Source organism: Pseudoalteromonas sp. BSi20439 (genome assembly GCF_000241165.1).
In the GTDB taxonomy this organism is placed as follows: domain Bacteria; phylum Pseudomonadota; class Gammaproteobacteria; order Enterobacterales; family Alteromonadaceae; genus Pseudoalteromonas.
On the sequence record NZ_BADW01000162.1, the window covers coordinates 1 to 92,958 of the forward strand.

A 92,958-nucleotide genomic window follows, 5' to 3' on the forward strand; every position below is an offset into this window, starting at 1 on the left:
ATAATACGCTCTACTTTTTCTACATTTTCTTCTTCTGCAGCAAATGAACTAGCTGAGAAAGCAGCTGTAGAAGCTGCACCAAAAGCGATCGCTAAGCGAACAGCTTTTGAAACTTTGTTATTTATCATGTCAATTTCCCTAATATATTATTATATTTATATCTGATAAGTAACTTGCCGAAGAAACAACAAGCTAATAATCAGTTTACATAATTACAACAAATCAAACTCTAAATCAACAAAGTGAGACTAAATAATTATTCTTTTACTCATCTTAATTAATCATAATCTATGAGAATCATAGAGTTCATTCTTTTTGAGAGTCCGTATAAAATTCGAACTCAGGAATATCGTGTTTGTATATCGGCTTTCCTTTAAATAATATCTACACTTGATAGCCTCAATTTCAAAACTCAATGAACATTGTTAAATGGTGATAATTTTTTTATTAGGTAACGACGAAAACTCGGTATATTTAAGTACGCTAAATGCTTATGTAATTAAAAAGAGGCTCAAGTAAGTATCTTTATAACAACAAAAATCGCCTATTGAGCCACTAGTGAGGGCATCAAAATAGATAAAATGGGTAGTTATATTAAATATTGAATAGAAACTTTTGAATAATGGTGGTTAAAGTGAGAGTTACTATTACATGAAGAAGTATGTAATTTATCAAAGTAGTAACTCTCATTTTTCAGATTGATATATGAGGGATTTATCAATTAGTATGATATGCGTCTATCAAGATATTTACCTTAAGTGTTTAGCTAAAAATTTTTCCATTTTAGTATACAGTTCAAATTTATTTTCCTCTTTTTGAAACCCATGCCCTTCATTTTCTTTCAAAATCCACTCATCATCAGAAAGCTTAATTCCCTGTTTTTCTAATGCATCTTTTAGTAAGGTTGCATGCTTTTTAATTACACGAGGGTCTTTACCACCTTGAGCAATCATCAAAGGAGCTACAATTTTTTCTACATGATGCAAGGGGGACATACGCTTCATTAACGCTTCATCGTCCGGATCGCCTATTTGAATTTTCAGCAGTTCTTTTTGCGGCTCCCAGTGTTTTGGCATTGACTCGAATAGCAAACTAACGTCGGTTACCCCAACATAATTAATACCACATTTATAAAGTTCAGGAGTAAATGCAAGCCCTGCAACGGTGGCATAGCCTCCATAACTAGCACCGTAAATACATATTTTTTCGGGATCAACAATCCCCTTTTTTACCAAGTGATTTACAGTATCAGTAATGTCATTTTGCATTTCCGCTCCCCATTTACCTCCATAACCTGCTTGTTGAAACGCTTTTCCATAACCGCCAGAACCACGAAAGTTCACCTGAACTGTCGCATAACCTCTATTAGCAAAAAATTGCGCTTCTGGGTTAAACCCCCATACATCTCTAATGCCATAAGGGCCGCCATGTGGGTTTACAATTAAAGGTAGCTTTTTACCAACTGAGTTCTTAGGAGTCGTTAAATAACCTCTTAATTTTAAACCGTCTCGACTAGTAAATTTGATTGGTTTCATCGGTGACAATAATTCATTATCTAACCAGTCCATTCTTGCAACTAACGACTTCAACGTATTCTTTTTTTGATCAAATAAGTAGTATTGACCAGGATCTATATCGCTCGAAACAAAGACAATACGTAATGATTCATCTTCAGATTGACTGATAATATTAACTTGTTTACCAGCAAAGCTTTTTTCTATTGATGCCATCATTTCAGCTGTTTCTTTATCAAAATATACGGTTTCTGCGTAATCATCGACATAAGCTACACCAAGTAATTTCTCTTTTTTACGAGATAACATTAAATTAGTAACATCAACATCAGGATGAGCAAACACTAATTCACCTAACTTATTTGACTCTGGGTCAAAGCGATAAATTGCAGCAGTATCCCTATCAATATTAGATGCAACAAACATAGTTTTATCATCAAAATCAAAAGCTAATGGAGAGATATTTGCGTCATCTACATTAAACTCCTGCAACACTTTGAATTTTTCTTCAATTTTATTTTTATAATGCAATTGACCTTTTAAGCCTTCAATTGAGACAGCTGCACGAACTACTCCTTCATTATCCAGCATCCACCCTTGATAACTCCCTGGGTTTTTAGCAATAATTTGCATTTTATAATTTTTTTACGCCTTTTATCCCACTTACTATCAAGCGGCAGTTTATAGAGATCTGGGGCTTTAATATTGCGTCCATTATATTGAACGATGATATGCTCGGGATCGTTCGGTAGTAAATGAACAATGCTCGCTGAACGAATACCCGAAGCGCCAACCTGAGATCCGACTAATTGAACAACTCTTGCACGTTTTGAATGAGCATTTATTTTATAAATGCTAAAAGCTTCATTGCCATCACTGTCTAAAGTAAAGACTATCTCTTTATCATTAGCCCAACTAAAGCTAGCTATATCTTGATCATCAAATTTAGTCACTGGCTTTGCATTTTTAAGACCATCTGTCTCAATTATTACTATGTTTTTACGGTTATTAATTGGCGAAAGTAATGCTATATATTTTCCATTTGGTGACAACTGCAGCGCTGAAAATTTAGCCGTTCTAAAAAAATCTTTTACATCAACAAAATCGCTTTCTGCATTCACCGTATGAACATATGAGCTAAAAAGCACTAGAAATATTAACTTTAATATTCTTCTCATAATACCCTCTATTCCCTATTACAAAGGTAATTATTGCCTATCTCTCAATCAAAAAAACCCCACTTAAAAGTGGGGTTTATTCATCAAGCTTATAAACAAACCTATATTAGAAAGTTTGTTCTAAACGAAGGTACATAGAGCGACCCGTTTGGTCATATAAAGACCAAGCTGAATCACGATAATCTCTAAATCCATCGTAGTATGTAGGAGCTTTCTTATCGAAAGCATTGTTAACACCTACAGAAATTTTAGTACTTGTTGGAGCAGTGTATGAAACCTGTAAGTTATGTTTAACATAAGTAGGTACATCTGCTAAGTAGTCTACGCCGTACTCTTCATTTCCAGAAGATTGCTTACCAACATAAAACATAGTCCAAGAAGCACTGAAATCTTCATAAGAGTAGTTAACTCCTAAATCACCTTTCCAATCTGGGTAATCTTGAAGACCGGCATAATCAAACGGAGCCGCTTCAGCATCAGTTTTCTCTTCGAATTTACTAACCTTTGATAGATTTAGATTAGCTCCAAAAATACCAAATGAAGTTTCGTAAGTATAACGTGTAGCAAAGTCGTAACCAGTAGTAGCAAATGATGCTTTGTTAATGTACCCAGTATACATGAAATCAATTTGACCTGATGGTCCGCGGTCTATTGCATCAGGAGTTGAACCTAATCCACCCTCTTGCTCAATACGAAGTAGCTCAGCATTAGTTACGCTATCAATTCTGTTTTCATAGTTGATATCATAATAAGTTAACTCAATTGCAAGACCATCCATTACATCCCATACAAAACCGAATGTCGTTGAGTCGCCTGTTTCTTCAGTTAAATTAGCATTACCACCAAACCAAGTCGCAACTTGCTCACCTGCATCACTACAGTATCCATCAAGAGCTACACCTGGATTTGCATCACAATATGCTGTATCACGTACTGTTGGGAAGCTTAATGCATAAGAAGAAAACATTTCGCCCATATTTGGTGCTCTAAAAGACTCACCCCAAGAACCACGTAATAATAGTGAATCAGTTGGACGCCAAGTAAGACCAACTTTAGGAACTACTTTATCGAAAGTAGTACTTCTTTCACCTAAGTTAGTTAGACCTGATTGCTCATACTTCTCGTAGCGAGTTGCAACAGTTAAATCTACATTTGCTGGAAAAGCTGCTTGAATCTCCATATATGCTGCTGTGCGGTCACGTTCAGCAAAAACGTCATCACCACCAGAACCGCCAGAGATAAAGCCGTTAGCAGACGCTGGGTCACTGATTTGAGTAAAATCGATCTGCTCAAATTCACCACCTATAACACCAGCAACCGAAAAATCACCATCTTCAAAAATTAGCGTTGACACTAACCCATCGATTTGCTGGCTTTCGTAACGACCTTCGTAGTTACCAGTATGAGCAGCATATTGGTATAAGTCATTCATTTGACTATTCCAATCATCAAAGCTCATGCCTGTGGTATTTAAAACGTCGTAATTACCTGTATCAAGCTCTGATTGGAACAGAACATCATTCACTAGGTTTCTACCGTAAGAGTTTGTTTTAGAGATACTGTTTTGGTAATTAATTTCCCAATCAAGACCGTTAGCAACATCTACAAAACCTTCAAGACCCAATACGATATCTGTAGTAACAACCTCGGTCTTTGTGTCACGTTCACCTAAAGGAACCGCACGAAGATAAAGTCGAATATCTTCCCCTTCAGGGTTGTATTGGTTATCTGCGCCCATGTAAATCGGTGATGTTGAAACTGGTGTCCCTGCAAAACGTGCATCAGTCTCATTAAAGCTAGCCATAGCGCGAGCATTGAATATTAAATTATCACTCAACTCATAATTGAACTTTGTTAAAAATGAATTGTTCTCTGAATCAGGGTAAAACTTAGTAACTTCACCATAACTATATGTACAGCGACCAACGCCGTCTGCATCTATACCATTTACTGTATTGGGCGCTGAGTCACAAAGCGAAGAGTTTGAAAGAAAGCTACCAGCGCCATTAATTTTATAATTTGGCACATGACTATATGAACTAAAACCTACATAATCATCAGATTTTGTTGCCCATACGTCTCTGTCGAAGACAGCATCACTCTTAGAGTTCTCATAAGTAAATATTATGTTGCCTTTATCTGAAGAGTAACCTGAAGTCAAAGAAAATGTTTTGCTTGTCCCACCTTCAACACTTGGTGATTCATATTCATATTTAGCATTTATACCTTCGAAATCTTTTTTTGTAATAATGTTAATTACACCTGCAACAGCAGAAGATCCATAAACAGCAGATGCACCATCACGTAAGATTTCAACACGTTCAACTACCGCCATAGGTATGATTGAAGTATCCGCAGATGAACCTGAAGATGAACTTGACCCTGGAAGACGACGACCATCAAGAAGAACAAGAGTAGCGTCAGAACCAAGCCCACGTAAATTAATGTTAGATTCTGCTGATGCACCTGAACCGTAACCTGAAACACCTTTCCACGAACCAAAGGAGTTTGCAGCTAGGTTATTAAGTACATCTGCAACAGTTGGCTCACCTGACAAGCTAATTTCCACAGCCGATAATACCGTTACAGGAGAGCTGTTTTCAAGGTCTACTTGCTTGATACGCGAACCTGTAACTTGAATACGCTCAACTTTGTCTGCGCCTTCCTCTGCAGCAATTGAGCTTGCTGAGAAAGCAGCAGTAGAAGCTGCACCAAAAGCGATCGCTAAACGAACGGCTTTTGAAACTTTGTTATTTAACATTTGATTCTCCCTAGAATACTATTTGTTTTTTATTTTCGACCACTTTTTGTTAATTAATTTGTGATCACGTCACAGATGATAATACTATGAACACAAGGCGGTCAACATTAAATTAACTTTAAAAGCACTTTGCATGACTTTTCATTATCATTTTTGGCGGTATTTTATTAGTTTTTTAAATTAATTTATGGATACGATTTAGAAACAAACTTGAGAATTAAAAACAACATCATGGTAACCAGTTGATTTTTATGAGTTTGAATAAATTATTTTTTTAAATTACGCTTTGTATTCTTTTTAGATAAAATTGTAACCAAGGCTACAATTGTTAATTTACCTTTAAATTTTTTATTCACCTTTGAAGTTTATAGGCGAATAATTAACTATAAAAGACTTTTTAAGCTCATAGTTAAGCTAAAACAACGAGGCTTGTGTAGATTCAGATGTTGTGTTTAATGCGCTTAATATCATTTGCGCAACAGGGTCGAGCTGTCTTTGAATGTACAGTGGGTAGTTCAGAGTGTTTTTACCGGTATAAAGCTCAGCGCCGGTTACTGCGTATACATATTCAATCACTTGCCCGCGTTTTATTTCAAACTCAGGATGATTCGCTTTATATTTTTTAACTGCTTGAACATGAGGAGGAATATTTTTAATATAATCGTTAAGGTGCTGCCCTAACCGCTTTCTATATACTAATTTACGGTCGAACTCACCATTATAAAGTTTTTGAGTGTAGCTATTTATAATATCGTGCAGTTGTTGTATTTCGAAGTTGTCAGTAAATAACGTCTCAAATAATTGTGTTTGAAACTCTTGTGCAAACTCAGTCCAATCACTACGTACCGTTTCCATACCTTTAAAGACTAACTTTTTTTCATTATTTTTGGTTACTTGCCCCACATAACGTTTTTTAGAACCTGTTTTTTTACCTCGTATAGTTGGCATAAAAAACGGACTGTAATGAGTTTCAAATTCAATTTCTAAATAACTTTGTAAATCATAGCGTTGTTTTAAATCAGCTTGCCACATGGTATTAATATGATGAACAAGTTGACAGCCAATTTCGTTGCATTGCTCAGGGCTTTTATCTTCACAAAGTTTTACAAACGTAGAGTCGGTATCACCATATATCACCTCAAAGCCTTGCGCTTCTATCCATTTACGGGTTGTTTGCATTATCTCATGGCCACGTAACGTGATAGAACTCGATAAACGGGGGTCGTAAAAACGACAACCCTTAGAGCCGAGTACGCCATATAAACTATTCATAATAATTTTAATCGCTTGTGAGAGCATAGGTTGATTAGTATCTTTGGCTTCTTGGCGAGTTTGTGTCAGGTGCTCAATTAATTTAGGCAGGTGGTGCTGCGTTCTTGAAAATAATGCCTGATTAAATCCTTCAACTGCTTGCTCTGGCTCATTTAGCCCTACGATTAAACCTAGCGGGTCAATACAAAACGTACGCATAATTGACGGATATAAGCTTTTAAAATCCAATACCAAAACGTTTTTATACAGCCCTGGAGTCGACTCCATCACATAGCCACCGGGGCTCTCAAATGAGAGCCCATGATCGCCTAAATTGGGAGCAACATAACCACTGCGATGTAACAGAGGTAAGTATAAGTTTGTAAATGCGGCAACCGAGCCCCCCATGCGCTCAAGTTCGAGGCCAGTTATTTGGGTTCTGACAATGGCAAATTCAAATAGCTTTAATTTTTCGAAAATTTGATTAACCAAAATACAATCTTGACGATTATAAGCCGCTAGAGAAAGCTTATCTTCGTTAAATTGACGAACAATTTCAGTTAGTCGGTTATCGGTTTTTATTAATTTAGATTCGTTAAGCACACGCTCTGCAACATTGGCTAATGAAAAGCTGTCAAATCGGTAAGTGGCATTTTTTAATGTATCAATGCCATCAATGACGCACCGCCCTGGGAGCGTTAATCGGGTGTAATGGCCTTTATTAATATATAAAGGTTTATTATCTCGGCCAAAGTTAAGGGTAAGTCCTAACGCCTCTGCACGTTCTTGCAATAAACTAAAGTCAAAATCAATAACATTCCAACCAATAATAACATCAGGATCGTTATTTATAATGTACTGCTGCAACTTGGTAAGCAGGTTTATTTCGTCATAGCACCAGTCTATTTCAAATGTCGAATCACTTTGCTGCAGCTCCCCTATCATCAATACACAATCTAAGCCATTTCCCACAAGTGCTACACTAAATAACACCCCATCGCCATTACATTCTATATCCAAAGAAACAGACGTAAGCGTTGGCGTGTAATCTTTGTTTGCTTTTAACTTTGCGTCACTAATTTCAATAAAACCATTTTTAGTTGTGGCGTTACCGGTTACCCACACACCTCCTTTAATAAAGCGCTCCATTAAAAAGCGGTCGCTGTGGCGTACATCGGCCTCATAAATTGGCATTACTTGTTCTAGTAGAGTTCGCGCAGTATATAAACTATGTATGTCGTTGAAGTAACAAGCCACACATTCGCTGCCACTAAAGTGACAAAGTTCAACGTTATTAAACTGCGCTTTTATGTTTGCCTGAGCCAGTAAAGCACTTGCAGTATCTTGCTCAGCCAATGGGATGAAAAACAACGCTTGCTGGTTTTCAATCGTCACTTTTATCGGGCCTTGCTCAGAGCTCAACCAATAGCACAAGGTGATCCCTTGTGCATTTTTAGCCGCGTATTGTTGCCTTGATAAAATAAAGCCCTGATAGATTGCTTGTGTCAATGTTCGATCCCACTTAATATATACACTGTAATTATATACATATTTTAGGTTAATCATCACATGCTATCGAGCTCACTTAAAAAAACAATTAGACAAGTACACCAGCATGTTGCAAATAACCTAACCGATTACCGCCCTCGAAGTAGTCAAAACTATTTAGTTGCTGAAATCGCCAAAACATTAGCCGGTGAATACCATAAAAAACAACGTATTTGTGTTATTGAAGCAGGCACCGGTACCGGCAAGTCATTAGCTTACTGCCTAGGCGCCCTGCCACTGGCATTAGCACAAAAAAAGAAACTGGTTATTTCTACGGCTACTGTGGCTTTGCAAGAGCAGTTAATCGCTAAAGAACTGCCGTTTTTTAAAAAGCACTCAGGGCTCGATTTTAAATTTGATTTAGTCAAAGGTCGCCAACGTTATATTTGCGCTCACAAACTTCATAATGCGCTAAACAGCGATAGCCAAACTCAAATGGAGTTTATGCCTACCCTTACATCGCCATTAAGTGATATGGAAACTAAATGCTTAAAGCAACTTTACGATGCCTATGTAAACAAAAAATGGCAAGGCGATAGAGACAGCTGGGCCGATACCATTCCTGATAGAGTATGGGGGCTCATTGCTTGCGATAAGCATGCTTGCCAACGCCAGATGAAAGCACACCAAACATGTCCTTTTCAACTCGCCCGCCAACAGTTAATGCAAATGGATGTATTGGTTATAAACCATTCGTTACTGTTAGCCGATTTAGACTTAGGGGGCGGAAAAATTTTACCCGAGCCCGACAACACCATTTATGTAATCGATGAAGCGCACCACCTTGCACATATTACCCGCGACTTTTCATCTGCTGCAGCTACGATAAAAGGCACGATAGATTGGCTCGACAAACTTACTAAATTCAGTGGCAAAATGGCCAAAGTGTCAGTGGGTCAAAAAGGTATTGGGCAAAACTTTAAGTTATGCGATAGCGTTAACGATGCTAACAAAGATTTAAAAGTGGTGCGGGATATACTCGACAACGCCGATTTTGAATATTCAAAAGACGATACCTATCGCTTTGAACATGGTGAAATCCCTAAATCGTTACACGCTAAGGCAAAAGACATTAGCGAAGCCACGCTTGATGCATTACGGTGTTTAAATAAAATGCACGACACCCTCACACAAGATGTAAGCGATGGTGATATTAAACCTTATGTTGCCGACCCCATTCTGGCTGAAAGTGGGCAATACATAAACCGGTTAGAACAACTTAATAAATTATGGTTTAGTTACGCTACTAAAGGCGAAGGCACGCCGCATGCGCGTTGGATAAAACGACTTGAATATAAAAGCCATCATGATCACCTGCTTAGCGATTGTCCTATTGAAGTCGGTTATTATTTAAAAGATAAGCTGTGGAACGAATGTGCTGGAGCCGTGTTATGTTCAGCTACCTTGAGCGCCTTGGGTTCATTTGATCATTTTGCCTATGAAAGCGGTCTTGCTAAAGAAGAAGGCGTTAAATTTATTAAAGTCCCCTCTCCGTTTGACTACCCAAAACAAGCCACTTTACGCATTCCGGCCTCAAGTATAGAGCCAACAGATAAAGAGTTTAGCGATCATATTGCTAAAACACTACCCGAGTATCTAAACACTAAAAAAGCCAATTTAGTGTTGTTTGCCTCTTACTGGCAAATGGATCATGTAAGTAAGTTTCTTAGAACAAAAGGATTTAACTTATTAGTACAAGGTGAAATGTCACGAGAAGCTTTACTCAAATTACATACTAAAAATATTGATGAAGGCAAGGGCAGTATTTTATTTGGTACCCAAAGTCTTTCTGAAGGGCTTGATTTACCTGGGAAGTATTTAGAAAACCTGATTATTACCAAAATTCCATTTGCGGTGCCCACCTCGCCTATCGAAGAAGCGCAAGCAGAGTTTGTGCAAAGTAAAGGCGGTAATCCGTTTTTATCGATAACCGTGCCAGACGCAGCAAAGAAATTGGTACAAAGCTGTGGTAGACTGCTGCGTAAAGAAAGTGATGCAGGCACAATAACTATTTTAGATAGACGCCTAGTCACCAAACGATATGGCAAAGCCATGCTTGACACCTTACCACCTTTTAAAAGACAAATAGATTACTGATGTTTGAACTTGCACTCGACCCAACAACTTGGGCTATTTTATGTGGCGTTGCACTTTTAGCTGGCTTTATTGATGCTATTGCTGGCGGCGGTGGATTACTCACTGTACCAGCACTGTTAACGGCAGGATTACCTCCTCATTTAACGCTTGGCACTAATAAATTGGCCGCCAGTTTTGGCTCGTTAACGGCCAGTATCACCTATTATAAAAAACAACTATTTAACCCACGATTTTGGTTTGCTTCTATTATGGCTACCGCCATAGGTGCTTTGTTAGGCACACTTATTGTTGATCATTTAAGTATCGAGTTTTTAAATAAGCTCTTACCCATTATTATTATTTTAGTGGCTTGCTACAGCTTGTTTGGTAATTTAAGTACCACACAAAGTGATGATCTGCCTAAATTAACCCGCACAATAAAAGTAAAACAGTGGCTACAAGGATTAAGCCTAGGTTTTTTTGATGGTTTAGCTGGGCCTGGAACGGGAACTTTTTGGACTGCCTCAAACGGTATGTTTTATAAAATGAGTTTGCTACTCAATTGTGGTTTGGCGCGTTCAATGAATTTTGTTTCTAACTTCATCTCTCTGATCACCTTTGTTGCACTTGGCCATGTTAACTTTTTACTGGGAATTACAATGGGCTTCTTTATCATGCTTGGTGCATGGTTTGGCGCACATTCAGCTATTCGTTTTGGCAGTAAATTTATTCGCCCAGTATTTAATACGATGGTTATACTTTTAGCGTTAAAACTAATTTACGAGGCATACTTTTAATATGCAATCTGCTGCTTTAGACAAACTACGCCAACAAGTTGCTACGCTTAAGCAACAAGCTGAGCAATTTGATAAAGCAAAATTATTTGCTAAAAACCGTTATATGCAGGCACAGCCAAGCTTATTTGACAGAGCCGTATTTAGCACCAAAAGCATGAACTTGGTTGATTACGTAGTAGAAATAGAAGATGAAATAGCCAGCCTACCACCGAGCGATCACCGCCATGCCTACACTTACGCACTTGAGCGTATTGCCAGTCAGGTACAAGCGGTATTTAATGTTATTAAATCGACCCCTATTTGGGTGAAAGAAAATAAAAGTCATTATAAGCCTCGTGCTAAACAGCCTGTTTATAAACAAGCGGTGCAAAAAATCATGCAATCATCCCACGAGTTATATGACGAACTTAAACAAAACCATGAATTTGAACGCCGCCTGGTATTAATGATTGAAGAGCGTAAATTGCAAATGGAAAAAGCATCGCCTGCGCAAGCACAAAAGCTTAACCAGGAAATTTTAACCACTCATGCACGACTCGGCCGTTGTAGAAAAGCGATTTCTGCCACCGAAGACAAAATTCAACAAGTAGAAAAACAACAGCTACGCTAATGCAGCTTTATTACCACGAACTGTACTCGCAGCTAGAATTACCTGACCGCCATCGATTTCCAATTAAAAAGTATCAGCAGCTTAAGCATGAAGTTGAATGTCTAGGGTCTGTTGACCTTTGCAGATTAAAATTTGTTCAAACTAGGGGCGATTTAATCGCGGCGCGAGGTTTGTAACCTAGTGGGCTAAGTAAAAACCGAGCAACAAAGAGTAAATCGCCCCTAGGCAGAACCCGAAGGGCAGCGCCTGTTTGGCATTAATGCTGCGTTATCACCTATTTATGGGGAATAACCACACCACATAGGCTCTGCCTTGCCTAAATACCAAACAGACTGCTGCAAATTCAACCTTGAAAGGTCAACAGACCCTGGGCTACACCCAATTTATATCGCCTTCGCCTGCAACTACAGCGCAGTTAAGCTTATGCCATAGCTCAGATTATATTGCTGACTTTTTAAACGGGTCGTTGACTGACAAAGCGGTGAAGAAAATGGGATTTCCGCACTCACCTGAACTAGTCGAGCGAACACTTTACTCTGTTGGTGCCAGCATTCAAGCCGCTGAAAGTGCAATTAAAAGTGGTTTAGCGGCTAATTTAAGTGGCGGTTATCATCATGCTTACAGCAATTACGGCAGTGGCTTTTGTATTTTTAATGATTTAGCCATTGCTGCAGCCCACCTTATTGCAACGGAGCAAGCCGACACCGTATTAATATTTGATTGTGACGTACACCAAGGTGACGGCACAGCGCAAATAACCCAGCACCATGAGCAGATAATTAGCTGCTCAATTCACTGTGAACAAAACTTTCCTCGGCAAAAACAGCACTCAAACTACGACTTTGCCTTGCCAGCAAACACCATAGATGCAGAGTACTTAACAACACTAGAGCAAGCTCTCGAGTTATGTGTTCGTCTCCACCAGCCCGATATTATTTTATATAATGCCGGCGCCGATATTTACACCAAAGACGAACTTGGCTTATTTGATGTTTCTTTGGCTGGCGTATACGCGCGTGACTTTGCCGTTCTTAACTTTTGTAAGCAGCGAAACATCCCGCTTATGTGCGCTTTAGGTGGTGGTTATCAGCGTAACATCAATGATTTAGTCAGTGTCCATAAACAACTATTTAAAGCGGCTCTCGATTTATAACAGTCCTTGGTATAGACTCATTAAAGACAATAACAAAGAGTGACTGGAATATGCGATTAGATGACGACATACACAATTTTTACGAAAAAATCGTTTTAGAAGAAATAGAAAAACGTAAACTTAATGAGCGTTACAACGACGATGTAATGGCTGACTTTTGCTGTACCGTACTCAATCAGTTACCCCCACGTTATATTCGATACGATGTAGATATGGCGTTTTATTTAACTCAAACAGATCGCTTAGATATGCAGCAACGCGTTGAACTTGCTATTAATTTTGCGATTGATCAGATTGCTAAAAAGAAAGATATTAATGAGTAAACCGCTAGAAGACGCCCCTACACACATAAAACTGGCTGTTGATTTAATTATGATATTAGAGCAACACGATGTAGAGCCCGAAGAAGTATTAAAAGCACTCGATATCGTAAAAAGTGACTTTGAAAAGAAGCTAGTTAACAACTAGCTTCATTCAATTGTGTCTACTTCATACACAGTGACAGCGCCGTCATGTTTACTACAATCAATTTTAATTTCGCCGAATGTGCGCCTAGGTGATGTTGACCTACGGCATGTCATGTTTTGAGCTTTAACACCAAATTGTTCAATATAAACTGCAACAATTGCATCTATTTCTTGCTTCTCGTGTGTTGTCGCAGCGGCATAAAAAGTATCATATTGTTGTGACCAATTTTCAACGCCAGCTTCTGCTGCAACACCTAACCACCCCATACCAAGCTTAGTTGATTGCTCTAGATATTGCCCTTTTAAAAACATAAACGCTAGGGTGTATTGTGCACTTTTATAACCCAATGCAGCAGGCTCTTCTAAATAGTTAAAAGCTTCTTCAAACTCCCCTTTTTTGTATGCCTTAACACCATTATATTCTTTTTTCTTCATGGTATTATCGCTGTAAAGACTGACTGGTGACGAATTGCAGCCAGTTATTAAAGCCACCAATACCAGCAAAGTGGCACTCAATCGTTGATGATTCATTATTATCCTTAATTTATTATTTTTTTTGCTCAGAAACATAACCACTTTTAAAGCATCTGCCCTAAAGCCTGTTAACATAAATTTAATATTATCATGGGATTGCAAAGCTCACAGCGATTATTTTTATAAGCGCAGTTTTAATCGCCCATTAAAAATAGATAAACCTATTTTTTAATACCCTGTATTTATACATAAGGTACTTTACTTTACGCACAATGCATTTAACTGACGTAAATCTATCACTGACTGTCCGTTTGCTGAACCAATAATAATAACTGCGCGGCCGCTTTGGCATCGTCTAATGCACGGTGATGATTGGTTAAGTCTAAATTAAAGTGTGCCGATAAATTACCGAGTGAGTATGACTTTAATCCCTTAAATGCTTTGCGTGATTCAACGACTGTACACAGTTTCGGCATTTTAAAATTAATCCCTATCCTCTCAAGCTCTTTTTTAATAAATCCATAATCAAAATTAACATTATGCGCCACAAAAATACTGCCTGATAATTGATTCAGTAACGGCGCTGCAATCTCGCTAAATATGGGTGCATTGCTTACCATGGCATCGTTAATGCCTGTAAGCGAGGTAATAAAACGCGGGATGGGACGCTCTGGGTTTATCAATGTGGTCCATGTATCAACTATTTCGCCCTGCTTTATTTTAACAATACCAATTTCGGTAATACGGTTACCGCCTTTGAGGCCTCCTGTAGTTTCAATATCAACTACACTATAAATACGGTTAGGGTCTACATACCACTTCACCGCTGCAATATTGACTTTAAAACCACTGTTTTTTAAATTATCGATGCTCACTAGCTGGTTTCTTTTAAGCTTGTCTCCGGGCGCTTTTACCTCCTCAAAATGAACTGCGCTGTTATCAACAATCATTAAATCGGGGTAACCATCTTTTAATTGTCGGTAGTTTTTTGCCATATTTTTTAAATGGCTTAATAGCGCATTTATCGGGCTGTTTAAAATAAGCATCTCTAATGGCTTTAATACATCTTTGTGCCATCTAAATAAGCCATTTGGTTGCTCATAATACTTCGCTGCATAGTTACACACTAAACGCAGCAATTTTTGGGTACTATTACACGCAGCCAGCCGCGCTTCTATTTGTGAGGATTGATTTAAATAAAATGTATCTGTTTTTAAGGCTTGCGGGTAAATATCAAACTCATTGCAGGGTGGGGTTGGGGTTTCAATAAAAAGTTCCTGCCAAAAAACCAGCGCAAATAAGCTTTGCCACAAGGTATTCTCAGTATAAAAAACGTGTTTACCTTGGCGAGTGTAGTGATCACTTACACCTAACTCAACATCGCCACGGTAAAGTTCATCAACTTCTATAATACAGCGTGTACTGGCTAACATTTCACTAAGCCGTGAGCGTGTTTGCTTGTTAAATTTGCGCATTAAAAAGTCATCCGCAAAGTACAGTAACTCATCGGTGAGTGGATTTTCTATAATTTTCTCAAGTTGCACCTTTACCCATTCTTTATTGCCTAAACGGTATTGCTCTCTTATTTGAATTTCTAGTGCGTGCGCATCGTCTTCGCAAGCATTAAGTACATCAAACGCAAGTGTTGGGTTAGTTGCTTTTAGTTGCTTATAAAGTATAACCAGTAACTTGTTTTTTAACTCTTGTGCAATAACCCCCAACGCTACTTCATTTATTAGCTGCTTTGCTAGTACCTCTCTTTCATTGTCATCTTTTGTATTTTTAAGCGTTAGTCGCAAACGGTTTAATGCATAGTTAGACTGCGCTTCCTCAATTGAGTCAAAGCGCGACAAGCTTTCACTATGCTCTTGCCTAACAGGTGTTACGCCTAAATCTCGCAGTACAAATCGATTTTGATGATTAATATCGCCTGCACTGAGCCTGCCGATATATAAAAATTCAAAATACTCGTAATACTCTTCTCTATTATTTATCACGTACTGATTATATAAGTGTGCAAGACACTCTGGCTTAGATTCAAAGAATGAACTAGCTATTTCAACTAAGTTACTTTTAGCAGCGCTTTTTTTAAATAATGGTGGTTGTTCTTGCTTTTCTAGCAGCTCTATTAAGGCCGGTTTTGTTAGGTGACTTAGTAGTTGCCTATGATCTTTATTAGAGGGTTCTACAATTAACTTTGCCGCTTTTAATTTAAAAAGTGCTTGGTATGGCGAACTAATTTCTTCGTAGTTTAATGATTGGGTTTGAACTAAATAAGGCTTACGAGAATAAATGCGCGCCAACATACACTGGCTCTGCTCGTCGAGCGTATTTATTTTACTAATAAATGAAATATGCTTTTGCTCGAGTAAATGCATGCATTTCTCGCTCACAAACGTTAATAGCTCTCTAAAATGTGCCAAATAATATTTCGCTGGTAACTCTTTTTTCATAAAACCGCCCACACTGTATATAAAAACAGTATCTAGTATCTCGTTATTTTTATCAACCCAATAAATTTTTATGCATACGTATTACTATTGAAATATCTTTTTAGCGTGATCACTCTGTGCTAAGGTTGCCAGCAAATTTAGTGCTACTTTAACTTCATTACACATAATAAAAATTAGGATTGAACAACATGACGACACAGCATGCAACTAAAGGTGAGCATAGCGCACAGACTAAGTGCTCGCTTTTATATGTTATTTTTATATCGGCCATTGCCGCTATTGGTGGCTTTTTATTTGGTTTCGATTCGGGCGTTATAAACGGCACCGTATCGGCATTAGGTAATACATTTAACTCAAGCAGTGTTGCAACTGGTTTTAATGTTGCATCTGTATTATTAGGTTGTGCGCTGGGGGCTTTAGCTGCTGGCCCATTAGCTGACAAATTTGGCCGTCGCGCTATTATGATTGTCACTGCCATTATATTTGCAGTCAGCGCTTTTGGCTCTGGGGTTGCCGATAGTTCTGCTGAGTTTATTTTTTACCGCTTATTTGGCGGATTAGGCATAGGGGCAGCCTCTGTTTTAGCACCTGCTTATATTGCAGAAGTAGCACCAGCAAGTTTACGTGGTCGTTTAGCGACATTACAACAACTCGCTATCGTACTTGGTTTATTCGCAGCCTTTTTAAGTAATTACCTAATTGCTAACGCCGCTGGCGGTGCCGAAGGTATTTTAATGTTAGATTTAGCCGCATGGCGCTGGATGTTTTGGGCTGAACTTGTTCCTGCAGGGTTATTTTTAATTGGCGTACTTTTTATTCCTGAGTCACCGCGTTACCTAGTCGCACAAGGTAAACTTAAACACGCTAAAACTGTATTTAATAAAATCTCAAATGACGATGCTGATACGCAAATCAATGACGTGAAGCAGTCTCTGCAAAGTGATAAAAAACCAAGTATTCGCGACTTATTTATTGATGGCAGTAAAAAAGTACATCCTATTGTTTGGGTGGGTGTGGCTTTATCAGTTTTCCAACAATTTGTTGGTATTAACGTGGTATTTTATTACGGCTCAGAGCTTTGGCAAGCCGCTGGTTTTGACGAATCACAATCACTGTTTATTAATGTGCTTGCCGGCACCACCAATATTTTATCTACCTTTATAGCTATTGCCTTAGTCGATAAAGTAGGCCGTAAGCCACTACTATTGGTAGGTAGCATAGGTATGTTTATTAGTTTAAGTGCACTTACCTACACCTTTGGAAGTGCAGGCCTTGATGAAGCGGGCAAATTAGCACTTAGCGAAAATATGGGTACCTTTGCATTAATAATGGCTAATTTGTTTGTGGTATTTTTTGGCTTAAGTTGGGGCCCTATAGTGTGGGTGCTACTTGGCGAAATGTTTAATAACCGTATTCGCGGTGCGGCCCTTGCTGTTGCAGCTAGCGCGCAATGGATAGCTAACTTTGCTATTACTATGACCTTCCCGATTATGCTCGGCAGTATTGGTTTAGCTGGCGCTTATGGCTTTTATGCCTTATCGGCATTTATTAGTGTATTTTTTGTGGTCAAATACATCAAAGAAACACGCGGTATGAAATTAGAGTCAATGTAATTACTTAGCCTGAGTAGCATCGACTTGCCATTAGTTTACTCAGGCTAATCCTCCGTCCTATTATCTTTCTGCTCATAAAACTAATTAGATACATTTAACCATTTGGCAAGCGAATACTCTCTGGCACGGTGTAAGCTTTTGCCTGTTGAACCATTATCAACTGAGTATATTACCAATCACAGTGTATAAATCATCACTATTAATTGGTTTGGCAATAAAGTCATCCATACCGGCTATTAAGCATCGCTGTTTATCTTCTTCATAGGCATTAGCCGTAATCGCTACTATAGGCACTCGCCAACCTGTTTTAAGTTCCATAACTCTAATCGTACGTGTGCATTCATAACCATCCATGTTAGGCATTTGGCAATCCATTAAAATCAAATCAAACGATTGCTCTTTTAATACATCAAGAGCCTTAATACCATCCTCGGCCATAACAACCACAGCTTTAGTCGGCTCCAACATTTTTGAAATAACCTGCCGATTTATCGCATTATCTTCTACCAACAGTATGTGCTTACCCAGCAGATTTGGTTGCAAAGCTGCTTTTTTAGGTAAGGTTGAGGGAGCGTCTGCTGACTCTGGTGCACTAATACTAAACGCAAACGTACTACCTTTACCCTCTTCGCTGTTTAACTGAATTTCACCGCCCATCATTTTTATCAGCTTTTGAGAAATAGCCAACCCGAGCCCTGTTCCCCCATATTTACGAGCAACGCCCACATCAGCTTGAGTAAATTCGCTAAATAACAGTGATTGCTGTGCCTTCGCAATACCAATGCCACTATCTTCAACGCTAACTTGAAGCTTATTATCGTGATAATCAAACGACAAATTCACAAAGCCTTGCTGCGTAAATTTATACGCATTAGAGAGTAAATTAATGATCACCTGATTTAAGCGTAATTCATCAACACTAATGCACAGTGGCAAATTCTTAGATTGAATAACCGTAAATTCTACCTCTTTGGCAGCAACAATAGAGGAAAATAAAGAACGTATATTTTCGATAAATGGAGTTAGCTGCGTAGGCTTAATATTTAACTCCATGGCATTTGCTTCAATTTTAGAAAAATCTAAAATATCGTTAAGAATATTAAGCAAGTTTTTTGCACTTTTTTGTTGTGTGATTAACAACTCCTTTTGTTCGGTACTTAAGGACTGATCTCGAAGCAAAACCTCTCCCATACCTAATATGCCATTCATAGGTGTTCGAAGTTCGTGACTCATGTTTGCTAAAAATTGTGACTTAGCAATATTTGCTTCATTGGCGAGTTTAACTGCTTGTGTTAATTCAGTTGTTTGCTCTGCGACTTTCTCTTCTAATTGCTGATTAAAATGACTAAGCTGTTTATTGAGATCTTCATTTTTTACATTAGAAGTTTGCAAACTTTTAATTGAGTGTTGTAGTGCATTGCCCAACATTTCAAATTGTTGCTGTAGTTGCAGCACTTCATACCAACTAGAATCTGTATTAAATACGTGTTTTTTAGTTTTACTAAAGCTATTAATTAAATGAGTGAGCTCTATGATGGGTTTAACCAACAAATGGGTAAATTTATGAATAAATAAAACCACTAGTGCAATAGAGCATAATCCTAATAACATAGTAGGCAACCATGCAGCCACTACCACCATAGTTAAATGTTTACGATTATATAACGATATAACCTGCCAACCTGTGTTGTCGTCAACATACTGATTTGTATGGTACATCTCGTTATCATTTGAGCGAAAAAGTTGATTGCCACTGAGGCTTTGAAGACTAAGTTCCTGCTGCTTAAAATCACTGAGCGCAGCAAACTGGCTTAACGAACTAAATACCACTTTTTTATCTGCATCTAGAACAAGTAAATCCCCATTATATTCAAATAAATTTGGTATAAACCGCTCTAATTGATCTAGCTTAAGTGATCCCTCAACGACCCCATAAAACTCATCATTTTTATAAATCGGGGCGGAAAGCGCTACAATGGGTTGATCGCCTAATCCTCTGCCTTGAAAAACACCACTGATGTAGCCCAACGGGAACTGCTGAGCTTGAGCAAAATAAGGACGATCATTAATATAACGCTGACTCTGACTCAAACCACTGAGTAATTCACTCGGCATACTTTTCTCGACATAACCTTCAGAGCTGGCATATAGACTAGTTACAAAGCCAGGATATAATTCCATTAGCCGCTCTAACTGCTGTTGTATTGATACCCCAGCACTTATTGCATCACTGGTTATTACCATGGCACTTTTATGAAACAATAAATAATCACTCAGCTGGGCACTGATCGAACGAGATTTTTCTTTAAGTTGAGTGTTTACTTCGTATTCTAAGCGCGAATAATGCTGATTAACCAAAAAGGCACTGGTGATCAAAACCACTAAAGCAATAATTATACTTACAACATAGCTTAATATTCGGGCCAGAGGCTGCCCTTGATAAGCTCGGCTTGCATGGGGGACAAATATACTCACCAAGTCAACCAAAGCCAACGCTATCATAGCATTGATTAAGTATTTTGAGGCAGCCACAACAAGTGTGAGCCAAGGCAGGCCTATAACAAAGTGACCCAAAACCCACACCAGTGGTAAGCCCACTAAAAACCAAAATACGGCGCCTAAAGGAAGTATTGGCTTAGAACGCTTTAAACAAAAGACATAAAGCCAAAATAGCTCAAGTACATAAACAACACTGGTCCAGCTATGCCCCCAGCGATAAAATAAAAAACCAGTTACAATCGCTAAACTAAGGAGGGAATAACGAAGCCCTGCAAACACTAGGCTAAGTATTACAAACGTCTGACCAAATAAAAATTCAGAGCTATCAAAAAAATACAGAGGTAGAAGGTTAGCGCAACCTCCAATAAGCCCGAGTAATATTGCCAGCGCCCATTTATTCCTCTGAGATGCCATATTGACCCTTTATAGCTTTATTGAACACCTGCGGTGTATAGTATAATCACGAGTTTTAATTATTACTTACCCGTTAGCTATTGTCTATAATGACAAAAAATTAGCTAAGTGCGTAAAAGCTAGAATTAGCGTACGAATAACAAAATAAAATATTAGAAAATAGATAAATGGAATTTTAATACACCCAAATGAGGAATTTGGGTGGCAGTCTTACCAGCCACATCTCGGCACACACTTCACAAACTGTGGCTGCTCCCTTCCGGGCCTGACCAGGTTCGCCTGCTAGTGTTGCGAGAGGACCAATAAGACTACCATTGAGGGCCTTGGTTGGCGCGATTGAGATTATCTCTACTTTTGCTCTGTTATTCAAGGGATAATCAAAAAAGAAAGTGCGATTGCATACTTCATATACAATCGCAGTCTATTTAGGTGTTAAAGCGATTATTAATTGCTCTCTAACTCTGCTTTTATGTTACGTAGTGCCGCTTTTACTTTTTTCATATTCTCTGGGCCCATGCGTAAAAGTTGCTTTTGCGCTGCGGGTAATTGTTCCCATTCAGAAAACGCATACTGATAAGTCACTGAGTCACGTAATAGAGGTAAACTGCCTTTTGGCTCAGGAGTATCAAGTAACAGGTCAATGGCATCTTCAAGTGTTTGAGTAAACTCATCATCACTATAGCCAATTTCAGTGTATGCGCTGTTGATCAGCGGTTTATATTCTTCATATAAACGCACAGCTTGTGCTGCACTCATACTTGTTAATATTTTTACATACGGGGTATAGCGTTCATAACTATTAGGGTCAATTGTTAAAATATCGCCTTCGTTTACACGAAAACCCTCTTCTAACTTTGCAACTGGGGTGTGCTTGGTAGCCACTTTGCCTTTTGCTAAATTATCGATAAACACCACACCACGACGAATAACATCATCATTTAGCACTAAGCTCATCGCTACATCACCCAAATATTCATCTAATTTTGCAATGACTACAGGGTCGCTGTCGTTTAACGTTGGTAAAGGCACAATCTCGGCTTCGGGCTCAACCTCTGGACGCTGAGCTGGAACGGCTAATTCGGCAGGTTTTTCAGGTTTAACAGAAGGCGCACCCACCACAGGGTCGTTTTCAGGCTTTAGCTCCATAATAGGTTGCTCTTTTACCGGTTCTTCAACCTGCATTACTGTTTTTGGAGATTCACTTGGTTTTAATAAAACAAACGCAGCGACAATAATGATGATTAGTAAAATTACCCCTGCAAAGATAAGGTTGTTATTCGGCGGACGTTTTTGAACATCTGATTCTGATGGTTTATCTGACATACGAACTCCATAAATATAAAAATGCGATGCTGTTTAGAGTACTCTAAACAGGTTTAATTCATTAACTCCACTAATTATTTATTAATGTAGCTAATGTATCCTTTGATTCTTCTAGCTTAAAGACTTACAGTGCATAAATAAAGTAAAGACAGTGAACAGTTTAAATACGTAACATGAAAATTAAGCAAGTCGATCCTAGTAAACCTAAAATTGCCTTATTACTTACAGGTGGTGGTGCCCGAGCGGCTTATCAAGTCGGCGTATTAAAAGCCTTAGCGCAAAGTATGCCCAGAACTGCCCCGCTGCCCTTTAGAGTGATAAATGGTACATCTGCTGGCGCAATTAATTCTGCGGCGTTAGCGTGTTACGCTTCATGTATGCATTTAGCCGTTAGAAAGCTAGAGACAGTATGGAAAAACTTTTCCACCTCTATGGTATATAAAAGTGACTTTTTGAGTGTGTTTGGTCATATTACTCGTAATATTTTAACTAGTTTTCAGTCTGAGCATATAAACCATCCACCGGCGAGCTTATTAAATAATCGGCCACTTAGAAAGCTATTAAACGATATTCTTGATTTACATCGAATTGAACGTAACTTACATCGTGACTACTTAGAGGCGCTGTCGATTACAGCATCTAGTTATACGACCGGTGATTCTGTTGCTTTTTTTCAGTCAAATACGCAGCATTCTTGGCAGCGAGCAAAACGCGAAGGTCGCGCTACGCGAATTAATGTTGAGCATTTAATGGCCTCAAGTGCTATTCCTATGGTTTTTCCTAGTGTAAATATTTATAACCACTACTTTGGTGATGGTTCTATACATCAACTTTCACCTTTAAGCCCGTCTATTCACTTAGGGGCAAATAAAATATTTATTATTGGTGTTGAACAACCCAAGGAGCCTCACCCTCCAGGTTACTCTGCGCATTTCCCCGGGCTTTCTGCTGTAGCAGGCCACTTACTCGACAGTGTATTTACCGACACTATGCAATCTGATTTAGAACGATTAGATCGAGTAAATCGTACGCTGGGGTTATTACCCGATAGACAAAAGCATCAAGAGTTAAAACAAATAGACAGCTTTATCATTAACCCCTCGCAAAACTTTAATGCAATTGCAGCGCAATACTATGATGATATGCCTTGGGCAATTAAAGTGTTACTGCGTATGATCGGGGTTAAAAAACGCTCTCAGTCGAGTTTAACCAGTTACTTATTATTTGAAAAACGCTATACCCAGCACTTAATTCAAATTGGATACGAAGATGGCATGAAGCAACTGCCCGAGATGAGAAAGTTTTTAGAGCTAGACTAAGAGGCTACTCTTACTCAATGCCATCGAGCAAGTAATGCTCAACATGCTCTACTCGCCTCGGTTTGCCTTGTAGCACTAAAATATCGTTTGCGTATAATATGGTATGATCTTGTGGTGTGTCTATTTCTTCGCCCTCGCGGCGAAGCGCCTTAATTAGCACTTTTCTTTTTGCTAAATTGAGTTCGCTAATTGCTTTATTAACCGCAAATGCTTTATCTGGTAAGGCTATTGCATGTAAATACTCTAAACGCTCTGGCAAGTTGGTATCGCTGTCAATATTTTCGCCGGCAAAAAAGCTATGCAATAATTTATAACGGTTTCGTCGCTCACTACTAACACGGCGAATAATACGGCTCATTGGCACACCAGACATTGACAAAACATGCGACACCAACATTAAGCTTGCTTCAAGCGCCTCAGGCACAACCTCAGTAACCCCTAGCGCTTTTAAGCGCTCTAACTGACTATCATCACGGGTTCTTATGAGTATTTTAACCTTAGGTGCAACCTGTTTAATGGCATTAATGACTATTTGAGTTTGTTGAAATTCGGTAAAAGTAATAATGACTAGTCGCGCTCGCTCTACCCCCGCACACTTTAAAATATCTTTTTGCTCAACATGACCAAATATTAAAGGCTCGCCCGCCGCTTTTCCTTCTTGTACTAAAATGGGGTCGCTCTCTATTGCCACATAATCAATTGCCTCTGGGGATAAAAAGCGGGCAATAGTTTGTCCTACTCGAGAAAAACCGCATATCACCACATGGTTATGATAAAGCGTGCTACTTTGAAGCTCGTCTTCAAAGGCAAACTTTGCGCGCTCTAACATGCCTAGTCGTTTTAAAATAAAAGGAGTTTTATCAATTAAATAGGGCGTAAGCGCCATAGAAATTACGCCCATGGCAATTAAAAATGATACTTGCTCAACGCTCAGCAAGTTATGCTGTGCAGCGAGTGCAATTAACACAAAGCCAAACTCACCCATTTGCCACAACATTATAGCGCACGCTAACGCATCTTTTTTTCGCTCTCCCATAAATAAAGAAGATAACATCACTACGGCAATTTTTAAGATTAAGATGCCCATCAAGGCAACAATAATAATACCCGCATGATCAACAACAAAACCAATGTCTAACTGCATCCCCACGGTTACAAAAAATAACCCCATGAGAATATCGCGAAACGGGCGAATATCCGCCTCTAATTGATGACGATAGTGGCTCTCCCCTAGCATCATGCCTGCTAAAAAAGCGCCTAATGCCATTGATAAACCAAAGGAGTATGTGAGTAACCCTGCAAACAAAGACACCAATAACGTGGTTAATACAAACAGCTCATCGCTTCGTGCTAGTGCCACTTCTTTAAACACCTTGGGCAAAACCCACTTGCCAATAGCCCATAGCAATACGCACACAAACGCGCCTTTAGTCAGCGCAAACAGTAATGCCCAACCAATACTATTGGGATCACTGCTGGCAAATAAAGGCAAAATAATGAGTAACGGCACAACCGCAATGTCTTGAAATAGTAAAACACCGATTGCCAATTGCCCTCGGCGTTTATTTAAATCACCACTCTCTTTTAATAATTTAGCAACCACTGCCGTAGAGGAGAGCATAATAATAATGCCGATGGTAAAACTAGTTAATAAACTAAAATTTAATAAATAAAGGATTAAAATAAGCAAGATACTGCTGACTATGACTTGCAATGAGCCTAAGCCAAATACGATATTTCGCATTGCCATTAAGCGCGATACAGAAAACTCCAGCCCTAAACTAAATAACAAAAACACAATACCCAGCTCAGCAATAAAGTCCATTTCATGGCTTTGTGCCATCCAACCAACACCATGGCCACCAGCTAGTAAACCTACCGCTAAATAAGCTAATACAGGGGGAAGCCCTATTCGCTTAAATAGCCATACAAATAGAACCGCAGCAACTAAAAGTCCAAAAACCTGAGCATTAATATTTTGCAATGCAATCCTTATAATCAATCAATGGAATGTAACTTAACTGTAGCAACCGTATAAGTTTCAGCCAGAATGTAAATATGGCATATAACCTGCTTAGTTATAAAAAGTAATACTATAGGGGGAAGAAATAGTGGAAAACGTTCATATTTTGACACAACGTATCTCTGGTCGCGGCGAATTTTTGCCGTTCTCAGCAGAGCAATATAATAGCAATACACCGACAGCACTGCATGAGCTAGCAGCTAAACTGCAAACGAGCTTAGTTTTAGAAGATATTTTAGGAACGTTTGCAAATTTTGCAAAACAACTGCTTAATTTTTCTGGTGTGCATTTTAAAGCAACAAGTATTGATGTAAAAACACCCAATAGTGATGTTGAAAATCCAGCGTACTCGTTTGATTTAAAAGTTGAAAATGAGTACTTAGGCACATTAACTTATTATACAAAATATCCGCTTAGTGCGGCTATTGAGAAAAAGCTTCAACACTTTCATAGTGTACTAATTTATCCATTGCGCAATGCGCTTATGTATAACCGTGTATTAAGGCTAGCCACAAAAGATTCATTAACCGGATTAAACAACCGTAGTCAATTTAATGACATGTTGCTACAAAAGCTTGAAAATCATCGACGTAACGGTCATTCGTTTAGTTTAATGCTGCTTGATTTAGATAATTTTAAGCAAGTAAATGACAACTATGGTCATAAAATTGGCGATGACGTTTTAATCGAGTTTGCTGCGGTTTTATCTAGTAGTATTAGGGGGACTGATTCGGTATTTCGCTTTGGTGGCGATGAGTTTTCAATATTAATCGAAGACCCGGCTTTTACCACCAATAAAGTGGTGGCTGAACGTATTATGCGTTTAGTCAGAAACTCACCGATTATGTCTAAATACAACGTCACAGCCAGTATTGGTTTTACGCTGACTAATAGCGACGATTGCCAGAACGAGATATTTTCTCGCGCAGATAAAGGCTTATATAAAGCAAAAGCATCTGGGCGAAACTGCGCAAAAGCCTATTAAGTAATAAAAACATTATTTTTAAAAAGCCTAGCCTCCCCCGCTGGGCTTTTTTACGCTACTTTTTTAATATCACGTGCTTATAAATGAGCAACATGGCGCAAAAGCCAAAAAAGAAGCCACTGAGTAAATTAAGCAATGCGGCAATTGTCGCAAGCGGTGTAAAAAGCACTAACAGTAATGGCATACTCACCCCTAAAATGAAAAATACGCCCCCTTTACCTAACCAATAGGCAAGTAAAATGGCGGCACATACCATACCGCCCAACACAGCGTAGCCTAATGTAATTATATTAAGGGTTAAAAATACATTCGCTAAAACCGCAATCAATAGCGTAATTAATATGCCAGTAGGTGCCTTATTTATAAGCGACAGCCCAACATGAGGTTGTTGACTCATGATTTATACTCCCAAATAAAACCAGTATCATCTTTGTGGTTATCACTAATAAAATAGCCAACCACTTGAACTAGCTCATCATTGTAAAAAATTAATGGAATATCAGCACGTAGCCAAGGCGCTACTTTTGCATCTTTAAACCAATGCTTAAGGGTATTACTGCCGGGCTTTTTTAGTGGTTTAATACGCGCACTATTACAGTTAAAACGAACACTGACTTGTTCATCAGGTTTAGGGGCGCGTATACCTATTCCCTGCAGGCATTGTAGTATTTTTCCGTCATTCAGCACTAGTTCGTGACTTGTTACGCGTTCAATATTAACGGCTAAAGGCCTCGGTTGCACAAAATACAGATAACCTTGGTGGCGGCGTATTTGCCCACCGCTTAGCTCAATAACCATTTGCGCATCAGCTTGCGCATGAATAGCCTGACTCATTATTTGCATTAACTGTTTTTGCGAAGGCATGGTATGGGTAAATAGAGCCAGCCATGCGCGCAGAAGATTCGCAATGCGAATAGCGCTGTAATGAGCCATATTTTGTATATTAAGCGCCTGATGTTGGTTAATACACTGTGCGAGATCTTGCTGGGTATATTCATCAAGCAGTGCTTGTTGCTGTTGTAATAATTCTATACTACGGGCTGTACACTGCTCAAACCCAGTAAAACGCTCTGCCAACTTGGGCACGATTTGTTGACGCAAAAAATTACGATCAAAGCATTCATTGGAGTTTGATTCATCAGTAATATGGCTAATATTAAATTGCTGCGCAAACGCTTCTATGTCGCTGCGTTTTACCCCAAGTAATGGCCTATAGCACTCACGGCCACTTTCAAGCACGCGAGTTTGCTGCATAGCGCCGAGCCCTTTTAAGCCTGAGCCGCGCTTTAAACGAAGTAGAAATGTCTCTACTTGGTCATTTAAATGCTGGCCTAACAAAATAACACTATCACTTGGGCTGTGTTCATCAAGCGCTTGATAACGCGCTTCGCGAGCCTGCGCTTCAATACTGGTGCGCGATTTCGGCTCAATAATGACGTTTACCGCCTTAAAACCAATTGAAAGCTGCTCACAGCGTGCTTGACAAAATTGCTGCCAGTGATGGGCGTTATCACTTAAGCCATGATTGACATAAATTGCACTTAAATCTAATTGCGGGTACTGCTGTTTTAACCCATGCATAATATGCAATAGCACGACCGAATCTACCCCACCAGATAAGGCTACTGTAAATATGAATTGCCCATTTTCTAAGTAGTAATTAAGGGCTTTTTTTACCTGCAGATAAATAGGTGTTTTGTGCATTAATATACCCAATGAGTAAATTGCTAATAACCCGAACAATAAAGGCTCTACGTTACGGTATTTAAAAAAAAAAAAAAGCCGCATAGGCGGCTTTTTTCTCTATTTAACCTGAACTTTGGTTAAGAGATTTACTAACATATTGAATCATAGTAATAATTAGATTTATTCTCTCTAGCCAGAGATTTAAAGTGAAAACAAGGCGAATTTTCGCGTCAATAGCTGGCCTATTGCAAGTAAATTCAACGCAGTTAGCGCTGAAAATAGCTGCTTGAGATAGATTTATTATCCAGAGTTCAGGTTATTTAGCTACATTTAGCTATTTTTAACAATAACCAAACGACATTAAACGCTTGTAACGTTGATCAAGCATCTCTTCAAGCGACAACGCTTGTAGGTCTGCTAAATCGCGCTTAAGGCGTACTTTTAAGTTACGCGCCATCGCATCATAATTACGGTGCGCGCCGCCTAGAGGCTCTTCAACTAAATTATTAATTAAATCTAGCTCTTTAACACGCTCTGCTGTTACACCCATTGCCTCTGCAGCCAATGGTGCTTTGTCAGCACTTTTCCATAAAATAGAGGCACAACCCTCTGGTGAAATAACCGAGTAAGTGCTGTATTGCAACATGTTTACTCTGTCGCCCACACCAATGGCTAATGCACCACCTGAACCACCTTCACCAATAACAGTACAAATTGTTGGTACTTTAAGTGCGGCCATTACTTTTAGGTTGCGTGCAATTGCTTCAGACTGACCACGCTCTTCAGCGCCAACACCAGGGTATGCACCTGGGGTGTCGATAAAGGTCATAATTGGCATTTTAAAACGCTCTGCCATTTCCATTAAGCGCAATGCTTTACGGTAACCTTCAGGTTTTGGCATGCCAAAATTGCGTTTAATCTTTTCAGCAGTACCACGGCCTTTTTGCTGACCAATCACCATTACTGGTTCACCATCTAAACGGGCTACGCCGCCTAAAATGGCAGGGTCGTTAGCAAACGTGCGATCACCCGCAAATTCGTCAAATTCCGTGAAAATACGCTCGATATAATCTCGAGTATAAGGACGCAACGGATGACGTGCTAACTGTGATACTTGCCAAGCGCCTAGTTCAGAGAAAATTTTCTCCTTCATTTGTGCGCTCTTTTCTTTAAGTTTGCTGACTTCCTCTTCTAATCCAAGGTCTAATTCGCCAGCGCGGCTTACATTTTGTAATTCTTCAATTTTTGCTTCTAATTCTGCAATTGGAAGCTCAAAATCAAGATAATTGAGGCTCATGCTCTAAACTACCTAATTAGTTAAATTCTAGTTCTACATTTTGCGCTGCCATCAGCGATAACTTATGAATTAAGTCGTCACTTGGCGTAACACACCATTCGATCCCTAGGGTTAATTGCACCAACGCATCGGGGCGTTGATAATATACCTTGATCGGACACGTTCCCATTTTGTATGGTTCGAGTACTTTTTGTAATTTGTCGAAGAAACCAGCCTCGATCTGCACCATATTCAGCGTCATCTTAATCGCTTTTATACGCTTTTCACGCGCCTGAGCAATGGTGTTTATTTCTCTGGCGGTCATTGTAATACCACCAGAGAAGTTATCAAAGCTGACCTGTCCGGATATCACCAAAATATTGTTGATTTGCAACATATCTTGGTACATTTCAAACTGTTCTGGAAACAAGCGTACATCAATTCGGGCGCTTTTGTCATCTAAAGTTATCAGCCCCCAACGATTTCCTTTTTTATTAATTAAGGTTCTCGCTGCAATCACTAAACCTGCTCCAGTTGAGAGCACATCACGATTAGTTGGTTGTAAGTCGATGAGTCGACCACTGGTGTAATGCCCAAGCTCTCGTCGATACTGGTTTATAGGGTGACCGGTTAAGTAAAGGCCTAGGGTGTCTTTTTCGCCATCAAGCCACTGATTATCCGTAAGCGGTGTCGCTTTTATAAACGCTTGCTCTACTTCATCAGGCTCTGTAGCAAGTAAACCAAATAAATCACTTTGCCCTAATAATTCAGCTTTGTTGTGCTGATCGGCTGCGCGCATCGCATCTTTTAAGCTGGCTAATAGTGTTGCTCGCCCAGGTTGAGTTTTTTCAGGCCCTAGTTGGTCTAATGCGCCTGCATAAATTAATTTCTCGGTAACGCGTTTATTTAAGCGTTTTAAATCAACACGCGCACAAAAATCAAATAGGTCTTTAAATGGGCCGCCTTTTGCTCGCGCCTCTAATATGGCATCAACCGGCGCTTCACCCACACCTTTAATTGCCCCTATGCCGTAAACAATCTCACCTTGAAGGTTAACAGTAAACTTGTATTCACCGGCGTTTACATCGGGCGGTAACAAAGTGAGTTTCATGTTTTCACATTCATCCACCAGCGTGACTATTTTGTCGGTGTTATCCATATCAGCCGACATTACCGCCGCCATAAACTCGGCCGGATAATGCGTTTTCATCCACAGCGTTTGATACGATACTAATGCATAAGCTGCTGAGTGAGATTTGTTAAAACCGTAACCCGCAAACTTTTCAACCAAGTCAAATATTTTTATTGCCAGTTCGCCGTCAATACCGTTGTTACGTGCGCCTTCTTCAAAGGTTGAACGCTGTTTTGCCATTTCTTCAGGCTTTTTCTTACCCATAGCACGACGTAACATGTCGGCGCCGCCCAGTGTATAACCGGCCAGTACCTGCGCTATTTGCATAACTTGTTCTTGATACAAAATAATGCCGTATGTCGGCTCAAGAATCGGCTTTAAACTTTCGTGTTGGTATTGCGCATCGGGATATGAGATTTCTTCTCTGCCGAGCTTTCGGTCGATGAAGTTATCTACCATGCCTGATTGCAGTGGACCTGGGCGGAACAAGGCCACTAAGGCTATCATATCTTCAAAGCAATCGGGCTTTAATCGGCGAACTAGGTCTTTCATGCCGCGTGATTCTAGCTGGAATACCGCGGTGGTTTCAGCGCGCAGCAGTAGTTCAATACTTTTTTTATCATCCAATGGAATGGTGTTGATATCGACCGGCTGCTTGCCTTCACGCTTTAAGCGCTCATTGGTCATATCCAGCGCCCACTGTAAGATGGTCAGCGTACGTAAGCCTAAAAAGTCAAACTTAACCAAACCGGCGGTTTCTACATCGTTTTTATCAAACTGAGTAACCGGAAACTTGCCTTCATCATCACAATAGAGCGCAGCAAAATCGGTAATCGTGGTCGGCGATATTACAACCCCTCCTGCGTGTTTACCGGCATTACGGGTACAACCCTCAAGAATACGACACATGTCGATTAAGTCTTTAACTTCTTCATCGCCGTCGTAGGCTTCTTGCAAACGAGGTTCAACGTCAAACGCTTTAGCCAGTGTCATCCCAGGGTCGCCCGGAATAAGCTTAGAAATACGATCAACAAATCCATAAGGATGACCAAGTACCCGGCCTACATCGCGTATAACCGCTTTGGCCGCCATAGTACCAAAAGTAATAATTTGCGATACCGCATCACGGCCATACAAGGCCGATACGTGATCAATTACTTCATCACGCCTATCCATACAAAAATCGACATCAAAGTCGGGCATAGAAACACGTTCTGGATTCAAGAAGCGCTCGAAGAGTAAATCGAACTCTAGTGGATCAAGGTCGGTAATTTTAAGGGCATAAGCTACTAAGGAGCCCGCACCTGAACCACGCCCTGGACCTACAGGAATATTGTTATCTTTACTCCATTGAATAAATTCCATTACGATCAAGAAGTAACCAGGAAATCCCATTTGGTTAATTACATCGAGCTCTATCTTTAAACGCTCATCGTATTCGCCGCGTTTTTCTTGGCGTTCTTGTTCATCAGGAAATAAAAATTGCAGTCGTTCTTCAAGTCCATCTTGTGAGACTTTAACCAAAAACTCATCAATTTTTAATGAGCCTGTAGGGTAATCTGGTAGGAAATACTCACCTAATTGAACGGTTACATTACAGCGCTTTGCGATTTCTACGGTATTTTGTAACGCCTCTGGAATATCACTAAATAGCTCTGCCATTTGTTCTGGCGTTTTTAGGTATTGCTCTTGTGAAAAACGCTTTGGTCGGCGTTTATCATCTAGGGTATAACCATCAAAAATAGCCACCCGAATTTCATGGGCTTCAAAGTTTTCTGGCTTTAAAAATACCACTTCATTGGTAGCCACTACTGGCAGTTGCTCTGTGGTTGCAAGCTCCACTGCCATGTGCAAATAATTTTCTTCTTGAGCACGGTTGGTGCGAATAAGCTCAATATAATAATGATCGCTGAAGTGCTGTTTATAAAAGCTTACCACCGACTCAATAATAGCGGGGTTGCCTTTTATTAATGCTTTTCCTAAATCGCCATCTTTTGCACCCGAGAGTATGATGAGCCCCTCTTTTAAATCAACTAACCATTCACGGTCAATCACTGGGCGATGAAACACATGACCACGTTGGTAAGCTTTAGAAATCAATAAAGTAATATTTTTATAGCCAATGTTATCTTTGGCTAATAATGTTAATCGGCTTGGTTCGTCGGGGAATTCTGGGCTACGTACCCAAAAATCCGCACCAACAATCGGCTTAATACCCGCATTATGCGCTGCGCCATAAAAACGCACTAAACCACAAAAGTTCATTTGATCGGTAATTGCCAGCGCTGGCATTTCAAGCTCTTGTGCCTTAGCAACAATTGGTTTGGTTTTTGCCAAACCATCAACCATCGAAAAGTCTGAGTGCACTCGTAAGTGAACAAAATCAGGAGCTGGCATAATTACTCCTTACCCGAAAGCGCAAGCACACGCTGCACCGGTTTAAAGCTCTTACGATGCTCATCTATAGCGCCGTATTGCTCAAGCGCTGCAAAGTGTGCTTTGGTTGGATACCCCTTATGCCCTGCAAACCCATATTGTGGATAGCGCGCATCAAGTTCAATCATTTCATCATCACGGGCCACTTTTGCTAAAATAGACGCGGCTGATATTTCAGCGACTAAGCTATCGCCTTTCACCACTGCTTGAGCAGGCATAGCCAATTTAGGAAGGCGGTTTCCATCTACAAACACAAATTCAGGCACTGTGCTAAGTGCTTCCACCGCGCGGCTCATGGCAAGCATGGTGGCTTGTAATATATTTAGCTCATCTATTTCGCTTGGGCTACAACGACCAATGGCGTAACACAGTGCTTTTTCTTTTATTTCGATGGCTAATAATTGGCGTTTTTTATCCGTTAATTTTTTAGAATCGGCAAGGCCTGCGATTGGCTTAGCGGGATTTAAAATAACAGCGGCAGTAACCACATCACCCACCAGCGGTCCACGACCCACTTCATCTACGCCGGCAATTAGGGTTACATTAGGTCGTTCAATTTGCATTTATTAACTCCGCCACTGCATTTGCAGCTTGTTTACTTGCATCTAATCTAATTTTTTCATGTATGGCTAAAAAGCGGGCTTTTAATTCTTTATTATCGCTATTTAGCATAGGAGTGAGTGCCGCGGTTAAATTAGCGACATTACATTCGCTTTGCAAAAACTCTGGCACTAACTCTTCGTCTGCTAATAAATTAGGTAACGAAAAATATTTAATATTAAAGGTAAATAAGGTTTTAAAAATCCAATAACTTAGTGGTTTAATTTTATAACCAACCACCATTGGCTTTTTGTATAACATGCCCTCAAGCGTTGCCGTACCTGATGCCAGTAATATAGCATCGGCGGCTTGCATAGCTAAATTTGATTGCCCATCCAGTAAGTTAACATTAAGTGAGGGCGCTGTGGCATTTAAAATAGCAATAAACTGCGCTTTGCGCTTTGCGTTCACCAGTGGCACAACGACTTTAAGCGCAGGGTTCTGTGCTTGCAACTGAGACGCTGTTTTTATGTAGGTTTCACTTAACAAGCCCACTTCTGAGCCCCGGCTCCCGGGTAATAACGCTAACACCTTGTCATCAGCACTTAAGCCTAGTTGGATGCGAGCTTGGCTATCGTCGTGCTCAAGTGCAATGTCGTCGGCTAATGTATGGCCTACAAAAGTACAAGGTACTTGGTGCTTGTCGTAAAATTCTTTTTCAAAAGGTAATAAAGCCAATACTAAGTTAGTGGCTGCACTTATAGTGTGAATGCGTTTTTCACGCCACGCCCATACTGAAGGGCTAACATATTGCACAGTTTTAATGCCCGCATCTTTTAATGGTTTTTCTACACGTAAATTAAAATCGGGCGCATCAATGCCTATAAACACATCAGGAGGATTATCAATAAAGTGCTGCACAAGTTGTTTGCGAATTTTTAGTAAACGCGGTAAACGGCCTAGGACTTCAACCAACCCCATAACCGACAACTCATCCATATCAAACAGCGTTTTGCAGCCTTGAGCTTGCATTTTAGGGCCTGCAATACCTTCAAAAGTGGCATCAGGAAAGTGTATTTTAAGTGCTTTTATGAGCCCTTCACCTAAAATATCGCCCGACAGTTCACCTGCCACAATACCAATTCGTAGTTGTTTTTTATCTTTTTTCATTTGCTATTTTTCACAAGTAAACCCGGCGTTCATACCGATTAGTTTACCGTGTTTTAAGGCTAGGTTAAACGCTTAAAACACACCACTTTTTTATCGCTTACTCTTAATTGATGATTGCGTATTTTATAGACTGATGTAATGTCATAGTATATTAAAGTTTTCTAATATACATATTGACAAAAATTGTACAAACGCTAATAATGATGCAAACTTTCAGAAATTACTGAAAGTTTATTAAAACATTAACAATTGCTTTGTGCTGTCACTGCATCACAACCAAAGGAGCCAAAAATGATAGATGAAACCTTTGTGGATCTATCGCGATTACAGTTTGCTGTCACCGCTCTATTTCATTTTTTATTTGTGCCGTTAACAATCGGTATGACCTGGATTTTAGTTATCATGGAATCGGTTTATGTTATGACCGGTCGCGAAATTTATCGTGATATGACTAAGTTTTGGGGCAAGTTATTTGGTATTAACTTTGCTATTGGCGTGGCGACGGGCCTCACCATGGAATTTGAGTTTGGTACTAACTGGTCGTATTACTCGCACTATGTGGGTGATGTATTTGGTGCGCCACTGGCCATTGAAGGCTTAATGGCCTTCTTTTTAGAATCAACCTTTGTGGGAATGTTCTTTTTAGGTTGGGATAGGCTCTCTAAACGCCAGCATTTAGGGGTCACATTTTTAATGGCGCTGGGCACAAATATGTCTGCGCTATGGATTTTAGTTGCTAATGCGTGGATGCAAAATCCAGTAGGGGCTGAGTTTAACTATCAAACCATGCGCATGGAAATGACTAGTTTTGCAGAGCTGGTATTTAACCCTGTAGCGCAAGTTAAATTTATTCATACTGTGTCTGCAGGTTATGTTGCTGCATCTATGTTTGTGCTTGGGATTAGTAGCTGGTACATATTAAAAGGACGTGATTTGGCATTTGCTAAACGTTCGTTTTCGGTGGCGTCTGGCTTTGGTTTAGCCTCTATTTTATGTGTTATTTTACTCGGTGATGAATCTGGCTACGAAGTCGGTGAAGTACAAAAAGTAAAACTCGCGACCATAGAAGCTGAATGGCATACAGAAGAAGCTCCAGCAGCCTTTACTGCAATAGGTTTCCCTGACTCAGAAGAGCAAGTCACTCATGCTGCAGTAAAAATTCCCTACGCATTAGGTATTATTGCAACGCGCTCACTTGATGAGCAAGTGATTGGTATTTCAGATCTTGAGAAAAAACACGAAAAGCGTATTCGCAATGGCATGATTGCTTATGAATACCTAGAAAAACTTCGCGCAGGTGACGATACCCCTGCAAATATCGAAAAGTTTGATAACGTCAAAGATGATTTAGGCTATGGCTTATTACTTAAACGTTACACTCATAATGTGGTAGATGCCAGCGAGGCACAAATACAACAAGCCGTTAAAGACTCCTTCCCTAAAGTGGGCCCTATGTTTTGGTCATTTAGGATCATGGTTGGCTGTGGTGTAATTATGCTTGGCGTATTCATCCTTTCTTTTTATTACAACGCCCATCGTATTATTGAACAAAAACGTTGGTTGTTGTGGGCGGCGGTATTGAGCATTCCTCTGCCTTGGATTGCTATTGAATTTGGTTGGATTGTGGCTGAATATGGCCGCCAGCCATGGGCTATTTCTGAAGTATTACCGACCTTTTTAGCAACGTCATCGCTGACGGTAAATGATATTTTAATTAGCTTGACCGGTTTTATTGTTTTCTATACTGGATTAGCGATTGTTGAAGCATGGTTAATGATTAAATTTATTAAGCAAGGCCCAAGCTCCCTTCATACCGGTAAGTACCATTTTGAATTACCTGATCACAGCACAGCTGCTAAAGGAGAACTATCATGATTTTTGATTATGAAACATTAAAAATGCTCTGGTGGTTAATTATTGGTGTGCTGTTAATTGGTTTTGCCATTACCGATGGTATGGACATGGGCGTTGCTATGTTACTGCGCTTTGTGGGCAAAACAGACAGTGAACGGCGTACCGTTATTAATACCATTGGTGCCCACTGGGATGGTAACCAAGTATGGTTTATTACTGCAGGCGGTGCCTTGTTTGCAGCGTGGCCTATGGTTTATGCGGCAGCGTTTTCTGGTTTTTACTTTGCCATGATGCTGGTGTTATTTGCATTATTTTTTAGGCCTCTTGGCTTTGATTATCGCTCTAAAGTTGACTCTAAACGCTGGCGTAATAACTGGGACTGGGGCTTGTTTGCCGGTAGTGCCATACCTGCGCTGGTATTTGGTGTAGCGTTTGGTAACTTGTTTTTGGGTGTACCGTTTCATATCGATAATTTATTGAGAGTTAGTTATCAAGGGTCGTTTTTTGCCTTACTTAATCCGTTTGCGCTCATTGCCGGCTTAGTTAGTATTACCATGTTAATTGCACACGCGGGAATGTGGCTACAACTGCGAACCGCTGATCAAGTTGCTGAGCGCTCAGGACAATATGGTCGCTACTCATTACTTGCCTTTATAGTATTATTTGCAGCGGCCGGTGTGTGGGTTGCCAACCTAACAGGTTATCAAATTGCCTCTATGGGCGACACCCAAGGCCATGCAGATCCACTGGCTAAAGTAGTTACCACTGCTCAAGGCGCATGGCTTAATAACTACAGTGAACGTCCATGGACAATGACCTTCCCTATTTTGGTATTTGCAATGGCACTGTGTGCACTGCTGTTTTCTAAAGTAAATAAGCCCGCTTTGGGATTATTAGCAACCAGTGTGATGTTAATTGGGGTGATTATGACTGCGGGCGTTTCGTTATTTCCGTTTATTATGCCTTCAAGCAATAACCCTGATATTAGCTTAACAATTTGGGATGCGGTTTCGAGCCACAGAACACTCAATGTTATGTTTATTGCTGTGGTTATATTTGTGCCACTCATTTTAGCTTACACCACCTGGTGTTATGTGAAAATGTGGCGCAGAGTGACCGTTGATGAAATTGAAAATAACCCTCACGGCAGCTATTAAGGAGACTAAATTATGTGGTATTTCGCGTGGATTTTAGGTGTACTGCTTGCTTGTACTTTAGGCGTTATAAACGTGATGTGGTATGAATTTCATCAAAATAAAAACAGTATTGCTGATGATGAACAAGCCACCCATGATTTATTAAACGAGCATAATACAAATCACAATGACGACTAATCCCCGACCAAATCGCGCGCAGCAACAACCCCTGCGCGCTTTTTTAAAGCAGCAGAGTAAACCGGCGGCAATGTGGTTAAAGCTAAGCATTGCACTTGGAACAGTTAATGCAATTTTAATGATTGCAGGAGCTTACTTACTCGCGCAAACCATTCATGAGGTGATGTTTGAAGGGCATAGTTTAGCCCAAGTAACCCACTATTTATGGCCTTTAGCGGGTATTATTTTACTGCGCGCCATTTTTTTAGCGTTAAGTGAGCGCTTAAGCGCATTTGCAGCGCTTAAAATCAAATCGGCTATTCGCCAAACTTTACTCGATAAACTCACGCTACTTGGGCCAAGTTATATAGAGCAACACGGCCAAGGCGCTACGCTCAACACGCTGCACAATGGTGTAGAAGCACTGCATGACTACTATGCAAAGTACTTACCAGGGGTTGCCTATAGTGCGCTTATTCCTCTGGCAATATTAGTGGTTATATTTCCGACCGATTATAAAGCGGGACTGATATTTTTATTAACCGCACCACTTATTCCGTTTTTTATGATTCTAGTTGGTCATAAGGCAGAAGCGCTTAACCAAAAGCGCTGGCAACAACTGGCGGTATTAGGCAACTACTTTTTTGACCGCATACAAGGGCTTACCCAACTAAAATTGTTTAATGCTACGCGCAAAGAGCTAAAGCAAATAGCCCAAATTTCAGATGATTTTAGGCATGCAACGCTAAGCGTGTTAAAAATTGCTTTTTTATCTTCTTTTGCACTGGAATTTTTAGCCACAATTAGTGTGGCACTGGTAGCGGTTATTATTGGTTTTAGATTATTTTTTGGCACGCTCGATTTTGCAACCGGCTTTGTAGTATTGCTGCTAGCACCTGAATTTTACTTACCGCTTCGCCAATTAGGCAGCCATTATCATGCGCGCTTACAAGGAATTAGTGCTGCTGCAGATATGCTAATCATTTTAAATGCACCACTGCCATCAAAAAATAATAACCACACAGCTCATATAAACATGGAGGGTAACAGCACTATCAGCGTCCATGATCTCAATTTTAGTTACCCTAATAGCAATGAGGGAATTAATAATATTAATTTAACCCTGCCAAGCACAGGACTAGTAGCCATTGTGGGAGCTAGCGGCTCAGGTAAGAGCACCCTACTTGATTGCATGCTTGGTTTTCACCCAGAAGTAATACAACACATATCCATTGACCAACAACCATTGACGACAGCCGATATAAGCCAATTACAACAAAACATTGCCTGGATCCCACAAAAGCCAACCTTATTTTACGACACCCTAGCCGCCAACATAAAATTAGGTAACCCAGACGCTTCATATGAAGCACTTGTACATGCTGCAGAGCAAGCAGGTGCGCTGGAATTTATTAACGAGCTACCCGATGGCTTTAACACCTTAATAGGTGAGCAAGGTGAAGGGCTATCTGGCGGGCAAAAACAGCGTATAGCATTAGCTCGTGCATTTTTAAAACACGCCCCTATTCTAATGCTCGATGAGCCAACCGCTCATTTAGATAGCCAAACCGAGCAACTCATTCAAAACGCTATTGCTGAGTATGCAAAAGAACACTTAGTGATCACCATAGCGCACCGCTTAAATACAGTAAGAAATGCCAAACAACTTATCGTTATGGAAAACGGTGCCATCGCTCAGCAAGGCGACTTTATAACGCTCAGCCAGCAAGCTGGCGAATTTGCAAAGCTGCTGCAAACAGCGCAACATGGAGCGACTAATGACTAACTTTATTCGTTTACTTAAATTGTGCCGCCCTCATTATAAAGCGATGCTTTTAGGGACGTTTCTAGCGTCACTCACGGTGCTAGCTAATGTAGGCTTACTCGCTATTTCCGGCTGGTTTTTAGCTTCTATGGCTGCCGCAGGAATTGCAGGCGTCCATATGAACTACTTTACCCCAGCTGGCACCATTCGTTTTTTGGCGATTGTGCGCACCGCTTCACGTTACGCTGAACGCTTAGTTACTCACAACGCCACATTTTTATTGTTAAGTGAAATACGAGTAAATATGTTCGCCACACTCAGTAAACTTAATAATCTTGATTTGGCTATGAGCCGCAGTGCCGATTTAGTTAACCGCTTACAAAATGATGTAGACGCACTAGATAAATTTTATTTGAATGTGTTGCTGCCGATGTTAGTTGCTCTACTAACAGTGCCTATTATTATGCTGTTTATGTCTGCTTACAGCCCAAGTGTAGCCTTAATTTGCTTTACGGGCATCGTTGTTATTGGGGTGGTTATACCCGCTATATTGAGCAGACAATTAGATAAAAACAGCCACCAAGAAACATTACTCAGCGCCCAATTAAGAGCTGAGCTATCTGATACCTTAACGGGTCTTAGAGAACTAAATATTTACCAAGCTCGAAACCAACAACTCACTAAGTGTGATCAGTTAAGTAAGCAGTATAATCAGCAATTATTTATTCGTCATAAGGCTCTTGGCAATGCTGATGGTTTGAGCTTACTCATAGTGCAACTGGCTATGCTCGCCAGCATTGTCACTATTGTGCCGCTGGTGTTTAGCGCCGAGATGGTAAATGTTGAATTGGCGATGTTGAGTTTGTTTGTACTGGCCAGTTTTGAAAGCGTATTGTTACTACCCAACGCGTTTATTGAACTACCTAATGTATTAAAAGCAGCTGAGCGACTATTTACCCTTGAAGATAAAGTACTGAAGAAAAACGAGGTACCGTCACAAGTAATTGATTCAAAAAATAAAAAATGGACACTTTCGCTAGATAAAATTAGCTACCACTATGGCCAAAAGCAGGCATTAAATAATGTGAGTTTTGAGCTACCTGCAAAGCATAAAGTGGCGATTGTTGGTAGAAGCGGCAGTGGTAAAACAACCTTAGTGAATTTACTAAGCGGTTTATGGCCTCTGCAACAAGGTGCAATTAGCTTACAAAACGAAAAAGAAACAATAAACCTGCATAATTTAAATAATGAAAGCCGTGCAAAAACATTAAATATTTTAGCCCAGCAGCATCATATTTTTGATGGTACATTAAGCGATAATCTTGCCTATGCGGCACCTGATGCAACACCGCAACAAATGACAGCGGCGTTAAAACAAGCCGAGCTGGGTAACTGGTTTAGCACGCTAAAAGAAGGCTTAAATACTCGTTTAGGCACAGGGGGACGCAGTGTCTCTCAAGGCCAGTCAAGACGCATTGCCTTGGCACAAGCGCTGCTGCAACAACCCGCCATTGTAGTGCTCGATGAACCCACTGAAGGGCTCGATAATATTTCTAAACAAGCCGTTATGAACAGTATTTTACAGCTAAAAAAGCATGCTAGTGTATTAACAATTACTCATGATCCAGCGTTGTTATCGCAAATGGATAGTGTCATCTGGTTAGACAGTGGACAAATCATCGCTCAAGGTTCACATCAACAATTGCTCAATGAACACCCTGACTATGTGGCGTTAACGACCCGCTTCTAGTCCTTAGCAGTATTACTTTTATCAATAACGGTGACCGTTACATCAATAACGCCGACTTTAGGGTCGGCTATTTTTTTAAACATCGCCTTAGATAAATCAATAATTCGCCCCCGAATATAAGGCCCCCTGTCATTAATTCTGACCACTACAGACTTATTATTAGCAATATTGGTAACTTTCACTTTTGTACCAAATGGGAGTCTTAGATGCGCAGCCGTTGCCGCCTGTTGGCTAAAACGTTCGCCATTAGCCGTGGTTCTGCCATGATATTTGTCTGCATAGAATGATGCTTTACCTCGCTCTGACATATCACTTTGTTGATTATTTATTTGCCTTGGCGCAGTACTACAAGCAGTTAACATAACCAATAGCATTGAAAGCAATACTAACTTTATCCGTTTCATTATTTATACTTTATAGGAAAATGTGTAGGGAGTGTAATAAGGTAAGCCTGAGTAGAGACTGAATTTAATAAACATAGCAACATGCACTTCATGGCTGAGTTATTAATCAAATATCAGCTAATAAAAAACCACCTTGGTTACTCAAAGGTGGTTTTTTTTATAAATTAAAATGCTCTTTATTAACGCACAATACCGCGCTCTGAGCTTTTAACAAAATCAATCATCAGCTGCACAGCAGGGTATTTTTCAGCGTCTTCTGAAAGCGATTCTATCGCTTCATCAACGCCTAGGCTCTTGCGATAAAACGCTTTGTACGCGCGGCGTACTGCCATTATCTCATCGCTTTCAAAACCACGGCGTTTCATACCTTCGGTATTGATTGCAGCAGGGCCTGCTGGCATCCCAATGGTGGTAACAAAAGGAGGTACGTCTTTATTTACACCAGAATACATACCAACAAATGCATGAGCACCAATTTTACAAAATTGATGCACACCTGAGTTACCCGCTAAAATAACCCAATCACCAACATGAACGTGACCTGCTACACTGGCATTATTTGCAAAAATAACGTTATCGCCAATCACCGCATCGTGTGCAACGTGAGTGTAAGCCATAAATAAGTTATTGCTACCTATTTTGGTAACACCTTCATCTTGGATTGTACCGCGATGAATAGTCGCACATTCACGAATAATATTATTGTCGCCAATAATTAAGCTTGTTGGTTCGTTGTTATATTTTTTGTCTTGGCAGGCTTCGCCCACAGAAGCAAACTGAAAAATATGGTTACCAGAGCCAATAGTAGCAGGCCCTTTAACAACAACGTGAGACTCAATAATACAGTCATCACCAATAACAACATCATTACCGATGTAACTGTATGGTCCAACTGACACATTGTTACCAAGTTTTGCACCCGGTTCGATTATTGCCGTAGCATGGATCACAATTAAAACTCTCTTCTAGCACACATGATTTCGGCGCTACACACTGTTTTGCCGTCAACTTTAGCTTCAGCCGCAAATTTCCATATGTTACGACGCTCTTTTAAAAACTTAACATGAAGATGCATGGTATCACCTGGCACAACCGGCTGCTTAAAACGAGCATTGTCTACGGCTGCAAATAGGTAAAGTTCGTTTTCACTACGATTTTCAACCGTTTTAAACCCTAATAGACCCGTTGCTTGTGCCATTGACTCTAATATTAGCACACCAGGAAAAATCGGCTGGTTTGGGAAATGGCCGGTGAAAATGGGTTCATTAATCGATACGTTTTTAATTGCATGTAACGATTCACCAGGGGTGAAATCTATAACGCGATCAATCAGTAGCATCGGGTAACGGTGCGGTAATAAACTTAAAATTTCTTGAATATCAAGGCTATTTAATTCGTTTGCCAAAATAGCATCCTTATTAGTGTTCAACGTTCATGACTTATTCAATGCTTCAAGCGCTTTTAGACGTGACTTCATGTCTGAAAGGTTACGCAAATGAGCAATTGATTTTCGCCATTCTTTGTTAGTCGTATGAGGCATACCGGATGAGTAAATACCCGGTTCGGTGATTGATTTAGTCACCATACTCATACCAGTAATTATAACACCATCACATACAGACATGTGACCGTTAATTGCGGTCATGCCGCCAATCTGGCAATTTTTACCTATGCTGACACTGCCTGCAAGTACAGTACAACCGGCAATAGCCGTGCCTGACTGAACTTCAACGTTGTGTGCTATTTGACACTGATTATCAATAATAACGTTACTGTGAATAATAGTATCATCAAGCGCACCACGATCTATCGTGGTACTTGCACCAATTTCGACTTTATCGCCAATGATCACTGAGCCTAGTTGTGGAATTTTAAGCCACTGACCACGTTCATTCGCATAACCAAAACCGTCGCTGCCAATAACAGTATTCGCTTGAAATAAACAGTCTGCGCCAATCTCAACATCATGATAAACGCTCACACTTGACCATAGTTTGGTGCCTGAGCCTATTTTAACACGTTCACCAATAAAACTGTTCGGACCAATTTGTACGTTATCGCCAATCACAGCGTCAGCTTCAATTACAACATTCGCGCCTATGGCTGCGCTTTTACTGACTTGCGCACTGGCATGTATAACCGCACTTGGGTGTATACCACTAATGGCACTACGTGGCGTGGTATCCATTAACTGAGCGAGTTTAGCGTAATTCACATACGGATTGGCGACGATGATTTTGTTGCCTGAAAAATAAGGCGCATCCTCAGGACTCAGTATCACAGCACTGGCTTGTGTTGTTTCAAGCTGAGAGCGATATTTCTTGTTCGCTAAAAATGCAATATGCCCAGTCTGGGCATTTGCAAGTGTTGCTATTTTTTTAATTTCTAAAGCGCCATCACCTTGTCGCTCGGCGCTTAGAAGTTCCGCAATTTGCGAAAGCGTATAATTTTGCATAAATTAATTATTTCTTACTTACAGCGTCTACAACTTTTTCAGAAAGATCAGTTACTTCTTTAGGGTTAAAGTAAATTGTTGTGTCTTTTACTTTAACTTCGTCGAAGTCGCCTTTTTTAGCAATCTCTTGGATTGTTTCAATGATTAGAGTCTGAACTTTAGCCAACTCTTGATTTTGGCGTGATTTAATTTCTTGCTCTAGAGGACGACCTTTTTCAGCAAGATTTTTTTGCATACCTTGAATTTTATCACGTAATGCGTCTTTTTGGTCTTGACTCATTGTAGTGCTTTCACGCTTAAACTTTTCAGCTTCAAAGCGAATGTCACCTTGTAACTTTTCAAGCTCTTGACGACGCTCTGCAAACTCAGTTTGCAGAGACTGTTCAATTTTAGCCATTTGTGGAAGCTGCTTGTAGATTTCTTGCATATCTACAATACCCACTTTATGAGCAAAAGCGTTAACTGATGTACCCATCATAAGTGTAGCTAAAACGGCAACTGCTGTTGATTTGAATAATTTTTTCACAATAAACTCCTTTAGAAAGTGTTACTAATATTAAAACTGATGGTCTTGGTATCGTCATCTTCTTCTTTTTGCAACGGATACGCAAAGCTGATCAGCATCGGACCCATAGGTGAGATCCACTGTAATGATAAACCGGTTGCAACCCTAAATCGCATTGGGTCTGAGTAGTCATCTAATTTTGCACGCTCATCAATCCCTAAGTTTTGATAGCGATCAACACTGAATTCGGTATCCCATACGTTGGCAGCGTCAACAAAGAAACTCGTTCGCACTGAACTAGTATTTTCTTCATCTAAGAATGGAGTAGGTACAATAAGCTCCATACCTGCCACTGCTTTCGCATTACCACCAATACGACCTTGTGGTATTAGCACGTCAAACTCTGACGCCCCACCAATGTTGCCTGTGGTTGTGCCATCACCTGATGGCGTACCTGGTATTGATTGCGGTATACGCGAAACAGCACGCGGTAAAATGGTATTTCTATCAAAGCCACGTAATTCCATTTCAGTGATACGGAAGTATTCTTGGAACGGTAAAGTTTGATCATAGCCATTGGTAGAGCCATAACCATTACCATAACCTAATGCAGCACGCGTTGAGAAAACCCAACGATGATCGTTAGAAATCGGCCAGTAAAAACGCGAGTCATAATTTAATTTAAAGTACTGTAAATCAGAGTTTGGCGTTGTGGCTGTTAAGTTTAATGTTTGTCGTGAACCTGCCGTTGGGAATAAACCACGGTTAACTGTAACTCGTGACCAACCAACACTTAGCTCGTAGTTTGTAAATTCAAAGCCCGCATCTGGATTTTCTGGATCTAAGAAGGTTTCACGTAGTACACGTGTTTGCTCATATTCAGCAATATCTGACAATTGTTCTTCTATCCAACGTGCGCCAAAATTAATACGGTTAATGGCATCAATTGGGAAACCAATGTTTGTCCCTAACCCATAACTTTTTGACTTATAGTCAATCAAACTAAACTGACTGGCATCGTAGTTACTGTAAAAGATACTGCTACCCTGCGATACGCCATCCGGCGTAAAGTAAGGGTCGGTATACGATACACTGACACGCTCAGAGCCGCGTGAAGTATTAATATTAAAGCCAATTTGGTTACCTGTGCCTAAAAAGTTAGACTCGGTTACACCAATATTAAACTGCAGACCTAAGTATGAGCCATAGGCAAGACCGGCATTGAAGCTGCCCGCAGATTGCTCTTTAACAGTAAAGTCAACGTCTACTTGGTCATCAACACCTGGAACTGGCACCACATTAAAATCAACGGTTTCCATATAAGGTAAACGTTGAATTTGTAGTTTAGAACGCTCTAGGTTTTGATTAGATAACCATGCACCTTCAAGCTGTGTCATTTCACGGCGCAGTACTTCATCAGCCGTGTTTTGGTTACCACCTACAATAATTCGACGAACATACACACGCTTGCCTGGGTCAACCGACAGAGTCAATTGTACTTCTTGGTTCTCGTCATCAATTTCTGGAATCGTACGTACTTCAGCATTGGCGTAACCAAAACGCGCCAAGTAGCTTTTGATAAATTCTTCTGATGAGGTAACCACTGATCCGTTATAAAGCTCGCCTGTACGCAGTGGAATAACACTTTTTATTAATTCTTCACGACCGAGTAAATCACCGATGAAATCAAAGCCTTTCACTTTGTATTTAACGCCTTCGGTAATATTTGCCGTTACATAAACAGACTCACGTTCAGGGCTAACTGATACTTGAGTTGAGTCAATATTAAAGCGTAAATAGCCACGGTCTAAATAAAAGCTGCGAATTTTTTCTAAATCGCCTTCAATGGTTTGTTTTTGATAGCGGTCGCTACCCATAAACTGCCACCATGGTAAGTCTTGCTGCGACTCAACTAGTTGCAATAACTCTTCGTTTGAGAAAAGCTCATTACCCACTAAGTTAATTTGACGAATGGAGGCTGCATCGCCCTCGTCAAACTCAAGTCTTAATTTAACGCGATTACGTGGTAATTTAGTGACACTGATATCCACTTTTGCATTGTATTTACCAATACTGTGAAAAAATTCAATCAGGCCTTTTTCGATATTATCGATTACCGTTTTATCAAGCGGCTCGCCTTGGCGAATATCTTGTTGATCGAGTGACTGATTTAATTGCTCATCTTTTATGTCTTTATTGCCTTCAAATTCAATAAAGCTAATGGTTGGACGTTCAGTTACTTTAAAAATAACGTTATTACCATCACGTAACGCTTTTATATTGTCAAAGTGACCAGAGCGATAAAGTGACTTAATTGTTTTTGAAATTGTATATTCATCAACATTGTCGCCCACGTTAATAGGAATATGCGTTAATGCAGCACCAAGTGCGACACGTTGCAATCCCTCAACTTTTAAATCTTCAACAATAAAGGAGTTTTGGCCTAGGGCTGCAAAGCTTGCACCCAATAAACTTGAAACTACCAAATGTTTTTTATAGCCATTTTATTATCTTTATCCTTTACAACTGTATTACCGCTTAGCATCGAAAATTAAATATTTACGAGCTTTACAATCGTGTTCTAATTTGTCGTTACCACGCTTACATAACTACAAGCGCGATACATCATTGAACAAAGCGAAACATGTTAGAAAAATGAGTAGCAAGGCTCCCACTTTAAAACCAAACTCTTGTGTCTTTTCAGAGACTGGCTTTTTACGAAAAAGTTCAATTATGTAATACATTAAGTGCCCACCATCAAGCACTGGCAGAGGAAGTAAATTAAATACTCCCAAATTAACGCTGATCAAAGCTAAAAAGCTTAAAAATGCGACTAATCCGTAACTAACACTTGTGCCTGCGCCGACTGCAATGCCGACGGGCCCACTTAAATTTTTCACTGACACTTGACCAGTAATTAAGTTACCTATCATGTCGAAACTCAGCGTAATTAAACGCCATGTTTCTTTTGTGCCCAGCACAATACTATCTAGTGGCCCATAATGTCTAGTCTCAACAAAATCATCAGGCCACTGCTCTACAACCGGAGCAACCCCTAAAAAGCCTTGTTCAACACCATTACTGACAACGCGACTCTTCGGAGTGACTGTTATTGTTTTTATACTATCTTTTCTTTTTACACTAAATTGTAAGGATTTGTTAGCCGATTGCGTAATAAGATTAACTAATTGCTGCCAACTGCTCATTGTTTCACCGTTTACAGCTAAAATAACGTCGCTAACCTGTAAATTTGCCTGTTCGGCAGCTGAGTCTTTCGTAATCGCCGCGATTGTAAGTGTCGCTTGAGGGCGAAACGGCACAATCCCCAACGAACTTAATGGCGGTACATCTTGCTGATCAAGCTTCCAACCATCCAAATTGAGAGTTTGCGTCGTTTGTTGATAATTTTCGTTGCGTAAAGTAACAGCAACACTTTTATCACCTAAGTGCGACATCAAAGAAAAAGTCGCATCTTGCCAATTAGCAATGTCGTCATCACCAATTTTAATTATTTGCTGAGTAGGCATAATGCCCGCTTGCTCTGCTCGGCTGCCTTCAACCACATTGCCTACAACCGGTTTTATAGTTTGTACACCCACCATATACATGACAGCTAGAGCAAAAATAGCGAATAAAAAGTTCGCCATGGGCCCTGCTGCCACAATGGCTATTCGCGCTTGAACAGATTTAGCATTAAACGATAAATGACGCTGATTGGCTGGTACTTCATCAACACGCTCATCTAACATTTTTACGTAACCACCGAGTGGGATTGCTGCAATTACATACTCAGTATTGTACTTGTCGTGCCATTTTAATAAGGGTTTACCAAAACCAATTGAAAAGCGCAGTACTTTAACGCCCGCCTTACGTGCCACCCAAAAATGACCATATTCGTGAACGGTCACTAAAATACCGAGCGCGAGTATAAACGAACCTAAATTCCAAAAAAAATCGAACATATCAATGCACCACTTTTGTTATAAACTGCGCAGCGCTGATGCGAGCTAAACGGTCACACTCTAAAATTTCATCGAGTGTTTTCGCATCAGTAAATTGTGCGGCGTCTAGCGTTTGCGCATTCACTTTATAAATATCCGTAAACCCAATCTGCCCCTGAAGAAACGCATTAACTGCAATCTCATTAGCCGCATTAACGGTGGTGGTGGCTCCTTGCCCCGCATCACACGCAGCAATTGCTAATTTTAAATTAGGATAACGAGAAAAGTCAGGTTTGGTGAACGAAAAATCACAAATATCAGAAAAGTTTAACGGTTTAACACCCGCATCAATTCGCTGTGGAAAGGCAAGCGCATGTGCTATTGGGGTGCGCATATCGGGGTTTCCCATTTGCGCTAAAATAGAACCATCTTGGTATTGCACCATAGAGTGGATAATACTTTGTGGGTGAATCACCACATCAATATCGCTGGCATCACAGTTAAATAACCATTTAGCCTCAATAAACTCTAAGCCCTTGTTCATCATTGTGGCTGAGTCTACTGATATTTTTTGTCCCATAGACCAATTAGGGTGAGCAACCGCTTCACTGACACTAACGCTATCAAGCGTATTAATATCACGGTTTAAAAATGGGCCACCAGAGCCAGTTAATAAAATTTTGCTAACGCCATGCTGCTCAAGCCGTGCTTGTCCTTGGGTGTTTTGTAACGTACTAGGTAAACACTGAAAAATAGCATTATGTTCGCTGTCGATGGGTAATAAAGTTGCTTGATGTTGTTTCACTTTATCAATAAACAACTGACCCGACATCACCAATGACTCTTTGTTTGCCAGCAGCACTTTTTTACCCGCTTCGACTGCGCTCAAAGTGGGTAGTAATCCAGCCGCACCAACAATTGCTGACATCACAGTATCAACATCAACATGCGCACAAAGCTCACTCATGGTTTTCTCGCCATGCATTACTTGTGTTTTACATATACCTTTTAAAAGTTCACTAAGCTGCTTAGCGGCTTGCTCTGAAGCCATAACAGCATAGCGAGGTTGATGAGCAAGACACAACTCAGCCATTTTCTTTGCATTTTGCCCTGCGGCCAATGCGAACACCTTGAACTGCTGTTGATTTCTTGCAACAACATCTAACGTGCTAAGACCTATAGACCCCGTTGCACCCAAAATAACCAGTTGTTGCACTACACTCATAAACTCAGTGTCCAGGCAAAGCAAATAACAAACATCGGCGCTGCTGCAGTTAAGCTATCAATACGGTCTAAAATACCGCCGTGCCCAGGTAGGCAACTGCCGCTATCTTTAAGACCCGCTTCACGTTTAAACATACTCTCGAGTAAATCACCTACCGCAGAGAACAAAGCAATAAATGCTGTCATTACTGCATAAATTGGCCACACAGAAGTATCAACGTTAGTGTAATAACAAAAAGCCAATACAAATAACACCGCAGCAACCACGCCACCGGCGAGGCCTTCTATGGTTTTATTTGGACTAACTTTAGGCATTAACTTATGTTTACCGAAACTTTTACCGGTAAAGTAAGCGCCAATATCGGCACTCCATACAATACCTAGCACCACTAAAATCAGCATAGAACCATAGTGTGTTGATTCTGTATATTGCGCACTTCGAAGGGTGTTAAGCGCAAGCCACAGTGGTACCAATGTCAGTAAACCTGCAATACCGCGCATCACAAGCCCTTCATTCCAGCCTTTAGCCATAGCGGGGTAGCGCCACACTAAATAACTTGCAACTAACCACCACGAAAACGATAAGGTAAATAGGTAATTAGCATCGCCAACAAGCTGACCATCTTGCCATAGGGTTTCTATAGGCCAATGTAAATTAAGTAAACCAAGTAATACAGCCACTAATAATACAAACGCACCGCGTTTTAGTTTATCGCATAGTCCCATAAAAGCAGACCATTCCCACGCGCCCATTAATACAATAGCACCCGCAAAATAACTAAATAACGTTAGTGGGGTGTAAAAAACCAAAGCCAGTGCTAATGGCGCTAGCACTAGTGAGGTTAAAATACGTTGTTTTAACAAAATGATGACCCTTAATCTATTTTAGGTTTGAGCGAGTAATTGTTTTATTTGTTCGCCCGTGCAACCAAAACGTCGCTCTCTGGCAACGTAACATGCAATGGCCTCTGCAAAAGCAGCTTCGTTAAAGTCAGGCCAAAGTGTATTGGTAAAATAAAGTTCAGCGTAGGCTGCCTGCCAAAGTAAAAAATTACTAATTCTGACATCGCCACCAGTACGGATCAGTAAATCTGGCTGAGCCTGATCTGCCATACTCATGTGCTGTGCAATATGTTCTTCTGTAATGTCTGCGGGATCAATTTCCCCATTTGCTACTTGTAAAGCAACCTGCTTAGCAGCATGGGTCATATCCCAACGACCACCGTAATTTGCCGCTACATTTAAATGCAGGCCGGTGTTATTCGCTGTTAGTTCTTGCGCAGTATGTACTTTAGCGCGCAAGCTTTCAGAGAATCGAGATAAATCTCCAATGATGGTTAGTTTTACGTTATTTTTATGCAGCTTTTTAACTTCTTTACTTAGTACAAATAAAAAAAGCTCCATTAATGTATTTACTTCGTCTTCAGGGCGGCGCCAGTTTTCACTACTAAAAGCAAATAAGGTTAACGATTGTATCCCTAATTTAGTACAAAACTGCACAGATTGACGAACTGCATCCACGCCTTTTTTATGCCCATATACACGAGGCCTATTTCTAGCTTGTGCCCAACGCCCGTTCCCATCCATGATGATAGCAACATGTTTAGGCAAACATTGCTGTGAAATTGTATCAGCGTCTAGAACCATAAATTTTGTGTATTCCATAAAAAAACGCCGCCTAGTATACCCCAGACGGCGTTTCAAAACTAATAAATTTAACCTGTACCCGTGATAATAAATCTACTTTAAGCAGATAAATATACAGCCAACAACCTTGTATTTACTGACAATCGAGCCACTAGCAAAGAGTAAACATATTCTGTTACCCTTTAAAATCACACAATTATAGTAAACTGCGAAGACTGATAAACAGCAACTTAATTATTTAATTAAAGCTGTTTACTTGGGTCTAGAACAGTTATTAGATTTCCATCAACTCAGCTTCTTTTGCCGTTAGTTGCGTATCCATTTCTTTAATAAACTTATCAGTGATTTTTTGAATTGCATCTTCAGCTTGACGAGCTTCGTCTTCAGAGATGTCTTTATCTTTTAATAAGTTTTTAATATCGCCATTTGCATCACGACGAATATTACGAATAGCAACACGGCCGCCTTCTACTTCACCACGTACGATTTTAATTAAATCTTTACGACGTTCTTCAGTCAATGGAGGAAGTGGTACACGAATTACCGTACCTGCAGACATTGGGTTTAAACCAAGGTCAGAAGCCATAATCGCTTTTTCAACCGCTTGCGCTAAAGATTTATCAAATACACCAATAGCCAGTGTACGTGAATCTTCAATTGTTACATTTGCAACTTGATTTAAAGGCGTTGGTGCGCCGTAGTACGACACCATGATGCCGTCTAAAATTGCAGGATGAGCACGGCCAGTACGAATTTTAGATAATTGACTACCAAGTGCTGCTACACTTTTTTGCATGCGCGCTTGCGCATCTTTTTGAATATCGTTAATCACGGTTTAATCCTAATCTATTTACTAACTTCATCTGAGGCTTGTGAAGAAATAAGAGTTCCTTCTTCTTCACCCATTATTACGCGTTTTAATGCGCCTGATTTATTCATATTAAATACGCTCAATGGCATATTATGGTCGCGAGCAAGAGTAAATGCCGCTAAATCCATTACTTTTAATTCTTTATCAATAATTTCATTGTAGCTTAAGTGACGGTAAAGTGTCGCTTCAGGGTTTTTAACCGGATCATCACTAAATACACCGTCCACTTTAGTCGCTTTGATTACCGTATCAGCTTCAATCTCAATGCCACGTAAACACGCTGCAGAGTCAGTAGTGAAGAACGGGTTACCCGTACCAGCGGCAAAAATAACAACGCGACCTGTTTTCAACAAGCTAATTGCTTCAGCCCAGTTATACGCATCACACACACCATTTAATGGGATAGCTGACATTAAGCGACAATTTACAAACGCACGGTGTAGCGCATCACGCATAGCTAGGCCGTTCATTACGGTTGCAAGCATCCCCATATGGTCACCGACAACACGATTCATGCCCGCTTCGGCTAATGAGCCACCGCGTAAAAAGTTGCCGCCACCAATAACTAAACCCACTTCTACGTCGAGTTCTACGAGCTCTTTAATTTCCTGTGCCATACGGTCTAAAACTTTAGGGTCGATGCCGAAGCCTTCGTCTCCCATTAAAGCTTCACCACTTAATTTGAGAAGAACACGTCTAAAAATAGGTTTGCGATTGATAGTCATAGTTTTGGGGCCAACTTTTATTGAATTATGGATAAAAAATAACCGCGCTTATGTTAAACATAAAAGCGCGGTTATTTTAAAGAATTTCTAAGCGTGACGCAAAAGCAAATAGTACTTTAATTGCATGTATTTTCCTTTTGCATCACAAATAGTATGTCTTACTGACCTTTAGCAGCTGCAATTTGAGCAGCAACTTCAGCAGCAAAATCTTCTTCTTTCTTCTCGATACCTGCACCAACTTCCATACGTACAAAGCCAGTAACTGTTGCGTTTTTCTCTTTAAGAATTTCGCCAACAGATTTTTTCGGTTCCATGATGAAAGCTTGACCAGTAAGAGAAACCTCACCAGTAAATTTCTTCATACGACCAACAACCATCTTCTCAGCGATTTCAGCAGGCTTGCCTTCATTCATCGCAATATCGATTTGTACTTGCTTTTCTTTTTCAACAACATCAGCAGGTACGTCATCTGGCGTTAGGTAATCTGGGTTTGAAGCAGCAACGTGCATTGCAACGTGCTTAAGTGTTTCTTCATCAGCAACACCAGCAACAACAACACCAATACGCTCGCCGTGACGGTACTCAACTAGTTGTTCACCAGTGATGTACTGAAGACGACGTACATTGATGTTTTCACCAATTTTAGTTACTAGCTCAACACGGTCTTCTTCGAACTTAGCTTGTAAGTCTTCGATAGATGAAGTGTCAGCGATAGCAGCATCTGCAACTTTGTTAGCAAATGCTAGGAAGCTTGCATCTTTAGCAACGAAGTCAGTTTGACAGTTAACTTCTACAAGTACTGCAACACCCGCGTTTTGCTTGATGATGATAGTACCTTCAGCAGCGATGTTACCTGCTTTCTTAGCAGCCTTTGCAGCACCGCTCTTACGCATGTTTTCAATCGCTAACTCGATGTCACCATCAGTTTCAGTTAACGCTTTTTTACAATCCATCATGCCAGCGCCAGTACGCTCGCGTAATTCTTTAACTAGGGCAGTAGTTACAGCCATTAGTAAATCCTCAAATCTGAAATCAGGTTTAGATAAGCGGGTTACCCGCTCCACAAGAATAGCAAGTCTTCACCTTTAAAAGATGAAGACTTGATGACAGCTAATTACTCAGCTTCTACGAAGTCATCTTTTTCAGCTTGAGCAACGATGTTACTCTCACGGCCTTCAGTGATCGCAGCTGCAACAGCACTAGTGTAAAGGTTGATTGCACGGATAGCATCATCGTTACCAGGTACGATGTAATCAACACCGTCTGGGTTAGAGTTAGTATCAACGATTGCAACAACTGGGATACCTAGGTTGTTAGCTTCACGGATAGCAATGTGCTCGTGGTCAGCATCGATTACAAAGATAGCGTCTGGAAGGCCACCCATGTTTTTAATACCACCAAGGCTCTTTTCAAGCTTTTCCATTTCACGAGTAAGCATTAACGCTTCTTTCTTAGTTAACTTCTCGAAAGTTCCGTCTTGGCTTTGAGCTTCAAGGTCTTTAAGACGCTTGATTGATTGACGAACTGTTTTCCAGTTAGTCAACATGCCGCCTAACCAACGGTGGTTAACGAAGAATTGATCGCTTTGTAAAGCAGCTTCTTTTACTGCTTCGCTTGCTGCGCGCTTAGTACCAACGAAAAGAACTTTACCTTTGTTTGCAGCAGCACTAGATAAAAACTTAAGTGCAGTGTTGAACATTGGTACAGTTTGCTCAAGGTTGATGATATGTACACGGTTACGTGCGCCGAAGATGAAAGGCTTCATCTTAGGGTTCCAGTAACGTGCTTGGTGACCAAAGTGAACACCAGCTTGAAGCATATCGCGCATTGAAACGTTTGCCATTTTGTAAATCCTCTAAGTTGTTTAGGGTTAGGCCTCCACATATCCCATAGCACCAACACCGCAGTTAAATGAAACTGAAATGCACCCAAGTGTATGTGACGATACGTGTGTGTGTTAAAATAAAATTGTGTTTGCCTTAAATACAAAAAATCATTTAAGAATTTATTTGTAAAAAGACGGCGCGCTTTATACCATATTAAAATTAAATACTCAACGTCTCGTGCAAAAATTGTGCGACGATAATCATCTAAAAACGCAACTTTGGAGCCTCAATGAGCGCTGTGATTAAGACCCCTGAAGAAATCGAGAAAATGCGTGTAGCCGGCCGTTTGGCTGCTGATGTGCTAGAAATGATCGAACCACATGTGGTACCAGGTATCACCACCGATGAGTTAAATACAATTTGTCATGATTATATTGTTAATGTGCAAGATGCTGTTCCTGCTCCTCTTAATTATCATGGTTTTCCAAAATCAATTTGTACCTCGGTAAATCATGTAATTTGTCACGGAATTCCGAACGACAAAGCATTAAAAGACGGTGACAGTGTCAATATTGATATTACTGTTATTAAAGATGGTTACCATGGTGATACTTCAAAAATGTTCCATGTTGGCACACCTAACATTCAAGGCAAACGCCTTGCAGAAGTGACCCAAGAAAGCCTTTACCTTGCCATTAAAATGGTAAAACCGGGTGTTCGCCTTGGTGATATTGGTGCCGCTATTCAAAAATATGCAGAGAGCTTTAACTACTCTATCGTCCGTGAATACTGCGGCCACGGTATCGGCAGCGAGTTCCATGAAGAACCACAGGTAATGCATTACGGAAAACCAGGTACAGGCGAAACGTTAAAAGCCGGTATGTGTTTAACAATCGAGCCCATGGTCAATGCAGGCAAACGCCAATGTAAATTACTAAAAGACGACTGGACTGTGGTAACAAAAGACCGTAGTTTATCAGCTCAGTGGGAACATACCTTACTGGTAACTGAAAATGGTGTTGAAATTTTAACACTACGATCAGATGATACTATCGATAGAATCATCGAGCACTAATAGTAGTGTGTGCTTAATCATAGTAATAACAGGCTTTAGCCTGCGTACAGATTAAGTGGTTTGCTGCAAAGGGAAATAACATGATTTATTCCCTTTGCAGCAAACACAGTATAAAAATAACTTAATCCAAGACTTATAATGCAGTCCATATATAGGAGCCAGCCTAAGTGGCATTACCTAACAAAGTAAAAAAGTTGCTCAATGATGCTCAGCAACTTAGCGAATACCGCGATTGCTCCGCCTATTTTTATAAATGGTTGCATAATGAATTCTCAAAACAACCCGTTGGTAATCTAATAAACGCCCGTGCAGAATTTATAGACCGGTTACTGATTAAACTCTTTCATGTTTTCGATTTAGCCCACGAGCCAGATCTCGCTTTAATTGCTGTAGGAGGTTATGGTCGCGGTGAACTTCATCCCTACTCCGACATTGACTTTTTACTGCTTGTTACCCAGCAACCCAATGACGGTATTTGCGAAAAAATTGGCCAGTTTGTCACTATGCTGTGGGATCTTAATTTAGAAATAGGTCACAGTGTACGTACCATTGAACAAGCCATAGAGCAAAAACGTGAAGATGTTACCTTTGCCACCAGCCTACTAGAAAGCCGATTAATTTTCGGCAACCATATTGAATTCGAAAAGCTCAAAAGTCACCTCATCGAAAGGCCTGTATGGGGCTCTGGAGAGTTCTTTGTTGCAAAAGTACAAGAGCAAAATTTACGCCACAAAAAATGTCATGGTACGGCTTATAATCTAGAGCCTAATATAAAAGAAAATCCAGGCGGGCTGCGCGATTTACAAACCATTATTTGGGTTGCTAAAAAACACTTTAGAGCCGAAACCCTGCAAGAGCTGATAAATCACGGCTACCTAACTCACGAAGAATACCAAGAACTGTTAGAGTGCCTTGAAAATTTATGGAATATTCGCTTTGCTTTGCATTTAGCCGCGGGTCGCTCAGAAAACCGCTTATTATTCGATCACCAACCGCAAGCGGCTGAAATTTTGGGTTTTGGTAGTGATGGTAAAGCCTCTGTTGAGCGCATGATGAAACGCTTGTTCAGAATAATGAGCCGTGTGCGTGAACTTAATCAAATGCTACTTTCGTACTTTGAGCAAAGTATTTCACCAGACAGCAGCCAAGCCACTGTTGAAGAACTTGATCGTAATTTTGAACGCGTGGGCCATCAAATTCGGGTAAAAAGTCCATCAGTATTTTTTAGGCGTGACCAACTTTTTGTATTATTTGAGCACATTGCTGATCACCCAGAAATTACCCATATATACCCAAGTACCATTCGAACTATCCGCCAAGTACGTCGTCGCTTATTAGGTGACTTACAAGATTATGCCGCGTGCCGCGAAGCTTTTTTACGTATTATAAAGCACCCTAACGGCATGGGCCGTGCATTTACGCTAATGCATAAGCACGGCATGATTGCCGCTTACCTTCCGCAGTGGCGCAATATTTTTGGCCAAATGCAGTTTGATTTGTTTCATGCCTATACCGTAGATGAACATACCCATAAATTAATTAATAATATTTACCAATACTTCGATAAAACCAGCATTAGTGACTTTCCAATTTGCAGTGAAATAGTTACGCGCATGGATAAACCCGAATTACTGTATTTGGCTGGTATTTTTCATGATATTGCTAAGGGGCGTGGTGGCGATCACTCAGAGCTGGGCGCTGTTGATGCCATAGCGTTTTCAAAGCTGCATGGTTTTGCCTCTTCAGATGGTAAGCTTATAGCGTGGTTGGTAAGCAATCACTTACTTATGTCGGTAACTGCGCAACGTAAAGATATTAACGACCCCGATGTAATAAAAGATTTTGCATCGCGAGTAAAAACCGAACGCCAACTCGATTACCTCTATTGTTTAACCGTGGCTGATATTCGAGCCACCAATGACAACCTATGGAATGACTGGAAAAACACGCTGCTGCGCGAGCTTTATTTGCACACACAGCGCGCCTTGCGCCTTGGGCTTGAAAACCCAATGGATCAACGCGACCAAATTCGTGATAAAAAGCACCAAGCTAAGCAACGCCTGCTTAATTTGCATTATCACGAGGAGCAAATTGACTTAATTTGGAGCCGTTTTAAAGCAAATTACTTTACCGCTTTTAGTGAGCAACAAATTTCTTGGCATACTGAGCACTTACTCAAGTGCACTGATTTAAGCCAGCCCAGTGTTATCGTTTCTAATAAAGCGATGCATGGCGGTACCCAAGTGTTTGCTTATAGCCCCTATTCAGGTGCCCTCTTTGCTCGACTGGTAAGTGTTATTGGCTCTAAAAAAGCGCAAATTCAGCACGCCCAAGTACTGACCACCAAAGATGGCTACGTACTGTTCAACTTTGTTATTTTAGAAGTTAACGGCGATCCGATTGCCAGTAGCCGCGCACAATCGATTAAACGCGGATTAGAGCAAGCGCTTCATGATCCACGTAAAAAAATACGCTTTAAAAAGAGCCGATCACAGCGTTTTAAAGACTTTAATATTAAACCTAAAATTGTACTGCGCCCGCACCCTCGTAAGGATCGTAGCTTAATAGAAATTCAAGCGGTTGATATACCTGGACTATTAACTAAAATAGCCGAGGTTTTTCAAGCTTACTTACTCCACATACATGCCGCACGTATTACCACGGTAGGCGAACGTGCAGAAGATTTCTTTGTGGTATCAAATAACGAATATCAAGCGCTGACTGATGAAGAGCAAGCAAAAATTCATCAGGCATTACGTAAAAAACTCAACGCCGAAATTGAATAAGAGGACACTATGTCAGATTTAAAAACCATGATTGAAAATGCGTGGGATAACCGCGACAGCATTAGCCCTGCTACAGTATCAAGCGATGTTAAACAAGCAATTATAGATGCGCTTGAGCTATTAGATAGCGGCGCTGCTCGCGTTGCAGAGAAAATTTCAGGCGAATGGGTTGTTCACCAGTGGCTTAAAAAAGCAGTACTACTTTCATTTAGAATTCGTGAAAATCAGCCAATGAACGACGGCGTAAACCAATTTTACGACAAAGTACCGCTTAAATTTAGCGACTACACGCCGGAGCAATTTCAGCAAGGCGGCATGCGTGTCGTACCCAACGCCGTTGCTCGTAAAGGCAGCTTTGTAGGTAAAAATGTCGTATTAATGCCATCGTACGTAAACATAGGTGCATTTGTTGACGATGGCACCATGGTTGATACATGGGCGACAGTGGGCTCATGTGCTCAAATTGGCAAGAACGTACACTTATCTGGCGGCGTAGGCATAGGCGGCGTTTTAGAGCCGTTACAAGCGAATCCTACCATCATTGAAGACAACTGTTTTATTGGCGCACGTTCAGAAATTGTTGAAGGCGTAATTGTTGAAGAAGGCGCCGTTATTTCAATGGGAGTTTACATTAGCCAAAGTACCCGTATTTACGACCGTGAAACCGGTGAAATTCACTATGGCCGTGTGCCTGCCGGCGCGGTTGTGGTTCCAGGTGCACTGCCTTCAAAAGATGGCAGCCATAGCTTGTATGCGGCTATTATTGTGAAAAAAGTAGATAAACAAACTCGCGAAAAAGTGGGCATTAATGCCCTACTGCGCTCGATTGATGATTAAAAGCAGCTGTAAGTTTTTAGCTGTTAGCGCTAAGCAGGTTGATGTTAAACGTAGGTTGGGTTGAATAAAACGAAACCCAACGACACATTAAGTTAATGTGTATTCGCTAAAATTTAATTACATACAGAAAAAGCCCTAAGCTTGTATAGCTTTAGGGCTTTTTTAGTGATTTTAAAATACTTTCTCACAAACCTGTCCCCTTTAATTGCGTTGCTTTGTTAGATGCCTACAACTATAGTGAATTAACGCATAGTTCGATTGTCGAGGTTAAGTTGTTGCGGCTTTTTGTAATAAGTTGGTTGATATTATTATGTTCAAAACACGTCTTTGCTAATGACTTCAATACCTTTGAAAAAAAATTAGACGAAGCCGAAGATTATCTTACTGTTAATCCAGCTCAATCTATTACTATTTTAGAAAACCTCACAGGGTTACAACTCATGCCGCCAGAATTATTTATCCGCTGGCACCTTATCTATGCCCGTACAGCAGTACCTACAAGTCACTATGACGAGCTTTATACATCGATTGACGCAATATTTCAGCATCATCAAACTGATTATTTCAAACAAAAACTGACCACCATTATGAGTGCCTTGGGAATATGGCTTCGCCATGCAGAATATTTAGACGATGCCCAGTACTCATTTAAATGTGCTTACAAATATGCGCAAAACGATCGTCAACGCTTAACACTCACCAACAGTATGGCATTGGTTGCTCGCTCGCAAGATGACTTTGCAAAAGCGCGTGCTTTATACCTCGACAGTCATAAGATCACCACACAATTACAGCTTCCCAATGTAACCGCACTGATAGAAAGTAACTTAGGTTATTTAGCCCTGGATGAGGGCAATATACCCGAAGCTGAGCGCTATTTTAGAAGTGCATTAAGAAATAACCAAAACATTGATAAACGCGCGGGGCAAATCTCAACCGGGCTTAATTTATTAATGGTTTTTTTGATTCAAGAGCAGCAAATTAATTTTGAGCGACTCTATAGCCCAACGGCCACATTAACCCATGCCTTTCCCAATGAAGCGAAACAAGCATTACTTTTTTGGCTTGAAATAGACTACAAAAATTTGACTGGGGGTTTTATAAGCCAAAAAGACAAACAACAGTTACAAACAGCGTATGAGCAATTAGAAAGCGATAAAATGAAACAACTAGTCGCGCGCTATTTAGCCAACAAGCTAGATGTAGCTGTAACCTTACCCGCCCCTATTGTCGCTAAGGACTTTACCAGCCCTTGGTTTGAGCTGGTAAAGCAATGTGATTGGAAACGCTAAGACTCGATTTAGTCCTTAGCCTATAAAAGGCTATCCCCCTCTAAAATAAATACTTTAATACTCTCACATCAACTTTCTCTTACTTTCTTTTTTAAAACCAAGCTGCTGTAAATATTAACTTTAATTTAAAAAAGTGACATTTTTAAGCTGCAAAATTAGCCAACCCTAGTGAATTTATAATAAGGTAGTCAGGCATACTTGAAAGTTAGCAATTAATATTAAGGATTAATATGACAAAAACTGCTTTACGCTCAACCATTTTGCTACCTGTATTTTTGCCCGCCGTATTTATTATTCTACTTTTGGTGATTGGTACAAGTAGTAACCCTGAACTCGCAGGTCAGGCATTTAGTGTTGCCCTTACGTGGATAACAGAAACCTTTGGCTGGTTTTATATGTTGTCTGTCGCTATTTTCTTGGTATTTATTGTCTCAGTCGCGGCTTCTAGCTGGGGGAATATAAAATTAGGGCCCGATCATGCACAGCCACAATACAGCTTTGGTGAATGGTTTGCCATGCTCTTTTCTGCCGGTTATGGCGTGGCACTGCTTTATTTTGGTGTTGCTGAACCTGTGCTGCATTACGCATCCCCGCCATCGGGGGCGGCTGAAACCGTTGATGCCGCCAAGCAGGCAATGCAAATTGCCTTTTTCCATTGGGGATTTCATATTTGGGCTATCTATGGAATTGTTGGTTTAGTGCTTGCTTACTTTGCATTTCGCCATGGCTTACCACTGTCTATTCGCTCTGCGTTGTATCCACTTATTGGCGATAAAATTTATGGCCCAATCGGCCATACTGTGGATGTATTTGCCATATTAGGTACTTTATTTGGTATTGCCACTACACTAGGGCTTTCGGTGACTCAAATAAATGCTGGCCTACATTACTTATGGCCAAACATCCCTATTAATACCACAGTGCAAATTACGGCCATTGCCGTTATTACTGCGGCAGCAACACTCTCAGTGGTGGCCGGTATGGATAAAGGGGTCAAGCGATTATCAATTGTGAATATGACCTTAGCGGTTTCACTAATGGCTTTTGTGTTTTTCATTGGCCCAACTATTCACATCTTAGAATCATTTTTACAAAATACCGGCAGCTACCTAAGCGGTATTGTTGAGCGTACTTTTAATTTACAAGCTTATAGTCGCAGTGATTGGATTGGTAACTGGACTTTATTTATATTTGGCTGGACGATTGCGTGGGCACCGTTTGTGGGTATGTTCATCGCTAAAATTAGCCGTGGTAGAACCATCCGACAATTTGTTGTTGGGGTAATGTTAGTTCCCACTATTTTTACCTTTTTATGGTTTTCAGTCTTTGGTGATACGGCACTTAACTTAATTATGAATGAGGGGTTTGATACGCTTATTGGCGATGTACAAGCAAATCATGCCGTCGCATTATTTCAATTATTTGAAGTGTTACCACTGTCATTTTTCATTTCACTACTCACTGTCATTTTGATCATAACTTTTTTTGTTACATCATCTGATTCAGGCTCTTTAGTCATTGATTCACTCGCCTCTGGAGGAAGCATTAATACGCCGGCTTGGCAACGCGTGTTTTGGGCGGTACTTGAAGGTGCTGTGGCGGCTGTTTTATTAGTGGCAGGCGGACTAAGTGCGCTGCAAACCATGACCATAGCCAGTGCCTTACCCTTTGCTATTATTATGCTAATTGCCACGGCGGGGCTTTGGCGAGCTCTAAAAATTGAAGGCCATCGAGACACCAGCTTGCAAGCACATACACTTAATAGCCGCAACATTAACTTGTCTCACTGGAAGCGTCGTTTAGCGGCTATGGTCAATTACCCTAATAAAGAAAAAGTACATACTTTTATTGGTAGCGTGGTAGTTGAGGCAATGAAAGCCGTACAAGCAGAATTGAAATCTAGACAATGGCATGCAGTGGTGGAATTTGATACTGATTTAGGTCGCGCTCATTTAACGGTGCTGCGCCATGAACATGTGGATTTTGTTTATGATATTCGCCTTACCGAGCATCCTATGCCAAGCTTTGCTTACTCAGAGCTAAAGCCTGATAACAACGATGCTGAAAAGTATTATAAGGCCGACGTGTTTTTACGTCGCGGTGGTCTGTCATACGATGTTTATGGCTACACTGAAGATGATATTGTGAAAGATATTCTTGACCAATTTGAGAACTACTTACACTTTCTAGGTAATAGCCCAGGCGAACTTCCTTGGGATATGGCCGAACATGATGACATGTTAAATACCGATAAAGCTTAACGGATGCAGTCAATATTGGTAAAACGGTAATTAAAAATAAAAAAGGCACTGTAAAGTGCCTTTTTATTTACTCAAATATAATTACAGCGCGTTAAATACATCGTCTGTTTTAGCGGCACAAATAAAATCGTTTTTATGCAAACCTTTAATTGAATGGCTCCACCAAGTAACAGTTACTTTACCCCATTCGGTTAATACACCAGGGTGATGGCCTTCATCTTCAGCCATATCGCCAACTTTATTAGTAAATGCAATGGCCTGCTTAAAGTTTTTAAACTTATAAACGCGCTCTAATTGCATAATACCGTCGCGTACTTCCGGCACCCAATCAGGGATTTTTTTAATTAATTCAGCCAATTCTGCATCTGATACTTTTGGAGCATCTGCATGACAGGCTTCACATTTTTGTTCACTTAATGAAGACATTTTAAATCCTTAATTCTAGTGTTACTTTTATTAAAAAACTAACTAGTTAATTTTTCTTTTGGGGGAAATTTCGGCTCGTGTAAACCAAGCGCCTTAGCTTGCTCAACTAAAGTCATTATATCCATTTGCGATATTTCAAACAGATCATGAATCGAATTAATGGTGTAGTACAGCGGCTGCATAATATCAATACGGTATGGCGTGCGCAGCACATCTAGCACATTCATTGGATTAATTTCTGGTGTATCAGAGTACACGTATTGGGTTTCTCCTGGGCTTGATAAAATACCGCCCCCGTAAATACGTAATCCTTTTTCAGTTTGCATCAAACCAAATTCGACCGTAAACCAATACATGCGCGCTAAATAAACGCGGTCTTTTTTCTCTGCCGCGTAACCTAGTTGCCCGTACTTATGCGTAAATTCAGCAAAGTCAGGATTTGTTAGCATGGCACAGTGACCGAATATTTCATGAAAAATATCGGGCTCTTGTAAATAATCAAATTCTTCACGGCTACGAATAAACGTAGCAACAGGAAACTGCTTGTTGGCCAGTAGTCTAAAAAACTCATCAAAGTCGATAAGTGCAGGTACAGGTGCTACTTGCCAACCTGTTGTTGCCAATAGCACTTCGTTTAGCTCACTTAGCTGTGGAATACGATCATGCGGTAGATTAATTTTTTTTAACCCTTCCATGTACTCGTCACAGGCTTTGCCTTCAATGCACGCAAGTTGGCGTGCTACAAGCTCAGACCAAATTTTATTTTCTTCATCGCTCCAATGTATAACGCCATTTTCATCTGGTGTTTTAGAGGTGTAATTACTTGCTTTAGCCATAAATACCTTCTTTGGGTTTAAACCCTAAATCGGTGTCAAAATAATAGCCACGTGCTCGGCTATTCGATGTAGCCATACTATGCAAAAGTGAACAAAAGTTTAATAGCTTGACTCAGATCAATACTTTCGCAGAACACGAATATCGTAAATTTATAATTACACTAGAGCAAAGATAAAGAGACAGCCTATATTTAACAGCACTTACAGATCGATATTTCTGTAAATAATAAATTACACCTTACGATATTTTAGTAAATGATTGGTTGAGATCGTTAATAATATCATTAACATCTTCAAGCCCAACTGATAAGCGAATTAAACCATCACTAATTCCGGCTGCTAATCTTTCTTCGGGTGTGTAAGGCGAATGGGTCATCGATGCAGGGTGTTGAATAAGTGTTTCAGCATCGCCTAAGCTAACCGCTAAAGTACATAGCTTCATGCTATCAATAAACTGCTCACCGTCGGTTAAACTCCCTTTAATTTCAAAAGCAATAACACCGCCAGCAGCTTTCATTTGCTTACCAATAAACCGATGACCTGGGTGCGACTTCAGTCCCGGATAGTACACTTTACTCACTTGAGGGTGAGCCTCTAAATATTCAGCAATCGTTTGCGCACTCTGGCAATGACGCTCTACCCGTATAGCTAATGTTTTTAAACCTCGGTTAATTAACCATGCATCGTGTGGGCTAATCGTCGCGCCTATATCTTTTAACACCGTCATTTTAATCTGTGTAATGTGCTCAAGGGATCCACACACAATACCTGCGACTACATCGCCGTGACCATTTAAATACTTGGTAGCACTGTGCATAATAATATCGATGCCGTATTGTTTAGGTGACTGTAGCAGCGGCGTTAAAAAGGTATTGTCGACCACACTTATTAAATTATGCTGTTTTGCTACATCACCAATAAGTGCTAAATCAATAACGGCCATCGTCGGGTTTATCGGTGTCTCTGCAAATATCATTTTTGAGTTTGGCTTTATTGCAGCACGTAACTCATCTTCATTGGTCATATCCACAAAGGTGACTTCAATGCCCCAACGCGGCAACATATGCGCAAAAAAAGCAAAGGTGCAGCCATAAAGCGCACTTGATGCAACTAAGTGATCGCCTTGTGATAAAAAGCTCAGTACCGAAGCCGATACCGCTCCCATACCTGTAGCCGTTGCCGCTGCAGCCTCACAGCCCTCTAATTGCGCCACTTTTTGTTCAAGTTCAGTGGTGGTAGGGTTACCCAAACGCGTATAAATATAACCTGGCTCATCGCCAGCAAACCGTGCAGCACCCTGCGCAGCATTTTCAAAATGAAATGTCGATGTTTGGTATAATGGCGAGGTTAATGCGCCATGGGGATCATTGGCTTTTTGTGGGCCATGGATACATTGGGTGTGTTGATGATGCTTGCTCATTGTGTGCTCTCGTTTTTATTATGTGTGTCAATTACATAAATAAAACGCACCGCACTTTAAATCACAAGCATGCCGGATGCTCAGATGGCTATTTGTGCAAACTTTACTCAAAAAGCTGTACACAAATATTGCCAACTATTTACTCTCCGCTCTCTTAGTGCGACTCATAATTTTACTCGCAATCCCTTGAACAGTGCCTTTTAACAAGCTGCGTTTATTTTCAAGACGCGGTAAGGGTCGACTTAATTCCATGGCTTTATAGCCTATACGTGCTGTAAATATACCCGCACTGACGCCTTGCGCGGCTCGCCCTGAAAGTTTGCCTAATAGCTCAGCACTAAGTGCCGTGGCAGCTAAATCAGATACAAGCTCTGCACTACCTACAAACATGACTTGTTTTAACAGCATTCGATAGAGTTTAATGCGACTGGCGTAACCAAAACCAATGCCATAAATTTTACCTATTTGTTCAATTAATTTTGTACCGCGCCATAACACCGCTATCATATCCACCAGCGCAAGAGGGCTTAATGCGACTAATAAGGCTGACTCTGTTGCAAAGCGGTTTATAAGCTTTTTAGCTTGGGTGTCTTGCGTTACCAGTAGGCTATTAGCGTAAAGTGTCATTATTTCTTTATCACTATGGTGCGTAGCAACTTGGTTTTTAAAGTTTTCAAAATTGTCTAACTGCTGGTGCTTGTTCAATTTTTCAAGCCAAGGGAGTGCACCACCCACTTGCTCACTGTTTAATAGCCTATCGGCTTCATGGCGATGCAGCTGATTACGCTTTAAACTGCGCAACATCCGATACTCTCGCCATAACAATCTTGTTATTAATAGCAGAGCGCTTACCACGGCGGTTAAATAAACACTGCCCAAAATAAGCGATTGCTGATAAGCAAGCACAATAGAAAACCCAAACTCTAGCAGTACTAAAATAATAAAGCTGAGCGCAAACAAGCCTTTGAGCGTTTGCCATTTTGACTTTTTATACACCGGCTCTAAATCAACTTCAGGCTCAAGCGCATCATCCTCAAGCTCAGAGGTGTAATCACTTTGTCCGTGTTCAATAATTTTAGCAGGTGTTAACGCAGGCTCGTTTTGCTCAATACTTTGTGCACTAATACGACGCCCTGCTTGAAACTGTTGCGTTGACTCACTCATGTTAATTTATCTCCTAGCAAGTACTGCATCACATGATCTAATCGAATATGTTTAAGTTGCTTGTCGGGGCTTGGCATCGGCGAAAATGACAAAAATTCAAACCCTTGCGCTGGCCACTCACTTTTATTAAGCATTCTACTTGGCGGCTCTGGTGGTAAATAAGTCAGCCACTCATGCTCATTTAAAGGTTTACCGTAAACGCAATCAAGGGTTTGACCTTTATCAACCACTTGGCGAGGTTGGGTTGCGGTAATTGATGACATAGCCATAGTTTCAATTTGTACACCATCAAACTTTAAATGATTACTTTGCTCTTTAACCAGCGAGTCTAGTAACAAGGCTAACGCTTTATGATGCTTAGCACTGATGTGATCTGACTTATTAGCCGCAAACAATATTTTATCAATATTCGGTTTGAATAAACGTTTAAAAAAGCCAGACTCCCCATAACTAAAATGTGCCAACAATTGATTAATAACACGGCTTTGCTCATGCAACGTTTCATGGCCTTCATTTAATGCACTGAGTACATCAACCAACACAATTTGGCGGTCAAAATGACGAAAATGCTCATTATAAAATGGCTTAACGACTTCTTTCACGTAAGCATTAAAACGTTTAATTAAATGCGCTAAATTAGAACCCGCCACCACATCGTCTTTCATCATTTCAGGGTTTATTGGAAAAAATAACAATAACGGCGCACCTTGCAAGTCGCCCGGCATTAACATTCGCCCGGGTTGTAACATCGCAAGTTTGGTGTCTTTTTTTAGCCCTACTAGCATGCGTTGATAAAGTTGTGCAATGTTAGCAAGCTCACTTTCATCCACAGGCGCATGTAAATCAAGTTGCTCTACGGCGTGTAAAAAATCGCCTGAGGTAGCGCTGCGAGGAGACTGATTTAATAATGGGTATTGCTGTTCACACCACGCAGTATAGCTTTGTTCAAGCATAGGTAAATCGAGCAGCCATTCGCCTGGATAGTCAATAATATCAAGGTATAACGTTGATTGCGGTGAAAAATGACCTCGCAGACCCGCATTACTTTGGTATTTAATCGCCAAGCGTAGGGTATTTATTCGCTCAGTAGACGCCGGCCAAGCAGGGTCACCTTCCATTGGCAGTAAGGCACTCATTGCACGGTTATAATCAAAAGTGGGCACGTTTAATGCCTCTTGCGGCACAATTTTAGTGGCAATATGACGATGCTCGCGCATCACATCAAAAAAAGGTAAGTTGTTGTCATTCGCCTGAGAGGTTAAGTGCTTAACTAACGCGCTTATAAACGCGGTTTTACCACTGCCGCTCAACCCAGTTACAGCAAGCTTAACATGTTGGTCTAAACTACGGTGCAGGGCTTTTTGTGCTTTGCCTTTAAAGGTTTTAAAGGTCTTTTTTGCAAATGATTGGCTCATAAAGTGTTTTGCACCCTATCTGCCGTAATTGTTCACGTTACAAACAAGGTGCTTATCAATCCTTTAAAGTTTATTAATTTCACGACTGACCGTAAATTCGCTTGAGGTAACGTAACGTTCCATCTCTTGTAAGCGAACATCAACACGTGTTAAACGCTCTTTTAAGTCTTGTAATGCACGACGAGGTGGCTCGCCCTTTTGCCATACTTTAAACTTAACTTCTAGTGGGTCATCACTGTAAGTTGAATGCGTTTTACGTGTTGCAGCAGGTTTTTTATCTAAAATAAACCATGCTGCAATGTACGCTACCACAAATAATGGGCCACCGGTTAGTAGTACCGCACTAACAAATATAATGCGAACTAACCATAACTCCATATTAAAGTAGTCACTTAAACCGGCACATACGCCAGCTATTTTGCCGCGTTGTGGGTCTCTGAATAATTCGCGTTTAGTGTTCATACTTTTTGTCTCCACTGAGGTGACTCTTGATCAAGCAACGCTTCTAATGTTTCTACTCTATCAGCCATTTTTTCAGCTTTTTGTGCTAGCTCCAATAATTGGCGGTGCTCATGCTCACTCAACCCTTGGCTTACTTGCTTTTTGCTACGGTAGTGTAAAATTAACCACAGTGGCGCAACAAAAATCATAAATAAGATAAAGGGGGCAACTAGTATCTCTGGATCAAACATAATCCTCTCCTGACAATCCTTATTCTATGTTGATGTCAGGGGCACGTGGCCCCTGATATTATCGTTTTATTTATTTGCGAGTTTCTTTTTAAGTTCAGCTAACTCGTCATCAATCTTTTCATTCTTTTGTAAGTCTGCAATTTCATCAGCTAACGTTTGTTTACCTAAATCATAAGACTCTATTTGAGATTCTAGCCCATCAATTTTGGTTTCGTAACGTTCAAAGCGATTAAGTGCATCCTCTACTTTAGAACTATCAAGCGCTTTTTTAACTTCAAGGCGCGACTCAGCCGAGCGTTGACGTAAAATAATCGCTTTTTGACGTGCCTTAGCATCTGCTAGCTTTTCTTGTAGCGTAGTAACCTCTTGTTGTAGCTTCTCAATATGAGACTCTACATGGTCAAGTTCACTTTCTACCGCAGCAACTGCGTCGGCTGATTTTTGCTTTTCAAGTAATGCTGAGCGTGCTAAATCGTCACGATCTTTGCTCAGTGCCAGTTCGGCTTTCTCTTGCCAATCGCTTACTTGGGCTTTTAGTGTATCTACGCGACGTACTAATTCTTTTTTCTCAGCGAGTGTTTTTGCTGATGTAGAGCGTACCTCTACCAGTGTATCTTCCATCTCTTGGATAATAAGACGAACCATTTTTTCAGGGTCTTCTGCTTTATCTAAAATGGCATTGATATTAGAATTAACAATGTCTGCAAAACGTGAAAAAATTCCCATAACATATACCTCTATTATTTAATCTAAATGTGTCTGCTTTTATTAGTATCAATATGCTTGCCAACTTTTTTAATTTTAAAATAGCAATAAATTTCAAATAGTTAAATGTAAATTACAAATTGCTTTTGTTATCAATCATAATGAAATACACTAACTGTTAGTAAAAATGACTAAGAGTTAGGAAATATGAGTCAATATCGCCAACAGGATAATTTGCTCGGCCAATCAGACAGCTTTTTATCGGTTCTTGATCAGGTATCGCAGCTAGCAAACCTAGATAAACCCGTACTTATTATTGGTGAACGTGGTACCGGTAAAGAGCTTATTGCAGCACGTTTACACTTTTTATCCAAGCGCTGGGATCAAAGTTACGTCAAACTTAACTGTGCGGCATTAAACGAAAATCTACTCGAAAGTGAATTATTTGGCCATGAAAGTGGTGCATTTACTGGCGCAAGTAAACGCCATGAAGGCCGATTTGAGCGGGCTAATAGCGGCACCTTATTTTTAGATGAGTTGGCAAATACTTCTGCCCTAGTGCAAGAAAAGCTATTAAGGGTAATAGAGTATGGTGAGTTTGAGCGTGTTGGCGGCAAACAAACGGTTAAAGTAGATACGCGCTTAGTCTGTGCGACCAATGAAGACTTACCGCATTTAGCGCAGCAAGGTGAATTTAGAAGCGATTTACTCGATAGGCTCGCATTTGATGTGATCACTCTACCGCCACTGCGCGAACGCCAAGACGATATTATGTTACTGGCTGAGCAATTTGCAATGAATATGGCACGCGACTTAGAGTGGGAGTTATTTAGTGGCTTTACTCGCAATGCACAAGAAAGTTTACTCAGTTATGAGTGGCCGGGTAATGTGCGTGAGCTTAAAAATGTGGTGGAGCGAAGTCTTTATCGCCACGGCAATGAACATATCCCTGTGCATAAAATTATTTTAGACCCATTCGAAAGCCGCTTTAGACCTAAAGCACGTATTAAACATGCACAAGCCCCTGTTGCTGTGCAAAATGAAGTTGTTAACACCCAGCCCAAAGAAGCGCCTGTAACACCGAGTTTGAGTAACGCAGAACCTGAGTTTCCTTGTGACTTAAAAACACTCTCTAATGAATTTGAGATCACATTAATAAAAAAAGCATTAGAACATAGCCAATTTAATCAAAAGAAGACTGCAGAAGTACTTGGTTTAACGTATCATCAATTACGTGGTTATTTGAAAAAATACAATTTGCTGGAATAGTAGAGGTTGTGCGGGTGCATAAATTATTACTTGCTTTATTATCATTGAGTTTAGTAGGTTGCATTGATAGTAAAGAAGAAATCTTAGAAGAAAAAAACCAAGGCCTCGTTTATTGCGCTGAGGCAAATCCTGTGTCGTTCAATCCACAAGTCACAACCACAGGATCAACCATCGATATTATTGCTAACCAGTTGTACGACCGGTTAATTAGTATTGACCCTGTGACTGCTGAATTTAAAAGCGAACTAGCCACCGACTGGAAAATTAGCAAAGACGGTAAGTCTGTCACTTTTACTCTGCGTAAAGGGGTTAAATTTCATACCACCGCGTATTTTACTCCAACACGCGAATTTAACGCTGATGATGTCATTTTCACTTTCAGTCGTTTATTTGATGTATACAACCCCTATCACTTTGTCGGTGATGCGAATTATCCCTACTTTCAAAGTGTGGGTATTGACCAACTTATTCGTAAAATTGTCAGGGTGTCTGATCACCAAGTTCGGTTTGAATTATTTAACGCAGAAAGCAGTTTTTTAGCGAATATGGCGACCGATTTCGCCGTGGTGCTCTCTAAAGAATATGCCATGGCGCTCAAAGCCAACAACCAAGAAAACCTATTTGATCAATATCCAGTTGGCACCGGTCCTTATATTTACAAAGAATACCGACGAGACCATTTAGTACGCTTTTATAAAAACGCTGACTATTGGAAACACGAGGTGGCACTTGAGCAGTTGGTGTACGACATTACCCCTAATGGCACCACGCGTATTGCTAAAATTCTTACCAAAGAGTGTGACGTAACTGCGCATCCTAGCAGTGCACAGTTAAGTATTTTAGCTCAGCGAGATGATATTAACGTTGAAAGGGAAACCAACTTAAACATAGGTTATTGGGCATTTAATTCCGAACGCCCTCCGTTTGATAACTTAAAAGTACGCCAAGCCTTAGTGCATGCCATTGATATAGAAAAAATAATGCAGGCAGTTTACTACGGTAATGGACTTCGTGCGCGGTCAATATTACCACCCACGTCGTGGGCGTTTGAACCACAAAAGAACATGCCAATTTTCGACCCACAACTGGCAAAAAAACTATTAACAGAAGCCGGTTATGAAAAAGGGTTTGATATGAGCATTTGGGCTATGCCTGTCAGCCGTATTTATAACCCCAATGCACGAAAAATGGCAGAGCTGATGCAAAGCGATTTACGCAAAATTGGCGTTAACGTTAATATTGTCGAGTATGAGTGGAACACCTTTATTCAACGCATAGGCGAGCACCGTCACGACAGTGTATTATTAGGTTGGGCAGCAGATACGCCTGATCCTGACAACTTTTTTAGCCCGTTACTTAGCTGCACCGCGACCTTCAGTGGCAAAAACCCAGCGAACTGGTGTAATCCTGAATTTGATTTACTGTTAACTAAAGCTCTCGATACGACCGATTTAAATTTACGTAAACAATATTACGACGCAGCACAAAGTATGATCATCGAACAATTACCCTTATACCCAATAGCCCACGGCATGCGTTTTCAGGCAAGTAGTGCTGATGTTGAGGGGATCACACTCGGGCCATTTGGCGCTATTTCATTGGCTAACGCGAGGAAGAAGTAATGTTATTCGATTATATTTTACGCCGCCTCGGATTGTTATTTTTCATGGTGTTATTACTGAGTATTTTTACTTTTTCGCTGAGCTACTTATTCCCTGGCGATCCACTGAGTAACTTAAGCGGCATACCAGACACTAACTTTACTCAAAATGCACAGCTAGAAGAAAAGTACCTGTTTAACAGTAACTACTTTATGCAGTACATTGCCTTTGTTGGGCGAATAGTACAAGGCGATTGGGGCGTGTCGTTTGCCTCAGGAGATAGTGTTTTTGCTCACGTGGTTGATTTAATTCCAGCGACCTTAGAGCTGAGTATTTATGCGTTAGTCATCTCGGTTGTGGTTGGCGTGCCTGTCGGGATTTTAGCATCGGCTTATCATAAACAATGGCCTGATAAATTAATTAGCTCAACAGCTATGGTTGGCTATTCTATGCCTATTTTTTGGCTCGCGTTATTACTAATTATGGTTTTTTCGCTCAAACTTGGTTGGTTTCCTATGTCGGGGCGAGTGAGCTTATTGTATGAAATACCTGCCAGTACGGGGTTTATCTTACTGGATATTTTACTAGCTGATTTTCCCTACAATGGCATGGCAATGCTTGATGCACTGCATCACCTAACGTTACCCACCATTGTACTGGCTATGTATCCGACTACTGTATTGGTGCGCTTTACTCGCGAGTCAATGTTAAAAGTAATGGATCAAAACTTTATCAAAACAGCTCGCGCCAAAGGCCTTAACCGTGGACAGCTTATTATTCATCACGCCCTGAGAAATGCATTACTGCCGGTTATAAAGCAAATAGGTTTGCAATTTAGCACCTTAATCACCCTTGCTATGATCACCGAGGTTATTTTTTCATGGCCGGGGATTGGCCGTTGGTTAATAGACAGTATTTATCAACGTGACTACCCTGCCATACAAGGGGGGTTAATGGCCGTTTCTTTTTTCATTATTATTGCGACAATTATAGCCGAACTAACATACACCCTACTCGATCCCCTGTCTCGGAACCAAGCGCATGGCAAAGTTTAATTTATTTTCAGAAGATTCAAATAAATCGCCATTAGCGAGACTATGGAGAAAATTTAAAAATAACCATCCTGCTTTGGTGGGTTTATGGGTGTTTATTGCCTTTAGTATATTAGCTGCAACAGCGCCGTTTCTTGCGCCCTATGGAGTAAACCAACAGCACAGTAATGCACTACTGCTACCACCTTCATGGAATGAAATGGGCGATGTGCGGTTTATTTTAGGCACCGATGACTTAGGCCGAGATGTGCTTTCACGCTTAATGAATGGTGCGACTTATACTTTTGGTTTGTCGATCGTGGCTGCACTAATTACCACCATAATTGGCGTGTTAGTCGGGACATTTGCTGGTATTAGCAAAGGCATACGCTCTAGCTTTTTGAACCATTTACTTGATGTAACCTTATCTATCCCCTCATTATTATTGGCCATTATTATTATTGCCATACTCGGACCTGGATTAATGAATACCGTTTGGGCAATTATTTTAGCGCTGTTACCACAGTTTATTCATTCCATTAGAAACCTAATCGTTGATGAGCTAGGTAAAGATTATGTCACAGCGTACCGGCTCGATGGAGCCTCTAAGTGGCATATTTTATCGCGCGGTATTTTTCCTAATGTGTATGAATATATTGTGGTTATTTTTACTATGGCCCTCTCTACTGCTATTTTAGATATTGCTGCGCTAGGGTTTTTAAAACTTGGCGCACAGCCGCCGACCACTGAATGGGGTGCTATTTTGGCCGAAAACTTAGGGCTTATTTATTTAGCGCCATGGACAGTGGCTCTTCCGGGTGTACTGCTATTTTTAGCCGTTCTTTCAACAAACTTGGTGGGCGATGGACTTCGCAAAGTTTTACAAGCGCGTAAGGCAGATTAAATGCATTTACTAGATATTCGAAATTTAACCATAGAGCTGCAAACGTCTGAAACTGCTATTCGCGCTGTTGACCGAGTAAGTTTTAGTTTAAAAGAAGGTGAAGTACACGCCTTAGTGGGAGAATCCGGCTCAGGAAAAAGCTTAATTGCAAAAGCCATTGTAGGCGTACTTAACGAACGCTGGGTTATAACCGCCGATAGAATGCATTGGCGCGGTGTCGATTTAATGCGCCTCACACCAGAGCAGCGCCGTAAAACCGTCAGCCAAGACATTGCAATGATTTACCAAGATCCAAGTCGCTGCCTTGACCCTACTGCAAAAATATTTAACCAAATCGCTGAAACACTGCCTGAAGTGGCCGCCAAAGGGTTTTTCTTAAAACGCAACCGAGAGCGTAAAGATCGTGTAAAAGCACTGATACACAAAGTGGGCATTAAAAATCATGAAGCCGTGCTTGATAGCTACCCTCATGAACTCTCTGAAGGCGTTTGTCAAAAAGTCATGATAGCCATGGCCATTGCGCGTACACCTAAATTGCTCATTGCTGATGAGCCTACAACCGCACTAGAAAGCACCACCCGTGCACAGGTGTTTAGGTTATTAAAAAGTTTAAATCAGCTAAAGAACATGTCTATTTTGATGATTTCCCATGAGCTAGAAGAAATAGTAAATTGGTCGCATGGTATTCATGTGTTGTACTGCGGTCAAATGGTTGAAGCAGGTCCAACACACCGTATTTTTAGCCAACCTCGTCATCCGTATACGCAAGCTTTACTAAAAAGCCTGCCCGATTATGAGCATGGTTTAGCCCATAAAGAACCTTTTTATGCATTAAAAGGCACCATACCTACACTACAACATTTACCGATTGGTTGTCGACTCGGTCCACGTTGCCCGCAAGCACAAAAAGAGTGTGTGGTTGCCCCTAAACTCTCTAAACACCACGGCCATAGTTACGCGTGTCACTTTCCATTGATCAAGGAAGTAAAATAATGCAACCCTTGTTAAAAGTTCAAGCCTTGTCAAAAGCCTTTAACATGCGTGCAGGTTTATTTAGCCGTAAAAAATTTGATGTACTAAAAAACATCTCATTTTGCATTGGTAAAGGTGAAACAATTGCCATTATTGGTGAAACAGGCTCAGGAAAAAGTACCCTGGCTAAATTATTAGTGGGTGCATACAGTGCCGATAACGGGCAGATATTATTAGAGAATAACACCATAGAAAACAATGGTAATCGTGATGCGCAGTGTCGTTATATCCGAATGATTTTTCAAGACTCCGCCACCTCATTGAACCCAGCAGTGACCATTGCTGAAATGCTCGATGATTGCCTAAAATTCAATACTGATTTTGATAAAACTCAACGTAGTGAAAAAATTGGCAGTACTTTACTTAAGGTCGGATTGCTGGTTGATCATCAGCAATACTATCCGCATATGTTTAGTGTGGGGCAATTACAGCGTGTAGCGCTCGCTCGCGCGCTTATATTAGATCCCAAGGTAGTTGTACTCGATGAGGCACTTTCGTCGCTTGACCCCTCTGTGAGGGCGCAAATAGTTAACTTATTACTTAAATTACAGCTCGAAACCGGTTTAACCTATATTTTGATCACCCATCATTTAAGTTTAGTGCGCCATATTAGCGACCAATTAGTCGTTCTCAATAAAGGTGAAATTGTTGAATACGGTCCCACTGAAGCTATTTTTCAAAGCCCACAGTCAAAGGTTACTCAACGCTTATTAAGCTGTTAATACAAAAATATAAAAGGCGCCAATTGGCGCCTTTTATAGTTTAGCTATTATTTATTCCGCAGGTTGCGCTGCTTTTGGTACATTAAGCTCTGCTTGTTGCTTAAGCGATTCAATGAATACCGTATAGTTTTTCTGCGCTTGCGCCATCGTGATATTTTGCTTCATTTGTGGCTCAATGTTGTCACTCACTGGTGCATCATTTACCGCTTTAAGCGCAACAATCGCTGCATCACCATTGTTTAAGTTAACTACATCATATACAGCTGCATCACTAGGATGTGCCATTTTGAATACTTGGGTAACAATAGCAGGCGAAACTGCAAAGCTTTCACGAGTTAGTTGCGACTCTTGACGAACGTTTAGTGATTGCTCAGCAGCCACATCGTTTAAGCCCTTACCGTCTTTGATTTGTGCAAATAAGGTACGTGCTTTTTCTTTAGCAAGATCCGACGCTTTTTCGTTTACTAAGCGTGTTTTAATTTGCTCACTTACTTCGCTCAATGCTTTAGTTGCAGCCGGTTGATGCTCGTTAACACGAACCACAATCACGTGCTCATTACCTAGTTCGATTACTTCTGAGTTTACTTTATCTTCTAGTAATTCAACTGATGATAATGCGGTTATAACCGCAGGATTATTAAGCGGCTCAGGAAGCGCACTCAGTGCTAATAGCGGTGTAGATTGTACTTCAACACCCGCCACTTCAGCAGCATCGTCTAAGCGGTCAGAAATCTCAAAGGCTAACGCACCCATTTCTGTTTGCTTCTCGTAAAACGCATCCACTTTTTCAGCTTGTTCAAGTTCAGCACGTAAATCGGCTTTCACGGCATCGTAAGGTTTAACTTGCTGCGATTGAATGTCTGTAAGTTTAATGATGTGATAACCAAATTCAGAGGCTACTACATCAGAGTAATCACCTTTGTTTTGCAGTGCAAAAGCAGCATCTTCAAATGCAGGCTCCATGACATCACGTTCAATCCACTCTAGGTCACCACCCATTTCTGCACTAACAATGTCATCTGACGATGTCTCTGCTAGCTCAGCAAAATCAGCACCAGCGTTAAGCTGGGCAAGTAAAGACTCAGCTTTCGCTTTTGCCGCATCGTCATCTTCACTGTTATCAATTAAGATATGTGATACACGACGTTTTTCAGGCTCAACATATTGCGCTTTACTCTGCTCATAATATGCTTTTACGTCGTCTTCGCTTACCGATGCAACATCGATATCATCTGCATCTAACTCAATGTAATTAACTGAAATAAGCTCTGGCGATAAAAATTGCCCTGCATTTAATTCGTAGTAATCAGCCACTTCTTGATCAGTAACGTCAACATCAGCCTGCATTGCTTGTTTATCAATGACTAAATAATCAATGCTGCGAGTTTGTTGTTGCAGTGCAATGGCTGATTTAAGCTCGTTTTGCAATGCAAAGTCAGTTCCTGCAACCGCTGACACTAACTGGCTACGTGTCATATCATCACGAAGGTACTCTCGAAATGAATCAGGTTGGAAGTTCATTTGACGAATCACTTGTAAGTAACGGTCGTTATTAAACTGATCGCCAATTTTAAAATAAGGTAGCTCTAAAATTGTTTTGCGAACGCTTTCATCACTTACGCGAAGACCAAGTTCGGCAGCTAACTGGCTTTGTAATTCTTGTTGTACTAAACGGTCAATCACGCCTTGACGGATTTGAGCCATGTAAGTTGGATCAGCTGCTATTTGGGTAAAGTACTCACCAAATTGTTGTTCTAAGCGGCTGCGTTCATTTTGAAACGCACGGCTAAATTCTGTTTGGCTAATTTTAATTCCATTTACTTCAGCAACGGGTTGTTCTGTGGTTTGACCTAAGTAACTACCGATCCCAGCTAAGGCAAAAGATAAAATCACCGCGCCTAAAATGACTTTGGCTACCGGCCCTTGCGAACCTTCTCTGATTTTCTCAAGCATTTGTTTATCTCTTTTCTGAGCAAGGTATTTTCTACCTTGTCATATGTAAAAAAAGCGTATCTTACCAGATACGCTTTTTCACTTGAAGTAACTGGCGGTGAAGTAACTTAATTTATCGATTGCAATAATTAAGCGTCTCTTTACTCGCCATAACTAATTTGTTTACACAGTGATTAGTTTACTGCGTCTTTAAGCGCTTTACCGGCTTTAAAAGCTGGGATGTTAGCTGCAGCAATTTGAATCGTTTCACCAGTTTGTGGGTTACGACCTGCACGAGCAGCACGCTCACGTACAGAGAAAGTACCAAAACCAACAAGTGCAACTGAGTCGCCATCTTTTAGCGCGCCAGATACAGATTCGATGAATGAATCTAGTGCACGACCTGCAGCCGCTTTAGAAATGTCAGCATCAGCTGCGATTTGATCGATTAATTGAGATTTATTCACAATATCATCCTCTTTCATTGTTGTTATCAAGAGCGATTGTTTTTTAAACTAACATCACTGTTTTGAAATTTTTGAGCAATTTTTTTAAAGCTCACATGATTATATTTTTCTTAAGCCTAGGCCCGGCAAGGGCTAGGCTTGAAAACCAGTGCTTAACTTATCATACCGTTTAGATTTGAAAAGCCCCTAAAAGCACTTTTTTTGGCTTTTTTACTGCTTTTTCGGTGTTTCGACTGAAAAACTATCAACTGGATGTACTAAAGCAAGCTTCAATACTTCGTCAATCCACGTAACTGGGTGAATCTCAAGACCCGCCAATACGTTATCAGGTATCTCTTTTAAGTCACGTTCGTTGATTTTAGGGATCACCACCGTTTTAATCCCACCACGATGAGCCGCTAATAATTTCTCTTTTAAGCCACCAATAGGCAGTACTTCACCACGTAAGGTTATCTCACCTGTCATGGCCACATCAGAGCGCACAGGATTACCCGTTAAACTTGAAACCAAACACGTAACCATTGCAATACCCGCACTTGGACCATCTTTAGGAGTTGCGCCCTCAGGTACATGCACGTGAATATCACGTTTTTCATAAAAGTCGCTATTAATACGTAGCTCATCAGCACGATTACGCACAACAGTCATTGCCGCTTGAATCGACTCTTGCATTACATCGCCTAACGAGCCGGTGTAAGTCAATTTGCCTTTACCTGGTACTGCGGCACATTCAATAGTTAGTAAGTCACCGCCTACTTCTGTCCATGCTAAGCCAGTTACTTGACCAATACGGTCGCCATCTTCTGCTTTACCGTAATCAAAGCGTTGCACACCTAAGTACTCTTCAAGGTTATCTGCATCGATAGTGACCGTTTTGGTGTCTTTTTCCATTAAGATATTTTTAACCGCTTTACGGCATAATTTAGATACTTCACGCTCTAAATTACGTACGCCCGCTTCACGGGTGTAATAACGGATAATACCGATAATAGCACTGTCGGCAATTTCAACTTCTTTCTCTTTTAAGCCATTACGCTTAACTTGCTTTGGAATTAAATGTTCTTTAGCTATATTTAATTTTTCGTCTTCGGTATAACCGGCTAAACGAATAACTTCCATACGATCTAATAAAGGCCCAGGAATATTAAAGCTATTAGAGGTAGCCACAAACATGACATCAGATAAGTCGTAATCGACTTCTAAGTAATGATCAGCAAAATGGCTGTTTTGCTCAGGATCGAGTACTTCTAATAATGCTGATGCAGGGTCGCCACGCATATCCGCTGACATTTTATCAATTTCATCTAACAAGAATAACGGGTTTTTAACGCCCACTTTAGTCATGTTTTGAATCAACTTACCAGGCATAGAGCCAATATAAGTACGACGGTGACCACGTATTTCGGCTTCATCACGCACGCCACCCAGTGCCATACGAATGTACTTACGACCAGTTGAACGCGCAATAGATTGCCCAAGTGAGGTTTTACCCACCCCTGGTGGCCCAACTAAACACAAAATTGGCCCTTTAAGTTTATTGGTACGCTGCTGTACCGCGAGGTATTCAATAATACGCTCTTTAACTTTATCAAGTCCGTAGTGATCGCTATCTAGTATTTTTTGCGCGCCTGCTAAGTCTTTTTTCACTTTAGAGCGTTTTTTCCACGGTACGTTAATTAGCGTATCTATGTATGAGCGAACAACACTGGCTTCCGCAGACATTGGCGACATCATTTTAAGTTTGTTAAACTCTGCCGTGGCTTTTTCTTTCGCTTCGTTAGGCATACCTGACTCTTCGATGCGTTTTTTTAGCGCTTCGAATTCATCTGGCACATCGTCAATTTCGCCAAGCTCTTTTTGAATCGCTTTCATTTGCTCATTGAGGTAATACTCACGCTGCGATTTTTCCATCTGCTTTTTAACGCGGGTACGAATTTTTTTCTCAACTTGCAATAAGTCTATTTCACCTTCCATCAGCGCCATTAAGTACTCCAAGCGCTCTGTAACGCTTGATATTTCAAGTACTTTTTGTTTTTCAGGCACTTTTAATGGCATGTGCGCAGCCATGGTATCAGCAAGACGCGCTGGCTCATCAATACCAGAGACCGAAGTCATCACTTCAGGTGGGATTTTTTTATTTAATTTTACGTAGCCTTCAAACTGGCTCAATGCACTGCGAATAAAAATATCTTGTTCTTGTTCGTTTACTGAATCAGACTCAATAAACTGTGCATTGGCAACAAAGAAATCTTCGTTATCAACAAACTCTTCGATATTCGCACGCTGCGTGCCTTCAACTAATACTTTTACTGTACCATCGGGTAGCTTTAATAATTGAAGTACAGTCGCAATTGTCCCAACACGATAAATATCGTCTTTCTCAGGCTCATCTACAGTTGCATCTTTTTGTGCAACTAAGAAAATTTGTTTGTCTTTATCCATTGCCGCTTCTAGGCATTTTATTGATTTTTCACGGCCTACAAAAAGCGGGATCACCATGTGTGGATACACCACAACATCGCGCAGTGCTAGCACAGGGATTTCGACTCGATCGTTTCTCTCAAGCGTCATTGTATTTTCTCTTTGCACTTCATTTATTTAAAGATTACTCAAGTATATGGGGATAACCTAATTAAAGTTCAACAATTTTTGCCAACTCGATTAAATTAATTATAAAAAAGGAGCCATTGGCTCCCTTTTTTTACAACTTGCTCAGAATTTAATCTGCTGCGGCTTGTTCTTGATTACTGCTGTCATAAATCAAGATTGGATCAGACTCACCTTTAATAACGGTTTCATCAACAACCACTTTGCTAACGTTATCAATTGAAGGCAGCTCATACATAGTATCAAGTAATACACCTTCTACGATTGAACGTAGGCCACGCGCACCGGTCTTACGTTCCATTGCTTTGTGAGCAATAGCACGTAGTGCATCATCACGAAACTCAAGCTCAACGTCTTCCATACCAAACAATACTGAAAACTGCTTAGTAATGGCGTTTTTAGGCTCACTTAAAATTTGTACCAGTGCAGCTTCATCAAGTTCAGTCAATGTAGCAACAACAGGTAAACGGCCAATAAACTCTGGGATTAAACCATATTTTACTAAATCTTCTGGCTCAACATCTTTAAATGTTTCGCTTAAAGAACGGCTCGCTGCCGACTCTTTAACGTTAACACCAAAACCAATACCGGTATTTTTATGGCTACGCTGCTCAATAACTTTATCAAGACCAGCAAATGCACCACCACAAATAAACAGGATCTTAGAAGTGTCTACTTGCAGGAACTCTTGCTGTGGATGTTTACGTCCACCTTGTGGCGGAACAGAAGCAACGGTACCTTCAATCAGCTTAAGTAAGGCTTGTTGTACACCTTCACCTGACACATCACGGGTGATTGATGGATTATCTGATTTACGTGAAATTTTGTCTATTTCATCAATGTAAACAATACCACGTTGTGCTTTTTCTACGTCGTAGTCACATTTTTGTAAAAGCTTTTGAATAATGTTTTCAACATCTTCACCCACATAACCGGCTTCGGTTAACGTGGTGGCATCGGCCATAGTAAACGGCACATCTAGTAAACGTGCTAACGTTTCAGCTAGCAGTGTTTTACCACTCCCCGTTGGGCCAATTAATAAAATATTACTTTTACCTAATTCAACGTCTTGTTTAGTTGATTGGTTGCGTAAACGCTTGTAGTGATTGTAAACCGCTACAGACAACACTTTCTTCGCATGGTCTTGACCAATTACGTAGTCGTCTAAGTGGTTACGAATTTCTTTTGGCACAGGTAATTTGTCAGCGGCATCATGCTTAGGCGCGATGTCTTTAATTTCTTCCCTGATAATATCATTACACAGCTCTACACATTCATCACAAACGTATACTGAAGGTCCTGCAATTAATTTTCGAACTTCATGCTGGCTTTTGCCACAAAAAGAGCAGTATAACAATTTATTACTTTTGTCGCCGTCTGTAGGAGTGTCAGACATTCAGCTACCTCATTTTATTACGTTGGCCACCAAAATCTTGGTGGCTATTTTAATACGCTTTAACTATACCAAAATTTAGGCTTTTTCGCATAGTAACTCTCATTAGCAAGCATTACTGCTTGCTTGCAGGCATACTTACTTGCTACCGCGATTAGTAAATACTGAGTCAACAATACCGTAATCTACAGCTTGGCTTGCACTCATAAAGTTATCACGGTCTGTGTCGCGTGAAACAACATCAAGTGGTTGGCCAGTATGCTCAGCCATTAAGCGATTTAATTTGTCTTTAATAGACAGAATTTCTTTTGCGTGTATTTCAAAATCAGACGCTTGACCTTGGAATCCACCTAATGGTTGGTGAATCATCACGCGTGAATTTGGTAAACAAAAACGTTTACCCTTAGCACCACCAGATAATAAAAACGCACCCATGCTAGCCGCTTGGCCTACACAGATAGTACTTACATCAGGTTTAATGAAATTCATTGTATCGTAAATAGCCATTCCCGCAGTGACCGAGCCACCCGGTGAATTGATATATAAGAAAATATCTTTATCTGGGTTCTCTGATTCTAAGAAAAGCATTTGCGCTAAAATCAGATTTGCCATGTTGTCTTCAACTTGGCCCGTTAAAAAGATAATACGCTCTTTTAATAGTCTCGAATAAATATCAAATGAGCGCTCGCCTTTAGCTGTTTGCTCAACAACCATAGGGACTAATGCGTTTAGGGGATCTGTCATACCAGTGTTCATACTTATTTAATTCCTTATGCGCTTATACTTATTCTAAGAAAAGCATAATGATCATTTTTAGCTAATTAAGAACCACAAACTAAAATGGCCCGGGCACACTGCATAAACAGAGTAACACGAGCCATTTAATCGTTAGCGAGCGCTTAAGTCAATGACTTATTATGCACCTTGCTGTGGATTCATGATGTCATCAAATGCTTTTTCAACATCAGTAACAGTTGCTTTAGCTAAAATAGCTTCAACAGCTTGCTCTTCCATTGCTACATTACGCATTTGTTGCATTAGTTGATCATTTGCTTTGTAGTATTCTACTACTTCAGTTGGATCTTCGTATGCAGATGCTACAGTAGCGATAAGTGCTTCAACTTTAGCGTCATCAACTTTGATGTCGTTCGCTTTAATCACTTCACCTAATAATAGGCCAGTTTTAACACGTGTTACTGCTTGCTCATGGAACAATTCAGCTGGAAGCTCAGGCATATTTTGACCGTTGCCACCAAAACGTTGAGCAGCTTGCTCACGTAATGCGTCAACTTCTTGGTCGATTAATGCTTTCGGCACTTCAACTTCGTTTTGCTCTAAAAGACCTTTGATTGCTTGGTCTTTCACGTTAGCTTTAACCGCTTGGTCTAGCTCACGCGTCATGTTCTTTTTAACTTCTTCTTTAAGCGCTTCTACGCCGCCTTCGGTAACACCGAATTTAGTTGCAAACTCATCGCTTAATTCAGGTAATTCTTGCGCTTCAACTTTTTTCACTGTGATAGTGAATTGAGCCGCTTTACCTTTTAAGTTTTCAGCGTGGTAATCTTCAGGGAAGTTTACGTCAGCAACCACTTCTTCGCCTGCTTTTTTACCTACGATGTTGTCTTCAAAACCTGGGATCATACGACCTTGACCAAGTTCTAATGGGAAATCTTCAGCTTTGCCGCCTTCGAATTCTTCACCGTCGATAGTACCAACAAAATCAACCGTTACACGGTCGTTTGAGCCAGCAGCTGCATCAACGTCAGCCCAAGAAGCGTGTTGCTTACGAAGTGTTTCTAGCATGTTTGCTAAATCTTCGTCAGTTACTTCTACTGCTGGTTTTTCAACAGCAATTTTCTCTAAACCTTGAACTTCAACTTCAGGGTAAACTTCAAATGTTGCTGAGAACTCTAAATCTTTACCTGCTTCAAGTGCTTTTGGAGCAAATGTAGGTGCGCCAGCAGGGTTAATTTTTTCAGCAACAATTGCTTCAATGTAATTACGTTGCATTACTTCGCCAGCAACTTCTTGACGAACAGCTGGTCCGAAACGCTTGTTGATTACTGATACTGGAACTTTACCAGCACGGAAACCGTCGATACGCTGCGTTTTTGACAGTTGTTGTAAGCGTTTTTTTACTTCGGTCTCAACGTTCTCTGCAGGAACGGTGATGGTCAGACGGCGCTCAAGGCCTTGAGTCGTCTCAACAGAAACTTGCATGATTTACCTCAATATTCAATTTTGGCGACTTTTCGCCTTCATTACAAACAAAGTAATCTATAGGCGTCTTGATAAAATTCAAGCCTTAGAGCTTAAAAAAATCCGTCGCTACCAGGAGATACCATTGCTGCTCTGCCCTAAGGGCACTATATTTTTAAACAAATAGACGCGGCATTATAACCTAATATTTATGATAGTCGAGTGTGGGGGGCAATTATTTGGGGTAGATCAAGGCAGATAACGACTAAGCGAATAAAAAACAGGCTAATTAAATTACATAGAATGAATAAGGGTAGAAAAAGAGAATTTTGTGAATTAAAAAAGAAATCAGGTGTGTTTTACTTTAGGGGGAAAATGGTCGGCGATGCAGGATTTGAACCTGCGACCCCTTGGACCCAAACCAAGTGCGCTACCAAACTGCGCTAATCGCCGATATAGATATTTTCTCGAATACTTAAACTTAGGATTTAAGACCACTTATAAGAAAGTGGTCGGCGATGCAGGATTTGAACCTGCGACCCCTTGGACCCAAACCAAGTGCGCTACCAAACTGCGCTAATCGCCGATATTCTTTTTTTTGTAAATTGGGGTGACTGATGGGGCTCGAACCCACGACAACCGGAATCACAATCCGGGGCTCTACCAACTGAGCTACAATCACCACGGCATTACAGTGTTTTCAAAATGGCGCACCCAGAAGGATTCGAACCTTCGACCGACGCCTTAGAAGGGCGTTGCTCTATCCAGCTGAGCTATGGGCGCATCGAAAACTTCATAGTTCACTAGTAAGTTAAATTGTTATGAGTAAACATAAAAATGGTCGGCGATGCAGGATTTGAACCTGCGACCCCTTGGACCCAAACCAAGTGCGCTACCAAACTGCGCTAATCGCCGATACTTACTATTGTCTGCGAGTGACCTCGTTGACAACGGGGTGCATAATAGTGATTTGACCGGGTTAGGTCAAACGTTTTTTTAAGAAAACAAATCAATTGCTCATTTTTAGTTCATAATGGTCAAATATTACGATACAGGGATAAATTTTAAACTCTTTTTTATAATTCGGGGGCTTATAATTTAAAAGCAACTTGGCGCTCAACCGCTTTTCTGCGAAAATAGTCGCCATATTAAAAAATGAGTAAGGTAAAGGTGTTTTTCTTTATCGGCATTTTAACCCCTATATATGCATTCGTTTTTTAAATGTATCGGTATCAAGTTAATTAACCTAATTAAAGGTCACCCATGACGGCAAACATCATTGATGGTAAAGCAGTAGCAAAACAAGTACGTAGCGCAGTGGCTGAACGAGTTTCAGAACGTGTTGCACAAAACCTTAGAGCCCCAGGATTAGCTGTGGTACTGGTTGGACAAGACCCAGCAAGCCAAGTTTACGTTGGTTCAAAACGTAAAGCCTGTGAAGAAGTTGGTTTTATTTCTAAATCTTTTGATTTACCCGCAGACACTACAGAGCAAGCACTATTAGCATTAATTGATGAATTGAATGTTGATGGCGAGGTTGACGGTATTTTAGTGCAACTTCCTTTACCTGCAGGCTTAGACGCAGAAAAAATTCTTGAGCGTATTACCCCGCATAAAGATGTTGATGGCTTTCACCCTTATAACATTGGTCGTTTGGCGCAGCGTATGCCAGCTCTTCGCCCATGTACACCTAAAGGTATTATCACCTTATTAGATTCAACTGGCGTACGTTACAAAGGCATGCATGCTGTGGTTGTGGGCGCCTCTAATATTGTAGGTCGTCCTATGTCACTTGAACTTTTGTTAGCTGGCTGTACTACCACTGTTTGTCATAAGTTTACCCAAGATTTAGAAACCCATGTTCGCCGTGCTGATTTACTGGTTGTTGCCGTAGGCAAACCAGAATTTATTCCGGGTGATTGGATCAAAGAAGGCGCGATTGTTATTGATGTGGGTATTAACCGCTTGGACAACGGTAAATTAGTGGGTGACGTTGAGTACGCCGTTGCAGAACAAAAAGCTGACTTTATTACTCCTGTACCTGGCGGTGTAGGCCCGATGACAGTTGCCAGCTTAATTGAAAATACATTAGAAGCGTGTGAGAAATATCACAGCTAATAAACAAAAATAAAGCAATGAAGAGCCCGCTTAATTGCGGGCTTTTTGTATCATCATTCTTCGTTTTATTAAGTCCAAGCCTTGTGGCAAAACCGAAAACACAATCATTAATAACATAATCGCGTACTGCCAATTTGCATACTGCTCGTTAATTAATATTCCTGCACATAAAATACCGGCAATTGGGTTGGCTATAGTGCCAAAAGTAAATTCAACTACTGACATTCGTCCTAATAACCAAACATATAGGATGTAAGCCAAAGCAGTGTTAGGTACCACCAGCCAAAATAACGCCAGCCATTGGGTGCTAGTTATTGATGTAGTTAAAAATTGATACTGCTGTGGAGCAAAATAAAAAGCTTGAACCATAGCGGCAATTGCTAACAAGCTACCGCCAATGATTAACTGCCACGTGAGTACCGTCCACCAGTGAACTTTAGCGGTTACTTTTTTACCAGCGTACTGCCTATAACAATAGTTAATAGCGCCCCTATCAGTGCCACTACTCCCAATACATTAAGTGCTACATGCTGTGGATCAAATAAGCGCCATGCTAAAATCACTAAAGCAAGGGCACAAAAACCTTGTACTAGCGCTGGCTGTTGGCGTTTAACAAGCCAGGCATACAATAATGCCACTACCGGTACTGACACCATACCCACACCAGCAATAGCTGCAGGTAGGTTAATTGCCATTACAAAAATAAAACTAAAAAATAGCGCAATATTAATCGTGCCGATTAAAAAGATACCAGGCCATTGCTTTGCTGTTGGCCAAGAAGGTTTAAATAACAACAATAATAAACCGGCAGGCAGTGCACGTATGGCTCCTAATAAAATTGGTGGCCACTCTGGGGTTGCGTATTTAGTTACCGCATAAGTTGTTCCCCATAAAAAAGCAGGGATCATGGCAAGTAAAATATTCATTAATTTTCCATTTTTAAATTGATGAATGCGAGTTTAAAACCTCAACCATAATTGAGGTCAACAGCGTCAATTTTATTAAAAACATAATCAATTTAATGCAATTGATATAACCAAAAAAGGGTTACCCTATGGTAACCCTTTTTTTGTGATCAGCGCGTTATGGCTAAATCCGCAAAGGTCGACAAACCCTATGCTTTACGCCACGTTGTTTTTCCCGCTGAATCTTCAAGTATTACACCCAGTGCATTTAAAGCATCGCGAGCTTCATCTGCTGCAGCCCAATTTTTACTGGCACGTGCGTCATTACGTTTGACTATCAGTGCCTCAATTTCAGCCACTTCATCGTCGTTTTGACCGCCTTGTAAAAATGCCTCTGGTGCTTGCTGAGCAATACCAAGTATTTCACCTAAGCTGCGTAGAACAAAGGCTAAATGTCCTGCTTTTTCGCTATCACTTTCTTTTACTCGGTTTAGCTCTTTAGCAACTTCAAATACAACCGGTAATGCTTCTGGCGAATTAAAGTCATCATTCATAGCTTTTCTAAACTTAGCTACATACTCATTACCCTCAAGCTCACATTCAACTGGCTCAACACCACGTAATGCCGTGTAAATACGCTCAAGTGATGAACGTGCTTGGTCTAAGTTTTCTTGCGAGTAATTAAGTTGACTGCGGTAATGGCCAGAAATTAAAAAGTAGCGAACCGACTCAGCATCGTATTGCTTTAATACTTCACGAACGGTAAAAAAGTTATCTAATGATTTAGACATCTTTTCTTTGTTCACTTGAACCATACCGGTGTGGATCCAAGTATTAACGTATTGGCCGTTGTTAGCACAGCATGATTGCGCAATTTCGTTTTCGTGGTGCGGAAACTGTAGGTCTGAACCACCACCATGAATATCAAAGTGCTCACCTAGGTGCTTTGAACTCATTGCTGAACATTCTATGTGCCAACCAGGGCGCCCCTCTCCCCAAGGTGATGACCACGATGGCTCCCCTGCTTTAGCTTTTTTCCATAAAACAAAATCAAGAGGATCGTCTTTATCTTGTGCTACTTCCACACGTGAGCCCGATTGCAGCATGGTTAAATCTTGCTGTGAAAGTGCCCCGTATTGCTCAAAGGTTGATACATCAAATAAAACGTCGCCATCGGCTGCAACATAAGCATGGCCTTTGGCAATCAAACGCTCAACCATAGCAATAATTTCATCCATGTGACCTGTAACCGTTGGCTCTACATCAGGACGTAGCATATTTAAGCTGTCAAAGTCTTCATGCATGGCTTTAGTCATACGCACGGTTAAGTCGTTAATAGCTTCACCGTTTTCATTTGCGCGCTTAATAATTTTATCATCAACATCGGTAATATTACGTACGTACTTTAAATCGTAACCTAAGTGACGAAGGTAGCGAACAATCACATCAAAACCAACAAATGTGCGAGCATGGCCAATGTGACAGTAATCATAAATGGTGATACCACACACATACATGTCGATTTTCCCATCGACCATAGGTTTAAATTGTTCTTTTTGGCGTGTCAGTGTGTTGTATATTTGTACCATTTAGTTGCTTTCCTTCACGATTAACAGAAAAGCTATGTTACCACTTGCTAAGCATGGGCTCTAGCGGTTTATAACAAACATAACATCTACTTTGTTAATCTGAGTCAACTACGATAAAATAGCACCAATATTTAAACCAGCTATAGGAAACCTCATGGTTGTTCTACACACAAACTTTGGTGATATCACCATTAAAATGCACGAAAGCGAAGCTCCAAATACAGTAAAAAACTTTTTAGAGTATGCAAACTCAGGTTTTTATAACGGCACAATTTTTCACCGTGTAATTGATGGTTTTATGGTTCAAGGCGGTGGTTTTGCATCGGGCATGGAACAAAAAGAAGTAAACGACCCAATTGAAAATGAAGCTAACAACGGCCTATCTAACAAAGTAGGTACTTTAGCAATGGCGCGTACGCCTGATCCACACTCAGCTACAGCGCAATTTTTCATTAACGTGAATAACAACGACTTTTTAAACCACAGCAGCGAAACGTCGCAAGGTTGGGGTTACTGTGTGTTTGCTGAAGTAGTAGAAGGCATGGACGTAGTAAATAAAATCAAAGGTGTTGCTACAGGTAGCAATGGTTTTCACCAAGATGTACCACTTGAAGATGTGGTAATTGAAAGTGTAACTGTAAGCTAAAACCTCCTCATTCTTCACAGAATACATAAAGCGGGTATTCACCCGCTTTTATTTAACTGGAATCACCATGACTCGCCAAACCTACTTTATTGCCGATTTACATTTGAGTGAAAATCGCCCTGATATTACAGCGGCATTTTTTAAATTTTTACACGCCCATATTGTTCCTCAAAAAGTAGACGCCCTATATATTTTAGGTGATTTTTTTGAAGTATGGGTTGGTGACGATTATGTTAGCGAACTCTCAGCAGCAGTGGCAAAACAATTAAAAGCAGTTAATAACTTAGGGATCCCCATTTACTTTGTACATGGTAATCGCGATTTTATCATGCGTGAAAAATACGCCAATATGGCAGGAATGACTCTACTCGATGAGCAAACAGTGATCGACCTTTACGGCAGACCCACCGTAATTTTACATGGTGATGAAATGTGTACTCAAGATATTGAATATCAAAATTTTCGTAAAAAAAGTCGTGGTTGGTGGTGGCCTAAACTCATGCTTGCTATGCCATTGTGGTATCGAAAAAAAATAGCCCGTGATGCACGTGAAAAAAGTAAACTTAGTCAAGCAGACAAACCTATAGAAATACTTGATGTAGTGCAAAGCGCTGTATTAGAGACCTTTGCTAAGCATAACGTGGCTAATATGATCCACGGCCATACTCACCGCCCTAATGTACATACCTATGAAGTTAATAACCAAACCCTAACTCGCACTGTGTTAGGCGATTGGTATACTCAAGGTTCATATTTAGTGGTTACCCCCGAGTCACAACAATTAATTTCAACGCCTTTATAACGTTCCTAGTAATTAATCGTAATAAGACTTTGCTGTTAAGTCAGGCAAGGTAATAATAAATTGTGTTTTAAAATAAGCATCGCTTTGTGGTTCTGAATGAAGTTTGATGTCTCCTTTCAAAACTTGTGTTACCCATTGGTGCACCATATATAAACCTAAACCGGTATTACCTTTACCCCGTGCGGTTGTATAAAAAGGCTCAAATATATCTGCTTTAGTGTCATTATTAACTCCTTTACCATTATCTGACACGCTAAGCCTTACGCTATTATTTGTCGCTTGCTCTACTTTTATTTCTATCACTCCCTCTTGCTTATCATCAAAAGCGTGATTTAACGCATTAATTACAAGGTTTTCGACCACCTGAGAAATAATCCCTGGCAAACTAATCACCTGTTTATTGAGCAAGAAAATAGTTTTCACTTTTATCGGTGAATTTTTTAATCTGGAGTTTAATGACAATAATAGCTCTTCAATAATTTTTTCAATATCACATGCAATAAATTCATCATTGTGGCGATCAATGGCCATTTTTTTAAAACTTTTCACTAATACAGCGGTTTTATTTAAGTTAATTTTAGCCAGCGCTAGATTCTCACCAATACTGGTTGTTGTTTCCTCTAGCGTTGATTTAGTCAGCCCTTGCTTAATCGCTGCATTTAATTTACTCAATGCCATATCTGCATTAGAAACAGAAATAACGGCTCCTCCAATAGGCGTATTCATTTCATGAGCAACACCTGCCACGAGCAACCCTAATGAAGATAGTTTTTGTGCTTCTATTAATCCTTCTTGTAGCTGTTGTTGCTGCTTTATAGTGGCATCAAGCTCTCGGTTCACTATATCTAGTTCTATCTTTTCTATATGTAATTTATGCGAGAGGGTTAACAACTTATTTTGAAACTTATACTCACGATAAATAAAACCAAAACTAATTAAACACAGTAAGCCACTACACAACAACGCTAACTGTAAGGCTACACTTTGTGCAGATATTAGCGATTCATCTGGACTACTTACAAGAATAATTAACTCTTTATCAGTGTCACTAATTCTGCCTTTATTCTCACGCAATGAAAAAATAGAAAAACGACGGTAAGTATAAAGACCATTATTGAAAAAATGTGACCCATATTCTACTTTGCCATCAATAATTTGCTGCCAAAGATCTGGTTTTTTTAAAGCGAGTGTTTGCTCATTGTTACCATACATAAACCCCCACTCTAAGTTTGCATCACTATTTAATAACCAAAAACCATCATGGTTTAAAATGCTGATCAAAGTACCCTCTTGGTTGTAACTCTTAATCTGACTAAACAAGTAATCTAAGTTAAAGTTTACAACTAGCAAGCCATCTAATAGGTAGTTTTCTTTATTGGTACGGTAGGTTACGCGGATTGTTGGCTGAAGAGGCTTTACAATTTTGTTGCGTTCAATGTTTAAATCTATCTCTGTGGCAAATATATTTGGGGCACTGACCTGCATCCCTTTTAGAAAATAGTAACGGTTTTGCTTATTTTGTAAACCATCGGGCGCTTCAATTTCGCCAACACCATTCACTGCGTTAATGCGGTATTGCTCCTGGCCTTGTGTATCTAGCCAGCGAATTTGCGCGATATTATTAGAGAGAGCGGCAAAATTTAAAAAGTAGTTATTTATTTCATCTCTGCTTTGCTCTAGTTGTAAGGGCTTGTTTTGTTTATCACTTTTTAAAACCGACCCCTGAGCCAGAATACGAGTTAGCTTTTTAATGCTACTGAGTTCTTTGGAAAAATCACCACTGATAAGGACTAACTTTTCATCTTGCTTAGCTTTTATGGTATTTATTTTTTCTTGGTATATTTGTTCATATAC

Annotated in this window: 73 protein-coding genes, 5 tRNA genes, 1 other RNA gene and 1 pseudogene; 28 read left to right on the forward strand and 52 right to left on the reverse strand. The window is 40.4% G+C overall.

The window, feature by feature from the left end; all coding sequences use genetic code 11:
- Positions 1–749 precede the first annotated feature (749 nt).
- The 4 genes from P20439_RS12770 to P20439_RS12780 all read right to left on the reverse strand — a co-directional run bounded on the left by P20439_RS12770 (position 750) and on the right by P20439_RS12780 (position 8,213).
- Positions 750–2,147 carry a S9 family peptidase gene (locus P20439_RS12770; RefSeq protein ID WP_083834489.1) on the reverse strand — a complete coding sequence of 466 codons (1,398 nt, stop codon included), beginning with the start codon at positions 2,145–2,147 and terminating at the stop codon, positions 750–752.
- Positions 2,084–2,692, reverse strand: a complete 609-nt coding sequence (locus P20439_RS17955) for a hypothetical protein (RefSeq protein WP_008467460.1) — start codon at positions 2,690–2,692, stop codon at positions 2,084–2,086. Before P20439_RS17955 ends, P20439_RS12770 begins: the two co-directional genes overlap by 64 nt.
- Before the next feature lie 106 nt (positions 2,693–2,798).
- Positions 2,799–5,453 (reverse strand): TonB-dependent receptor, encoded by a 2,655-nt coding sequence (locus P20439_RS12775; protein ID WP_008467462.1) that lies wholly within the window; start codon positions 5,451–5,453, stop codon positions 2,799–2,801.
- Between the two features lie 414 nt (positions 5,454–5,867).
- Positions 5,868–8,213: a DNA polymerase II gene (locus tag P20439_RS12780; RefSeq protein WP_008467464.1), complete on the reverse strand. Its 2,346-nt coding sequence runs from the start codon at positions 8,211–8,213 to the stop codon at positions 5,868–5,870.
- A gap of 60 nt (positions 8,214–8,273) precedes the next feature.
- Between P20439_RS12780 and dinG the strand changes: the two genes are divergently transcribed.
- The 6 genes from dinG to P20439_RS18290 all read left to right on the forward strand — a co-directional run bounded on the left by dinG (position 8,274) and on the right by P20439_RS18290 (position 13,356).
- Positions 8,274–10,349, forward strand: coding sequence for an ATP-dependent DNA helicase DinG (gene dinG, locus P20439_RS12785; RefSeq protein WP_008467466.1), 2,076 nt, complete (start codon positions 8,274–8,276; stop codon positions 10,347–10,349).
- Positions 10,349–11,125 (forward strand): TSUP family transporter, encoded by a 777-nt coding sequence (locus P20439_RS12790; RefSeq protein ID WP_008467467.1) that lies wholly within the window; start codon positions 10,349–10,351, stop codon positions 11,123–11,125. The genes dinG and P20439_RS12790 overlap by 1 nt, the downstream gene beginning before the upstream one ends.
- A 1-nt stretch (position 11,126) precedes the next feature.
- Complete coding sequence (locus P20439_RS12795; protein ID WP_008467469.1) at positions 11,127–11,735, forward strand: primosomal replication protein; 609 nt, start codon at positions 11,127–11,129, stop codon at positions 11,733–11,735.
- A gap of 349 nt (positions 11,736–12,084) precedes the next feature.
- Positions 12,085–12,888, forward strand: coding sequence for a histone deacetylase (locus P20439_RS12800; protein WP_008467470.1), 804 nt, complete (start codon positions 12,085–12,087; stop codon positions 12,886–12,888).
- Between the two features lie 50 nt (positions 12,889–12,938).
- A complete protein-coding gene (locus P20439_RS12805; RefSeq protein WP_008467472.1) occupies positions 12,939–13,211 on the forward strand; it encodes a late competence development ComFB family protein in 273 nt (90 codons plus the stop codon).
- On the forward strand, positions 13,204–13,356 hold the full coding sequence (locus P20439_RS18290) for a YbaM family protein (RefSeq protein WP_008467474.1): 153 nt from the start codon (positions 13,204–13,206) through the stop codon (positions 13,354–13,356). Before P20439_RS12805 ends, P20439_RS18290 begins: the two co-directional genes overlap by 8 nt.
- Positions 13,357–13,358: 2 nt before the next feature.
- Here the strand turns inward: P20439_RS18290 and P20439_RS12810 are convergent, their stop codons facing one another.
- Positions 13,359–13,886: a sel1 repeat family protein gene (locus P20439_RS12810; protein ID WP_008467476.1), complete on the reverse strand. Its 528-nt coding sequence runs from the start codon at positions 13,884–13,886 to the stop codon at positions 13,359–13,361.
- A 239-nt stretch (positions 13,887–14,125) separates the two neighbouring features.
- Positions 14,126–16,282 carry an exonuclease domain-containing protein gene (locus P20439_RS12815; protein ID WP_008467480.1) on the reverse strand — a complete coding sequence of 719 codons (2,157 nt, stop codon included), beginning with the start codon at positions 16,280–16,282 and terminating at the stop codon, positions 14,126–14,128.
- Between the two features lie 188 nt (positions 16,283–16,470).
- Here P20439_RS12815 and P20439_RS12820 point away from each other — a divergent pair, with 188 nt between their 5' ends.
- The gene (locus P20439_RS12820; RefSeq protein ID WP_008110937.1) at positions 16,471–17,895 is read left to right on the forward strand and encodes a sugar porter family MFS transporter; all 1,425 of its coding nucleotides are present in this window, start codon (positions 16,471–16,473) and stop codon (positions 17,893–17,895) included.
- Positions 17,896–18,051: 156 nt separating this feature from the next.
- Here P20439_RS12820 and P20439_RS12825 read toward each other — a convergent pair whose 3' ends face one another.
- The 3 genes from P20439_RS12825 to P20439_RS12835 all read right to left on the reverse strand — a co-directional run bounded on the left by P20439_RS12825 (position 18,052) and on the right by P20439_RS12835 (position 22,131).
- Positions 18,052–20,808, reverse strand: coding sequence for a response regulator (locus tag P20439_RS12825; protein ID WP_008110938.1), 2,757 nt, complete (start codon positions 20,806–20,808; stop codon positions 18,052–18,054).
- 208 nt (positions 20,809–21,016) lie between these two features.
- An RNA gene (gene ffs, locus P20439_RS18295) (signal recognition particle sRNA small type) lies at positions 21,017–21,113 on the reverse strand.
- 139 nt (positions 21,114–21,252) lie between these two features.
- Positions 21,253–22,131, reverse strand: a complete 879-nt coding sequence (locus P20439_RS12835) for a DUF3014 domain-containing protein (protein ID WP_008467482.1) — start codon at positions 22,129–22,131, stop codon at positions 21,253–21,255.
- Between the two features lie 173 nt (positions 22,132–22,304).
- Here P20439_RS12835 and P20439_RS12840 point away from each other — a divergent pair, with 173 nt between their 5' ends.
- Positions 22,305–23,450 carry a patatin-like phospholipase family protein gene (locus tag P20439_RS12840; protein WP_008467484.1) on the forward strand — a complete coding sequence of 382 codons (1,146 nt, stop codon included), beginning with the start codon at positions 22,305–22,307 and terminating at the stop codon, positions 23,448–23,450.
- A 10-nt stretch (positions 23,451–23,460) separates the two neighbouring features.
- Here P20439_RS12840 and P20439_RS12845 read toward each other — a convergent pair whose 3' ends face one another.
- Positions 23,461–25,434 (reverse strand): monovalent cation:proton antiporter-2 (CPA2) family protein, encoded by a 1,974-nt coding sequence (locus P20439_RS12845; protein WP_008467486.1) that lies wholly within the window; start codon positions 25,432–25,434, stop codon positions 23,461–23,463.
- Positions 25,435–25,561: 127 nt separating this feature from the next.
- Between P20439_RS12845 and P20439_RS12850 the strand changes: the two genes are divergently transcribed.
- Complete coding sequence (locus P20439_RS12850; RefSeq protein WP_008467488.1) at positions 25,562–26,458, forward strand: GGDEF domain-containing protein; 897 nt, start codon at positions 25,562–25,564, stop codon at positions 26,456–26,458.
- A gap of 55 nt (positions 26,459–26,513) precedes the next feature.
- Here P20439_RS12850 and P20439_RS12855 read toward each other — a convergent pair whose 3' ends face one another.
- The 6 genes from P20439_RS12855 to lpxB all read right to left on the reverse strand — a co-directional run bounded on the left by P20439_RS12855 (position 26,514) and on the right by lpxB (position 34,698).
- Positions 26,514–26,855 (reverse strand): hypothetical protein, encoded by a 342-nt coding sequence (locus tag P20439_RS12855; protein WP_008467489.1) that lies wholly within the window; start codon positions 26,853–26,855, stop codon positions 26,514–26,516.
- Complete coding sequence (tilS, locus tag P20439_RS12860; RefSeq protein WP_008467491.1) at positions 26,852–28,162, reverse strand: tRNA lysidine(34) synthetase TilS; 1,311 nt, start codon at positions 28,160–28,162, stop codon at positions 26,852–26,854. Before tilS ends, P20439_RS12855 begins: the two co-directional genes overlap by 4 nt.
- 322 nt (positions 28,163–28,484) lie before the next feature.
- On the reverse strand, positions 28,485–29,441 hold the full coding sequence (gene accA / locus P20439_RS12865) for an acetyl-CoA carboxylase carboxyl transferase subunit alpha (protein WP_008467493.1): 957 nt from the start codon (positions 29,439–29,441) through the stop codon (positions 28,485–28,487).
- Between the two features lie 16 nt (positions 29,442–29,457).
- A complete protein-coding gene (gene dnaE, locus P20439_RS12870) occupies positions 29,458–32,949 on the reverse strand; it encodes a DNA polymerase III subunit alpha (RefSeq protein ID WP_008467494.1) in 3,492 nt (1,163 codons plus the stop codon).
- Between the two features lie 2 nt (positions 32,950–32,951).
- Entirely contained in the window at positions 32,952–33,551 is a 600-nt protein-coding gene (gene rnhB, locus P20439_RS12875) for a ribonuclease HII (protein ID WP_008110956.1), read from the reverse strand.
- Positions 33,541–34,698, reverse strand: a complete 1,158-nt coding sequence (lpxB, locus tag P20439_RS12880) for a lipid-A-disaccharide synthase (RefSeq protein ID WP_008467496.1) — start codon at positions 34,696–34,698, stop codon at positions 33,541–33,543. The genes rnhB and lpxB overlap by 11 nt, the downstream gene beginning before the upstream one ends.
- 291 nt (positions 34,699–34,989) lie before the next feature.
- On the opposite strand from lpxB, the gene P20439_RS12885 reads away from it, so the two are divergent.
- From P20439_RS12885 to cydC, 5 genes are read left to right on the forward strand one after another with little or no spacing between them, the layout of a single operon-like run.
- Positions 34,990–36,573: a cytochrome ubiquinol oxidase subunit I gene (locus tag P20439_RS12885; protein WP_008467498.1), complete on the forward strand. Its 1,584-nt coding sequence runs from the start codon at positions 34,990–34,992 to the stop codon at positions 36,571–36,573.
- Positions 36,570–37,709 carry a cytochrome d ubiquinol oxidase subunit II gene (gene cydB, locus P20439_RS12890; RefSeq protein ID WP_008467499.1) on the forward strand — a complete coding sequence of 380 codons (1,140 nt, stop codon included), beginning with the start codon at positions 36,570–36,572 and terminating at the stop codon, positions 37,707–37,709. The genes P20439_RS12885 and cydB overlap by 4 nt, the downstream gene beginning before the upstream one ends.
- A 12-nt stretch (positions 37,710–37,721) precedes the next feature.
- Complete coding sequence (gene cydX, locus P20439_RS12895; RefSeq protein ID WP_008110965.1) at positions 37,722–37,886, forward strand: cytochrome bd-I oxidase subunit CydX; 165 nt, start codon at positions 37,722–37,724, stop codon at positions 37,884–37,886.
- On the forward strand, positions 37,876–39,651 hold the full coding sequence (gene cydD / locus P20439_RS12900) for a thiol reductant ABC exporter subunit CydD (protein WP_008467501.1): 1,776 nt from the start codon (positions 37,876–37,878) through the stop codon (positions 39,649–39,651). The genes cydX and cydD overlap by 11 nt, the downstream gene beginning before the upstream one ends.
- Positions 39,644–41,380, forward strand: a complete 1,737-nt coding sequence (cydC, locus tag P20439_RS12905) for a thiol reductant ABC exporter subunit CydC (protein ID WP_008467503.1) — start codon at positions 39,644–39,646, stop codon at positions 41,378–41,380. Before cydD ends, cydC begins: the two co-directional genes overlap by 8 nt.
- Here the strand turns inward: cydC and P20439_RS12910 are convergent.
- The 14 genes from P20439_RS12910 to rpsB all read right to left on the reverse strand — a co-directional run bounded on the left by P20439_RS12910 (position 41,377) and on the right by rpsB (position 54,995).
- Positions 41,377–41,784 (reverse strand): septal ring lytic transglycosylase RlpA family protein, encoded by a 408-nt coding sequence (locus P20439_RS12910; protein WP_008467506.1) that lies wholly within the window; start codon positions 41,782–41,784, stop codon positions 41,377–41,379. The genes cydC and P20439_RS12910 overlap by 4 nt on opposite strands.
- Positions 41,785–41,963: 179 nt before the next feature.
- On the reverse strand, positions 41,964–42,734 hold the full coding sequence (lpxA, locus tag P20439_RS12915) for an acyl-ACP--UDP-N-acetylglucosamine O-acyltransferase (protein WP_008467508.1): 771 nt from the start codon (positions 42,732–42,734) through the stop codon (positions 41,964–41,966).
- Positions 42,735–42,736: 2 nt separating this feature from the next.
- Positions 42,737–43,189 carry a 3-hydroxyacyl-ACP dehydratase FabZ gene (fabZ, locus tag P20439_RS12920; RefSeq protein WP_008110974.1) on the reverse strand — a complete coding sequence of 151 codons (453 nt, stop codon included), beginning with the start codon at positions 43,187–43,189 and terminating at the stop codon, positions 42,737–42,739.
- A gap of 27 nt (positions 43,190–43,216) precedes the next feature.
- Positions 43,217–44,239: a UDP-3-O-(3-hydroxymyristoyl)glucosamine N-acyltransferase gene (gene lpxD, locus P20439_RS12925; RefSeq protein ID WP_008467510.1), complete on the reverse strand. Its 1,023-nt coding sequence runs from the start codon at positions 44,237–44,239 to the stop codon at positions 43,217–43,219.
- 7 nt (positions 44,240–44,246) lie between these two features.
- On the reverse strand, positions 44,247–44,765 hold the full coding sequence (locus tag P20439_RS12930) for an OmpH family outer membrane protein (RefSeq protein WP_008467513.1): 519 nt from the start codon (positions 44,763–44,765) through the stop codon (positions 44,247–44,249).
- 11 nt (positions 44,766–44,776) lie between these two features.
- A complete protein-coding gene (gene bamA / locus P20439_RS12935; protein ID WP_008467515.1) occupies positions 44,777–47,230 on the reverse strand; it encodes an outer membrane protein assembly factor BamA in 2,454 nt (817 codons plus the stop codon).
- 123 nt (positions 47,231–47,353) lie between these two features.
- A complete protein-coding gene (gene rseP / locus P20439_RS12940; RefSeq protein ID WP_008467516.1) occupies positions 47,354–48,706 on the reverse strand; it encodes a sigma E protease regulator RseP in 1,353 nt (450 codons plus the stop codon).
- Position 48,707: 1 nt separating this feature from the next.
- On the reverse strand, positions 48,708–49,910 hold the full coding sequence (gene ispC, locus P20439_RS12945) for a 1-deoxy-D-xylulose-5-phosphate reductoisomerase (protein ID WP_008467518.1): 1,203 nt from the start codon (positions 49,908–49,910) through the stop codon (positions 48,708–48,710).
- A complete protein-coding gene (locus tag P20439_RS12950) occupies positions 49,907–50,773 on the reverse strand; it encodes a phosphatidate cytidylyltransferase (RefSeq protein WP_008110985.1) in 867 nt (288 codons plus the stop codon). The genes ispC and P20439_RS12950 overlap by 4 nt, the downstream gene beginning before the upstream one ends.
- A 21-nt stretch (positions 50,774–50,794) precedes the next feature.
- Positions 50,795–51,574, reverse strand: a complete 780-nt coding sequence (locus P20439_RS12955) for an isoprenyl transferase (protein ID WP_008110986.1) — start codon at positions 51,572–51,574, stop codon at positions 50,795–50,797.
- 256 nt (positions 51,575–51,830) lie between these two features.
- Complete coding sequence (gene frr, locus P20439_RS12960; protein ID WP_013465428.1) at positions 51,831–52,352, reverse strand: ribosome recycling factor; 522 nt, start codon at positions 52,350–52,352, stop codon at positions 51,831–51,833.
- A 50-nt stretch (positions 52,353–52,402) separates the two neighbouring features.
- Complete coding sequence (gene pyrH / locus P20439_RS12965) at positions 52,403–53,152, reverse strand: UMP kinase (protein ID WP_036934046.1); 750 nt, start codon at positions 53,150–53,152, stop codon at positions 52,403–52,405.
- A gap of 158 nt (positions 53,153–53,310) precedes the next feature.
- Positions 53,311–54,162, reverse strand: coding sequence for a translation elongation factor Ts (gene tsf, locus P20439_RS12970; protein ID WP_008110989.1), 852 nt, complete (start codon positions 54,160–54,162; stop codon positions 53,311–53,313).
- 104 nt (positions 54,163–54,266) lie between these two features.
- Positions 54,267–54,995, reverse strand: coding sequence for a 30S ribosomal protein S2 (gene rpsB / locus P20439_RS12975; protein WP_008467525.1), 729 nt, complete (start codon positions 54,993–54,995; stop codon positions 54,267–54,269).
- Between the two features lie 272 nt (positions 54,996–55,267).
- On the opposite strand from rpsB, the gene map reads away from it, so the two are divergent.
- The 5 genes from map to P20439_RS13000 all read left to right on the forward strand — a co-directional run bounded on the left by map (position 55,268) and on the right by P20439_RS13000 (position 63,229).
- A complete protein-coding gene (gene map, locus P20439_RS12980; RefSeq protein ID WP_008467527.1) occupies positions 55,268–56,053 on the forward strand; it encodes a type I methionyl aminopeptidase in 786 nt (261 codons plus the stop codon).
- Between the two features lie 167 nt (positions 56,054–56,220).
- Entirely contained in the window at positions 56,221–58,839 is a 2,619-nt protein-coding gene (gene glnD, locus P20439_RS12985) for a [protein-PII] uridylyltransferase (RefSeq protein ID WP_008467529.1), read from the forward strand.
- Between the two features lie 9 nt (positions 58,840–58,848).
- Entirely contained in the window at positions 58,849–59,676 is an 828-nt protein-coding gene (gene dapD, locus P20439_RS12990; protein ID WP_008467531.1) for a 2,3,4,5-tetrahydropyridine-2,6-dicarboxylate N-succinyltransferase, read from the forward strand.
- A gap of 275 nt (positions 59,677–59,951) precedes the next feature.
- Positions 59,952–60,968: a tetratricopeptide repeat protein gene (locus tag P20439_RS12995; protein ID WP_036934050.1), complete on the forward strand. Its 1,017-nt coding sequence runs from the start codon at positions 59,952–59,954 to the stop codon at positions 60,966–60,968.
- A gap of 230 nt (positions 60,969–61,198) precedes the next feature.
- Positions 61,199–63,229 carry a BCCT family transporter gene (locus P20439_RS13000; protein WP_008467536.1) on the forward strand — a complete coding sequence of 677 codons (2,031 nt, stop codon included), beginning with the start codon at positions 61,199–61,201 and terminating at the stop codon, positions 63,227–63,229.
- An 81-nt stretch (positions 63,230–63,310) separates the two neighbouring features.
- Here P20439_RS13000 and P20439_RS13005 read toward each other — a convergent pair whose 3' ends face one another.
- The 8 genes from P20439_RS13005 to pspA form a co-directional block, all read right to left on the reverse strand.
- Entirely contained in the window at positions 63,311–63,655 is a 345-nt protein-coding gene (locus P20439_RS13005) for a 4a-hydroxytetrahydrobiopterin dehydratase (protein ID WP_008467538.1), read from the reverse strand.
- A 38-nt stretch (positions 63,656–63,693) separates the two neighbouring features.
- The gene (phhA, locus tag P20439_RS13010) at positions 63,694–64,491 is read right to left on the reverse strand and encodes a phenylalanine 4-monooxygenase (RefSeq protein WP_008467539.1); all 798 of its coding nucleotides are present in this window, start codon (positions 64,489–64,491) and stop codon (positions 63,694–63,696) included.
- 238 nt (positions 64,492–64,729) lie between these two features.
- Positions 64,730–65,911, reverse strand: coding sequence for a methionine gamma-lyase (megL, locus tag P20439_RS13015; protein WP_008467542.1), 1,182 nt, complete (start codon positions 65,909–65,911; stop codon positions 64,730–64,732).
- A 135-nt stretch (positions 65,912–66,046) separates the two neighbouring features.
- Positions 66,047–67,075, reverse strand: a complete 1,029-nt coding sequence (locus tag P20439_RS13020; RefSeq protein ID WP_008467543.1) for a TIGR01620 family protein — start codon at positions 67,073–67,075, stop codon at positions 66,047–66,049.
- Positions 67,072–68,490: a YcjX family protein gene (locus P20439_RS13025; RefSeq protein WP_008111009.1), complete on the reverse strand. Its 1,419-nt coding sequence runs from the start codon at positions 68,488–68,490 to the stop codon at positions 67,072–67,074. Before P20439_RS13025 ends, P20439_RS13020 begins: the two co-directional genes overlap by 4 nt.
- A 63-nt stretch (positions 68,491–68,553) precedes the next feature.
- A complete protein-coding gene (pspC, locus tag P20439_RS13030; RefSeq protein WP_008111012.1) occupies positions 68,554–68,952 on the reverse strand; it encodes an envelope stress response membrane protein PspC in 399 nt (132 codons plus the stop codon).
- On the reverse strand, positions 68,949–69,182 hold the full coding sequence (pspB, locus tag P20439_RS13035; protein ID WP_008111014.1) for an envelope stress response membrane protein PspB: 234 nt from the start codon (positions 69,180–69,182) through the stop codon (positions 68,949–68,951). The genes pspC and pspB overlap by 4 nt, the downstream gene beginning before the upstream one ends.
- A 66-nt stretch (positions 69,183–69,248) precedes the next feature.
- Positions 69,249–69,908: a phage shock protein PspA gene (gene pspA / locus P20439_RS13040; RefSeq protein WP_008111015.1), complete on the reverse strand. Its 660-nt coding sequence runs from the start codon at positions 69,906–69,908 to the stop codon at positions 69,249–69,251.
- Between the two features lie 186 nt (positions 69,909–70,094).
- Between pspA and pspF the strand changes: the two genes are divergently transcribed.
- Genes pspF through P20439_RS13070 form a run of 6 tightly spaced genes read left to right on the forward strand, consistent with a single transcriptional unit; the run spans position 70,095 to position 76,446 of the window.
- Complete coding sequence (gene pspF, locus P20439_RS13045) at positions 70,095–71,156, forward strand: phage shock protein operon transcriptional activator (protein ID WP_008111017.1); 1,062 nt, start codon at positions 70,095–70,097, stop codon at positions 71,154–71,156.
- Between the two features lie 14 nt (positions 71,157–71,170).
- A complete protein-coding gene (locus P20439_RS13050; RefSeq protein WP_008111019.1) occupies positions 71,171–72,778 on the forward strand; it encodes an ABC transporter substrate-binding protein in 1,608 nt (535 codons plus the stop codon).
- Positions 72,778–73,812: an ABC transporter permease subunit gene (locus tag P20439_RS13055; RefSeq protein ID WP_008111022.1), complete on the forward strand. Its 1,035-nt coding sequence runs from the start codon at positions 72,778–72,780 to the stop codon at positions 73,810–73,812. Before P20439_RS13050 ends, P20439_RS13055 begins: the two co-directional genes overlap by 1 nt.
- A complete protein-coding gene (locus P20439_RS13060) occupies positions 73,799–74,692 on the forward strand; it encodes an ABC transporter permease subunit (RefSeq protein WP_008111024.1) in 894 nt (297 codons plus the stop codon). The genes P20439_RS13055 and P20439_RS13060 overlap by 14 nt, the downstream gene beginning before the upstream one ends.
- Positions 74,693–75,685, forward strand: a complete 993-nt coding sequence (locus tag P20439_RS13065) for an oligopeptide/dipeptide ABC transporter ATP-binding protein (RefSeq protein ID WP_008111028.1) — start codon at positions 74,693–74,695, stop codon at positions 75,683–75,685.
- Complete coding sequence (locus P20439_RS13070) at positions 75,685–76,446, forward strand: ATP-binding cassette domain-containing protein (RefSeq protein WP_008111030.1); 762 nt, start codon at positions 75,685–75,687, stop codon at positions 76,444–76,446. The genes P20439_RS13065 and P20439_RS13070 overlap by 1 nt, the downstream gene beginning before the upstream one ends.
- A 51-nt stretch (positions 76,447–76,497) precedes the next feature.
- Here P20439_RS13070 and P20439_RS13075 read toward each other — a convergent pair whose 3' ends face one another.
- The 11 genes from P20439_RS13075 to P20439_RS13125 form a co-directional block, all read right to left on the reverse strand.
- Positions 76,498–78,399, reverse strand: a complete 1,902-nt coding sequence (locus P20439_RS13075) for a SurA N-terminal domain-containing protein (RefSeq protein WP_008111031.1) — start codon at positions 78,397–78,399, stop codon at positions 76,498–76,500.
- Between the two features lie 173 nt (positions 78,400–78,572).
- Positions 78,573–78,872 carry an HU family DNA-binding protein gene (locus tag P20439_RS13080; RefSeq protein WP_256872136.1) on the reverse strand — a complete coding sequence of 100 codons (300 nt, stop codon included), beginning with the start codon at positions 78,870–78,872 and terminating at the stop codon, positions 78,573–78,575.
- Positions 78,873–79,055: 183 nt separating this feature from the next.
- Positions 79,056–81,416 (reverse strand): endopeptidase La, encoded by a 2,361-nt coding sequence (gene lon / locus P20439_RS13085; protein WP_008467545.1) that lies wholly within the window; start codon positions 81,414–81,416, stop codon positions 79,056–79,058.
- Between the two features lie 148 nt (positions 81,417–81,564).
- A complete protein-coding gene (gene clpX, locus P20439_RS13090) occupies positions 81,565–82,848 on the reverse strand; it encodes an ATP-dependent protease ATP-binding subunit ClpX (RefSeq protein ID WP_008111039.1) in 1,284 nt (427 codons plus the stop codon).
- 135 nt (positions 82,849–82,983) lie between these two features.
- On the reverse strand, positions 82,984–83,601 hold the full coding sequence (clpP, locus tag P20439_RS13095; protein ID WP_008111041.1) for an ATP-dependent Clp endopeptidase proteolytic subunit ClpP: 618 nt from the start codon (positions 83,599–83,601) through the stop codon (positions 82,984–82,986).
- A 159-nt stretch (positions 83,602–83,760) separates the two neighbouring features.
- Positions 83,761–85,065 carry a trigger factor gene (gene tig / locus P20439_RS13100; protein ID WP_008111043.1) on the reverse strand — a complete coding sequence of 435 codons (1,305 nt, stop codon included), beginning with the start codon at positions 85,063–85,065 and terminating at the stop codon, positions 83,761–83,763.
- A 355-nt stretch (positions 85,066–85,420) separates the two neighbouring features.
- Positions 85,421–85,497: transfer RNA gene (locus tag P20439_RS13105), tRNA-Pro, on the reverse strand.
- Between the two features lie 56 nt (positions 85,498–85,553).
- A tRNA-Pro gene (locus P20439_RS13110) sits at positions 85,554–85,630 on the reverse strand.
- A 20-nt stretch (positions 85,631–85,650) separates the two neighbouring features.
- A tRNA-His gene (locus P20439_RS13115) sits at positions 85,651–85,726 on the reverse strand.
- A gap of 24 nt (positions 85,727–85,750) precedes the next feature.
- Positions 85,751–85,827, reverse strand: a tRNA-Arg gene (locus tag P20439_RS13120).
- A 55-nt stretch (positions 85,828–85,882) separates the two neighbouring features.
- Positions 85,883–85,959: transfer RNA gene (locus P20439_RS13125), tRNA-Pro, on the reverse strand.
- Positions 85,960–86,307: 348 nt separating this feature from the next.
- Between P20439_RS13125 and folD the strand changes: the two genes are divergently transcribed.
- The gene (folD, locus tag P20439_RS13130; RefSeq protein ID WP_008111045.1) at positions 86,308–87,162 is read left to right on the forward strand and encodes a bifunctional methylenetetrahydrofolate dehydrogenase/methenyltetrahydrofolate cyclohydrolase FolD; all 855 of its coding nucleotides are present in this window, start codon (positions 86,308–86,310) and stop codon (positions 87,160–87,162) included.
- A gap of 30 nt (positions 87,163–87,192) precedes the next feature.
- Here the strand turns inward: folD and P20439_RS13135 are convergent.
- Positions 87,193–88,088, reverse strand: a pseudogene (locus P20439_RS13135) (EamA family transporter).
- A gap of 188 nt (positions 88,089–88,276) precedes the next feature.
- Positions 88,277–89,656: a cysteine--tRNA ligase gene (cysS, locus tag P20439_RS13140; RefSeq protein WP_008111049.1), complete on the reverse strand. Its 1,380-nt coding sequence runs from the start codon at positions 89,654–89,656 to the stop codon at positions 88,277–88,279.
- Between the two features lie 154 nt (positions 89,657–89,810).
- Here cysS and P20439_RS13145 point away from each other — a divergent pair, with 154 nt between their 5' ends.
- On the forward strand, positions 89,811–90,302 hold the full coding sequence (locus P20439_RS13145) for a peptidylprolyl isomerase (protein ID WP_008111051.1): 492 nt from the start codon (positions 89,811–89,813) through the stop codon (positions 90,300–90,302).
- A gap of 67 nt (positions 90,303–90,369) precedes the next feature.
- Positions 90,370–91,104 carry a UDP-2,3-diacylglucosamine diphosphatase gene (locus tag P20439_RS13150; protein WP_008467551.1) on the forward strand — a complete coding sequence of 245 codons (735 nt, stop codon included), beginning with the start codon at positions 90,370–90,372 and terminating at the stop codon, positions 91,102–91,104.
- A 12-nt stretch (positions 91,105–91,116) separates the two neighbouring features.
- On the opposite strand, the gene P20439_RS13155 is transcribed toward P20439_RS13150, so the two are convergent.
- Positions 91,117–92,958, reverse strand: a 1,842-nt coding sequence (locus P20439_RS13155; RefSeq protein WP_036934055.1) for a sensor histidine kinase, incomplete at its 5' end; no start/stop codon positions are given.

Bases quoted from the DNA above. Each gene is read 5' to 3' on its own strand.
- pspB (WP_008111014.1), bottom strand. From the start codon at position 69,182: ATGTTTGATCCAGAGATACTAGTTGCCCCCTTTATCTTATTTATGATT.
- P20439_RS13055 (WP_008111022.1), top strand. From the start codon at position 72,778: ATGTTATTCGATTATATTTTACGCCGCCTCGGATTGTTATTTTTCATG.
- tig (WP_008111043.1), bottom strand. From the start codon at position 85,065: ATGCAAGTTTCTGTTGAGACGACTCAAGGCCTTGAGCGCCGTCTGACC.
- tilS (WP_008467491.1), bottom strand. From the start codon at position 28,162: ATGCACAAAACACCTATTTATCTGCAGGTAAAAAAAGCCCTTAATTAC.
- P20439_RS12835 (WP_008467482.1), bottom strand. From the start codon at position 22,131: ATGTCAGATAAACCATCAGAATCAGATGTTCAAAAACGTCCGCCGAAT.
- accA (WP_008467493.1), bottom strand. From the start codon at position 29,441: ATGAGCCTCAATTATCTTGATTTTGAGCTTCCAATTGCAGAATTAGAA.
- P20439_RS13060 (WP_008111024.1), top strand. From the start codon at position 73,799: ATGGCAAAGTTTAATTTATTTTCAGAAGATTCAAATAAATCGCCATTA.
- P20439_RS12775 (WP_008467462.1), bottom strand. From the start codon at position 5,453: ATGTTAAATAACAAAGTTTCAAAAGCCGTTCGTTTAGCGATCGCTTTT.
- pyrH (WP_036934046.1), bottom strand. From the start codon at position 53,152: ATGACTATCAATCGCAAACCTATTTTTAGACGTGTTCTTCTCAAATTA.
- P20439_RS12790 (WP_008467467.1), top strand. From the start codon at position 10,349: ATGTTTGAACTTGCACTCGACCCAACAACTTGGGCTATTTTATGTGGC.
- frr (WP_013465428.1), bottom strand. From the start codon at position 52,352: ATGCAAAAAAGTGTAGCAGCACTTGGTAGTCAATTATCTAAAATTCGT.
- pspC (WP_008111012.1), bottom strand. From the start codon at position 68,952: ATGAACACTAAACGCGAATTATTCAGAGACCCACAACGCGGCAAAATA.
- map (WP_008467527.1), top strand. From the start codon at position 55,268: ATGAGCGCTGTGATTAAGACCCCTGAAGAAATCGAGAAAATGCGTGTA.
- cydX (WP_008110965.1), top strand. From the start codon at position 37,722: ATGTGGTATTTCGCGTGGATTTTAGGTGTACTGCTTGCTTGTACTTTA.
- megL (WP_008467542.1), bottom strand. From the start codon at position 65,911: ATGAGCAAGCATCATCAACACACCCAATGTATCCATGGCCCACAAAAA.
- lpxD (WP_008467510.1), bottom strand. From the start codon at position 44,239: ATGCAAAATTATACGCTTTCGCAAATTGCGGAACTTCTAAGCGCCGAG.
- P20439_RS18290 (WP_008467474.1), top strand. From the start codon at position 13,204: ATGAGTAAACCGCTAGAAGACGCCCCTACACACATAAAACTGGCTGTT.
- P20439_RS12795 (WP_008467469.1), top strand. From the start codon at position 11,127: ATGCAATCTGCTGCTTTAGACAAACTACGCCAACAAGTTGCTACGCTT.
- pspA (WP_008111015.1), bottom strand. From the start codon at position 69,908: ATGGGAATTTTTTCACGTTTTGCAGACATTGTTAATTCTAATATCAAT.
- dapD (WP_008467531.1), top strand. From the start codon at position 58,849: ATGTCAGATTTAAAAACCATGATTGAAAATGCGTGGGATAACCGCGAC.
- phhA (WP_008467539.1), bottom strand. From the start codon at position 64,491: ATGGCTAAAGCAAGTAATTACACCTCTAAAACACCAGATGAAAATGGC.
- clpP (WP_008111041.1), bottom strand. From the start codon at position 83,601: ATGAACACTGGTATGACAGATCCCCTAAACGCATTAGTCCCTATGGTT.
- dinG (WP_008467466.1), top strand. From the start codon at position 8,274: ATGCTATCGAGCTCACTTAAAAAAACAATTAGACAAGTACACCAGCAT.
- dnaE (WP_008467494.1), bottom strand. From the start codon at position 32,949: ATGCCAGCTCCTGATTTTGTTCACTTACGAGTGCACTCAGACTTTTCG.
- rnhB (WP_008110956.1), bottom strand. From the start codon at position 33,551: ATGCAAATTGAACGACCTAATGTAACCCTAATTGCCGGCGTAGATGAA.
- P20439_RS12910 (WP_008467506.1), bottom strand. From the start codon at position 41,784: ATGAAACGGATAAAGTTAGTATTGCTTTCAATGCTATTGGTTATGTTA.
- tsf (WP_008110989.1), bottom strand. From the start codon at position 54,162: ATGGCTGTAACTACTGCCCTAGTTAAAGAATTACGCGAGCGTACTGGC.
- lon (WP_008467545.1), bottom strand. From the start codon at position 81,416: ATGACGCTTGAGAGAAACGATCGAGTCGAAATCCCTGTGCTAGCACTG.
- P20439_RS13000 (WP_008467536.1), top strand. From the start codon at position 61,199: ATGACAAAAACTGCTTTACGCTCAACCATTTTGCTACCTGTATTTTTG.
- P20439_RS12805 (WP_008467472.1), top strand. From the start codon at position 12,939: ATGCGATTAGATGACGACATACACAATTTTTACGAAAAAATCGTTTTA.
- P20439_RS12885 (WP_008467498.1), top strand. From the start codon at position 34,990: ATGATAGATGAAACCTTTGTGGATCTATCGCGATTACAGTTTGCTGTC.
- P20439_RS12840 (WP_008467484.1), top strand. From the start codon at position 22,305: ATGAAAATTAAGCAAGTCGATCCTAGTAAACCTAAAATTGCCTTATTA.
- P20439_RS13025 (WP_008111009.1), bottom strand. From the start codon at position 68,490: ATGAGCCAATCATTTGCAAAAAAGACCTTTAAAACCTTTAAAGGCAAA.
- rseP (WP_008467516.1), bottom strand. From the start codon at position 48,706: ATGTTCGATTTTTTTTGGAATTTAGGTTCGTTTATACTCGCGCTCGGT.
- P20439_RS13005 (WP_008467538.1), bottom strand. From the start codon at position 63,655: ATGTCTTCATTAAGTGAACAAAAATGTGAAGCCTGTCATGCAGATGCT.
- P20439_RS12770 (WP_083834489.1), bottom strand. From the start codon at position 2,147: ATGCAAATTATTGCTAAAAACCCAGGGAGTTATCAAGGGTGGATGCTG.
- P20439_RS13150 (WP_008467551.1), top strand. From the start codon at position 90,370: ATGACTCGCCAAACCTACTTTATTGCCGATTTACATTTGAGTGAAAAT.
- cydB (WP_008467499.1), top strand. From the start codon at position 36,570: ATGATTTTTGATTATGAAACATTAAAAATGCTCTGGTGGTTAATTATT.
- P20439_RS13070 (WP_008111030.1), top strand. From the start codon at position 75,685: ATGCAACCCTTGTTAAAAGTTCAAGCCTTGTCAAAAGCCTTTAACATG.
- P20439_RS13065 (WP_008111028.1), top strand. From the start codon at position 74,693: ATGCATTTACTAGATATTCGAAATTTAACCATAGAGCTGCAAACGTCT.
- P20439_RS12955 (WP_008110986.1), bottom strand. From the start codon at position 51,574: ATGGAATACACAAAATTTATGGTTCTAGACGCTGATACAATTTCACAG.
- clpX (WP_008111039.1), bottom strand. From the start codon at position 82,848: ATGTCTGACACTCCTACAGACGGCGACAAAAGTAATAAATTGTTATAC.
- pspF (WP_008111017.1), top strand. From the start codon at position 70,095: ATGAGTCAATATCGCCAACAGGATAATTTGCTCGGCCAATCAGACAGC.
- rpsB (WP_008467525.1), bottom strand. From the start codon at position 54,995: ATGGCAAACGTTTCAATGCGCGATATGCTTCAAGCTGGTGTTCACTTT.
- P20439_RS13020 (WP_008467543.1), bottom strand. From the start codon at position 67,075: ATGAGTGAGTCAACGCAACAGTTTCAAGCAGGGCGTCGTATTAGTGCA.
- P20439_RS12810 (WP_008467476.1), bottom strand. From the start codon at position 13,886: ATGAATCATCAACGATTGAGTGCCACTTTGCTGGTATTGGTGGCTTTA.
- folD (WP_008111045.1), top strand. From the start codon at position 86,308: ATGACGGCAAACATCATTGATGGTAAAGCAGTAGCAAAACAAGTACGT.
- P20439_RS13145 (WP_008111051.1), top strand. From the start codon at position 89,811: ATGGTTGTTCTACACACAAACTTTGGTGATATCACCATTAAAATGCAC.
- cydC (WP_008467503.1), top strand. From the start codon at position 39,644: ATGACTAACTTTATTCGTTTACTTAAATTGTGCCGCCCTCATTATAAA.
- P20439_RS12820 (WP_008110937.1), top strand. From the start codon at position 16,471: ATGACGACACAGCATGCAACTAAAGGTGAGCATAGCGCACAGACTAAG.
- lpxB (WP_008467496.1), bottom strand. From the start codon at position 34,698: ATGAAAAAAGATAAAAAACAACTACGAATTGGTATTGTGGCAGGTGAA.
- cydD (WP_008467501.1), top strand. From the start codon at position 37,876: ATGACGACTAATCCCCGACCAAATCGCGCGCAGCAACAACCCCTGCGC.
- P20439_RS17955 (WP_008467460.1), bottom strand. From the start codon at position 2,692: ATGAGAAGAATATTAAAGTTAATATTTCTAGTGCTTTTTAGCTCATAT.
- P20439_RS13075 (WP_008111031.1), bottom strand. From the start codon at position 78,399: ATGCTTGAGAAAATCAGAGAAGGTTCGCAAGGGCCGGTAGCCAAAGTC.
- cysS (WP_008111049.1), bottom strand. From the start codon at position 89,656: ATGGTACAAATATACAACACACTGACACGCCAAAAAGAACAATTTAAA.
- P20439_RS12825 (WP_008110938.1), bottom strand. From the start codon at position 20,808: ATGGCATCTCAGAGGAATAAATGGGCGCTGGCAATATTACTCGGGCTT.
- ispC (WP_008467518.1), bottom strand. From the start codon at position 49,910: ATGAGTGTAGTGCAACAACTGGTTATTTTGGGTGCAACGGGGTCTATA.
- P20439_RS12855 (WP_008467489.1), bottom strand. From the start codon at position 26,855: ATGAGTCAACAACCTCATGTTGGGCTGTCGCTTATAAATAAGGCACCT.
- P20439_RS12815 (WP_008467480.1), bottom strand. From the start codon at position 16,282: ATGAAAAAAGAGTTACCAGCGAAATATTATTTGGCACATTTTAGAGAG.